The following is a 113874-nucleotide window of genomic DNA, read 5'->3' as shown; positions in this document are numbered from 1 at the left end:
GCGGGGACTTCTACGACACGGTCCGTACGCCGGACGGCACCGTCCACGCGATGATCGGCGACGTGTGCGGGCACGGCCCGGACGAGGCGGCGCTGGGCGTGGAGCTGCGGATCGCGTGGCGGGCGCTGACGCTGGCGGGGCTGAGCGGGGACCGGCTGCTCTCGACGCTCCAGCAGGTGCTGGAGCACGAGCGGGAGAGCGAGGAGATCTTCGCGACGCTCTGCACGGTCGACATCGCGCCGGACGGCCGGCGGGCCGGGCTGTGCCTGGCCGGGCACCCGTCACCGCTGGTCCGGCGGGCCGGGACGGCGGCGCGGCTGCTCCCGTACGAGGACGGCGGACCGGCGCTGGGCCTGCTGGCGCGCGCCCGCTGGCCCCGGCTCCAGGTCGAGCTGGGCGGGGCGTGGAGTCTGATGATGTACACGGACGGGCTGATCGAGGGGCGCGTGGGCCCCGGCGAGAAGCAGCGGCTGGGTCAGGACGGCATGGTCGAGATGATCAACCGGCAGCTGGCGGCGGGGCTCCGGGGCGACGCGCTGCTGGAGGCGGCGGTGGCGGAGGCGCGGGAGCTGAACGGCGGGGAGCTGACGGACGACGTGGCGGTGCTGCTGCTGGACCGGGGCGAGTGAGGGGGAGCCTGCCCCGGTTGCCCGCCCCTTTTGCAGGCCCCTTTTGCAGGCCCCTTTTGCAGGCCCCTTTTGCCGGACTGACTCCCTGACTCACCGACCGCCGTTGTAGGGCCCGTAGGGACCGTCACTGCTCGACCCGCCGCTGCGGCGACCGCCGCCGGAGACCTGGCGGAGGGCGGGCCGTACGTCGACCATGAAGACGATCGTGGCGACGAGCCCGGCGATCTGGAGGAAGAAAATGCTGGACAGGAAGAAGTCCACGGCCACCACCACACCGAGGATGATCAGCCAGAAGCTCTTGGTCTTCTTGTCGGCCGCCGGGTAGGCGTCCTTGCGGGCCGTCGCGGCGAAGATCAGCGCGACGACGGCGAACACGAGCATCGCGAGGCTGAGAAGGCCGAAAATATTGTTGAACCCTGAGATCAACACGCTGAGCACCGCCTAATGACCCGATGAGTGGTGAAGCGCCGGGGACGCCCTGTTACGCCAAGGTACCGGGAGAACGAGCCGGACACGGGTGAGGTGCCCGACCCGCCCTCTCCGTAACGGTGACGGCTATGACTGCGGCTATCGCCCCAGGGCGACGACGACGCACGGCGCCGGGGTCACTTGCCGGACGAGTCGGACATACCTGACGGGCCGGACGTGCCGGGCGTGCCGGACGTGCCGGACGGCGGGGTCGTCTTGCGGGGGGTGGTCCTGCGCGGGGTGGTCTTACGGGCGGCGGCGGCCTTGGAGGCGGGCCTGGAGGGAGCGGCCTTGCTCTCACCCTTCCCCTCGGTCTTACCCTCCGCCTTGGGCGCGGACTTCGCGTCGGCGGCCTTGGCGGGACCGGCCTTGGCGGCACCGGGCTTGGCGGGAGCAGGCTTGCCAGGGGCAGGCTTGGCGGCGGTCTCGGGCTCGACGGCGACGGCGATCTCGGTGATCTCCTCCGCGGCCTCACCACGCCACGCCCGTACGGTCTGCTCACCGCGCTCGGCGACCTTCTCGTACGTCTCACGCGCCCGGACCGCGTACTCGGCGGCCACGCCCACACTGCGCAGCGCCAGGTCCTGGGCGGTCTCGCCGAGCTTCCTGAGATCGGCGGGGTCGAACGCCCCGAACACCTCGGTGACCCTGGCCTGGGCCTCCTTGGCCTGGTCGGCGACCCGGTCCTGCACGACCTTGGGATCGGTGTTCCGTACGGCGTCGAACCGGGCCGGGGCCTCGGACCGCAGCTGCTCGATCAGGCCGGGCACCTTCTTGGCCTGCTCGACGGCGAGGTCGGCGGTGCCGGCGGCGAAATAGAAGGGGGTCGGGTCGGTGAACGTCTTGCGCAGGTCATCGGCGATGGCCATGACGGTGATCCTCCGGATCAGGGGGTGGGTGGCTTGGGGGCACCACCATCGGCGGTGCCTTCCTCAACGGCGTTTCTCGACGTCTTCGGCATCCTCGACGTCTTCGGCATCCTCGGCGACAAGGGCGGCGGCAACCGTCTCCGCATCGGCCCCGAGCTTCGCCCCCAACGTCGCCTCGACCGTCGACTCGAATCCGTTCTCCTTGCGGAAGGACTCGTAGATCTGGAGCAGCACCTGCTTCTGCCGCTCGTTTATGGACGGATCGGCGAGGAGGACGGCACGCGTCTCCAACTCCTGCCGCTCCCGCTCGTCCAACATCCCGGCCTGCACGTACAGCGTCTCCGCGGAGATCCGCAACGCCTTGGCGAGCTGCTGGAGGATGTCCGCGCTGGGCTTGCGCAGACCCCGTTCGATCTGGCTGAGGTACGGATTGGACACCCCGGCGGCATCAGCGAGCTGCCGCAAGGACAGCCGCGCCGTGCGCCGCTGCTCGCGCAGGTACTCACCAAGATTGCCGACGTTGAGCGATGCCATGCCTTTATGCTGCACCACACCCGCTAACTTTTGCAAGCACAACGCTTGCAAAAGTGTTCACCCGCCCAGGCAATCCGAATGACGTCGCGCCTGGTGCTGAACCGTCTCGCTCAATCTGGCGCATGGCGCGTCAGCGCCTCATGCGTGTGGGGGATCATCCGGACGCCGTCGTCACTTGATCTCGATCCGCCGAAGCGAGGGCACCAACAGCGGCACCAGCATCGCCACCGCCGCAACCCCGCCGCCGGTGACGGCGATCGTCGCTGTCCCGAACACCGCGGCGAGGATCGGCGTGGACAACTGACCTATGGGAATGGGCACGAAGGACCAGAACTCGTCTTGGGCGCCGACCCGGGAGAGCAGCCGCTCGGGAACGTGGGTGTTATTGACGGTCTCCCACACGACGGTGAAGAACTCCGAGGCCACCCCTGCCACAAACGCCGCCGCGGCCAGCCAGAACGTGTTCGCGGCAGCTCCGAGCAGGATCAGCGGAACGGCGCCCATGGTCATCGAGGACAGCGCGGGCACCATCGGGCGCCGCACCGTCAGCCTCACCATCACCACACTGGCCAGCAGAGCTCCAACACCGCGGGCGCTCAGCACAAGTCCCCAGCCCTCAGGACCGATCGTGGCGTTCGCGATCACCGGGCCCAGGATCTGCCAGACCCCCAGGTTGAGGGCGTTGAAGACGGCAAAGGCCGAGGTGACCGTCCAAATCCACGGAGTCGAACTGAAGTAACCCCAGCCTTCCCGCAGTTCGGCAAGCATCGTCGTGCCGCCCTCGGTACGCCGTGGCGGTTCAGGCAGCGACATACGCGCGAAGAATGCGGCCGCAAGAAGGAAGGAGGCGGCGTCCGCGGCGATCGCCCAGCCGCCACCCACGGAAGCGGTCAACAGGCCGGCCACGGTCGGGCCAAGGATGCGAGTGGCGTTCCTGACAGACCCCAGCAAGGAACTGGCCTGCCGGATGCCTCGTCCCACCGCCAGATTCGAGACGATGCCGCGCAACGCGGGCTTGGTCAGTCCCTGAAAGATGCCGTTGAGGGCAGAGAGCGGCAGCAGGAACGCCGGATGCTGGTGGGCCAGCAGGACGAACGCGACGCCAACCTGTGTGAGACCGGCGCCCAGACTGGTGAGACACAGCACGGTGTCGCGCCGGTAGCGGTCGGCGATACCACCACCGAGGAGAAGCATCGCGACCATCGGGACCAAGGCCGCAGTGGTGACTGCGGACAGCCAGGCCGCACTGTTGGTGACCTCCAAGACGCCGAAGGCCAGGGCGACAGGCGACATGGCGCTGCCAGCCAGGGAGATCGACTGGCCCGCCAGGAACCGGCGAAAAGCCGTAGAGCGGAGCGGCTGCCCGGACGCGAGGCCGGCACTGGACACCGGTGTTGCGCCAATTTCAGGGACGTGAGGATCTCGATCCTCTGGCGCGTCTGATGCAGGCACAAGGGGCAACCGTGCCAGCTGACGCAGGACGCCTCAAGTGGTTTGGTCGGCGCCACATTCCCGTGGCCGCATGCAGGACCCGTCACCTTGGCGGAACAAGTAGTCAATGCCTCACCTCAAGCGAGACAGACGGCTCCGAATCGTCTCGCTGAACCTGAGGTATCGCAGGTCAAGCCCTCACCCTGCCCCACTCTGCCCCACCTTGAGCGAGACCGGACAGCTGACCTGGCGTTCGCCCATGACCTCCCCGGACGGCGCCGTCGACGACAAGCCCGGCGTGACCATCCGTTCCCTGGACAACGCGGCCGTAAGGGTGCGGCTCAGCGAAACGCAGCCGTTCGACGAAGGCTGCGTCCAGTACACGGTCGAGGCCTGGGCTCCCGGCTTGGCCGCGCGTGTCGACGAGGTCGTGGCCTGGATCTGGGACGCCGATCTCGCGGCCTTCCTCACCGAGCTGGCCGGAGACTACCGGGGCTGGGAGGGCGAGCGGACCTGGCGGACACATGACGGAGATCTGGCGGTGTCGGCCGTCTTTCGGGCCGGCGGCCAAATCGGACTGACGTGGACGTTGCGCCCCTGGCCGGATGTCGCGGGAGGATGGACCGCTTCGGTGACCATCTGGCTGGAGGCCGGAGCACAGATGTCCTCCCTGGCAGCAGATGTCCAGCACTTCCTCGCCGAGGAGCCGCAGTGACATCCAGCGTGCGCATCACGTGGACCCCAGAGGCACATGGGTGGGCTGACTTCACTACGTGCGACCGGCGGTAATCCTTGGCCTCGTCCGTCAGAACACGGTCGGGCATGATTCCCGCTGTGCATGAGGACGAGAACGCTCGCGGGAGCGCGCTGTACACACTGGCCGAGACACAGCACGGTCATGTCTGGGGCGTCTGAACCAAGGTGGAAGGGCTGTTCGGAGAATCCCCGCGTGGGACGTACGAGCTGTTCGGCTGGGTTCCGGAGGGATCCGGCGTGCCCGGTCGGGCCGGCAGCAGGGTGTGGCTGGTGCCGGACGACGAGGCACTCGATGCCTGGCTGCTGGAGGACGCGGAGAGTTTGGAGCAACTCCCCGGGACGGACAGTCTGGTGCTCACGGGCCTGGACGACTACGGAGGTCCGCCCGAGAGGTACAGGGGTCGCGTTCGCGTGCACGACGGGCGTCGCCGGCTGGGCTCCTGCCGGGAATTCACCCGCGTCCTGCCCTCTGAGCAGGTGCCCGCACCACTTGTCCTGCGAGGGCTCGCGCCGAGTAATCAGCTGCGGGTGGCACTGATGAAGGGCACCCGGCGGGCGCTGGATCTGGAGGAGGCCGCTCTGGAGATACGGGACGATCGAGGCGAGTTTCTTACTGATCGGCTGCTGTGGGCCATGATCAGCGCGTGGGGCCCATCCTCCTGCGGGGCGGACCTGATCGACCTGGAGCTGGACGGGGGCCGCTTCACACCCGTACCCGAGTACGCGCGGCCCGTCTGGGAGCAGTGGCTCGCCGGACCACCTGACGCCGCGAATGCCTGGGCCGGTCTCGACACCCGTCGCCGCGGGGCCTGGCACGACCTCGTTCGCGAGCGGGGCTGCCGACGATCCCACCGTGACCGGCCGGCCGGTCACGCCTACGAACTCGACGGCCGGCACGTCACCGACGAGCCAGCTCTCTACCTCGCGCTCGGCGAGGCGGTCAACGGGCCGGGGGGCTACTTCGGCGGCTGCCTCGCCGCCCTCGACGACTGCCTACGCGGCACCTTCGGCTACACCGCCCCCTCCACCCTGCTCTGGCGGGACGCCACGACCGCGCGCGAGCACCTGTCCCACACCCTGACACCGGACGGCCGGCCCTACGACCTGTTCACCGCGGTCCTTAAAACCCTGGCCGAGGGCGGCATGGACGTCACCCTGGCATGAGCGGCTGTCCGATCGGTAGCCCAATCTGACGACTCACTCAGCTGGTTCGCCGTCCGGCTTCGCTTGTGTTCAGTTCGGTGAGAGGCGGCGCGGGTCGTCGGCAGGGGGTGGCAGGGGAAACATGGCGCTCAGTCTTGGCAGTCTGCGGGATGCCTCGGTCTCGCTGCGTGCGTCCCATTGCTTTCCGAGCGGATCGGAGCGGACCGCTCCGGCGCTCTGCTCGGCGTCGAGTGCTTTGTGGAATGCTTCGCCGCCGTCATCGTTGGGACCGGTCAGAATTCCGTACGCCTTCATGGCGACATAGTCGAGCGACTCCCAGTCGGGCCAGTCGTCGTTCCATAGCTCTCGCGGACGGGCCGCCAGGTGCTGGAGCTCCGGGGTGTCGGCCAGTGCGTCGGGATCGGCCACCGCCTGCGCGAAGGCCTCCCGGCCGAGGCCCACCATCCACAGGCCGAAGTAGCGGAATCCGTCGTCCGAACACCACCCGCCGGAGATCCGGTCCGCCGCTGCCCACAGATCCCACGTGAACGCTTCGTCTGTCACCTCGTCCAGGCGCATCTGGAACCGCACGACTTCGGTCGGCGGTCTTCGCGACAGCTCGTCGCGCAGCCATGTGAGTCGTTCGTCCGGGGTTCGGGCCCGGCGGCGGCACTTCTCGATGAGTTGCCAGAAAGAGTCCGCGTTCATGGCCGCACTGTGCCAGATATGGTCCTGTCTTCCTCACGTCGACGGCGTTGTTCGTGGGGGGCGGTTTTGTCGGTGGGTTCGTGTGGGCTGGGGGGCGAGTATGCGTATTGCGGTGTATCTCGCGCATCCGCGGGTGGGGAGTTTCAACCACGCGGTGTTCGACGCGGTGGTCGGGGAGTTGCGGGGGCGCGGGTGTGAGGTGTTCGCGCACGATCTGTGCGCTGAGGGGTTTGTGCCGGTCATGGGGGCGGATGAGACCGGCACCGTTCAGGGGGTGAGTGCGCAGGACGCGCAGGTGGCCTCGCATCGGGTGGAGGTGGCCGCCGTTGATGCCTTGGTGTTCGTTCATCCGAACTGGTGGGGGATGCCGCCCGCCGTTCTCACCGGCTGGGTGCAGCGCGTGCTCGCGCCCGGTGTCGCGTACAAGCTCGGTACCGCGGACGGGGAGCCCGTGGGGCTGCTCAAGGCCGGCAAGGCCCTTGTGCTGAATACGTCCGACACTCCCGCCGGCCGGGAGGAGAGTGAGTTCGGGGACCCGCTGCGACAGATCTGGGCGGCGTGCGTCCTGCCGTACGTGGGAGTCGCCGACGTGCGCCGGGTCGTCTTCCGTACCGTCACCGGCTCGTCCGGCGAAGTCCGCGCCGGCTGGCTCCGGCAGGCGCGTCAGGAGGCTGCCGCGCTGTTGGTCCGGTAGATGGTTGAAGCAGGTGGTTGAAGCAGGTGGTTGAAGGGGCTACCGGATCCGTGTACGCCAATTGCTCCACTTTCTCCACCGGAGGGGTGAATCGCTGGGCCATGCCGGTGATGTCGGCAATCCTTCCCCGTCCTCATCGCGAATGTGTCGGTGTAAGGGCCCGCGACCGCGTGGGCTCCGGGACGAGATGGGGCGTGATGGGCGCAGAACGCGTCGACACCCGGCTGCTCGAACAACTCACCGAGCAGTCGCAGGACTTGAACAGTGATGCGGTGAAACTGACCCGCGGTGCGCTGGCGGACTTCGCCGGGGCGGCCGAGCCGCCGGCGCGCTGGTGGCGGCGGGGCGGGGCGTTGGCCGGGGCGATCGGGGCGGCCACGCTCCTCGGGTCCGCCCGGGCGGCCGCGGCCACCACGAAGGACGACATCATGGCGCTCCAGACGGCCGCGTCGATCGAGAACCTGGCGGTGAGCGTCTACCAGACGGCCGCCGGGCTGTCGTTCATCAAGGACGGCAACAAGACGATCGCGGCGTTCATCGCCAAGACCACCCAGCAGCACCAGGCGCACGCGAAGGCCTTCAACGCCGCCGCCACCCAGGCCGGCGGCAAGGCGCAGACGGGTACGGACCCGAAGTACGCCGCCGTCGTGAAGCAGACCCTCCCCACGATCAAGAACTCCGCCGACGTGGTCAAGCTGGCCATCACGCTGGAGGACGTGGCGGCGCAGACGTACACGAAGAACGTCGGCCAGGTCAGCAGCGCCCAGCTGCGCCAGCTCTTCGCCTCCGTTGCGCCCGTCGAGGCGCAGCACCGCGCGACGCTGCTGGCCGTGCAGTCCCTGCTCGCCTCGGGCGACGACAGCCTGATCGCGATCCCGACGGACGTGGCGAAGCTGCCCGCCGCCGTCGGCACCGTCGGCATTCCCGACACCTTCTACCCGACCACGAACGCGTCGCCGATCACCGAAGGAGCCGTCAAGTGAGTACGACACAGCGCGGCTGGGAGCTGCCTCTCAGCGAGGCTCAGCTCGACCGGCTGACCAAGGACATGGACGAGGCCCATCGCGAGACGCTGCCCGCGATGCGGGCCGGTGCCGCCGCTCTCACCGAGCAGGTCAGGGACGCGGACGGCCCCGCCGACCGGGGGCGCCGCAGCTTCCTGCTGGGCGCGGGTGGCGTCGGCGCCGCGTTCGTCCTGGCGGCGTGCTCCAGCGGCAAGGGCTCGTCCTCGTCGTCCGCGCCGACCGACCTGGACTCCCCGGCGGTCGCCGCGAAGGCGGAGACGTACACCGGCGACCTGCGGGTCGTGGCCCTGGCGGTGGCGCTGGAGAACCAGGCCGTGGGGGCCTACAAGGCCACGCTCGCGGCGGCGAAGGCGGGCAAGCTCGGGACCGTGCCGCCCGCCGTGGCGAGCTTCGTCACCAAGGCGATGGCCCAGCACGCCGACCACGCCAAGGCGTGGAACGCCGTGCTCACCAACGCGGGCAAGCCCGCCATCACCAACGTGCCCCTCTCGAACCAGGCGCAGGTCACGGCCGCGCTGGGCAAGGCCAAGAACGTCGGCGAGGTGGCCGCGCTCGCCCTCCAGCTGGAGGACCAGGCCGCCGAGACGTACCTCTTCGCGACCTTCAACGTGAAGAGCCAGGGCGCGATCGAGACGGCCGCGACCATCGCGCCCGTCGAGGCGATGCACGCGGCGATCCTGCACTTCGTCCTGGGGCAGTACCCGGTGCCGGACACGTTCCTGCCGGTGAACAAGGCGGCGAAGACCAGTCTGTTGACCGTTTAGGGCGGGGAGGCCGGGCTGGGGGCGTACGACCCGTCGCGGTCGGTCGGTCGGTCTTCGCGGAAGCGGTACGGGGCGTCGAGCACGGCGTCGCGGACCCGCGAAGACCGGCCGGGCCAGGGCTTGTACCGGACTGACGCGTGACCTGTTCAGGCGGTGGGCGTGCCGAACCACCTCCGGAGGTGGTCGAGCAGGTCCGCCTGGTCGTCGCCCACCCAGGCCACGTGGCCGTCCGGGCGCAACAGCGCCGCGGGTACGTCGAGTTCGTCGCTCGTGTCCACCACGTGGTCGACGCGGTCCGTCCAGCCCGTCGGTGAGAGGCGGCCGGTTCGGTCGAGGAGCAGGCCCCGGGCGTGGTGCATCAGGGGGTAGAGGCGGCCCGCCCGCTTCAGGCTCACGTCGCGCAGGCGGCGGCCCAGGAGTTCGTGGCCTTCTCCGAGGTCGTGGCCGACGTCGTGGCCGATGTCGTGGCCGAGGTCGTAGCGGACGTCGACCGCGGTGATCATCCCGGTGATGTACCGGTTCACCTCTTCGAAGTCCATCAGCTTCGCGAACAGCTCCCGTAGGGCAGTTGGCCCCGGGTCCGTCCCCAACAGCGACATCTGCGCGTGGGTGTTGTCGGGAACGGCCTTGCCGACCGGGTGCCGTTCCGTGTGGTAGCTGTCCAACAGCCCCGCCGGGGCCCAGCCGTTGACCTCGGCGGCCAGTTTCCAGCCGAGGTTGAACGCGTCCTGCACCCCGAGGTTGAGGCCCTGCCCGCCGGTCGGCGGGTGGATGTGCGCCGCGTCGCCGGCCAGCAGTACCCGGCCCACCCGGTAGCGCTCCGCCTGCCGGGTCGCGTCGCCGAAGCGGGAGAGCCAACGCGGCGCGTGGACACCGAAGTCGGTGCCCGCGGTGGCGCGTAGCCGCTGCTTGAACTCGTCCAGGGTAGGCGCGGTCGTACGGTCCTCCGCGACGCCTTCTGCGGGTACGACGATGCGGTACACGCCCGCCTTGCCGTCCACGTCGGGGATGGCGCCGAAGCGCAGTTCGGTCGTGCGGACCTCCGCCACAACGGCGGCGATCGTCTCCCGGTCCTCCGTCGCCTCCATGTCGCCCAACAGCGTCTCCACCGTGGCGGGTTCGCCGGGGAAACCGACCCCGATGAGCTTCCGGATCGTGCTGCGGCCGCCGTCGCAGCCGACGAGGTAGCGCGAGCGGAGGTTCGTACCGTCCGCCAGGTCGACGGTCACGCCGGGGGTGGGGCTCTCGTCCTGGGTCAGCCCGACCACTTCGCTGCCCCGCCGGATCTCGGCGCCCAGTTCGAGGGCACGCTCGGTGAGCAGCCGTACGGTGTCCGTCTGCGAGGTGGCGAGACCGTACGGGTGCCCCGTGTCCAGGCCGTCCGGCCACGGCTTGTGTACGCCCCCGAAGAAGCCGCCGACCCGGAACTTCTCGCTCACCGCGAGGAACCGGTCCAACAGGCCCCGCTGGTCGAGAAGTTCGACGCTGCGCGTGTGCAGGCCGCGCCCGCGCGACTGCGCTGTCGGCTCGGTCAGCCTCTCCAGTACGACCACATCCACTCCGGCCAGCCGCAGCTCACAGGCCAGCATCAGGCCGGTCGGCCCGGCGCCGACCACCGTCACGTCCGTCACGTCCGTCACATCTGTCATGTCCCTCACGTCCCTCACAAGAACCCCCAACGTCGTTGTGTTTGCCGCTGATTGGCCGCCTGCGGCACGATGAACGTCATGCCGGGCGAGTCAGACACGATCGAGCTGAGCGACGACGAACTTCGCGACATCGCCGGTTACGCGGCGGAATGCGCGCGCCGGGTGCTGCCGGTCTTCGAGCGGAGCCTTCGGAACCTTCCCGCCGATCCGCGCCCTCGCGACGCGATCGACGCGGCGTACGCGTTCGCCGGCGGCGAGCGGCGTACGGGCGCGCTGCGGCAGACCGCGTGGGCGGCGTACCGAGCGGCGCAGGAGGCCGCCGTACCCGCCGCTGCCGACGCGGCACGGGCGGCGAGCCACGCGGCGGCCGCCGCGTACCTCCATCCGAAGGCGAGCGCGCACCAGGTGAAGCACATTCTGGGTGCGGCGGCGCACGCGGCTCGGGCCGAGGAGCTGGCGTCCGGCGACCGCCCGCGTGTCACCACCGAGACCCTGGAGTGGGCGCGCCCGCACGCGCCCACCGCCGTCACCGCCGTACTCCGCCGATTGCCCGCCGCGCCTCCGGGAGGCGGGCGGGTGGGAGAGCTCCTGCGCGACCTCGACGCTTCTCTCCGTGCGTGAGGCGATCCCCGCGCCTCAGCCGCTGGTGAGAATCACCAGCTGCTGTGTCGCGCGCGTCATCGCCACATACCGGTCCACCGCCCCCTCGATCCCCTGGCCGAACTCCTCCGGATCGACCAGCACGACCAGGTCGAACTCAAGCCCCTTCGACAGTTCCGGAGTCAGCGACCGGACGCGGGGAGACGTACGGGCAGTACGGCTCGTACCGAAGGCCGGATCGCCGATCACACACGCGATCCCGTCGTCGTGCTCCGCGAGCCAGCGGTCGAGGATCACGTCCCGGTCCGAAGCGGGCCCGTGGACGACAGGAAGGTCGCTGCTGCGGATGGACGTCGGCACGTTCGCGTCCGGGAGTACGGCCCTGATGACGGGCTCCGCCGCCGCCATGATCTCTTCCGGCGTACGGTAGTTGATGCTCAGCGAGGCCAGCTTGATCCGGTCGAGCCCGACCCGCGCCAGCCGTTCCTGCCACGACTCGGTGAACCCGTGCCTGGCCTGCGCGCGGTCCCCGACGATGGTGAAGCTCCGGGACGGGCACCGCAGCAGCAGCATCTGCCATTCCGCGTCGGTGAGTTCCTGCGCCTCGTCCACGACCACATGCGCGAACGGCCCCGCGAGCACGTCCGGTTCGGCACTGGCCGGTGTATTGCTCGACGGGGTGTTCTCGTCGATCAGGGCGTCCTGCATGTCCTTCCCGTACAACATCGTCACCGCCCCCTCCCCGTCGTCGTCGGCGGCGAGCAGGGTGTCGACCACCTTGGCCATGTGCTCGCGTTCGGCGGCGACGGCGGCCTTGTGCCGGCGCCGGCGCAGCGACTCCTTCGGGTCGCCGAGCCGCTGCCGCGCCGCGTCCAGGAACGGCAGGTCGGACACGGTCCAGGCCTGCGGTTCCTCGCGTTGCAGCAGTTGTACGTCCTCGCGGCTCAGCCAGGGAGCGCACTTGCGCAGGTAAGCGGGTACGGTCCACAGGTCGCCGACCAGGTCGGTCGCTTCGAGCAGCGGCCACGCGCGGTTGAAGGCGGTGCGCAACTCCCGGTTCTGCGGCAGGGACTTGCGGAGCGGGACGGCCGACGCCTCGTCGTCGTGCTTGTCGACCAGGATCGTGAGCAGTTCCTCCCAGATCTGGTCGCGGGCGTCGTTGTGCGGCGTGCCGGGTTCGGCCGCCTCGAACGCGGCGGCCCAGTCGTCGGCGCTCAGGTGAATGTCGGACCAGTGGGTCGTGACCGTCATGCCCTGGGTGGGCGGGTCCTCGTAGAAGCGGACAGCCGTCTCGATCCCCTTCACCAGGTCCGCCGACGCCTTCAGGCGGGCCACGGCCGGATCGGCCTCGACCGCCGCTGCGGCCCCCTCGGCGACGAGGTCGCGCAGGGTGCAGGTCTGGACGCCCTCCTCCCCGAGGCTGGGGAGGACATCGGCGACGTACCCCAGGTACGGCTGGTGCGGGCCGACGAACAGGACACCGCCCCGGCGGTGACCCAGGCGGGGGTCGGAGTAGAGGAGGTACGCGGAGCGGTGCAGGGCGACGACGGTCTTCCCCGTACCGGGACCGCCGTCGACCACCAGCGCGCCGCGCGAACCCGCGCGGATGATGGCGTCCTGGTCGGCCTGGATGGTGCCGAGCACGTCGCGCATCCGGGGCGAGCGGTTGCTGCCCAGGCTGGCGATGAAGGCGGACTGGTCGTCGAGCGCGGCGTGCCCGGCGAAGCCGTCCGCCGTGAACACCTCGTCCCAGTAGTCGCCGATCCGGCCCCGGGTCCAGCGGTACCTGCGGCGGCTGGCCAGGCCCATCGGGTTGGCGTGGGTGGCGCCGAAGAACGGCTCGGCGGCGGGGGAGCGCCAGTCGAGGAGCAGCCGGCGCCCGGTGCTGTCGGTGAGGCCGAGCCGTCCTACGTACACGGGCTCGGGGTCGTCCGCACCGACCATGCGTCCGAGGCACAGGTCCAGGCCGAAGCGGCGCAGGGCGCGCAGGCGGGCGGTCAGCCGGTGGACCTCGGTGTCCCGGTCCATCGCGTGCCGGCCCACGCCGCCGGGCGACTTCAGCTCGGCGTCGAGGAGGGCGGACAGCTCGGCGATCGACCGGTCGAGGCTCTCCGCGATGGCGGCGAAGTGCTGCTCGTCGGTGGCGATCAGGGCGGGGTCGGCCTTGGGGGACAGACGGTCGGGGAGGTTGAAGGCGCTGAGGGAATGGTTGTTCGGTCGGTCGGTCGGGGGGTTGTTCACTTCAACTCCGATGTGGGGCCGCTTGCGGCCGGGCGCCGGGACCGGCGTGGCGTTCCCTGATGGTCTGATCTGAGGCGATGATCCCCCGAGCGCCTCATGGTGCCTCGCGCGGGCATGAGCGGCTGGGTGGAATCTGTCCTCGGCCGTCGATTCTGCGGCATGACCGGGGTCTTGCCGCAAGGCCCCCCATGCGCTATAGGTTGAGAGTGGAAAGAGGTGAGTACTCCCCTTTCCCCTCCCCCCTCGGCGGGTTCCCGCGGAGGGGGCCCGTCATTGGAGTTGGCAGGTCATCGGGGGAGAGCGGGCGCCGCGCCGGTCGCGCTGCCCGGGCACTGCGCCCAGACCGTCTTTCCCTCGTCCTGGAAGCGCGTGCCCCACTGTTCCGCGAGGCTCGCGATGATGAACAGCCCCCGGCCCGTCTCGTCCACGGTGCGGGCGTGTTTCACGTGCGGTGCGCTCCCCGCGCCGTCGCTGACCTCGCAGGTCAGCATCCGTTCGCGGATCAGGCGCAGCCGCAGGGGCGGAGCGCCGTAGCGGATCGCGTTGCCGACCAGCTCGCTAACGACCAGCTCGGTGGTGAACGCCGTCTCCTCGTCCACCCCCCACGCGTCCAGCTGCCGGCGGGCCGCCGCCCGGGCGATCGGGGCGGCCTCGGGGTGGGCGGGGAGGTCGCGGGTCAGTACGCACTCCTCGGGCAGCGCCTTCGTACGGGCCAGCAGCATCAGCGCTTCGCCGGTCCTCGGCTCGCCGCCCGTGGTGAGCGCGGACGCGAGGTCGTCGCACACCTCCGGCAGCGCTCGGGTCGCGGCGGCTTCGAGGAGCGGGCGCTTCGGGCCGGACCGGGCCAGGACGTCGTCCGCGAGCGCGGCCGTACCCATCGCCAGGGTGCTTCCTTCGGGGAGGCTGACGGTGGTCGCGGGGAAGGGAGCGTTGTCCGTTCCGGCGAGGAGGGGACCCGGGGGTACGGGCAGGCTCTCCGAGCTTCCGTCGGGGAGGACCACGACCGGCTCGGGGAGGCCGGCGCGGGCCAGGGTGCAGGTGAGGTCCACCGGGTCGTAGATGGCCACGGCGCAGCCGGCGGTGAGGGGCGCGGTGGCGGGCTCGTCCCTCGGGGGATCTGCCGGGGGATCTGTTGGCGGGCCTGCCGGGGTATCTGTGGGGGTACCTGCGGGGGGATCTCTTGGTGAATCCGCCGGGGGCACCGCGGTGTGCCCGGTCGGTATCACCAGGGGCGCGGCCGCGAGCCGGACGGCCGTGTCGTTCAGGCGGGCCAGCAGCTCGTCGGGGCGCAGGTCCAGGGCCGCGAGTGTGTGGATGGCCGTCCGCAGCAGTCCCACCGCGCTCGCCGCGGTGATGCCCCGCCCCATCACCTCGCCCACGATCAGCGCGGTCCGCGCGCCGGGCAGGGCGATCGCGTCGAACCACGCGCCCCCGCCCTCCGGGTCCGGAAGGTGCAGGTGGGAGAGGTCCACCGTGGCCTGGGTGGTGGGTGGTCGCGGAAGAAGCCTGCGCTGGACGGTCAGCGCGACCATCCACTCCCGCATGTACCGAGCGGCGTTGTCGACGCAGAGCGCGGCATGCGCGCACACGGTGGCCGCCACTTCGGCGTCCTCCTCGTCGAACGGGTCTTCCCCCGGGAGGCGGTAGAAACTGACCACACCCAGGGCCCGGCCGTGCAGCTCCAGCGGAGCCACGACCAGGGAGTGGGCGCCGGTTCGCCGGACGACCTCGGCCCGGACCGGGTCCCCGGCCAGGAACGCGCTGTCCTCGCCGATCTGCACGAGGCGCGGCCGGAGGTCGGACAGCACGCGTGAGAAGGGGGTGCCGGTGGGCAGCGGACGTACCTCTCCGACCGGGTAGTACGCCGATCCCGCCGGGGGCTCGGACTCCACCGGCGGTCCCGGTCCTGGTCCCGGTCCCGGTCCTGGTCCCCGCGCCGGTCCCGATCCGCCCACATGCCCCGGGATGCCCTGAGGCCCGGGGACGCCCTGATGCCCGCGAGTGCTCTGAGGCCCGGGAACGCTCTGATGTCCGGGGATCGGGCCTCGTACGGCCATCCTGCGCAGGGGCGCCTTCCCGTGGACCGGCACCGGCGGAGGTTCCTCCCCGCGGACCACGTCTTCCACCACCTCGACCGCCGCGAGGCCCGCGAATTCCGGTACCACCGCCTCCGCCAGATCCTCGCAGACCTCGCGGATGCTGCGCCGGGGTCCCACTTGGGTACGGGCCACGTCCAGGATCTCCCGGCGGTTCCGCGCGTTCTCCCGCTCGGTGACGTCGGCCTCGCAGGCCACCAGGCCGAGCACGTCGCCGCGGGAGTCCTCCAGGCGGAAGTAGGAGACGGAGTGCGTACGGCTCCGGCGCCCGGGGGACCGGCCGGGCTCCCCCACCGGTCCCTCGTCGCGCTCCTCGGCGCCCCGCACGAGCCGGTTCACCACCGGCTCCCCGCTCTCCAGGACCCCGCGCGCCACAGCGGCTTCCTCCCCAGGGTCGTCAAGTCCGTAGAGGCGTTCATACAGTTCGGTGAGGTGTTCGCCCAACAGACCCTTCACCGCAGGGTGTTCGCCCGGCCTGCCTTCCTCCGGTGTGCCTTCCCCGCTCGTACGGACCACCCGCAGCCCGTCGTCGAGCACGTGCACCCCCACCGGGGTGCGGGTGAAGATGGCCTTCAGGAGCGCCACGTCCCGCCCCGACAGGGTCTCCCCCGCCGCGAGTACCTGCCACAGGACGGAAGTCCCGCGCAGCACCGGCCTGACCACCACCGTGGCCGTGTCCGGGAACGTCTCACGCCGCTCGTCGTCGGCGGCGACCTCCCGGAGGAGCGCGGTCACGGACCGGCCCACGGCCTCCTCGGCGGACCAGCCGAACAGTTTCTCGGCCGGACGCCCCCACTCGACCACCCGGCCGCCCTCGCCGATGAGCACGAACACGTCACCGTCGGGCATGCGCTGTCACCTCCGGCCCCTGACAATCCATGCTAATCCGACATCCAGGGGCCGCATCTTGCCAGGGGCCCGGCCCTGCGTGGGTCCCCCTACCAGGGCAAGGACCCCGCCGCGTCGAAGTAGCCGCCCGTGGGGCCGTCGGAGCCGATCTGTGCCATGCGGACGATGATCTCGGCGCCCTCCTCCACGGTCTGCGTGCCCCGGTGGCCGTTCAGGTCGGTCGCGGTGAAGCCCGGCTCCACCGCGTTGATCCGGATGTCCGGGAACGCCTTGGCGTACTGCACGGTGATCATGTTGACGGCCGCCTTCGACGCCGGGTAGGCGACGCCCGGGTATCCGTACGCCGGCGTGCCCGGGGCGGCGACCAGGGTCGTGGACCCGAGGGCACTGCTGACGTTCACCACCACGGGGGCGCTGGAGCGCCTGAGCAGCGGCAGGAACGCGTGGGTGACACGTACCGTACCGAAGACGTTCGTCTCGAACAGCGGCCGCAGGTTGTCGGCGGTCGAGTCCCCGGCGCCGATCACGGTCCCTTCGATCCCCGCGTTGTTGATCAGCACGTCCAGGCCGCCGCCGGCCTCGACGGTCTTCGCCGCGGCCTCGACGGAGGCGTCGTCGGTGGTGTCGAGGAGGACGAGCCGCGCGCCCAGCCGCCCGGCCGCCCGGCGGCCCCTTTCGGCGTCCCGGCTGCCCAGGTAGACGGTGTGACCCGCTTCGACGAGTCGGCGGGCTGTCTCGAACCCCAGCCCCTTGTTCGCTCCTGTGATCAGTGTCGTAGTCATGGCTTGAGGTTCCGCCGCGGTGGCGGGGACAACCAGGAGTCCTGTCTTCCTGGGACTGCTGGTGCCAGGCAGACGCGCGGCGGAAGCGGTTCACTGGTGGCATGACCAGTGGTGGCATGACCAAGGGGGGCGCGACCGGATTCGGTCAGGCGGTACGGCGCTGGCGCGACCGCGTCGCCCCCGGGACCGCCGGGCTGCCCGCCGGCGGCCACCGGCGCGCGGCCGGGCTCCGCCGCGAGGAACTGGCCCTCCTGGCCGGGATCTCCGTCGACTACGTCACCCGCCTCGAACAGGGCCGCGCCACCAACCCGTCCGCGCAGGTCGTGGAGGCCCTGGCCCGCGCGCTGCGGCTGTCGTCGGAGGAGCGCGCGTACCTGTTCCGGATGGCCGGGCTCGTACCGTCCGGGCCCGACACCGTCCCCGCGTACCTCACCCCGAGCGTCCAGCGCCTGCTGGACCGGCTGGTCGGCAGTCCTGTAGGGGTGTACGACGCGGCCTGGACGCTGCTCCTCGCGAACCCGCTGTACGCGGCGCTGATGGGCGATCCGTCGGGGTGGCGCGGCCACGAACGCAACGGTGTGTGGCGCAACCTGGTCGGCCCCGGCAGCCGCGTCCGGCACACACCGGAGGCGCGCCGGTCGTTCGAGGCGGCGCTGGTCGCGGACCTGCGCGCGACGGCGGGCCGCTATCCGGCCGACCGCCAACTGCGCCGCCTCATCGCGGAGTTGCGCGCGGAGAGCGACCGGTTCGCCGAGCTGTGGGACACGGGGGTCGTCGGCCGGCACGAGGCCGCGCGCAAGACCGTCGACCACCCGGACGTGGGTCCCGTGACGCTGGACTGCGACGTACTCACCGTGGCGGGCAGCGACCTGCGCCTCATGATCTACACGGCGGAACCGGGCACGGAGGACGCGGACCGGCTGGCGCTGCTGGCGGTTCTCGGCACGCAGAAGCTGGTGGGGTAGCGGGGGCGGGGGGATTCACAGATACGGGCAGGTCTCCGCCCCCGTACCGATACGAGCAGGTCGTCGCCCCCGTACCGGAGCCGCACGGTGTCAGCGGACTCCCACCCCCTCACGCCGCGCGCGCAAGGCGGTGACGGCCCAGCCGAGCGCGGGGGCCGGACTCTCCGGTGCCGGCCAGCCGTTGATCACGGCGACCAGCCGGCCGTACCGCTCCCGGCGGGGATCGTTCACGCGCTCCAGGCGGGTCAGCAGCCGTTCCCGGAGGACGGCGTCATCGGGGCGGCCGAGGACGTGCGCGTAGTGGGCCGTGAGCGCGGCCACGACCGGGTCCGCCCGCGGCGCGGCGGCGTCGACGGCCGCCGCGAGGGCGGGGCGGACCCGGTCCAGGACGGCGGCGACCAGACCCGGGCGGGGAAGCGGGGTGGCCCTCCCCGTACCTTCCGCGATGTCGTCCTCGGCCAGCCGCCGCAGGTGCGCGCGGAAGCCCTCGTCCTGGGACAGCTCGGCCAACTCCACCCAGGCCCGCAGCTGTTCCGTACTCGGGCTGTCGGGCATTTCGGGGGTCATCGAGCGCGCGGCCGCGGCGAACACGGGCGGCCCGGTGTCAGGAGCGCCGAAGACCGCCTCGAGGAACTCGCCTATGAGCCGCCGCCGTTCGTCCTCGGACAGCGTGGCCAACTGGTGCATCAGATCCAACTCCTCAGGGATGGTGCCGCGTTCGGCCACCGCCGTCAGCACCGCGCGCCGCAGCCGCAGGACACGGATCCGTACCGCCAGCGCCTCCGCGTGCGCGGCGGCGACCTCGGGCAGCGACAGTTCACGTTCCAGGACCTTCCGGATCGTGGGAAGGCCCAGCCCCAGGTCACGCAGGGTCCGTACGAGGGCCAGACGGGCGACGGCGTCGGTGCCGTACAAGCGGTGGCCGGCGGGGCTGCGTCGTGCGGGCGCCACGATCCCGCGATCGGAGTAGAACCGGATGGTCTTGACCGTGAGCCCGGTCCGCCGGGCCAGTTCGCCGATCGAGTGGAGTGCGCCGCCGTCCATTCCCCCACCTTCGCGCCTCCCCCTAGGGGAGAAACAATCCCCTGGTCGTGAAAACCCTGGCCGGTCTAAGCTCGTCCGATGACCTTGGAATGGGAACAAGTCATCGTCCACTCGGTGGATCCGGCGGCCCTGGGGCAGTGGTGGGCCGACGCTCTCGGCTGGGTCGTGGTGTACACCTCCGACGACGAGTTCGAGATCCGGCCGGCGCCCGATCGTGTCCCGGGGATCGACTTCGTCCGGATCGAGGAGGCCAAGGAGTCCAAGAGCCGGCTGCATCTCGACTTCCGGCCCGACGACCAGGACGCCGAAGTGGCTCGCCTGGTCGCTCACGGCGCGCGGCGGGTCGACATCGGTCAGGGTGATCAAACGTGGGTCGTCCTGGCAGATCCGGAGGGTAACGAGTTCTGTGTTCTCGGCCAACGGCCGCAGTAGGTGAGCGAGTAGGAAGGGCTCACGCCCCGGTCCCCGTCGTCGGCGCCGCGTTCCCCCGTACCTCCGCCAAGTACTCCGCGACCGCGTCCCTGTTGCGGGTCAGGCAGGTGATGCGGGCCGTCATGCGGTCCCGTTCGCGTTCCAGCGTGGCCAGCATCTCCGGGGTGGCGTCGGGGAAGTGGATGACGCGGGGTTTGTCCAGGCAGGGGAGGATCTGCTTGATGATCCGGGTCGGCAGGCCCGCGTCGAGCAGGCCCCTGATCTGCATCACCCGGTCGACGTTGTACGCGTCGTACGCGCGATAGCCGTTCGGCGAGCGGCCCGCGACGATCAGTCCCTGCTCCTCGTAGTAGCGCAGCAACCGGCGCGGGGTGCCGGTGCGTTCAGAAAGCTCTCCGATACGCACGTGATCGGCCTCACATCTCGTCGCGTTCGCGTTCTCAGTTGACCCTCACATCAATGTGAGGGTTCGAGCATACGCAGCATGCCCCACACCACCGCGCGCCTCCCGCTGCCCGCCCTCCTCGCCCTGGCCACCGCCGTCTTCGTCACCAGCCTGACCGAGACGCTGCCCGCGGGCCTCCTGCCCGCCATGAGCACGGACCTCGGCGTCGGCGAGTCCGCCATGGGGCAGTCCGTCACCATCTACGCGATCGGCACCGCCACCACCGCGATCCCGCTCTCCGCCGCCACCGCCGGATGGCGGCGCAAGCGGCTGCTGTTGGCGGCGACGGCCGGGTTCGCCGCCGCCAACACCGTCACCGCCGTCTCGGCGAACTACCCCCTGACCATGGCCGCCCGGTTTGTCGCGGGAGTGGCCGCCGGGCTCGCCTGGGCGCTGCTCGCCGGGTACGCGCGCCGCCTCGCGCCCGCCCACCTCCAGGGCCGGGCGATCGCGATCGTCATGACCGGCATCCCGGTCGCGCTGTCCCTGGGCGTCCCCGCCGGGACCTTCCTCGGCGACGCGGTCGGGTGGCGGGTGACGTTCTCGGTGATGACGGTGCTGGCCGTCGTCCTGCTCGGCTGGATCGCCGTCGCCGTCCCCGACCGGCCGGGGCAGCGGCGGGAGGGCCGGACGCCCGTCCTGCGGACCCTTGCGCTGCCCGGGGTGGCACCGGTCCTGTTCGTCACACTCGTCCTCGTCCTGGCCCACACCGTCCTCTACACGTACATCGCCACATTCCTCGACCGGCTCGGCATGGGCGGCTCCACCGACGTGGTGCTCCTGGTCTTCGGAGCCGCCTCCCTCCTGAGCATCTGGATCGTGGGCGTCCACATCCACCGGCGGCTGCGGGCGCTGACCCTCGCCTCCACGGTCCTGTTCGCCGTCGCGGCCACCGTCCTGGCCGTCGCCGCCGGCAGCCCCGCCGCCGTCTACGCCGCCGTGACGCTGTGGGGCCTCGGCTGGGGCGGCGCCCCGACGCTCCTCCAGACAGCGGTGGGCGACGCGGGCGGCGACGAGGCGGATGCCGCGCAGGCCATGCTCGTCACGCTGTGGAACGCGGCCATGGCGGGCGGCGGGGTCGTCGGTGGCGTCCTCCTCGACCGCCTCGGGTCCGGGTCCTTCCCCTGGAGCGTCCTGTTCCTCCTGCTGCCGGTGCTGGCCGTGGTGGCCGGGGCCCGCGCGCACGGGTTTCCGGCGGCGGGGGAACGTACGGACACAGGCGCCGGTACGCGTACGGGCTGAGGCGGGCGCCTCGCTGTGACCTGGATCTCCCTGGGCAACCGGATCGCTTTCCCACCCGGTTGACCAGGATGTGAAGGAACAGTCATGGACAGAGGTGCGATGGCAAGGACCGGGCGGTGACGGGGTCGACGCGGGACTTCGAGGAGTTCGTCACCGCGCGTGGGCCCCGGCTGCTGCGGGTCGCCTGGTTGCTGACGGGCGACGCGCACCTGGCGGAGGACCTGTTGCAGACGGTCCTGGCCAAGGTGTGGCCCAAGTGGCCGCGTATCGCCGACGAGAATCCGGAGGCGTACGTACGGAAGGCCCTGGTCAACACCTCCGCGTCCTGGCGCCAGCGACGCTGGCGGAGCGAGGTGCCGCACGACGACCTGCCGGAGGTGACGGCCGCCGACGTCTTCGCGGCGGTCGACCTGGAGCACTCGCTGGCCTTGGCGGTACGGCGGCTGCCGGCCCGGCAGCGGGCGGTGATCGTGCTGCGGTACTTCGAGGATCTGAGCGTCGAGGAGACGGCGAAGGTGCTGGACTGCCGGCCCGGCACGGTCAAGAGCCAGGCCGCCAAGGCGATGCGTGTGCTGCGCGGGCGGTTGGCGGTGCCGACGGCTTCGCCCGCGTCCGTACGGGCGCCTTCCCCGGCACCGGCACCGGCCGAGAGGGGTGACCGGTGACGCGCCGACACTCTGAGGGGTACGGCTCCGGCGATCGCGACGCGACTCGCCCCGTACGCGCCAAAGAACACGAAGAGCACCAAGAACACGAAGACCACGAACTGCGGATCCTCCTGGAGCGCGCCACCCCGCACCTCGGCGCGCCCGCCGGGCGGATGGTTCAGGTGCGCCGCCGTGTGGTGCGGCGACGACAGCGCCGTGCCGCGCTGGGGGCGGTCGTGACGGGTGTCGCGGCGGTGGCCGTACTCGTCACGTTCCTGCGGCCGTTCGCCCCCGACGCGTCCTCGGCCCCGCCCGCTCCCCTCGGGTCGTCCCTGCACGGGGGCCCTTCGGAGTCCGGCGGCCCGATGTCCCGGCCCCCCACCCACGCCCCCACGTCGTCGCCCACATCCTCCCCCGGCACGCCGTTCACCGGCTTCCCCGACCTCGGACTGAAACTGGCCCTCTCCGCCGGGTGGAGCTCGGGGAGCGTGCGGCCCAAGGCGCCGTCGGCCGCCGACTTCGTCACCAATCAGCCCGTGGTGGCCCGGGACACCTGCCCGGACCTGGTCACCGGTGTGTTCGCGTGCGCGCCGGTGTCCCCGCTCGGCGAGGACGGCGTGGTGATCGCCTTCCAGGAGACGAACAAGCCGCACGCCCCCCTCGGGAAGAAGACGTTCAACTTCGACAAGCCCGTCCGGCCCGGCAAGAGCTGCCAGCTGCTCGGCGGCGACCAGGAGTTGACCGCCTGGGGCCTGGCCCGCACCACCGACCACCACACGCTGGTCGCGGTGGACGCGTTCATCTGCCTGAAGAACGCCTCGGCGTCGACGTTCCTCGTCGTCGAGAAGATCCTGACCCGGGCAGTCGTCCACACGACCGGCTCCACCCGCTCCCCGGACGGCCAAGCCGGCTGACCGACCGCACTCCCCCCGCCTTCCCCCCTCTTCCCCCCTCTCCCCCTCTCCCCCTCTGCCTGCCGACCCACCGGCCGCGAAAGGTAGCTCCCACCCATGCCCGCGATACCCGCCGCCCGCCCGCGCATACGTCCCCGCGTACGCCCCGGCCTCCACGTGCTCGCCCTCACCGCCGTCACCGCCCTCACCCTCGCCGCCGTGACCGGCTGCGGTGGGACCGCCGGGGCGCGCGACCAGCCGTCCCCTCCGCCCGCCACCACCGCCGCCAAGAACGCCCCGGGGTCCCCCGCCGCCCCCGCGCCCACCGCCGAGGCGCTCCCCCGCGAACTGCCCGGCCTCGGCCCCCGGACCCTGGCCGACGTGCCGCCGGACGCCCGCCAGGTCGTCGTGGTCACCGGCGCGGGCAAGACCTCACCGCGCTCGGACGTGGTGCTGTACGAACGCACCCCGGCCGGCTGGCGGGCCGGTGCCACCTGGGCCGCGCACAACGCCCTGCGCGGCTGGACCGACCACCACCTGGCCGGTGACCTGCACTCGCCCATCGGGGTGTTCGGCCTCACCGACGCGGGCGGCCGGCTCAAGGACCCGGGCACGAAACTCCCGTACGACCGCTCCGGCGCCTTCACCATCGGCGGGACCGGCTTCGAGGGTGAACCGCTCGCGGGCTCCTTCGACTACGTCGTCGCCATCAACTACAACCGGCAGCCGGGCCGCACCCCGCTCGACTGGACGCGGCCCCTGGGCGGTTCGAAGGGAGGCGGCATCTGGTTCCACGTCGACCACGGCGGCCCGACCCACGGCTGCGTCAGCCTCTCCGAGGCGCACATGAAGAAGCTGCTGCGCACCCTCGATCCGGCCCGGCACCCCGTGGTGGTCATGGGCGACGCCACCTCCCTGGCCCGCTGAGGCCCAACTGACGGCCCGGCGCGGGCTCAGCGCCCCGTGAGGTGGACCGGCAGTTCGCGGTGGCCGTTGGAGATGAACGACTCCTGCGGGCGCAGCTCGGCGGCCGGCACGGCGAGGGTCAGGTCCGGGAAGCGGTCGAACAGCGCGGACAGCGCGATCTTCGCCTCCACGCGGGCCAGTTCGGCGCCGAGGCAGTAGTGCACGCCGTAGCCGAAGGCCAGGTGTTCCTTGCGGGTGGTACGGGTGATGTCGAAGCTCTCCGCGTCGTCCCCGTGCACCGCCGGATCGCGGCCCATGGCGCCGTAGTTCATGACGATCGGCTCGTCCTGACGGAACGTCAGGCCGCTCTCCTCGTCCTCGATGTCCGTGACGGCGAACCGCATCAGCATGCTCGCGAGGGGCGCCTGGTGGCGGAGCGACTCCTCCACCACGTCGCCCCAGGGGACCCGGCCGTCCTTCGCGCTCGCCAACTGCTCGGGGTTGTCGAGGAGATCGGCGATCGCGTGGTCGAGGAGATTGACGGTCGTCTCGTGGCCGGCCCCGATCAGGAGCAACAGCGTGTCGAGCAGTTCCTGTTGGGCCAGGCCCGTACCCGTCTCGTCATCCTTCGCGTTGACGAGGTCGCTGGTGACGTCCTCCCCCGGATGGAGCTGCTTGACGGCGACGAGGGCCGCCATCTGCTCGTACGCCGCGACCACTCCCGCGACGGCCTCTTCCGGGGTGTGGTCGGTGGCGAACAGGCCGCCCATCGTGGTGCGGAACGCCTCGTGCATCTCCTCCGGCACCCCGAGGAGCGTGTTGACCACCCGGAGGGGCAGCAGCCAGGCGAACCGGGCGCGCAGGTCGACGTACCCCTCCGGTCCTGCGGGCAACGCGGCCAGCTCGTCCAGCAGTTCCGCCACGATGCCCTCGATCGCGGGCGTGAGCGCGCGGACCCGGCGGGCGCTGAACGCGGGGCCGATGAGCCTGCGGAGCCGCGTGTGCTCGTCGCCGTACGCGGTCAGGGCGTTGCGTACGTCCACCCACAGGCGCAGCGGCCACCCCTCGGATATCTCCCCGCGGATGTACGCCGGCCAGTGCTGGTGCGCGTCCTTGGACACCCGGTCGTCGGTGAGGAGCCGCTTCGCCAGCGCGGTCTCGGTGACCGACCACGCCACCACCCCGCCGGGCAGCTCCACCTGGACGGCGGGACCGCCGGCGCGGAGCGCGGCGGCCTCGGCGTGGATGTCCGACGCGGCGGGGTCGATGCGGAAGGGGCAGCCGGCGGCGGGGGCGGAGGTGGGGCCGGGGGTGGGCTGGGCGTCCATCAATGCACTCCATGGTGTGGTGCGGAGAGGGGAACCACGGCGGTGTGGACCACGGGTAGGGCGGTCCAGCCGGAGTGGAAGGTGCCGGGCCTGCGGGTCAGGTCCTTGCGGTCGCAGGACAGCCTGAGGTCCGGGAGCCGGTCGAGGACACGCTCGACCGCGGTCTCGGTGATGATGCCCGCCAGGTCGGGCGCCGGGCAGCCGTGGACACCGGCGCTGAACGCGAGGTGCGCGCGGTTGCCGGCGCGCCGGTGGGTGGCGTGGTTGAGGGCGGGGTCGGAGTTGGCGGCGGCGAAGCTCACCAGGATCGGGACGCCGGGCTCCAGCCGTACCCCTTCGTACGTCTCCGCCCTGCGGGCGTACAGCGGCGAGTAGTTGGCGAGGGGCGGGTCCTCCCAGAGCACCTGGTCCATCGCCTCGGAGACCGAGTGGACCCCTTCGTACACACTGCCGCTGAACCGCTCGTCGTCGATCATCAGCAGCAGGGCGTTGGCGATGAGGTTCGAGCTGGGGGTGGTGGCGGCGCCGACGACGAGGAGGATCTGCTGGATCATCTCGACGTCGGTCAGCTGGGCCGGGTGGGCGATCAGCCAGGAGGTGGCGTCGCTGCCGGGCTCGGCGCGCTTGAGGCGGGTCAGTTCCAGGCAGGCCGTGGCGACCTCGGCGCTGGCCTCCGCCGCGTCCGCCCCGGCGTCGAAGAGGCGGCCGATCGCTTCGATGATCCTGCGGCCGAGGTCGGGCGGGCAGCCGAACAGCTCGATGAGCACCTGCATCGGCAGCGGGTCGGAGAAGTCGGCCACGAGGTCGAACTCCGGGCGCCGCGCCATCGCGTCGATGAGGGTGTCGGCGATCCGGCTCACCGTCGCCACCAGGGCGTGGGTGTCGATCAGGTCCAGGGTGTCGGTGATGGACTTGCGAAGCCGGGTGTGCGGCATGCCGTCCATCCACAGCGCGTTGTCGCGCGGCTCCATCATGGCCGCGGAGGGGGTGCCGGGAGGGACCTGTCCGGTGCGCAGCGCCACCCAATGACGGGGGTCCTTCGCGAACTTGTCGGGGGTGTTGCGCAGGAGGTGGAGGGCGGCGCGGTACGTGGTGGTGAGGTACCCGTACATCCCTTCGGCGATCTCGATCGGCACGATCGGGCCCTGCGCGCGGAGCTTGTCGTACGTGGCGTGCGGGTCGGCGGTGAACTCCGCCCCGTGGATGCGCGGGAGTTCACCCAGCGCGCCGGCCGAAGCCCGCGCGGCGAACGGGCAGCCACCGGAGGGGACTTGGATCGGGACGGAGGCCGGGGAGTCGCCGGGCATGAGGGAGTCAGGAGCGAGGGGCACGGGCGCGGACAGGATCGCGGACGCGGGCGGGGTCGCGGGCGCGGGCGGGGCCGCGGACGCAGAGGGGCTCGCGGGCGCGGGAAGGGCCGCGGGTGCGTCCGGGGCGGCGGCCGGGGCAGAGTCCGGGGTGACGGGCGTGCTCATCGTGCGGGCTCCGGGGTCAGGGTGAGGAGGTGGGTGACCAGTTCGACGAGCGCGTTCTTGGCGCTCGCGTGGTCGCGGGCGTCACAGATCACCAGCGGCGTCTCGGGCGCGAGGTCCATCGCGTCCCGGAGCTGCGGGAGTTCGTACGTGGGCGCGCCGTCGAAGAGGTTGACCACGACCGCGTACGGCAGGCCGAGGTCCTCCATCAGCCCCAGGACCGGGTAACTGTCCCCGAGCTTTCGGGTGTCGGCCAGCACGAGCGCGCCGAGGGCGCCGCGCGACAGGTCCGCCACAACGGACCAGAAGCGTTCCTGCCCGGGGGCCCCGAACAGGTACAGCACCAGGTCGTCGCTGAGCGAGAGCCGCCCGAAGTCCATCGCGACCGTCGTCGTGGTCTTGCCCGGCACCCCGCTGAGGTCGTCGGTGCCCTCGCTCGCGGTGGTCATCAACTCCTCGGTGAGCAGGGGACGGATGGCCGACAACGTTTTCACGTACGTCGTCTTGCCGACCCCGAAATGGCCCGCGACCAGGATCTTGACGGCCGTCTCGTCGCCGCGCAGATGGGTGCCGGCGGCGGATTCAAAGCGCTTGGAGTCCAGCAAGGACCGCCTCCAGGATGTCTCGGTCGAGCGTCCTCGCCGTCAGGATCGTCGACCGTGTGGTGATGTGACCGCTCTCCATCAGGTCGGCGAGCACGATACGCAGCACACTGAGCGGCAGTTCCAGATGGCTCGCGATCTCCGCCACCGAAAGGGCGCCCTGGCCACAGAGGTTGAGCACCGCGCGCTGCTCCGGGGTGAGTTCGGCGCGGGACAGGTCGCTCTGGAGGATCATGACGAGGGTGACCGCGTCGAACGTGTTGCGGCTGGGCGCGGACCGGCCTCCCGTGACCACGTACGGGCGTACCAGGCCGCTGCCCCGGCCCTGCCGGGCCGGCGGCGTCACGAGCCGGCGCCTGTGACGACCCGCGAGGCGATACCCAATTGCTGGCCGAGCCGGTCGACCGTCTCCTCCATCGCGTACGACACGTTCTCGACGTCCGCGTCCCCGTCGGCGGAGACCGCCAGGTAGGAGCCGTCCCCGGCGGCCATGGCGAAGAGGTAACCGCCCCGGTACTGGATCATGGTCATCTCCCACGCCCCCTCGCAGTCGGCGAATTCGGCCGCCTCACGGCTGAGCGCCTGCATGCCGGAGACGGCGGCCGCCATCCGGTCGGCCATGTCGCGCTCGACCCCCTCGGAGGAGGCGGACATCAGACCGTCGGAGGACAGCAGGATCGCGCGGAGCGTGTGGGGGGTCCTGAGCAGCTCGTCCAGAATCCAGCCGAGGTCACCCACCTTGGAAACTGAGTTCGTCATGGGTCAGTCGTCCTCTCGTTCTGATTCCGAAGTACGGCGGTCTTGTGCGTTGCGGACGCCCCGGGCGAAGGCCCCGACGTTGCGGCTGGTGCGGACGGGGGGTGCGGGCACGGAGCGTTCCTCGGGGAGGGCGCGTGCGGTGGTACGGCGACGGCGCTGCGGGAGGCCGTCGGGGCGGAGGAGGAGTTCGCCGGGGTCGTCGGAGGTCTCCGCCTCCTCGCTCCTGTCCGTCCGCTTGTCCGCGTCGGGCCGCACGGCGGACTTCTCGGCCACCTTTGCGGCCGGCTTCACGACCGGCTTCTCGGCGGACGTCCCGCCCGGCTTCCCGCCCCGCTTCTTGTCGGACTTCTCAGTGGACTCCGCCCCCCGCTGCTCCTCGGCGGCCCGGCCGTGCGGCTGCGCGCGCGGCTCCTCGGTGTCCACCGTGACCAGCAGCTCCGAGGGCAGGAAGAGCCCGGCCCGTACACCGCCGTAGATCGAATCCTGGTCGACGGCGACCCGGAACCCGTACCGCTTCGCGAGGACCCCCACCACGGGGAAGCCGAACTTGGGCCGGCTGCCCAGCTGCGTCAGCCGTACCTCCTCCTCGCCGCTCAGCAGCCGCGCCGCCGCCTCCTTCGCCTCCGGCTTGAGGCCGACGCCGGAGTCGTCGATCATCACGCTGACGCCGTTGTGGGCCTGGACGAACCAGACCTGGACGTCGGAGCCGGGCTCGGAGTGGCGGGCCGCGTTGTCGAGCAGTTCGGCGATCGCCAGCACGACGGGCTCGACCGCGCCGCTGACCACCCCGTACGCGGGCTCGCCGGTGATCTTGACCCGGTCGTAGTCACGGATCTTCGACACCCCGCCGCGGACGACGTCCAGCAGCGGCGAGTCCCGGCGCTGGCGTCCTGGCCAGGAGCCGGTCAGGACGTTCACGGCCTGGGCGCGGCGCACGAGCTGGCTGCTCGCGTGGTCGATGTCGTTGGCGTCGGCCAGGACGGCCGGGTCGTGGTGCCGGCGCAGCATCGCGTCGATCGCGTTGGTCGTGTCGTTCAGCAGCCCCTGCATGGAGCGGGTCACGGTGGAGACGGCGGCCTTGGCGCCGTCCTCGGCGCGCCCGGTGGCCTGCGTGGTCACCTCGCGGAACTGCTGGAGCACCGCCTCGTGCGTGGCGAGGAACGGGGTTCCGGCCAGGGCCGGGTGGAGCGCGGCGGGCACCTCGTCGGTGTCGCGTCCCTGCCAGATGCCCCGGAGCAGCGTCGGTACGCGGGTGTGGGCAAGGTGTCTGGCCTCGGCGTCCCGGATGTCGATCTCGCGGTGGAGGGCGCGGATCCGTTCTTCGGCGCCCCGTGCGGCTCTGCGGTACCGACGGATCAGCACCCCGGATCCGGCCAGGACGACGGCGAGTATCAGCGCCCAGAAAAGCGGGTCCTGTGGGGAGGGAGTCACAGGCGGATACTACCGATCACTGTGTCGTGCATGAAGCGTGAGAGGCGCCGGTCCCGCCATATTCCTTCACAGGCAAGTCATTTGAGTATCCGTCACTTCACGGAGCGTCAGATTGTCGCCGGGCGAGGTGTCTCCGTACGGTGTCCCGCGCCGCGAGAGGGGTACTGGCGGACCCCCGGTGGAAGCGGGCCCCGTACCGCCCTGCCGAAGCGCCCCGCCGGTGGTTCGCTGGAGGTACGGCACCCCGGAGCAGCAGAGAGGCAGCACCATGACCGAGCCCGCACGCATCACCACCCCGTTCGACGCGGAGTCCACGGCGGCGGAGGTGATCGCCGGCACCGACCTCACCGGCCGGCGCGCGATCGTGACCGGCGCGTCCTCCGGCATCGGCGTCGAGACGGCGCGCGCCCTGGCCGGGGCGGGCGCCGAGGTGACCCTGGCGGTACGGGACGTCACGGCCGGTGAGCGGGCCGCCGGGGACATCGCGTCGACCACCGGGAACAAGCACCTCGCCGTCGTCCCGCTCGACCTCGCCGACCAGGGCTCGGTGGCGGCCTTCGTCGCCGCCTGGCACGGCCCGCTGGACATCCTCGTCAACAACGCGGGCGTGATGATGACACCCGAATGGCGGACGCCGGAAGGGTGGGAGACGCAGTTCGCCACCAACCACCTCGGCCACTTCGCCCTCGCCACCGGCCTGTACCCGGCGCTCGCGGCGGGGGACCGGGCGCGGGTCGTCGCGCTCAGCTCGCGCGGGCACGTACGGGCCGGGGTGGACTTCGACGACATCCACTTCCGGACCCGGCCGTACGACCCGGTGGTCGCGTACGCGCAGTCCAAGTCGGCCGTCGTCCTGTTCGCGGTCGAGGCGAACCGGCGGTGGGCCGGGGACGGCATCACCGTCAACGCCGTACATCCTGGCCCGATCCTGTCGAATCTCACCCGGCACATGAGCAAGGAGGACCTCGACGCGGCGGTGGCCGTGGAGGGTGCCTTCAAGACCCCGCAGCAGGGCGCGGCCACGGCCGTCCTGGTCGCGACCTCGCCGCTGGTCGAGGGGGTGGGGGGCCGGTACTTCGAGGACTGCGAGGAGGCGGTGCGGTACGTACCGGGGACTCCGCCCGGCGGGGTCGCGGACCACGCGCGGGACCCGGAGGCGGCGGCGCGGCTGTGGCAGGTGTCGCTGGAGATGATCGAGTCGTCGCGGGCGTCCCGGGCGGCGCGGCCGGCGTGACCTCCTGGCCGCCCCGCCGCCCGTACCGACCGCGCCTCTCCTCCCCGTACCTCAGTGGCTCCCGCCCGCCCGCCGTACGACCTTCAGCAGATATTCCTTGCGGTCCAGCGGGTTGTGGTCCGCCCGCGACCGTACGGGGATCGCCCCCTGGACCGGCCGGTAGTGGTCGAAGGCGCACTCCAGCACGCCCTCGCCGTGCGTGAGGGTGGGCAGTCGCCGTTCCAGCTCGTGGACCCGGGCCGCCGGGATCGCACCCGACAGCAGGCACACCGGGCCCCGCGTCTCCGGCGCGTACGGTACGGCCCCGAGGTTCGTCAGGACGGGCATGATCGGCCCGAACGCGTCGGCGGGGATTTCGAGTTCGAAGCGGTGCATCGGCTCGTACACCCCGCATCCCGACTCCCGCAGCGCGGCGACCAGGACCAGCGGGGTCAGGTTACGGAAGTCCCCCGACGTGCTCGACATGCTCTTGTCGAAGACGGCGTGGGCGTGGCTCTGGCGCGGGGAGTAGCCGGACCTGGTCAGGGTGACCACGCAGTCGGTGACCTGCCATCCGTACAAGCCCTGCCGGAGGGTGTCGTGGACGGTCTCCTCGATCGCCCTGATGAACGAGAACGGCAGGGATCCCAGCTCGATCTCCCGCCGGAATTCCACCCCGGAATTGACCGGCGCGGGGTCCACGCGCAGTCCGATGGTGGCGAGAAAGGGGTTGATCTCCTTTCCCTTGATCTCGACCGCCTCGCCCGTCGCGAGGGGTCGTTCGATACAGACGGTGGTCGTCTCGCGGAATGCGACATCAATACCGAAGTCGTCGGCGAGAGTGGCCTGAATGACTTCTTTCTGCACCTCGCCGTAGAGCGAGACGAGGACTTCCTGGCGTACGTCGTCCTGCCGGAGGTTGATCAGGGGGTCCTGCTCGGCGAGTTGGCCGAGCGCGACGTGCAACGCGCCTTTGTCGGCGGGGCGGGTGGGCACGACGACGGATTCGAGTGCGGGCGGTGCGAAGAAGTGGTCGGGGCCGAGGCCGCCGCCGAGGCCGCCGCCGAGGTCGTCGCCGAGGTCGTCGTCCGGATCCCCGACGGAGTCACCGATCCGGACCTCACCGAGCCCCCAGAACTTCCCGATCCGCCCGGCGACCACCTCGTCCCGGCGTTCGGCCGCGCCCTGCTCGAAGACGCTGATCGCGGTGACCTTGCCCTCCTCGTCCGCCGCGCCGCCGGCCCGCCCGCCGACTCGCCCGAAACGCAGCCGGTCGCGCACACGCACCGTCCCGGAGAAGAGGCGTACGTATGCGATCTTCTCCCCGGCGGGCCCCCGCTCGACCTTGAAGACCGTGCCCGCCACCGGACCGTCCGGGTCGCCGCCGGCCGGTGGCAGCAACTCCCTGATACCGGCGGTCAGCGCGTCCACACCGACGCCGTCGACGGCGGACCCGAAGTACACCGGGTGTACGAGACCCCGCCTGACCTGCGCCGCGAGTCCGTCCCTGAGCCGCCCGTACGAGATCGGCGCCTCCTCGTCCACGTACGCGGCGAGGAAGGCGTCGTCGTGGTCGGCGATCACATCGGCCAGCCGGTCCGTGAAGGCCGCGTCGCCGGGCCCGTACGGGACGAAGGCGGAGGCCCGCGTGCCGAGGCCGCTCGCGCTGCCCATCGGGACGACAGCGGGGGTCAGCTTCTCGGCGAGGGCGCGCAGGACACGCTCGTACCCCGCGCCCCGGCGGTCGATCTTGTTGACGAAGACAAGCGTGGGAATACGCAACCGCCGCAGCGTCCGCATGAGCACCCGAGTCTGCGCCTGCACCCCCTCCACGGCCGACACGACCAGCACCGCGCCGTCGAGGACACTCAGCACCCGCTCCACCTCGGCGATGAAATCCGGGTGGCCGGGGGTGTCGATCAGATTGACGGTGACGTCATCGACGGCGAACGAGACGACGGCGGACTTGATCGTGATGCCGCGCTGCCGTTCGAGCGCCAGCGAATCGGTCTGGGTACTGCCGTCGTCGACACTGCCGATCTCGTCGATGACACCGGCGTTGTGCAGCAGCCGCTCGGTCAGGCTCGTCTTACCGGCGTCGACGTGCGCCAGAATTCCCAGGTTCAGCGTACTCACAGAGCGTCAGGTCCTCCAGGTAGACAGAAATTACCGTGGTGTGGGACTCCGACGTTCCGCGCATAACCATCTCCTGGGTCGACCTGTCTCTGTTGTCGACGGATTAGAGCAGAGAGCGACAACGAGCCACAACCGGTTAACGGGCCGGAGGTATGTCCCGTCGGACGTGGTCGACGTCTCGGCCCGGAGGAGGGCCGGGCGCCCCCGCACAGGGCCGGATAACCTCGACGCCATGATTGTCTGGCTGAACGGGACCTTCGGGGCGGGCAAGACGACCACGGCGAAGGAGCTGACCGGGCTCCTCCCGCAGGCGCGGGTCTTCGACCCCGAAGAGGTCGGGTACATGCTGCGGCACGTCCTGAACTCCGTGCCCCACACCAACTTCCAGGAGTGGACGCCCTGGCGCGGCCTGGTCGTGGAGACCGCCGCTCAGGTGCTCGGCTACGTCGGCGGCGTGCTCGTCGTGCCGCAGACCGTCCTCACGGCGGCGTACTGGACCGAGATCCGCACCGGGCTGGCGGCCAAGGGCATCCCCGTCCACCACTTCGTCCTGCACACCGACCGGGACACCCTCACCACCCGCATCCGCACGGACACCGCGCCCGAGAGCCTGTCGGCCGTACGGTGGCGGCTCGACCACCTCACGCCGTACGAGGAAGCGCTGCCCTGGCTGCGCCGCGAGGCCACGGTCCTCGACACGACCCACGTCCCGCCGGCCGCCGTCGCGCGGACGATCGCGGACGCCGTACGGGCGAACACCGCGCGGCCGACGGCGGTTTGAGGGCCGTCACCTCTCGGGCTCACGTACCGAGCACCTCCGTGTTCTGGCAGGCCACCAGCAGCCGTCGCCCGGCCTCCTTCGCCATGACCTAGATCGGGGTGCCCGGGTTCCCGATCGCCTCGGTCTCGGCTGCCCGCGTCGCTTCGTCCATCCCAGTCGTATTCACGCGGATCAGCTTCAGATGTCAACCGGACTCGAGGTCAAGCCGTCAGCGTCCGCCCGGCCGACCCAACTCTCCCGGCAGCGGCCGGTGGTGGACGATGTCCAGGCGCGACACCGCCCGCGTCAGCGCCACGTACAGGCGGTGCAGCCCCCGCGCCTCCGCCCCGGCGATCGCGGCCGGTTCGACCAGGACGACGTGGTCGTACTCCAGGCCCTTCGCCGCGCTCGCGGGGAGCACGGTCACCCGGGCCGCCGTGGTGCCGAGTTCGTCGGCCGTCGCCGTGGCGATGCCGGCCGCCGTGAGGGCGGTACGGAGCCGGTCCGCCTCCGGGCCGTCCGCGATGACGCCCACCGACCCTTCGTGGGCGAGCGCGGTACGCACCGTACGGACCACAGCAGGGACCAGCTCCCCTACCTGACGGATCGTCAACTCGCCATCCGAACGCAGCGATCGTGACGGCGGTACGTCGACCTCCAGCGCCCCCAGCAGCCGGTTGGCCAGCTCCACCACCGCCCCCGGCACCCGGAAACCGACGGTCAGCGGGACCACGGCCGCCTCCGGCCGGCCCAGATGCGCGAGGAGTCGGGGCCACGAACGCGCCGCCCACGGCGTCGTGCCCTGCGCCAGGTCGCCCAGCACCGTCAGCGAACCGAACTCCGCGCGGCGCGCGATCGCGCGGCACTCCATCGGGGACAGGTCCTGCGCCTCGTCGATGACCACGTGGCCGTATCCCTCGGGACGCTCGATCAGGCCCGCGAGTTCGTCCAGCAGGACGAGGTCGGCCGCCGACCAGGGCAAGGCCTTGGCCGTCCGCGCGGACGGCACGCCCCGGCGGGGGCGGTGGAGGGCCCGGCGTTCGGCCGCGCCGAGGATGCCGTCGCACGGACCGTCCGGCGCCTCCGGGTCCGCGAGCAGCGCCGCGAGCACCTCCTCGGGGGTCGCCTTCGGCCAGACCCGGTCCAGATACGCCGTGACGCCCCGCGACGTGCTCACCTTCCGCGCCCACTGCGCGGACCGTGGCCCCGCCCGGCGTTCCGCCTGGAGCTGGAGCGCCCGGACGGCCCGGCTGCGGACCCGTTCCCGGCCGGTGGCGTACGGCGGGGCCTCGGCCCGTACCGTGTCGACGATCCCCGCCAACTCCTCGACCTCGAGCCGCCATTGGTACGAGCCGTCCGGGACGGTGAGCGGTTCGGCGGGCGCCGACACCCTCCCGTACAGCGCCCGGCGCAGCACCTCCGCCATGCGGGCGTCGTGCTTGACGGCGGCCGCCGCCTCGGAGTCCTCCGTACGCACCGGGTGGCGCGCGATCTCGTCGCGGACGGTCGACTGCCGGACGCCGATCTCGCCCAGGGCGGGCAGCACTTCGGAGATGTACGCGAGGAACGTGCGGTTGGGGCCGAGGATCAGCAGTCCGGCGCGCTGGATCCGCTGCGGGTAGGTGTAGAGCAGGTACGCGGCCCGGTGCAGGCCCACGGCGGTCTTTCCGGTGCCGGGGGCGCCCTGGACGCAGACGGAGCGGCCGAGTTCGGACCGTACGAGCTCGTCCTGTTCGGGCTGGATCGTGGCGGCGATGTCGCGCATGGGGCCGACGCGCGGGCGCTCGATCTCGCCGGTGAGGATCGCGCTTGTGGGGACCGCGCTGCCCCCGGTCTCCGGCATCGCCAGCTGCTCGTCCTCCAGGCTGGTCAGGTCCTCCGGCTCCCCCTTGCTCCACGGCGCCCAGCCGAACCGCCGCCGGACGGCGACACCCTGCGGGTCGCTCGCGCTCGCGCGGTAGAAGGCGCGCGAGACGGGGGCGCGCCAATCGACCACCAGGGGTGGGGCGGAGGGGTGTTCGCTGATCCGGCGGCGGCCGATGTGGTAGCTCTGCCGGCTGTGGTCACCGGCCGCACCGTCGAAGTCGAGGCGCCCGAAGAAGAGCGGGCTGTCGGGTTCGAGGCGCAACTCCTTGGCGCGGCTGCGGAGATGGCGCCCGAGCACCTCGGCGTCGGCGCCGGAGGCGAAGGCGTTCTCGCCGGTGACGACCTGCTGGGCCGCGTCGTCGACCATGCCGGTCAGGGCGGTGCGGCAGGTCTGGTGGTAGGTCCGTTCGCGGTCGAGTTCGCGGAGGAGGTCGGGGTCCGGGGCGGTCATTCCACCAAGGATAACGCAACCCGGTAACATATTTTACTGAGTATCGCTCGCCCTGTCCGGCGGGCTGTCGGACGGGCTGTCCGGCAACCCGGTGCGCAGCCGCCCGAACGCCAGTTCCGCCGCCGCGACCGCGTCCGGGTAGACGTCGTCGGCACTCTCGCCCGCCGCGACGCGGCGCCAGTTCTCCAGCGCGAGGACGCGGAGGACGGCGACGATCTGCCCCGCGCTGAGCGCCCCCCCGATCCCGCCGCCGAGCGCGGCGGCCAGCGCGGCCTCGCTGCGCTGCTGGTACCCGTACATCCGGGCGACGAGGCTCGGCGTCCCGTACAGCAGACGGTGGAAGGCGAGCACCTCCGGGTGGTCACTGAGCCCCGTGACGGGGTCGCGGCGATCGAGCCCGTCGAGGAGGTGCCGCCGGAGCGCCTGGAGCGGGCTTGTGCCGCCGGCCCGGCCTGTCACGACGCGGGCGGGCTCGTCCTCGTGGTCGGCGAAGCGGTGGAGGGCGAGGTCTTCCTTGGTGGGGAAGTAACGGAAGAGGGTGGGCTTGGAGACGTCGGCGGCGGCGGCGATCTGGGCGACGGAGACGCGGTCGAAGCCGTGCGCGAGGAACAGCGTGATGGCGGTGTCGGAGATGACCTGGTACTGCCGCGCCTTCTTGCGTTCGCGCAGGCCGAGGTCTTGGTCGTGGCGGTGCATGTGCCCGAGGCTACGCCGGTGTTCGTTGCGCTTACTGCTTGTCCTCAATCGCCGGACGGGCTTGTTTGTGGCGTCTGCCCGGTGCGCGGGCGCGGCTTACTGATGTCCTCAATCGCCGGACGGGCTTGGGTTTGTCGTGGTGACGGGGGGCGGGGCCTGCGGAGGTACGTATGTCCGGACTGCATGTTTTACGGCGCCTCAGGAGCTCGCATAGTTCACCGGTAGTCATGCGCCACAAAACACGCTTTACGTCCGGACACACGCACCTCCTCCGACCCCACCCCCCTCACGCCGAGGGTGAACTCAACGACCCCGCCCGCCCGGGACGCCTCCCCTCTGCCCGGTGGACGGTGCCGCTTACCAACGTCCTCAAACGCCGGACGGGCTGGATGGTGCCCCTGCGCGGTGCGCGGGTGCGGGTCACTGCGTCCTCAAGCGCCGGACGGGCTGGAGTGTGCCCCCTGCGCGGTGCGCATGCGCGGGTCAAGGATGTCCTCAAGCGCCGGACAGGCTTAAAGACCGGAGCGGGCCGGGTTGTTTGACGCGGGCCTGGAAGGGGGACGGGCAGGGGTCGTGTCCGGAACGTAGAGCGTGTTTTGTGTCGCGTGGCGAACCCGAACCAAACAAGGTCCCGAACGCGACGTAAAACATGCAGTGCAGGACACGACCCCTGCCCGGCCCCCGGCAACAACCCGCACCCAGCCCACCGGGCCGCAGCGGGCACAACCAAGCCCGTCCGGCGATTGAGGACAACACGAACCGCAACCCGGTCACCCAGACGCGCGGCCCACCGACCCCGACCCCGGCCCCGGCCCCGCGGGATTCGGCTCCGCCACCACCGCGGTCGGCGTGAGCGCGACCGGCCTCCTGCTCGCGTTCGTCGTGGCGGTCTCCTGGCTCTCCGCGGCGGCGGGCCTGCTCGCCAAAACCCCCCTACCCGAGCAGCGCCTTCGTCCCGATCGACACGATGCCCACCTGGCTCCATGCCTTCGCCGACCACCAGCCGGTCGGCTCGACCCCGTGGACGGCCCTGGCCTGGTGCGGGGGAATCCTGGCAGTGGCGACGGCGATGTCGGGGACCCTGTTCAGGACCCGGACGGCGTGAGCGGTCCAGGGGCGGGGACAGGAGGGGTCCAGGGCCGGAGGCGGGAGTGGTACGGCCCCCGCTTCCGTGCGCCGCGCGCGGAACCGGGTCCGGAGGACACCCCCTCGGACTCAGAAGACGTCCGGGCACCAAGGGCGTCGTGGCGTGTGGAAGAGGAGGTCCGTCCGGGCGGCGGCGTCTGTGGTTTCCTCCGTCAGGGTGCCCAGCGCCGCCAGTGTCGCCGCCGATTCGTCTCCCAGGTACAGCGCGCCCAACTCCCGTACGTCCAGCACCACATCCGGCGACTCCGTGGTCGGCGCGCACACCGCGCCCGTCGGGGAGGCGTCCAGGCGGAAGCGGCCGGAGGCCAGGTTCGCGATGTCCAGGACTTCCAGGACCAGCGTGCCGGGGGCCGCGTACGTGCGGGCCTCCAGGGCGCGTACGACGTCGAGAATCCGTACCCACAGGAAGTCGGCGTGCGTGACGACGCGCGCCGCCCGGGGGTCCGGCAGGAAGCGGGTCACCAGGTCGTCCGGGGCGCGGTGGCCCGTCTTCACCGTCGCCACCCAGTCTATGGAGCAGACGAACTGCCACAGCGCGCGCTCCGCCGCCGGCGTCAGCGCGATCAGGCCCTGCACCGACGCGGTGCTCAGCGGCGTCTTGGCGTCTCCCCATACGCCGTCCGCGGAATACCGGACCATGCCTTCCACTTCGCCCGTGGCCGAGCGGTACACCGCGTAGTACGACTCGGTCTGGGGCACGACCCAGGGGTCCAGGCCCGTCTCCCTGCGCCACCAGCGCTCGTCGCGGTCGATCGCGCCCGGCTGCGTGACCCGGAACCGGTCGTGGAGTTCGGGGCCGATCTTCCGTACGTCGGCGATGTCGACCAGGTCGATCCTGCCGCCGTCGTCCGGGCCGGACCTGTGGGGGTCGAGTCCCGTACGCGCCACGTCGATCGCCCACTCGGTGATCCACGTGGCAGGGCCGAAGCCGAACCGCCCGTAGATCGGGTACTCCGCCGCGATCAGCGTGGCCACCGCGTCGCCGCGCTCCTTCGCCGCCGCCAGGTCCGCGCCCATCATCCGGCCGAGCAGTCCGCGCCTGCGGTGGGTGGGGGAGACGGTCACGTTCGAGATCGCGTCGGCCGTGAGCGTGGCGCCGCCCACGACCGTCAGCTCCTGTGTGAACGACCGGAACGTGGCGACGCAGCGGCCCTCGTCGAAGGCGCCCAGCGTGCGGGTCAGGTCGGCGGTGGCCCGTCGCGACGCCACGACGTCGTCCGCCGAGACGGGCGGCCGCAGGAATCCGGTGTTCAGGGCGCGGTGCCAGTCGGGAAACTCGGCTTCGGTGACGGTGCGGACCTCAAGGCTCATGGATCTCACGCTATGTCGTTCACCCGATCGGGTGCACGTGGATTTGAATCGGGTGGATTTGAATCAGGTGGATTTTGAATCGGGTGCACGTGGATGCGATCCGGCCAGGCGGGCCGCCGCCGCCGACCTCAGAACGCCGTCCCTCTCAGAACGCCGTCCCCCTCAGAACGCCGCCCGCACCGACCCCACCTCCACGCCCCCGCCCAGCAGCGGCGCCCGCCCGATCCGTTCCCGTACCTCCGCCGTCACCCCCAGCAGCTCCAGCGCCCGCGCCAGGACCGGCCCCAGCGCCCGGATCCCGCCGTCGTCGATCTTGAAGGCCAGCGCGCGGCCGTCCGGCAGCGCCACCGCCTGGACCGCCTCCGCGCCCATCTTCGACAGCGCCCCCGGCACCCCCCGCATCAGCCAGGTGTCGGACCGGCGGGTGCCCGCCACGTACTCCGGGTGCGCCCGCATCGCGTCCGCCACCCGCCGCTCCGCCGAACCCGGGGCGGCGAGCACGAAGTGGCGGAAGGAGCGGGCGAGGCCGGTGAGGCTTATCGCCATCAGGGGGGCGCCACAGCCGTCCGTACCGGTCGCCGCGACCCGTTCGCCCGAGACGTCCTCGACCACCGTGTGGACGAGCCGCTGGAGCGGATGGTCCCGGTCCAGGTACGTGTCGGTCGGCCAGCCGTTCAGGGCGCAGGCGGCCAGCATCGCCGCGTGTTTGCCCGAGCAGTTCATGACCACCCGGTCCCGCACCCCACCGGCGGCGAGAAACGTTTCTGCTTCCACCTGGTCCAGCGGCAGGTCCGGCGGCGTCCGCAGATCGGTGACGGTCAGTCCGTGCTCGGCGAGCATCGTCCGTACGAGATCGAGGTGGAACCACTCGCCCGAATGACTCGCGGCGGCCAGCGCCAGCCGCTCCCCCGCCAGGTCCAGCCCCGCCCGCAGCACGGCGGCGGCCTGCATCGGCTTGTTGCTGGAGCGCGGGAAGACCGGGACGCCGGGGTCACCGAGCGCGAACTCCACACTGCCGTCCGCCGCGAGCAGCACCAGCGTCCCGCGGTGGTGCCCCTCGGTGAATCCGGACCGTACGACCTCGGCGAGGACCGGCGGCACCTCGCGCGGGGCGCCCGGGGATACGGCGGGGGCGCCGCCCGGCGACACGGCCGGGAATACGACAGAGGTGCCGCCCGGTGCTGTTGCCGGGGGTACGGCGGGGGTGTGAGACGTCATCGTCGGCCTTCCGTGACGGAGTACGGTACGGACGGACCCCGCCGGCGCGGCCTCGTGAGCCTTCGACCGATCGGTCTTACGTCAGCAGGTCGTCCACTTGTGCTTCCCCGTCACGGTACCTGCGTGCGATCTCCCCGATGCAGTCGTCCGCCGTGCGCTGGAGCTGGTGACGGCGGCGCGAGATCTGCTGCTCGTTGCGGACCAGCCGCCCCATCGCGCTGTGCAGTTCGTCGTCCGTACGGGCCTCCAGGTCCGACAGCTCGACCTCGGCGAGCGTCTCCGCCGCCAGCAGCCGGTACTCCTCGCTGCGCGGAGTGGAAAGCGTCACATGCCGGGCGGACGAGCGGTGCCGGGAGGGCGCGTCGGCGAGGATCTCGGAGAGCCTGTCCACCACGGACGTCCCGGGGACGCGGTCCACGACGGGTGTCTCGGGCGCGGTACGGCGCGCCAGCTCGGCCCGCAGGATGTCGATGCGCCCCTGGAGCAGCCGCCGCAGGTAGCTGAGGTCGGCCTCGTCGCGCTGCGAGTCGCGGCGCAGCGCGCGCAGCTCGGGCAGGCGCAGCACAGTGAAGTCGTACGGCCGGGGGGCGGGCAGGACGCCCTCGCCGCCGGCCCGCTGGACCGGGGGCCGCCCTCCCGAGTGCCCGCCGGGGTGACCACCGGTCTGCACCGCGCCCCTGACCGGGCCCGCGACAGGACCCGTCCCCGGCCCCATACCTGGACCCACGCCCGGACCCATGCCCTGACCCGCGTGCCCGCCGCCGCCCAGCGGACCGCCCGCCTGGCCGCCCACCGCCCTGGCCGCGGGGCTGCTGCCCGTACCGCTGGTGGTGCGGGTCCTCGGTACGGGGCCGGACGGCTGCCCGGCGCCAGATGTACTCGTCACGCGTACTCCCCATCCCTCGACCGGTGCGCGAGCGCACCGCCTCCGAGCATGGTGCCACTCATGCACCTGCACGTGCGGGCACTCTGCACCCGTTCGGCCCCCGCTAGATTGGTCGTCATGCGAGCGGTGGTGCAGAGGGTCGACGGCGCGAAGGTCTCCGTGGTGACGGACGCGGGGACGGAAACCGTGGGCGAGATCATCGGTGAAGGCCTGTGTGTGCTGGTCGGAGTCACCCACGAGGACACGGCGGAGAAGGCGGGACAACTCGCCCGCAAGCTCTGGTCGATGCGGATTCTGGAGGGCGAGAAGTCCTGTTCGGACGTGAACGCCCCGCTCCTGGTGATTTCGCAGTTCACTCTCTACGGGGACGCCCGCAAGGGCCGCCGCCCGACCTGGAACGCCGCCGCGCCGGGACCGGTGGCCGAGCCGCTGGTCGACGAGGTGGTGGCGCGGCTGCGTGAGCTGGGGGCGACGGTGGAGACGGGCCGGTTCGGGGCGGACATGCGGGTCTCGCTGACGAATCACGGCCCGTTCACGGTGCAGCTGGAGATGTGAGGCGGGGCGGACCGCACGAGCAGGTCGCTCAGGCGGACCGTACAAAAGAGATCGTTCAGACCTCCACGACCGCTTCCTGCGCCGCCGCCGTGTCCCCCGCCATCAGCTCCGCGTCCACCGGCACGTTCCGCTTGATCAGGGCCAGCGCGATCGGCCCCAGCTCGTGGTGGCGCGCCGACGTGGTGATGAAGCCCAGCTGCCGCCCCTCCGCGCCGTCCGCCGCGAGCCTGATCGGGGTGCCGTGCCCCGGCAGCAGGACCTCGCTGCCGTCCAGGTGCAGGAAGACGAGCCGCCGCGGCGGCTTCCCCAGGTTCTGGACGCGCGCGACGGTCTCCTGGCCCCGGTAGCAGCCCTTCTGGAGGTGTACGGCGCTGCCGATCCACCCCAGCTCGTGCGGGATCGTCCGGTGGTCGGTCTCGAAGCCGAGGCGCGGCCGGTGGTTCTCGACGCGCAGGGCCTCGTACGCGAGGATCCCGGCCAGCGGCCCGTGCGCGGCGGCGTAGGCCTCCAGGTCGGCGCGGGGCAGGAACAGGTCCCGGCCGTACGCCGTCTCCCGTACGGGGGTCCCGTCCGGCACCTCGGCGATGGAACCGGCCGGCAGGTGGACGAGAGCGATGTCGTCGGTACGGTCCACGACCTCGACCCGGTAGAAGAACTTCATCGACTCCAGGTACGCGACGAGCGCCTCGCGCGTGCCCGGTTCGACGTGCGTCCAGGTGGTCGTACCGTCGTCCACCAGGTACAGGGCGTGCTCGATGTGGCCGTTCGCGGAGAGGACCAGCGCCTCGGTCGCCTCACCCGGGGCCAGCTCGCTGACGTGCTGGGTGAGCAGCAGGTGCAGCCAGGCCAGCCGGTCGTCGCCGGTGATCGCGACGATCCCGCGGTGGGAGAGGTCGACGAGTCCGGTGCCGTCCGCGAGCGCGCGCTGTTCTCGGAACAGGTCGCCGTAGTGGGCGGCGACCTCTTCGTCCGATCCTTCTGCGGCGACGGCTCCGGGCAGGAACAGCAAGGGGCTCTTCATACCGGTAAGCGTACGACTCGCCGCCACCCCGTGTCCGGGGCGAGGGCGGGTGGCTACGACTCCGGACCGGGAGCCGGCCTGGCCGCGCAGTCGGCGCAGCGCCCGAAGATCGCGAAGTGCTTCATGTCGGTCGTGAAGCCGTGGTCCTCGCGGAGTTTCCTGGTGAACTCGGCGGCGATCGCGACGTCCGCCTCGATCACGTTCGTACAGTCCCGGCAGACCATGTGGATGTGGTGGTGGCGGTCGGCGAGGTGGTACGTCGGAGCGCCGTGTCCCAGGTGGGTGTGGGAGACCAGGCCCAGCTCCTCCAGCAGCTCCAGGGTCCGGTAGACGGTGGAGATGTTGACGCCGGAGGCGGTTCTGCGGACCTCGGAGAGGATGTCGTCCGGGGTCGCGTGCTCCAGGGTGTCGACGGCTTCGAGGACAAGCTGGCGCTGGGGCGTCAGCCGGTAGCCGCGCTCGCGCAGGTCACTCTTCCAGTCGGTGCTCACCACGGGACCAGTGTAGGCGGGCGGGAGCCGCTTGTGGCTGGTCCCAGGAGCCCCGTACGCGGCGACCCGTATCTACTTGAAGACCCGTATCTACTTGAAGAACGCGATGCCGTCGTCCGGCAGGTCACCGAGATCCTTGGCCCAGGCCGCGACCTGGTCCGGGGTGACGACCTTCTTGAGGTGCGCGGACATGTACGGCCGCAGCGGCACCTCGGGCGTCGCCTTCTCGCCGACCCACATCAGGTCGCTCTTCACATAGCCGTAGAGCCGCTTGCCGCCGCTGTAAGGGCTGGCGGCTGCGGTACGGGCCACCGCGTCGGTCACCAGGTCGATCTGCGGCTTCTGGTCGGCCAGCTCGCCGTACCAGATCTCCACGACACCCTGGTCGCGGACCATCACCACCTCGACCTTGCGGTCCTTGTCGATGCGCCAGAACCCGGACTCGGACTCGATGGGCCGGAGCTTGTTGCCCTCGGCGTCGAGCGCCCACGTGTGCGAGACGTACTCGACGAAGTCCCTGCCGTCGTGGCTGAACGTGACTTCCTGGCCGAAATTGGCCTTCTCGTCCCCGGGGAAGTCGAACACGCCGACGCCCTCCCAGCGGCCGAGGAGGAAGGCGAGGGGGACGAGGTCCGGGTTCAGGTCGGACGGAATCTCGATCATGAGCGGCTCAGGCGATCTGTAGAGGGCAGTGGCTGGCGGTGACAGAGGCGGTGAAGGGCGACGGCGGCCGGGTCCGGAATCCGGACGTCAGCTCTGACCCTGGTACAGCTTCTTCACGACCAGGACGGAGAAGGCGAGCACGCCGACGCAGACCAGGACCAGCAGGGCGGTGAAGACGTCCTCAAGCACGGGTGCTCCTCGGAGAGCGGTGGGGCGGTACGGACCGGGCCCCAGCCTAATGGGTGGCGGCCCGGTCCTCTCCCGGAGGTCCCTGAGGTGCGGGGAGCGGCGGTCGCCTCAGTTGAGCAGCTGGTCCTGGAGGATCAGCGTCTGGTGGAAGGGCACGGCGGCGGCGCGGCCCTTCTTCACCGGCTTCTCGTGCAGGACGAGCGCGAGGGTGTCCCCGGCCCTGATGTACGCCTGGCGGGTCTGGACGGAGCCGTACGGTTCGATCTCCTCGTACGCGTACACGGAGGCCTCCAGTCCCGCCCCCTCCTGGGTCCAGCCCTCGTCCAGCCGGCCTCCTGACCCGTTCTTGAGCGGGACGCCGAATTCCAGCCCCTGGTCGAGTTCGTCGGCGACGAACGCGTCCGTGAACGCCGTCGACGGGAACGTCAGCAGGTAGACGCGGGAGGAGGTGCCGTCCGGCATGGTCCAGCCGCGCGCGGCGATGTGCCGGAGGCCGGCGTCGCGCAGGGCGACCAGGAGGTCGGACCGCTCGTCGTCGTCGAGTTCGTACTCGGAGAGGAACCGCTCCTCGCTCACCCAGCCGCCGTTCAGCTTCTTGTCGGCGACGGCCCCGGCCGGGGCGGGCAGCAGGAGCGCGCGGGAGTCGGCGTGGTGGATCTCGCCCGCGTTGTTGCCGCTGAACGGGCGGGGGGCGTCGGCGGGCAGCGCGGGAAGCGAGAGCTTCGGGTACTGCCAGCGCCCGTCGCTCTTGGTGGCCAGCCCTGGTACGTCCTGGCGCTCCGCGTCGCTGATGCCGTACGCGATCCCGCCACCGAGCCCGGCGAAGACGAGGACAGCGACGGTCCACCGGGCGACGGCGCGGAGGGCGCGGCGGGGCGGGCGGGGGGTGAGGGGCGGCTCCTCGGGGGCGGGCTGCGGCTGTGGCTGCGCGGGCACAGGCTGCGGCGGCTCGGCCGGAGCGGCCTCCTCCGTAGGCGGTACGGCAGTGGTCTTCGTCGCCGTCGACGGTACGGCTGCGGTCTCCGTCGCCGTCGACGGTACGGCTGCGGTCTCCGCCGGGCTGTCCGTGATCTGCTCGGTCATACGTACGTCCCCGGGGATGCGATGTGGTCGAGCTGCTTCCGCACGAGATCGGCGATGGCTGCCGCGTCGAACGGCTCGGAGCCGTGGGCCACGACGCTGACCATCAGGTCGTCGTCGTACGCCACGCACTCCATCCCTTCGAGGTCGATCTCGCCGCTCTTGGGCGCGAGGAAGCACCTGGCCTTCTTGTGCCCCTTGACGGCGGGCCCCTTGCGGGCATCGGGGCGGTAGGTCTGGGCCGTGTACCAGTCGTGGACGAACCCGCGGTTCGACATCCGTACGAGATAGATCTCGGCGGTGGCGTCGGACCCGTCAGCGGCGTACGACCGGGTGCCGATCCCCTTGACGCCCAGCTTGTCGATCTCCTTCTCGAAATCGCGGCGCACGGCGCCGGACAGGCCCTCTCCGATGGTCTTCATGAGGGCCGTCGCCTGTTTGGCGCTGAACTCACCGTCGTTGCCGAACTCCCCGACGTCGGGCCCGAGCGCGTAACCGATCGGGACCGGCAGCAGCTTGCGGCCGAGGGCGGTGTCCGTACGGCCCTCGCCCGCTCTGACGGCCGGGTCCTTGTTCTCCGACTCGTCGTCGCTGTCCTCGTGGGACCAGAGGGTGGTGGGCGCGGTCCTGTCCGCCGTGTCCACGGTCCTGCTGGTGTACGTGATCCCGCCCGCGACCGCGCCGAAGACGAGGACGGCGGGCAGGGCGACCGTGACAAGGCGCCGCACGCGGCGGCGGGGCGCGGGGCCGTCGGGCTTGGGGACAGAATCGGGCTCGGGAACGGGAACGGGAACGGAATCGGGCTTCACTTCGTCGTTCACAGGCGCTCCAGCTGCCGCTCGGCCAGCGTGCGGATTTCCTTCTTGCTGATCGGCTTCGTGTCGAAAAGGTTGATGTCGAGCATGATGTCGCCCCGGTGGGCGAGCGCGCGGGCCTGGTACAGCGTCATGAAACCGGGCTTCTCCTGCGGCTTGAAGACGAAGTACCGGCCGTTGCCGCTGCCCTTGATCGGATCGCCCGCGTTGCCCGCCGCCCGCTTCGACTCGGTGGTGACGAACTGTCCGCTCGCGTGCTCCAGAGCACCGTTCTCGGGCCCGGGACGGAACTGGACGAGGGAGACACTGCCCTCGCGGTACTCGCCCTGTCTCCACGCCACCCCGGCGACCCGGCGGAAGCCCTGCCGCAGCAGCAGCTCGAACATGTAGTCCTCGCTCTCGAATTCGAGCGCGTACGCGCTGAGCTGCATCCAGCCGTCGCTGATCAGAGAGTCCTCGGCTTCGCGCGACCCCGCCGGCTTGCTGATCAGCAGCTCGCGCAGGTCCCTCTCCCGCCTCACCTGGCTGTCCTCCGCCTCGGACAGCGCCTTCACCTTCGTCCCCGCGGGCAGCGCCTTGGCGGGATAAGCCAGGCCCTCCTGGGAGAGCGGCGGGAGCGCGGTCGGCGCCCGGTCCGCCTGGATCGTGTATCCGGTCGCCGTACCCGCGACCACACCGAGCAGCGCGGCCACGCCGACGATCAGAGTCGTACGGCCACGGCGACGCGGTGGCTTCGGTTCCAAAAGAAAGTCCCCCCACACAACCTCGGTCGCGGGTTCCATCGACCCGCGCACAGAGCTGACCTGCGAAGGGACGCCCTGGTTGTGCGCCGGAAGATTACAGTTCGGCTCATGGAACCGGTGAGAACGCCACAGACCGCACAGACCGCGCAGAAAACCCTTGTGATCAAAGTGACAGCAGGGGCGGACGCGCCCGAGCGCTGTTCCCAGGCCTTCACCGTGGCGGCGGTCGCCGTGGCCAGCGGGGTGCGGGTCTCGCTGTGGCTGACGGGCGAGGCCGCCTGGTTCGCCCTGCCCGGCCGGGCTGCGGAGTTCGAACTGCCGCACGCCGCGCCGCTGCCGGACCTGATCGAGTCGATCCAGTCCGCCGGGGAGATCACGCTGTGCACGCAGTGCGCGGCCCGGCGTGACATCACGCAGGACGACGTCCTGGAGGGGGTACGGATCGCCGGTGCGCAGGTCTTCGTCAGCGAGATCATGGTGGACGGGGTGCAGGCGCTCGTCTACTGACGGCCACTGACGGCTACTGACGGCTACGGACAACAACGCCCGTCAGCGGCGCCTCTTCGCCTTCGTCCCCAGGTCCGTCCACGAGTCGTCGTGCCCGTCGGGCTTGTTCGGCTCGTCGTTCCTCGGTGGCTCGTCCCACCAGCGGTCGTCACGGCTCCGGCTGTTGCCGACGATCGCCGCGACGGGCGGGATGACCATGGCCACCACACACATTCCGATGGCCGCCGGGATCGACCAGATCCGCACGAAGGACCAGGCGGAGACGAAGAGGATCAGGCATCCGCCCATGAGCACGAAATAGCCGCGACGGCGTCGCGTGTACATGCTTTCAGCGTACGACCGGAGGGCGCCGGGCGGGCCGGTCCGGAGGGTGCCGGGCGCCGGACGGCGCGGAGGGCCGCACCCCTTCCAGTGGCGTCCAACCCCCTGGGGTGCGGCCCTCCGGCCGGTCGATCCGTTGCGCGTCGCTCAGACCGCGATCGCGACCTCCGAGAGGCCACCCGTCTGCGCGACGACCGTGCGGTCCGCCGTGCCGCCGGGGACGAGGGCCCGTACGGTCCACGTTCCCTCGGCCGCGTAGAAGCGGAACTGTCCGGTCGCCGAGGTCGGGACCTCGGCGGTGAACTCGCCGGTCGAGTCCAGCAGCCGTACGTAACCGGTGACGGGCTGGCCGTCCTTGGTCACGGAACCCTGGATGGTGGTCTCACCGGGCTTGATCGTCGAGGCGTCGGGGCCGCCGGCCTGTGCTCCACACATACGTTCAGTCCTTACAGGTCGGGACGGATTACTTGTTGGCGCCGAGCTCGATCGGCACACCGACGAGGGAGCCGTACTCGGTCCACGAGCCGTCGTAGTTCTTGACGTTCTCGACACCGAGCAGCTCGTGCAGCACGAACCACGTCAGGGCCGAGCGCTCGCCGATACGGCAGTACGCGACGGTGTCCTTGGCGAGGTCGATCTGCTCGTCGGCGTACAGCTCCTTGAGCTCGTCGTCCGAGCGGAACGTGCCGTCGTCGTTGGCGTTCTTCGACCACGGGATGTTGCGCGCGGTCGGGATGTGGCCCGGGCGCTGCGACTGCTCCTGGGGGAGGTGCGCGGGGGCGAGCAGCTTGCCGCTGAACTCGTCGGGCGAGCGCACGTCGACCAGGTTCTGCGTGCCGATCGCCGCGACGGCGTCGTCACGGAAGGCGCGGATGGCGGTGTTCTGGGCCTTGGCCTTGTACGAGGTCTCGGCGCGCTGCGGCACGGCCTCGACCAGGTCGCGGGAGTCCAGCTCCCACTTCTTGCGGCCGCCGTCGAGGAGCTTGACGGAGTCGTGCCCGTACAGCTTGAAGTACCAGTACGCGTAGGACGCGAACCAGTTGTTGTTGCCGCCGTACAGGATGACGGTGTCGTCGTTCGCGATGCCCTTGGCCGAGAGGAGCTTCTCAAAGCCCTCCTGGTCGACGAAGTCGCGGCGGACCGGGTCCTGGAGGTCGGACTTCCAGTCGATCTTGACGGCGTTCTTGATGTGGTTCTTGTCGTAGGCCGAGGTGTCCTCGTCGACCTCGACGATGACAACCTTCGGGTCGTCGATGTGGGCCTCGACCCAGTCGGCGTCTACCAGGACGTCACTGCGGCTCATGCTGTTCTCCTCCGGGGCAGTTACGGCGAGATGGTGCGGTGGTGCGGTGGTACGGGGAGCGGCTTCCGGGCACGGGGCGTGGAGGCCTGCGTACGGCGCGTGGGGCCCTGACGGGGCGCGCGAGGGCCCGGGGAATGCGGGGAAACCTAGAAGAAAGGCCCGCTCAGAGGGTGCGACAGAGCATGGCGGAGACGCGGCACAGGTCCACTGCCCGCCGCTTCGTGAGGTCCGCCTGTCGCTTCATGGTTCCGATCGTAGGTACGTCCTGCCGGACATGTCACCGCCGTGTCACATGGCGAGACGCGATCGCCCACCATGCGAGACAAAATCCGATGACCCCAGGAATCCCGGGGCCAACGGATCACTCAATCGGGCGGAACGGTGAGATGGCCGGTGAAGGCGGTCCACGCGGTGGGCGACAGAACGAGACGGCCGAGCCCGGTGCCCTTGGAGTCGCGGACAAGAACGGCGTCGGGGCGGGCAGCGACCTCGACGCAGTTATCGCCGCCGCTGCCGCTGTAGCTGCTCTTGAACCAGTCCGATTCGACCGGTGTCACAGCGCTTCTTCGCGCGAGCCGCTCACGTAGGCGGTGAACGCGGTCCACGCGGTGGGTGACAGGGCGAGACTGCCGAGCCGGGTGGCCTTGGAGTCACGCACGTGCACGGTGTCGGGGCGGGTGGCGATCTCGACGCAGTTGTCTCCACCGGTGCCGCTGTAGCTGCTCTTGAACCAGTCGAGTTCAGTACTACTCATAGCGCTCCTCGGAGTTGCCTCAGCAGGCTGATGGACGCGTCAGGGCTGAGAGCCTGCCCACGCATCTTCCCATAGCGCTGGAGCATCCCACTGACCCGTTTTCCCTCTGTGATAAGGACGCTGCTGTCATGGCTCTCGGTGTAGCCGACCCACCGGTTGTCCATCGTCTCGGCCAAGTACAGAGAGCCGTCGAGCCCCGCGTGTTCCCGCTGCCGTAGGGGCATGATCTGTAGCTCCACATTGCGCAGATGCGCACGCTCCAGCAGGTGGTCGACGAGATACCCGGTGACCTCGCTGCCACCCGTCTGCCGCTCGATGACCGCCTGCTCGATGACAAAGCTGTACGCCGTGTTCGCCTTGTCGGTCAGCATCCGCTGCCTCTCCAGGCGGGCGGCGGTCTGCGTGTCCACCTGCTCGTCGGTCCACGGCGGTAACCGGCTCCCGAACACCGCCCTGACGTACGGCTCCGGCTGCAACAGGCCCGGAATCACCCGGCACTCGTACGCGTACAGCGACACCGCCTCTTCCTCGATCCCCGCCCACTGCCGGAACCAGCTGGCCAGCCCCGCCTTGCGCGTCAGGCTGCGGCCCGCCGCCTCCAGGACGCGGCCCGCCACCGGGCCCAGGATGTCGCCGGCCCGGTCGACCAGGCCCCTCGGCGGGTAGCGCTTGCCCTGCTCGATCTTGGCGATGTACGGCACCGAGTACCGCACCAGGGGTCCGAACTCCTCCTGGGTCAGGCCCGCTTCCGCGCGCAGCGCCTTCAGTACGGCGCCGAAGGTCCGGAGGCTGTCCGACAGTTCGGCCTCACCGCTCGTCCCGCCACCGCCACCGCCGATGTCCACCATGCCGACCGCCTCCCACTCTCCCTGCCACCGCTGCGCGCGTGAAACCTGAATCATCATCATTACGCAGAGTCACCCACCCAGTCCACCGAGTGAGGCGATACAAGCGGGCTTGTATGGGTGGCGTACCTGGGGGCCCGGCGGCCTCACCAGCACGCTGGGACGCATGACAGCACCGCATCCCCAAGCGTCCCTGTCCGTGGGCGCGTTCACGCAGCGGTTCTCCGCCACCCGCCGCGGCGCGCGGCTCGCGCGGGTTCTCGCCGCGCATCAGCTGGACGCCTGGGGCGTCCCGTACGACTCCGAGGCGTCGGACGCCGTCGCCCTGGTGGTCGCCGAACTGGCCGCCAACGCCGTCCGGCACGGGCGCGTCCCCGGGCGGGACTTCGCGTTACGGCTCACGTACGACGGCGGCGAGGGCCTCGTACGGGTCGAGGTGTCCGACACCCATGACGCGCTGCCCCGGCTCTCCGTGTGGGACCCGGACGCGGAGGGGGGTTGGGGGCTTCGGGTGGTCGACGCGCTGGCTGTGCGCTGGGGGACGAGTGGCCGTACGGGTCCGGGGAAGACCGTGTGGGCGGTCTGCGCGCTGGCGGACGGGGCGGGTGCCGGTCTCGCCTGACCGTTCGCCTCGTCAGCCGACTGCCGCCAACTCCCGCCCGGCGCCCGGCGGGCAGTCGCGACAGCGGCCTGGTTCAGCCGCACGGAAGGGGCGTTCGCACGGGCCGTCGCAGGTCTGCCACGGCAGGACGACGGCCTGCGGAGCGATCGGTGGTTCGGGCAACGAGGGGAGCCCCGTGGGGACTTCCGTCAGCCGGAAACCCAGAATGCGGGCCGGGCGGGCCCGTAACCGCTCGGGAAGGTTCGCCGTCAGCGCCTCGGTGATCTGTTGGGCGTCCAGGCCCTGGCCGAGCCATTGGCCCACCGCCGGGGCGAGTTGGGCGACCTCGCGTCGGGACAGGACCAGCCGACGGTCGCTGATGCGCAGCGAGGCGAGGATCAGTTCGGCTTGAGGATCGGCCTCCTGGTCGGCCTCCTGGTCGGCCTCGTGATCGGCCTCGTGATCGGCCTCGTGATCGGCCTGCGGATCGGCCCGCTGTTCCGCCCGCCGACCCGCCCGCTGATCCGTCCCCCGATCAGTTTCCGGGAGCGGTACGACCGTCACCGTCACCGGCGCGGGCGGTCGGGGCGGTGCGGCCGACGGGGTGGGGGCGGTAGGAGGCGCGACCTTCGCGGTGCGGTCGACAGCGACCGGCGGGCGGCCGGAAGGCGGCGGCGGTGACGAAGCCCGACGGGCCGGGGGACGGGCGGCGCGCGGTCGGCCCTGCCCTGGTACGTCATACGCGAACGTGCGCGTGTGAACCCGGCCACCGGGACCGCGTTCGCGGCGCCGCTCCAGATATCCGGCGGTCTCCAGTTCGCGCAGAGCGCGGGAGATCAGGATCTCGCCCTCGGTGAAGTGCTTGCACAGCGCGGCGATGGACACGGGAGCGCCGTCGGGCAGCGAGAGGATGTAGGCCGCGACGCCCACGGTGACCGCGCTCCCGGGGCGCTGCGCAAGGGCGTTGGCGATCACCGTGAAGTTGGCGGTGAGCCGGGTGCGCACATGCAACACGCCGGTCGTCGGTGGTGTCGTACCGGTGGACGCGCGCCAAGTCGCGTTAGAATCCTGGGTATCCATCGGGAAGGGCTTACTTCCTGATCGGTGAGGCTCCCGGCCAGGAGGGCTAGTCCCGGCCGGGAGCCGTCAGTTTGTTTGGGGGCTGTCGGCGTGAACGTAACCGCCTGTGACCCCCGGTCGCAAGCGCGTCACCCGTCCGAGTGACAGCGGCACCGCGCCCGACCTGGGGAGGGGAGGGAGGGCGGGTCAGTTCTCTCTCACCGAGTCCTTACAGGGAGTACGCGCCCCACCGGGACCCTGTCCACAAGGTCCCGGTGATCCGGCCACCTGCCACCCGCCGACGGGTCGCTCAGCCCGTGAGGGCGACGTTCGTGCCCGTACCGGAGAAGCGGAGGCCTTCCTCCGTCGCGCTGACCTTGTCGAGCGTGATGCTCGTCGGCAGGCCGTCGATCTTGAGGTCGTACGAGTCGACCAGGCCCTTGATCTGGTCGTCCAGACCGGGGATCGGCAGTTCGCCGACGTCTACGGCCTCGAACGTGGCGGTGTTGCCGCCCTTGAGCGCCGCCGTGCAGTAGACGGTGATGTCCTGCCCCTTGAGCGCGCCGGCCACGACGTCGGGGACGGGGATGTCCGCGCCCTCCAGGATGTCGGTCGCCGGGCCCGAGACCTTGACCTGGCCCTTGGCGGCGCGTTCGGCGCCCGCGTAGCCGATGGTCGCGCCCTTGGGCGCGGTCCTGGCGAGGTCGGCGTACGAGACGCGGGCCGAGCCGTCGGCCTCGCCGACGGTGGCGGAGGAGAAGCTGCTGTCGAACGCGACATCGCGCAGCTTCGCGCGGACGTCGGTCACCTTGACGGTCCGGCCGTCCGCGGTGGCGTCGAGGCTGCCGAGGCTGATGTCCACCTCGTCGAGCGAGGAGCCCACGACCTGGGTCAGGAAGGGGAAGCCCTTGATGGAGACCGTGGGGGTGGAGCTGAGTCCCTGGCTCGTCCTGAGTTTGTCGGCGACCTGTCCCTGGGCGAAGTACACGGCGGCGCGGTCCGCGGCGACGAACAGCCCTCCGAAGATCACGACGAGTATCAGCAGTATTCGCAGTGCGCGCATTGCTCGGTTTCCCCCACCCTGATGGTGCTCTGTTCGATTCCGGCCCCCCTGACGACCGTGAGCGTAACCTCCGGCCGGAAGCGCTCTCGCCGGAGGGATCGACGTCGGGCGCGCGCGAACGGTTCCCCATGGGTCCGCCTGTACGGGGGAGTTGGCCCGGCCGCACACAGCGGGCGCACAGGGGGGACACAGGTGGGGGGAGCGCACGGGCGACTCGGCGACCAAGCGGCGGGGTCGGGCGCGGGAGGCTGATCGTCGCCGGGGCGGGCGGCCTGGGCGGGGGGGCGCCGCCGGTGGCGAGGGCGGCGCGGAGGCGCCCGCCGCGTGGCGGGACCGGTGGCGCCCAGGGCGGCGCCCAGACCGAACCGAAGGCAGAGGCGGCCCAGTGAGGGGGGCGGCACTGAGGCGCGGTCGGATCGGCGGCGGCCGAAGCGGCGCCGGGGCCACGACCGAAGGCCCTGGGGTACCGAGGCGGGGTCCGACCGTTGCCGGGGCCCGGTGGTAGGGGGCGGACCCGATGGCGGGGCGCGCGCCGAGGCGCCCGAAGGCGTGGCCGGGTCGGTGGCGTCCGGACCGACGCCGGGGCCGGGCCGGGGCCGGGCCGGGGCAGGCCCCGGTGGGGTCACGACCGGCGGCGGGCCGTGGCCGGACCACCGTCACGCTGGGCCCGGCTCCGGCGCTCCGCGCGGGCGCCGCCTCCCCCGCCCGGAGTCCGGCTCTCCGAGCCCCGGGCTCAGGACAGCGCGCGGCCCAGCAGGTACACCGCCGGGGCGGCGGCGGTGAGGGGGAGTGCGACGCCTGCCGTCATGTGTACGAAGCGCGAGGGGTAGTCGTAACTCGCCGCGCGCAGGCCGATCAGCGCGCACACCCCCGCCCCGAGGCCGAGCAGCGCGCCCTTCGCGCCGAGGTCCGTCAGCCCGCCCGCCACGACTCCGGCGCCGGTCGCCGCCAGCAGGGCCACCACGACGGAGACCGCGCCGGGCAGCGGCAGCGCACGCGCGACGGTCGCCACGGCGACGGCGATCGCGCCGACGACCACGGCGTCCGGGACGGCCGCGAGATGTCCGGTGGCCAGGATGGCGAGGGCGGCGGAGGCGACGGTGGCCATCAGGCCCTGCATCCGCTCGTCGGCGCCCGCGTGGCTGCGCAGTTGGAGTACGAGCGTGAGCAGCACCCAGATGCCGAGCGTGCCGAGGATCGCGGCGGGGCCGTTCTCCTTGCCGACGGTCAGCAGGACGATGTCGGAGACCAGCCCGCCGAGGAACGCGAGTGCGATGCCCTGGCGGGCCGGCCACATGCCGTTGAGCCGGAACCAGCCGGCCGCGGTGACGGCCTGGAGCAGGACGAGCGGGACGAGCAGCGCGTACGGGCCGAGGGCGGCGCCACCGGCCAGGAGCAGCCCGAGCAGCGCGGTGAGCCCTGCGGGCTGCATGCCGGGCGGAATGATGGGCGACCGCCCCTCGGCGCGGGCGCGCTGGGCGTCGGTGATGCGGGCGTTGCCCAGGGTGGTGGGCGGGCTGTACCCGTCGGCGACGGACGGGGGCGCGGATGCGGCCTGGGGGCCGCCCTGCCCGAACGCGTCGAAGGCCCCGTCGCCCTGCGCGGGCGCGGCAGACGCGGCGGGATACCCGGCGCCCCCGGCGCGGCCTCCGGACCCGGGGTACCCGATGCCCCCGGACTGCCCGGCGCCCCCGGGAAGCCCCGCAGGCCCGGCGTGTGCCCCGGACCCGGCATATCCGTTGGACCCCACGTGCCCGCCAGCCCCGGCGTGAGCCCCGGACTGCCCGTATCCATCGGACCCCGGGTATCCGGGAGACACCCCGCGCCCGTTGGAACCCGCAGGACCGGCAGACCCCGCGTGAGCCCCCGGCCCGGCATATCCCTCAGGCCCCGGGTACGCGCCAGATCCCGTCCGCCCGTCAGGACCGGCCTGCGCGGGAGACACTCCGCGTCCGTCGGAACCCGCGGGCCCCGCGTGGGCCGCAGGCCCCCCGTATCCGTCGGCCCCCGGGTACGCGCCAGATCCCGCTTGTCCGCCAGATCCCGCCTGTCCGCGAGACACCCCGCGTCCGTCCGAACCCACAGGCCCTGCGTGGGCCGCAGGCCCCCCGTATCCGTCAAGCCCCGCTTGCGCGGGAGAACCGGCCTGCGGGCCGGGGCCGGCAGGGCCCCCGTATCCGGCGGACGCCCCTTGGCCACCAGGCCCCGCGTGCGCCGCAGGCGGTACGTAGCCGTTGGGGTTTCCGTGCGCGGGAGACGGCCCGTGTCCGTTCGGGCCCGGGTGGGCGGCCGGGCCGCCGTGGGCCCCGGGGCCGGTGGCGCCTGGGTGTGCACCCGGGCCGGTGGGGCCTCCGTGTGGGCCCGGGGTCGGGGGCCCGTAGCCGTCCGCGCCCTGCGCGGAAGCCGCCGGCCGTGGTGCCTGGTGGCGGCCCCGGCGCCGGCCCTGGGGCTCGTACGCGGGCGGTGTTGCGTCCGGGGTCTCCGGGGGCTGGGGGTACGCGCCCTGGGGTGGCAGGTACGCCGTGTCCGCGGCGGGCTGCTGAGGCTGGACGTGCGGCTGGTACTGAGTGTCCCAGGTCTGGCCCTGCCAGGTCTGCGACGCGGGCGCCGCCGACGCGGGTCCCGCCTGCTGCGGTTCGGCCCAGCCCTCGCCCTGTCCCTGGCCGTGCCCCTGGCCCTGGCCCTGCGGGGGCGACGCCTGGTCCCCGGGCCCGGTCCCGTACGGGGTCCCCGCCGGCGGCTGGTCCTCGTACCCCGGCCGGTACGGCTCCTGCGGGTACGGCCGGCCGTACTGGTCGTACCCCGGTCCGTACGGGTTCTGCTGATCGTCGCTCATGCTGTGCGGTTCACCCTCCTGCGAACGGCGGGAGCACCTCGACCGTGCCGCCCTCGGCAAGCCGTACGGTCTCATGCCCGCGGGTGCCGACGGCGGCGCCGTCCACCAGGAACGAGCATCGCCGGAGCACCAGGGCCAGCTCGCCCGGGTGGTTCAGCCGGGCTGCCGCGAGTGCTTCCGCCAGGTTGTCGGCGGTGTACGGCTCCTCCGCGGTGCCCGCGGCGGCCTTCGCCGCGGCCCAGTAGCGGATCGTGCCCGTTGCCATGACGGCTCTCCCTTCCAGTCCGGTTCGGTCGGTCCTTACGTCGGGCCGCTCGCTGCTTCGTCAGGCCGGTCGGTCCTTCGTCGGGCCGGTCGGGCCGTCACTCTGCGCGCGTCGGTCGCCGCCGGCCCCGGCCGCTCGCACCCGGCCGCCCGGTCCCCGGCTCTCCATGATGGACGAACCCCCTCACCGCTCCGGCACCAGCCACCCCCCGATACGCCCCAGCAGCGCCTCGTCCGCCGCGTTCTCCGCGTGGCCCATGCCCCGCTCCACCCACAGCTCCGCCGGGCCCGCCGCGGCCAGCATGTGCGGGTGGTCCAGCGGGAAGTACGGGTCACGGTCGCCGTGCACGAGCAGCAGCGGGGTCGGGGCGATCAGCGGGATCGCTTCGGTCGGTGAGAGCGGTACGGGGTTCCACTCCCGGTCATGGATACGGGTGCGGAATCCCACGCGTCCCACGAACCGGCCGGTCGGCCGCGTCACCACCCAGTGCAGGCGGCGCATCGGAGCCGTACCCCGGTAATACCAGCGAGCGGGAGCACTGACGGAGACCACCGCGTCCGACTCCGCTTCCATGCGCCCCCCGTGCCGCCCCCCGTGCAGCGCCGCGTGACGCAGCACCACCGAGCCTCCCATCGAGAAGCCGACCGTGACCACGCGCGTGTGACCGAGCGACCGGGCCCACTCCACCGCCGCCACCACGTCCAGCACCTCGCGGTCGCCGACCGTCGAGCGCCCGCCGGACGCCCCGTGCCCCCGGAAGGAGAACGTCACGACGGCCGCCCGGCGTGCGAAGACCCGGGCCGCGCGGCGGATCGCGGGCCGTTCGAGTGATCCGGTGAAGCCGTGCGCGACCACGATCGCCGTACCCCCGAACCCCTCATGATCCGCGGTCGAATCCTGGGCGAAACCCGCTGTACACGGCTCGTACATCACGTCAAGAGGCACCCCGTCGGCCGTCCTGAGGATCTTGCGTACGACCCCCGGAGGGGTCGGGGTATCTGATGAACTGCGGTATCGACCCTCTTCCAAGGCGCACATGTGGGCTATTCTGCTGCGAAGAGGATCCGGGCAACGTAGCCCCCGGGTCCTTTTGCGTTTCCCGATCGTTGTTACAGACAGATGTCACAGCGTGACGAACGCAGCATTACGAACACCGCATGAAGAACAGCGCACCACCAGCAGTGCCGCATACGTCCTCGCAGGGACCGAGGAGGAACCGACGTAATGGGCAAGCGAACCGTGTACGACCCCAGCAGCACCTCGTACGAAGCCAGGTACGAAGCCAGGTACGAAGCCAGCTCCACCGGGGCAGGTGAGCGGCGATGAGTTCTCTGCTGCTCCTGACCAACGCCCTCCAGCCGTCGACGGAGGTGCTCCCCGCCCTCGGACTGCTGCTCCACAACGTGCGGGTCGCCCCCGCCGAAGGCCCCGCTCTCGTCGACACCCCCGGTGCCGACGTCATCCTGATCGACGGCCGCCGCGATCTCCCGCAGGTGCGCTCGCTCTGCCAGCTGCTCCGCTCCACGGGACCGGGCTGCCCGTTGCTCCTCGTCGTGACGGAGGGCGGCCTCGCGGCCGTCACCGCCGACTGGGGCATCGACGACGTCCTGCTCGACACGGCGGGTCCCGCCGAGGTCGAGGCGCGGCTGCGCCTCGCGATGGGCCGCCAGCAGATCTCCGCCGACGACTCCCCGATGGAGATCCGCAACGGCGACCTGTCGGTGGACGAGGCCACCTACAGCGCGAAGCTCAAGGGCCGGGTCCTCGACCTGACCTTCAAGGAGTTCGAGCTGCTCAAGTACCTCGCGCAGCACCCCGGCCGGGTCTTCACCCGCGCCCAGCTGCTCCAAGAGGTATGGGGGTACGACTACTTCGGCGGTACGCGGACGGTCGACGTCCACGTACGGCGCCTGCGGGCCAAGCTCGGCCCCGAGCACGAGTCGCTGATCGGGACCGTACGCAACGTGGGTTACCGCTTCGTCACCCCGGAGAAGGTCGAGCGGGCCGCCGAGGAGGCGAAGGCGAAAGCCACCGCCGCGCTCGCCGGGACCCGAGCGGACGCCCGTACCGACGCCCGTACGGACACCGGCGCGGAGAACTCCGCCGAGGACCGCGCGGATCGTGGGGACCACCGCCAGAACCGTCGTGCCGAGGAGCCGCGGCACAACGGAACGGTCAACGGGACCGCCGACGCGCGCTATGCCGAGAGGGAAGCTGCCGGACGGCCTGCCAAGAGGTAGGTCACCACGCGTAGACTGCCGCGCGTGGCCAAGGTGACGCGGGACGATGTGGCACGACTGGCGGGGACCTCGACCGCGGTCGTCAGCTATGTCATCAACAACGGACCCCGGCCGGTTGCCCCGGCCACGCGCGAGCGGGTACAAGCCGCGATCACAGAACTGGGATACCGGCCCGACCGGGTGGCGCAGGCCATGGCCTCACGGCGGACCGATCTCATAGGGATGATCGTGCCCGACGCCCGGCAGCCCTTCTTCGCGGAGATGGCGCACGCGGTCGAACAGGCCGCGGCCGAGCGCGGGAAGATGGTCCTGGTCGGCAACTCGGACTACCGCGACGAGCGCGAGGTCCACTATCTGCGGGCCTTCCTCGGCATGCGGGTCTCCGGGCTGATCCTGGTCAGCCAGGGCCCGAGCGAGCGCGCGGCGGCCGAGGTCGAGGCGTGGGAGGCGCGGGTCGTCCTGCTGCACGAGCGCCCCGAGTCGCTCGACGACGTCGCCGTCGTCACGGACGACATCGGCGGCGCCCAGCTCGCCACCCGCCATCTGCTGGAACACGGGCATCCGTACGTCGCCTGCCTCGGCGGCATGGAGGACACCCCGGCCGTCGGCGACCCGGTGGCCGACCATGTCGAGGGCTGGCGCCGGGCGATGCTGGAGGCCGGCCGCCCGGTGGAGGGCCGGCTCTTCCAGGCGCCGTACAACCGCTACGACGCCTACCAGGTCGCGCTGGGACTGCTGGCGGGCCCCGACCGGCCCCCGGCGATCTTCTGCTCCACCGACGACCAGGCGATCGGCGTGCTGCGCGCGGCCCGTGAACTGCGCCTGGACGTGCCGGGCGAGCTGGCGGTGGCGGGCTTCGACGACGTCAAGGAGGCGGGGCTCACCGATCCCCCGCTGACCACGGTGTCGTCCGACCGGCCGGCGATGGCGCGGGCGGCGGTGGACCTGGTGCTGGACGAGGGGCTGCGGGTGGCGGGGTCGCGCCGGGAACGGGTGAAGCAGTTCCCGTCGGCGCTGATCGTGCGCCGGTCGTGCGGTTGCTCGTAGAGCCGTGGAGCCCCCGGTCCTCATGTCGTAGAGGCCTCGGTCTTTATATCGGGCATACAGGGTTCTGTCGGGCTTCTCACAGGCTCCTCAGCCAGTTCTCATCTGTGGCCACGACAGTCATATGCATGACGAACTACTGGGGCCGCACCGGCGGCGAGGACAGCGAAGAGCACCAGCCCCAGGGAGCGTTCGGGGACCCCGCGTTCCCCCCTCCTCCCCCGTATCAGCCCAGCGTTCCCGTTCATCACGGCCATGGCGGCCACGGCGGCACCCCCGCCGCGCGCCGGCTGCGCGGTCCGGTCGGACTGCTCGCGGCGGTGGCGGTCGCCGCGGCCGTGGTCGGCGGCGGTACGGCAGGCCTCGTCGAGCACTTCTCCGCGGACAACAACACGAGCACCACCTCCACGACGGTCAGCGGGGCGAGCGTCTCGCAGAGCAGCCTCGGCACCGTGGCCGGCGTGGCCAAGGCGGTGTCCCCCGCGATCGTCGAGATCAACGCGACCTCCACGGCGGGCGAGGCGACCGGCTCCGGGGTGGTCCTCACCTCCGACGGCGAGATCGTCACCAACAACCACGTCATCGCCGCCGCCTCGTCGGTCAAGGTCCAGCTCACGGACGGCAGGACGTACACGGCGAAGGTCGTCGGCGCCGACCCCGCCAAGGACCTCGCCCTGATCAAGCTGGAGGGCGCGAGCGGCCTGAAGACGGCCACGCTCGGCGACTCCTCCCAGGTCAAGGTGGGCGACGAGGTCGTGGCGATCGGCTCGCCCGAGGGCCTGTCCGGGACGGTGACGAGCGGGATCGTCTCCGCGCTCGACCGGGACGTGACCGTACCCAAGGAGACCGACCAGAGCCAGCAACGGCAACAGCAGGAGCAGGGCGGCGGCGGCTGGCCGTTCCAGTTCGGCGGACAGCAGTTCAACGGGGACACCGGGGACTCGACCACCACGTACAAGGCGATCCAGACCGACGCGTCGCTCAACCCGGGCAACTCCGGTGGCGCGCTGATCAACATGCAGGGCCAGATCATCGGCATCAACTCGGCGATCTTCGCTTCCGGCTCCGGTACGAGCAGCGCGGAGGCGGGCAACGTGGGCCTCGGCTTCGCCATCCCCGTCGACACCGTGAAGGCCGACCTGGCGAGCCTGCGGGACGGCGGCGGCGGCAACTGACGGTCGCACCGGTCGTCACACCCGGTCGCACCGCTCGTCGCACCACATACGCCACACAGACGACGGGCCGTGCGACGCTGGTAGCAGCCCTGCCCCGTCCCCGCCCCTCCTGCCGGAAGAAGCGACATGAGTCCCGCCGAAGGCGATCCCCAGCGGATCCTGATCGTCGACGACGAGCCCGCCGTGCGCGAGGCTCTCCAGCGGAGCCTCGCGTTCGACGGCTACGGGACCGAGGTCGCCGTGGACGGTTTCGACGCGCTCACCAAGGCCGCCGCCTACGCGCCCGACCTGATCGTCCTCGACATCCAGATGCCGCGCATGGACGGCCTCACCGCCGCCCGCCGCCTCCGGGCCGGCGGCTCCAAGGTCCCCATCCTGATGCTGACCGCGCGCGACACCGTCGGCGACCGGGTCACCGGTCTCGACGCGGGCGCGGACGACTACCTGGTCAAGCCGTTCGAGTTGGACGAGCTGTTCGCGCGGATCCGGGCGCTGCTGCGCCGCAGTTCGTACGCGGCGGCCACCGAGGGTGTCTCCGAGGAGGACGTCCTCGCCTTCGCCGACCTGCGGATGGATCTGACGACCCGTGAAGTCACGCGCGGCACCAGGCGCGTGGAGCTGACCCGTACCGAATTCACCCTGCTGGAGATGTTCCTCGCGCACCCGAGACAGGTGCTGACCCGTGAGCAGATCCTCAAGGCCGTGTGGGGCTTCGACTTCGAGCCGAGCTCCAACTCCCTTGATGTGTACGTGATGTACCTGCGGCGCAAGACGGAGAGCGGCGGCGAACCGCGGCTGGTCCACACCGTGCGGGGAGTGGGGTACGCCCTGCGCGCCGAGACCGCCACGGGCGGTCAGGAGTGATCGCTCCGGTACGCCGGTTCCGCGCGCTGCCGATGCGCTCGCGACTGGCCCTCCTGGTCGCGACGGCGGTGGCGGTCGCGGTCGCGGCGGTGGCGGCTGCCTGCTGGCTGCTGACGCGGGCGCAGTTGCAGAGCGAGCTGGACAACTCGCTGCGGAACACCAGCGAGTCGCAGCTGACGGCGACCGCGACGGACGCCGTCAACAACTGTCTCGACGGGTCCGACACCCAGGACACGGCCAATCCCGGTTTCGCCAATTTCCAGGTGGTCCTCGCGGACGGCCAGCGGTGTGTCGCGCGGGGCTCGGAGCCGGTGAAGGTCCACGCGTCCGACAAGGCCGTGGCGGACAGCCCCATCCGGGAGACCGCACTCCACGACAGCAGCACCGACAAGGGCGCGGCGGTACGGGTCTACACCCAGCAGGGCGTGATCCGCCTGCCCTCCCTGCCCGGCGTCCAGCCCGTCCTGGCCAAGGTCGCCGTCTCCGTGTCCCGCCCCCTCAGCGAGATCGACAACTCCCTCAACCGGCTGGCCCTCCTGCTCGCCGCCGTCGCCGGCATCGGGGTGATCGGGGCGGGCGCGGCCGGGCTGTGGGTGGCGCGCGCGGGGCTGCGGCCCGTCGACGGGCTGATCGGGACGGTCGAGCACATCGCCCAGACCGAGGACCTCACCGTCCGTATCCCGGTGGAGGGCGACGACGAGATCGCCCGGCTCTCCCAGGCCTTCAACTCCATGACGGCTGCGCTCGCGTCGTCCCGCGAACGGCAGTCCCAGCTGATCGCCGACGCGGGCCACGAGCTGCGGACGCCGCTCACCTCGCTCCGTACGAACATCGAACTCCTCGCGCGCAGCGACGAGACGGGCCGGGCGATCCCGCCGGACGACCGCAGGGCGCTGATGGCATCGGTCAAGGCCCAGATGACCGAACTGGCGTCGCTCATCGGGGACCTCCAGGAGCTGTCCCGGCCCGACGCCACCGATCCCGGCCCGCTCCAGGTCGTCCCGCTGCACGACGTCGTACAGAGCGCGCTCGATCGCGCCCGGCTGCGCGGCCCCGACCTGACGATCGACGCGCGGCTGTCGTCCTGGTTCGTACGGGCCGAACCGGCCGCGCTGGAGCGGGCGGTGGTCAACGTCCTCGACAACGCGGTGAAGTTCAGCCCGCCGGGCGGGACCGTCGAGGTCGCGCTGAGCGAGCAGGGCGCGCTGACCGTACGCGACCACGGGCCCGGCATCCCGGCGGAGGATCTGCCGCACGTCTTCGAACGCTTCTGGCGCTCCCCGTCGGCCCGCGCGCTGCCGGGCTCGGGTCTCGGCCTGTCGATCGTGGCCCGTACGGTCCAGCAGACGGGCGGCGGCATCACGCTGCGCCCGGCGGCGGGCGGCGGGACGGTGGCGACGATCCGCATCCCGGGGGCGAAGACGCCGCCGCCCGAGATGCGGTGAGGGGCGCTGCCCGCTCAGCCGTTGTGGCGGAGGAGAGACTCGACCAGTCCGGGCCGGGTGGCCGGGAAGTCCAGCGGTACGATCCCCAGCCCGCGCCAGCCGGCCGCTCCCGCGCTGTCGAGGAGCGTGTGGACCTGGGGGTTGAGGCGGTCGGAGTTCCAGCGGGGCGGAAGCAGGGCCGCGGTGCTGACGTAGTTGACGAACAGCTTGCCCGGCTGCTGGACGGCCTTGCGGAAGTGGGCTTCGATCCGGGAGTACTTGGCGATGGGCTCCGCCCCGTAGTCGTCCTGAACGTCGAACAACGCGCCGTCGGCGTACCGGAGTCCGGGCAGTCCGCCGTTGTCGGCGAGCAGCACGACCCGGCCGCGCGACTCGCCGAGCGTGGGCAGGCCGTCGCCGATGCGGAAGAGCGAACGCCAGCCCTTGCCGTCGAGGTAGGTGTCGAAGACGCGGCGGAACGTCTCGTTGCTCTCCTCGGAGTACTCCTGCTTGACCCGCATGAGGATGGTCTCGGAGGGGTGGGCGCGGAGGAAGTCCCGGCAGGGGGCGAGGACGTCATCGAAGTTCACGTTCTGGTAGTACGCGGCGTGGTGGATGGTGAACGCGCCCTCGAACGCCCGGCAGCGGATGTCGAGGAACCGGACGCCACTGGCCAACTGCTCGGCGATGCTGGTGGTTTGGCAGGCGACGTACAGACCGCCCACGCGGGCACCGGAGTTGTGGGTGCCGGGGATGGTGAGGGACGGGAACCGGGTCGCGTCCGGGAAGCCGCCCATCCAGTCCTGCGGGGCGAGCGCCGGGGCGGGAGCCGGCGCGGCGACGGCGGCGCCGGCCGAGGCGAGACCGGCCGCGGACAGGGCGAGGGCCCCCGCACCGGCGAGGAAGCCGCGGCGGGTGGGGAAGGACGAGGTCATGTGGGGGATGCCTCCGGGTCGTCGGGCGGGAACGGCCCTCGGATTATGACCTGTCCACGTCACACACAGAAGGCGGTCACCGCACCTCAGCCGAAACGGCCGGCGACGTAGTCGGCAGTGCGCTCGTCCTCCGGGGTACCGAAGATCTTCTCGGTCGGACCGTGTTCGACGATGCCACCGGGAGTGCCCTGCTCGGCCAGGAAGAACGCGCACTGCTGCGAGACGCGGGCGGCCTGCTGCATGTTGTGCGTGACGATGACGACCGTGATGTGGTGCGCCAGGTCGTGGATCGTCTCCTCGACCCGGCGGGTGGAGGTCGGGTCGAGCGCGGAGCAGGGCTCGTCCATCAGCAGCACGCGGGGCCTCACGGCCAGGGCTCGGGCGATGCACAGACGCTGCTGCTGGCCGCCGGAGAGGGCGCCGCCCGGCTGGCGGAGGCGGTCACGGACCTCCTTCCACAGGCCGGCCCGGGTGAGGGACTCCTCGACCAGCAGGTCCTTCTCGCCCCGGGAGACGCGGACGCCGGTGAGGCGCAGGCCCGCGACGACGTTGTCGTAGATGGACATGGCCGGGAAGGGGTTGGGCTTCTGGAAGACCATGCCGATGTCGCGCCGCGCGTCGGTGAGCCGGCGGCCCGGCGCGTAGATGTCCTGGCCCTCGAACAGCACCTCGCCGCCGAACTGGGCCGACGGGATCAGCTCGTGCATGCGGTTCAGGGTGCGCAGGAACGTCGACTTGCCGCAGCCGGAGGGGCCGATGAGCGCGGTGACCTCACCGGCGGGCATGTCGAGGGAGACCCGTTCCAGCACCTTGTGGGTGCCGAACCAGGCGGAGACGGCCCGCGCTTCGAGCGTGGCGGGGCCGGCCGACGACAGGCCGGCCTTGGTGCCGGACAAGGTCGGGTCCGCATCAGCGGTCGCGGTGGTGCTCGCGATCGTGGGCAGGACGACCGTGTCGGTCGTGGCGGAGTGGGGTGCGGCGGTGTCGGTCACGGCGGATACCTCGTGGTCAGAGAAGGTTGGGGAGCAGGTGGGTGACCTGGCCGGCGACCTGGAGTCCCAGGACGGCCACGACGGGGGCGCACACGATCCAGGTCTGGTGCCGGCCCCACCGGTGCCAGGCCCACACGGCGGCGATCGCGACAACGACCAGTGCCTGGAGCCACATCACCAGCTCCCACGGGACACCGTCGCCGCTCGCGAGCGGCTGCTCGGAGCCGGGGATCGAGCCGGGCACGATGGTGGCGGCGGGGGTCACCGCGACAGCGGACACCTGCTCGGCGTCGACGCGCAGGACGCCGGACGGCAGGTAGGCGGTACCGGTCGCGGTGACCAGCACCAGCCGCCCCTTGCCCTGGGCGAGCGTGGGCGGTGCCGGGTCACCCGCCACCCGTACGTCCATGACGCGGTACGAGGCCTTGCCCTGCCCGTTCGTGACGGTGAGGGTGTCGCCGGGTTCGAGCGTACGGAGGTCGCCGAAGGGCCCGCCGTACGCGGCGGCCCTGCCGAAGATGACGCTGGTGCCCGCCTGTCCGGGCATCGGGGTGTCCCGGCGGTGGCCGGGCCCGTCGCTCAGGACCCGCGAGTCGGTGCCCTCCAGCACGGCCACGCGGCTGAGGTGAAGTCTGGGGATGTCGAGGAGCGCGACCGGGGTGCCGGGGGTCAGCAGGTGTCCCCCGGCGTCGGTCTGGGCGACCGGCGCGGTGCCCTCGGCGAGGGAGGCCCGCAGCGTGTCGAACGCCGACTGCTGGGCGGCCCGGTACTGGAGGGGGCTGATCAGGAGGAGCTGGACGGTCAGCCCCAGCAGGAGGGCGGCGACCGTGAGCAGCGCGCCCCGGGCGAGGTGCCGTGCCGGGGGAACGCGCGGCGCGGGCGCCGGCGCCGCGGCCGGTGTCGTACGGGGCGGGGCTTCCGCCCCCGGCGGGCGGGGCGGGGTCTGTACGGCGACCGTCACGGCGGCCTGCCTCCTTCGCGGGCGGGTGGGGTGGTCGGTTGACGTGGTGCGCCGGGGAGGCCGTACGGGCCTCCCCGGCGCGGTGGGTCACTTGGACGTGAGGGTGAAGTTCGCTCCGTCACGGGCGACCGTCGTGGACGTACCCGTGTAGCGCGCGTGCAGCGTGTGCTTGCCGGCGCGCAGGGCCGGCAGGGTCACGACGACCTTGCCGTCCTTGAGGGTGCCGGTCGCGAGGACCTTGGTGCCCTCGCGGATCTCCACCTTGCCGGTGGGGACGATGCCCGTGGCCTTGACCGTGGCGGTCACCTTGGCCTTGGCGGTGTGGCTCACCGTCGTCGGGTGGGAGACGGTCACCGTCGGCGTGGTCTTGCCCACCGTCAGCTTGACGCCGGCCGAGGACGCGCTGAGGGTGCTGCTGCCCGCGTAGGCCACCGACAGGGTGTGCGTGGCGACCGAGAGGCGGTTGGACACCGCGACGGAGACCTTGCCGTTGACCACGGTGCCGGTGCCGAGGACCTTCGTACCCTCAGAAATCGTCACCTTGCCGGTCGGGGAGACCGCGTGGGTGTCGGTGATGGTCACCGCGACCTTCGGGGTGACGCCGTAGGCGACCTTCGCGGCGGTGGCCGCGGTCTTGCTGACGAACTTGACCGGGGTGGTGACCGTGGCCGGGGCGCCGCCGCCGACCAGGTTGTTGGCCGTGACCTTGGCCGTGTACTTCGCGGCCTTCAGACCGGTGAACTCGAACGCCTTCGTCGTGGCGGGGAAGTCCTTGTTCTGGACGACCGCCCCGTTGACGTCGGTGAGCACCACGCGGTAGTCGGTGACCGGCAGACCGGTCGCCGCCGGGGCGGTCCAGGAGACCTTGAGGCTCCCGTCGCCGGTGACGGCCTTCGTCACCGGGGTGCCCGGCAGGGCGGACGAGATGCTGCTGTCCTCCAGGCCGCCGAACTTGGCGTGCTTGGTGGGGCTGATGGAGCCGTTGTACGGCTCGTTCACGAAGCCGAACTTGGCGATGACGCCCTCGGCGTCGTCCGAGGCGAGCTTGGCCTCGTGGGTGCCGCTGGTGACGAAGACGTCGAACAGCGCCTTGTCGTAGAAGACGCTGGTCGGGTCGATGGCCCGGCTGGGGACGACGTTGTACACGTCACGGCCGAAGGTCGCGTCGTTGTAGAAGTCGGTGGCGGGGGTCAGCTTGCCGTCCGTCTTCACCGCGACCGGGGAGGTGAAGGTCACGTTGCCGGGGAGCTGGAGGTTGGCCAGGTAGGCGCCGCCCGCGACCGCGGTCTTGCTGTGGTCGGGCGCGATGCCGTTGTTCTGCGCGATCCAGCTGGCCACGGAGAACGGGACGAGGTCGCCGTTGTGCTTGGCGGCGTCGTTGGCCTGGTTCTCCTGGACGACGGTGGCGATCTGGTCGACCGTGCTGTCGTCCGGCACGTTGATCGCGGCGAGGAAGAACTTCCGCGTGCCCGAACCGCCCTGCGGGATGAAGGGCTTGACCTGCTGGCCGTTCACCTGGGTGAGGACACCCGAGTAGATGTCGTGCAGCTGGGCGATGGTGAGGTTCTGGAGCGCGGAACCCTTGACCGCCACGCCGACCGCGTCCCGGGCGAACGGGATGTAGGTGAGGCTGGTCCCGGAGACGCCGGGGCCGCCGGAGGACCGGGCGAAGTCGACCTGGCCCTTGATGACGTCGGTGGTGCCCTGGAAGGGGATGCCGACCAGGGAGTCGGTGAGGGCGGTACGGCCCTTGCCCGAGCCGTTGGGACGCAGGAAGGAGGAGCCGCCCTTGCGGGTGGTGATCTTCGACGTGGTGGAGAGGGTGCCGGGCTCGATCGCGTCGTACGAGGCGAGGCCCGCGTCGCCCGACTTCACGGCCGTACCGGCGTAGTCCGTACCGTTCACGATGTCGCCGGCCAGGGCGTTCAGCACGTCCTGCGTGGTGTCGGAACCGACGCCGACCAGCGTGCGGAAGGTGCCCGCGGGCGTGGGGTCGGCGGACGCCGGGCTCGCCAGGGCGAGGCCACCGGCCACGACGGCGGCGGCGACGGCCGTCGCGGTGAGGCGGATTCTGCGCATGGTGTTTCTCCTGCTGAGGACGGTGTGACGGGGTTGGTGCGGGGTTTCTGGCAAGGTGGAGCGAGCCGTCCGTCCCGACTTCCTCTCGGGGCGGACGGCGGTCTGTGGGACGCGTCAGGGACGCGGGTGCGGCCGCAGCCGTTCGGGCAGGGCCGCGCGCAGCCGCTCAGGGAGGGCCAGGCGGGGCAGGACGGTGACGCTCCGGCCGCCGGGGAGCGGCAGGCGCAGGGGCAGGTGGATCCGGGACCCGCCGGCGAACGGTGCTCCGGCGGCGGCAGCGGCGCCGAGGGCGGCGCCGATCGGGACCGCGTACCGCAGGGAGTTGGCGGGGTCGGCCGGGGTGAAGCCGTTGGCGGTGGTACGGACGGCCGCGCCGCCGTCGAAGGACGGGGCCGCGCTGGGGGCGAGGCTGCCCTTGCCGGTGGTGCCCGCGGGAGCGGCGCCGCTCCCGCCGCCGGGGGTTCCGCCGTCGGCGTCGCCGCCGGACGCCCCGGCGCCGCCGGAGGTGCCCGTGTCCGTACCGGAGCCCGTACCGTCACCGCCGCCGCCCGAGCCCGCGCCCTTGCCGGGGCCTTCGGACGAGGACGGCTTCCACGCCGCGATCTCCGCGGCGGCCGCGCGGGCCTGGGTCCGCAGGGCGTCGGGCAGCGGCGCGTACCCCGGAGGGAGGTCGCCCGGGTCGGTGCCGCTGCTCTGCCCGGCGCCCGCCGCGTACGTCAGCAGCGCCGCGTAGTCCTTGCGCGCCGCCGCCTTCAGCTCGGCCGGGCGCACCGCGCCGTACACGAGCTGGGCGAGCGGGTACGCGTCGGCCGCCGTCACCTTGGCCGGATCGACGACCCGTACGGTGTCGCCGGTCGCGCTCGCCGCGGCGGCGGTCAGCGCGCCCGTGGTGGGGGCGGTGAACTTGCCCGCCGCGTTGAGCAGTTGGGCGCTCTGGAGGCTGTAGCGGGCGGCCGACGCGGCGTCCGTCACGGAGATGACGAAGCGGGAGCCGACGATCTGCGGACCCACGCTCTTGTAGGCCGGCGGTACGGCGAGCGCGTCCCAGTTGGACTTCCACAGGGTGTCCGCGCGCCGGGTGTTCAGGGCGCCGGCGTGCATGTCGTCCACGTAGGGGTGGAAGTCCGTCATGCACTGCTTGGCGTCGGGGCCGAGGCCGTCGGGGACCAGGCACCACGGGTCGCTCTTGGGGAAGTCGTCACGGGCCAGGTCGAAGGCGAAGCCGGTGGGGTTCACGTCCGCGCTGGTGCTGAAGTACGGGTTGACGCGCATCCCCCACTGGTCCGGGACGCCGGAGAGGAACTGGCGGGCGTCGTTGTCCGAGGCGATCCAGTTCCACACCGTCCGGGCCGTGTCGGAGTGCCCGAGCGCGGTGATCAGGTCCGTGTCCGTCGCCGGGGTCTCGGCGACGGAGAGATGGGCGAACTCCGGGTTCAGGGCGAGGAAATCGGGGTCGCTCACCAGGCCGGCCGGGTTGCCCACCAGCCACTCGTACCCCTTGGCGGCGTGGAGTTCCGGCGCGCCACCGCCGGTGGACGTGCTGGTGACCGCGCCCCATACGGAGCTGCGGTACGACTCCGTGAGCAGCTTGGCGACCAGCCGGGGCGTGAGGTTGAGGGAGCGCACCTTGGTGCCCGATACTTTCTGGGCGGACTCCGGTGCGCCCGCCTTCGCCCTGCGCTCGATGGTGAAGCCGATGACGGCGCCGGACAGCGCGACGGGGGCGTAGGCGGTGGGGCCTTCCGGCGCGGTGGTCCCGGGGTCGTCGCCGAGGGCGCGGGTGGTGAAGGCGAGTCCGGAGGAACCGTCGCGGGAGAGCCGCCCCCGGGCGTCCGGCTCACCCATCTCGGTGTAGCCGTACACGGTGCCGGAGGGGCAGAGGGCCGCCTGCCAGCTCGTCATGGCGTCGGCGGCCAGTTCGCTGCCGTTGGTGGGCCGTTCGTCGGCGCCCAGGGCGCAGTTGGAGGCGACCGAGTTGAAGCCCAGCTTGATCGCGACCCGGTTCTTCCAGTTCGTGGACGACACCGGGGATCCGGCGTTGACCTGCGTGGTGTCGGCGTACGGCTTGCCGTCGAGGTCGAGGTGGCCCTGCGGGACGATCACCAGCCAGCAGGAACGGGGCTTGGTGGCGCCGCTCTTGGTGACGGGAGCGCCGCAGCCGAGGTGCGGGGCCTCGTTGGCGGTCTGCACCTCGACGTACTCCTGCCCGCTCCCGTCGGAGCTGGTGCGGGCGAAGTCCACCTCGTTGGTGGTGTTGTAGTTGAACAGCGGGTTGTTCTGGGTGTTGGTGGCGACGACCGTGCCGTCGACGGACTTGAACGGCACCTCGCCCTGGCCGTTGGCGCCGTCCAGGCCGTAACTGTCGTCCTGCCCGTAGTTCGTGGGCTCCGCGGTGTAGGTGACGGCCCGGGTGTCGTCGTAGGCGTTGCCGGGCCAGCCGCTGCGGTTGGTGGTGGGTGAGGCGCCGTACTGGCACTGGGTACGGGAGGGGCCCGGGTTGCTCTTGACCGTCCCGTCGTCGTCCCCCCAGCACTGCATGATCTGGACGAAGTCGGTGTTGAACAGGGCCCCGGCGAACCGGGTGGGCTCCCCGCCGGTCCACGACACGGAGACGGCCTGGTTGGTGAGGTGCTCGGTCTGGCTGACCGTGAACCGCATGTCCTTGAACTCGCCGCGCCCGGACACGGTCACGGCGGAGCCCGTGACGGCGGCGGCCGGCTGGGCGGCCTGGGCGACGACGGCGCCGAGCAGCGCGCCGATCAGGGCCCCGGCCGCGAGGCGCACGGTGGTACGGCGGAAACGGCGGAGCTGTCCGAAGCTGCTCAGAGCTGAGGTCTTCACGAGGCCGGGCCCTTCCGGGAGGCGAGTGTCCGGGAGATGACGGAGGGGAGCAGCACCAGGCCCAGCAGGACCAGCGCGGTCAGCAGCATCAGGGTCTGCGCGCCGCCCCAGCCGCCGCGGCCGGCCACGGTGACCGGTTCGGCGAGGTTCACGGCCCCGGCGGCGCCGCCCGACGCGGTCTCGCCGCCGGCTCCGCCGTCCCCGGAGGCGAGCACCTGCCCGGTGTCCGGGTCGACGGCCGGCTTCCCGGCGCCACCGCCGGTCCCGCCCGCGCCTCCGGCCCCGGCGCCCGTACCGCCGGTCGCGGCACCGCCGCCCCCGGAAGCCGTACCCCCGCCGCCCCCGGTCGCACCACCCGTGCCACCGCCGGCCGCTCCGCCGGAGGCGGCGGAGCCGCCCGTACCGCCCGTGCCGCTGCCGCCGCCCGAGCCGGTCTTCGCGCCGCCGCTGCCGGTGGTGCAGGCCGTGGCGCCCTTCTTGTCGCACGCGCTGGGGTACGGGGCCGTCTTCGCCAGGCGGTTGGTGCCGTCGGCGCTGAACGTCGGGTTGTTGCACTTCTTGATGTCGACGCTCTGGGTCTTGACGCCCGGGATCTTGCGGATCTGCTCGAAGCCGGCCTTCACCAGGTTGATCGGCAGGGGTGAGTACCCGAGTTGCTCGGCCTGTTGCTGCCCCTGGCACATGAAGTAGTAGGAGAAGGCGCCGAGTGTCTTGCCCTTGGCCTCGGTGAACGTCCCCTGTGCCTTGAGCGGGAGGACCATGTACGAGTAGCTGGACAGCGGGTAGTTGCGCTTGTCGCTGTCGTTGTAGACGCCTTCGAGCTTCTGCGTGAGGTAGTCCGGCGAGCTCTTGTTGGTGTTGATGCGCGCCTGGAGGAGCGAGACGGCCACGTTCTGGGCGGTCGGCTCGGTGTAGTACCCGGCGTGGTTCAGCACCTTGGCGACCGGGAAGTGCGCGTTGAGGGCGTACGAGTAGTTGACGTAGCCGATCGCGCCCTCGCCGTACCCCTGTGCCACGTAGCCCGCGACCCCGAGGTCGCCGGACTGGGCGATCATGCCGGAGACGGTCGGGTAGTACGAGGTCTGGCCGCAGGCACCCGAGCGGCCGACCTTCCCGCAGTACGCCTTCCACAGCGCGGCGTGCTGGTTGGCCATCCACAGCGTGAACTGGGCGGTGGAACCCGAGCCGTCGGACCGTACGACGGGCACGATCTGGCGGTGCGGCAGTTTCATGCCGGGGTTGTCGGCGGCGATGACGGGGTCGTCCCAGTAGGAGATGGCCCGGGTGAAGATCTTGGTGACCACGTCACCGGACAGCCGCAGGTTGGTGACCCGCTTGCCGCCGATGGTCAGGTGGTACATGAACACCGTGCCGCCCGCGACGATCGGCATGTACGCGTACGTGCCGGAGGCGGGGTTCTCGGCGGCGGACCCGTCCGTCGGGTGGGTCTGGAAGGGGATGTCGGAGACCGCGAAGTCGACCGTGCCGTTGAGGAACTGGCGGCGGCCGTCGGAGGAGCCCGTACCGGAGTAGCTGATCCGCATGCCGTACTGGTTGACGTCACGCCGCCACTCGTCGACGGCGTTCTCGGCCCAGGTGGAACCGGCCCCGGCGATCGGGGTGTAGCTCTCCGAGGCGGCGTCCGCCGGTGCCAGGGGCCCCAGCAGGACCGATACGAGCACGCCGAACACCGCTGTCAGGGTGAGCCAGGCGCGGGAGGTGAAGTGGCTGGGCATCAGTCGTTCACTCCGAATGCGGATGCGGGTGCGGAAGCAGGGGCGGACGCGGAATCGGATACGGGGGCGGCCTCCGCGAAGCGCCGGACGTCACGGCGGGAGGCACGGGCGGTCCTGCGGGCCTGGCGCTTGGTCTGCCGGCCGGGACCCCGGCCGCCGAGGACGCGGGCCACCGCGAAGAGGATCAGGACCAGGGCCATCAGGACGGCGGCGGCGCCGAACCCGCGCGCGATCATGGTGGGTTCGGGGGACTTCACGAAGGAGAAGACGGCGAGGGGCAGGGACACCATCGGGCCCGACGTCGGATCGGCGTTGAGGGCGGCGGTGAACCCGGCCGTGAGGAGCACCGGGGAGGTCTCGCCGATCCCGCGCGCGGTCCCCAGGATCACCGCGGTGGCCAGTCCCGAGCGGGCGGTCGGCAGGATGACGTGCCACACGGTCCGCATGCGCGGCGCGCCCAGCGCCTCGGCGGCCTCGGTGAGGTTGCCGGGGACCAGGCGCAGCACGACGTCGGCCGCGCGGATGACGATCGGCAGCATCATCACGCTGATCGCGAACCCGGCCGCCAGACCGGACTTCTGGAGTCCGAGGCCGAGGATCCAGATCGCGTACACCATCAGGCCCGCGACGATGGACGGCAGCGCGGTCATCGCCTCGACGATGGTGCGGACGAAGCGGGCGAAGCGGCCGGTGACCTGGTTGAGGTAGACGGCGCAGGCCAGGCCGAGCGGGACGGTGATGGCGAGCGCGATGGTGATCATGATGAGCGTGCCGAGCATCGCGTGGGCGATCCCGCCGTTGGTCAGCGGGTCCAGCGGTCCCGCCGCCTGCATGTCCTGGGTGAAGAAGTTGAGGTGGGGCAGGGCCTCGCGGCCCCGGTAGAGGGTGAAGCCGACCACCATGACCAGTGCGAGGAACATCAGGCCCGCGGCGGACCACAGCACCACGGTCATCACCCGGTCGCGCACCGCCGGGCCGTCCTCCTCCAGTCCGGTGAGCACCGCGTAGACGCCGAGGAACACCAGGTAGGCGACGACGGCGAAGCCCAGCGCGCCGGAGAGCGGGGCGAGTTCGCCGAAGAGAAGGATCGCGACGCACAGCCCGGCCGCCGCCGCACCCGACAGGGCGAGCACACCGTTGCGGGTGACTCCGCCGATGCGGCGGGGCACGTCCTCGGCGACGGGCGCGGGATCGGGCCCGGGGTCCGGCGGAGATGTCCGTACGGCCGCCGGGGTGTCTTCCAGGACGGTCATGTCAGCCCTCGCTCTGGGCGCCGGAACGGGACCGGGCGACGATCGAAGAGGCGGTGAAGTTGACCGCCAGGGTGAGCAGGAAGAGCGCCAGGCCCGCCGCCATCAGCGCGGACATCCCGAAGTCGGAGGCGTCTCCGTAGTGCAGTGCGATCAGCGAGGAGACCGAGTTGGCGCCGGTCTGGAGGATGTGGGGCTGGATGGTGAAGACCGGGGAGATGATCAGGTAGACCGCGATGGTCTCGCCGAGGGCCCGGCCGAGCCCCAGCATCGTCCCGCCGATGATGCCGCCCTTGCCGTACGGGATGACCACGGCGCGGATCACTCCCCAGCGGGTGGAGCCGAGGGCGTACGCCCCTTCCCGTTCGCCGGCGGGGGCCTGGGAGAAGACCTCGCGCATCACCGAGCACATGATCGGCGCGACCATCAGCGCGACGACGATGCCGGCGATGAACGACGAGGCGGTGTAGACGCTGGCGGTGGCGAGCGGCTCGCCCTCCACCACACCGTCCACCTTGAAGAACGGAATCCAGCCGAACCAGGTGGACAGCCAGCGCGACAGGCCGATCACGTGCTGCTGGAAGAAGAACAGGCCCCAGAGCCCGTAGACCACGGACGGCACGGCGGCCATCAGGTCGACCATCGCGATCAGGGTCCTGCGGAGCCTCACCGGCGCGACGTCGGCGATGAACAGGGCGGTTCCCAGCGCCAGCGGTACGGCCACCACCACCGCCACGGCGGCGATCAGCAGCGTCCCGGTCAGGACGGCGGCGATGCCGAACTTGTGCACGTCCGGCTGCCATTGGGCCGTGGTCAGGAAGGAGAAGCCGGTGGCGCGCAGCGCCTGCGCCGCCCTCACCATGAGGAACAGCCCGACAGCCGCCATGATCGCGAGGACCACCACACCCGCCGCGGTCAACTGCCAGCGGAAGACCCGGTCCCCGAGCCCCCGCGCGGCGTCCAGCCGCCGCGGAACGTCGTCGTCCGACGGTCTGCCAGATATGTCCGACCCCGCTGCTGCGGTAGCCATCTCCGAACCCCCCACCTGGGTGTCACACGGGACGCGTGACTAAAAAAGCGCATGGACGCGACCAAACGGGCAGCGCCCTGTCCCAGATCTAATGGCTCGATCATGTCGCCACTCGCTCACACATGTGAGCAGGACGCGAACACGAGATGGTCATACGGTGCAGAAGACGGGGATGACGGATCGACAAAACGACCTCAAGCAGACGTAATTACACTCCTGCCGTGGGATTCACCTTCACGAACTGCACACAGAATCATGGTGAATTCCGGCCATGCATACCCAAGGGCGTGTCAAGCGCACGTCATGACACGCAAAAGGGGCGGTGGGCCGTCTTCCGGCCACCGCCCCTTCCTTGTGCGGGTGTTGCTACCTGATGACGGTGATGCGGTTCGCCGCCGGCGGGGCCAGCGGGGCCGTCGCCGTCGAGTTCGCCGTGAGGTACGCGTTGAGCAGGTCCAGGTCGGCCGGGCCGACCAGCTTGTTCGTGCCCTGGCCGAGCGCCGCGAAGCCGTCGCCGCCGCCGCCCAGGAACTCGTTCATCGCGACGCGGTAGGTCTTCGCCGGGTCGATCGGCGCGCCGTTCAGCCGTATCGAGTCGGTGACGACCCGGGCCGCGCCCGTCTTCGTCATGTCGAGGGTGTACGTGAGGTTGTGCGACACCTGGAGGATCTTCGGCGAGGCCTCGTTGGACCCGCTGACCTGCTGCTGGAGCGCGGTGACCAGCTGGGTGCCGGTCAGGTCCAGGGCGTTCATCAGGTTGGTGAACGGCTGGACCGTGAAGGCCTCCCCGTACGTCACCACCCCGTCGCCCTCCGAGCCGGACGCCTTGTACACCAGGTCGCCGCGGATACCGCCCGGGTTCATGAGGGCGAGCTGGGCGCCGCCCTTCTCGGGCGCCGCCATCCCGGCGAGCTGCGCGTCCGCGATGACGTCACCGAGGGGCGACTCCGGCGTCGTGGCGCCACGGCCGTTGATGTCCGCGGAGATGTAGCCCTGCGGGGTGCCCGCGACCGGTCCGGCCAGCGTGGTCCAGTCCGTGATGAGCTTGGTCAGGTCCGCGGCCTTGGGCTGGTCCCGGGTGACGACGTGGTTCGCCGACTTGACCGCCGTACGGACGATGTCGTTCGTCCTGCGGTCGTACGTGAGCGTGGTGTCCGTGTAGAGCTTGCCGAACGACGACGCCGACGTGACCAGGCGCGGCTTGCCCGCCGGGTCGGGGATCGTGCAGACGTACGCGTTGTGCGTGTGCCCCGTGACCAGCGCGTCGACCTTGGGCGTGATGCCCTTCGCGATGTCGACGATCGGTCCTGAGAGGCCGCCGCCGGCGGCCGGGCTGTCGCAGTCGTAGTTGTACGAGGAGGAGGCGGGCAGCCCGCCCTCGTGGATCAGCGCGACGATGGACTTGACGCCCTGCCGGTCCAGTTCCTTGGCGTACTTGTTGACCGTCTCGATCTCGTCGTGGAACTTGAGCCCCTTGACGCCCTCGGCGGTCACGACGTTCGGCGTGCCCTCCAGGGTCACCCCGATGAAGCCGACCTTGACGCCGTTCTTCTTCCAGATGGTGTACGGCTTGAGGATCGGCTTGCCGGTCTTCTCCGACGTGACGTTCGCGGCGAGGTAGGGGAAGTCCGCGCCCTTGAACTTGCGCCCCTTCTCGTAACAGCCGGCCGTCGGGTGGCAGCCGCCGTTCTGGAGGCGGGCCAGTTCGGCCGAGCCCTCGTCGAACTCGTGGTTCCCGACGCTCGTCACGTCGAGGTCGATCTTGTTGAGCGCCTCGATGGTCGGCTCGTCGTGGAAGAGCCCGGACAGCAGCGGGCTCGCGCCGACCAGGTCGCCGGCGGCGGCGGTGACGGAGTAGGGGTGGCCCTCGCGCGCGGTGCGCAGCGAACTCGCCAGGTACTCGACACCGCCCGCGGGGACGGCCTTGACCGTACCGTCGGCCTGCTTCTCGTTGACGTTGCCCGCGGAGCCCGACGGCGGCTCCAGGTTGCCGTGCAGGTCGTTGAAGGACAGCAGTTGGAGGTCCACGGTGCTCGGCTTGTGCTGGCCGTGGCTGCCGTGCCCGCTGTGGTTGCCGCCTCCGTGACCATGGGTCTGGGCGGTGGCCGGCATCGCGGCGACCAGCGCGCCGACGGTGGCCAGGCCGGCGGCGGCGACGAGAACCCGCCGGGCCGCACGGTTCTTCTGCGGTGTCGCTGACATCGCTCCCCTTGTGAGTACAACATGCGAAATCTGTGGGTGATTGCGAGGCGCAGCCTACGATTTACGCGCGTAGCGCGACAGGGCTCGGGGGTTACGAGCAGGTTGCGGCTGCGGGTGCCGGTGCGTCGCGCGGCCTCGCCGTACCCTCGACGCATGAGTGAAGCAGCAGCCCGCGAGCCCGGCCGGCAGATCCAGACCCTTGACGCGCTCACCCCGGAGCAGGCCGGGGATGTCCTCGCCCTGCTCGCGGCGGCGGCCGCCTCGGACGCCGTACAGGCCGTCTCCGAGCAGGGCAGGCTCCAGTTGCGCGGGGGACACCGCGAGGGCGTACGGCACTTCCTGCTCACCGTGGGCGACGAACTGACCGGGTACGCGCAGCTGGAGGACACCGATCCGGTCGAGGCGCCGGCCGCCGAGCTGGTCGTCCACCCCGAGCGCCGGGGCCGGGGGCACGGCCGGGCGCTGGGGACGGCGCTGCTGGCGGCGTCGGGCAAGCGGCTGCGGGTGTGGGCGCACGGCGGCAAGTCGGCCGCCCGGCATCTGGCCCAGGTGCTCGGCTTGTCCCTCTTCCGTGAACTGCGCCAGCTGCGGCGGCCGTTGAAGCCTCTGGACATCCCGGAGGCGGCCTTTCCCGCCGGGGTGAGCGTCCGGACGTTCGTGCCGGGGCAGGACGACTCCGCCTGGCTCGCGGTGAATTCGGCCGCTTTCGCCCACCACCCCGAGCAGGGCGGGCTGACGCAGCGGGACCTGGACGACCGGAAGGCGGAGCCGTGGTTCGACCCGGAGGGCTTCTTCCTGGCCGAGCGGGACGGCGAACTGGTCGGTTTCCACTGGACGAAGGTGCACGACGAGGAGCACCTCGGTGAGGTGTACGTGGTCGGCATCAGGCCGGACGCTCAGGGCGGCGGCCTCGGCAAGGCGCTGACCGCGATCGGCCTGCGGCACCTCGCGGCGGCGGGGCTGCCGACGGCGATGCTGTACGTGGACGCGGACAACACGGCGGCGGTGACGGTGTACGAGCGGCTGGGCTTCGTCACGCACGAGGTGGACCTGATGTACCGCACGGAATCCTGACCGGACGGGGTCCGGGCCGCGCGGGCTCCTGAACGGCTCTTGAGGGGACGGTGATTGACACCGTCCCCTCTTTCGCGCGACACTTTCACCACTTCCTTAGTGAAAGGGTGTTTCGCGGTGATCGAGTACCGCATCGACCGGAGGAGCGGGGTGGCCACGTACCTCCAGATCGTCCAGCAGACCAAACAGGCCCTGCGCCTGGGCCTGTTGGAACCGGGCGACAAACTGCCCACCGCCCGCGAGGTGGTGGAGGCCACCGCCGTCAATCCGAACACCGTGCTCAAGGCCTACCGCGAGCTGGAACGCGAAGGGCTGGCCGAAGGGCGGCGCGGCCTCGGCACCTTCGTCCGGGGCACCCTCGGCCGCGGCAGCGCCGACAGCGCCCTGCGGGCGGAGCTGGCCGCGTGGGCGGACCGGGCCCGGGTCGAGGGCCTGGACAGGGAGGACGTGACCGCGCTGGTCACCGCCGTACTGGACACGACCTTCCCGGCGGGCGGTGGCGCTCAGGACGACACCCGTACCGCACAGAAAGCACACGAGAACACCCAGGGGGACGACGCATGACAGTGACAGCGCTAGAGGTCGCGGACCTCGGCAAGGCGTACGGACGGTTCGGGAGGCGCGGCAAACGGCACTGGGCGCTGCGGGGCTGTTCCTTCCGGCTCCCCGCCGGCCGCGTCTGCGCCCTCGTCGGCCCCAACGGCGCCGGAAAGTCCACGCTCCTCGCCGCGGCGGCCGGACTGCTCGCCCCCACCGAGGGCGGGCTCCGCGTCCTCGGCACCGACCCGGCGACCGCCCGCCCGCGCCTCGCGTACGTCGCCCAGGACAAACCCCTCTACCCGCAGCTGACCATCGGCCAGAGCCTGCGCCTGGGCCGGGAGCTCAACCCGGAGCGCTGGGACCAGGAAGCCGCCGAGCGGATCGTCGAGAGCGGCGGCCTGGACCACGGTCTGCGTGTCCGTACCCTCTCCGGCGGCCAGCGCACCCGGGTCGCCCTCGCGCTCGCCCTGGGCAAACGCCCCGACCTGCTGCTCCTGGACGAGCCGATGGCCGATCTCGACCCGCTCGCCCGCCACCAGCTGATGGGCGCGCTGCTGGGCAGCGCGGCGACCCACGGCACGACCGTGCTGATCTCCTCCCACATCCTCACGGAGCTGGAGGACGCCTGCGACTACCTGCTGCTGGTCGACGGCGGCCGGATCCGGCTCGGCGGCGAGATCGAGGACATCCTGAACGCGCACACCATGGTCACGGGCCCCGCCCGGGACCTGGCCCCGCACACCGTGGTCGAGTCCCGCACGACAGGACGCGGCCTCACCGCCCTGATCAGGCCGGACGGCCCCGTGGACACCGCGTGGGACACCCACGTCCCGTCCCTGGAGGAGCTGCTCCTCGCCCACCTGCGCTCCCCTCAGGCGCCGGCCCTGCTGACCCCGAGCGCGGAAGCACCGATCCGTACGGAGGTGGCGGCGTGAGTACGCTCGCACCGCGCGGTCCCCTGTGGGTCGCGGCCCGACTGCACCGCCGGGCCCTGTGGGCGGGGGCGGGACTCCTGGTCCTGGCCGTCGCCTGGCTGCTCTACCAGCGGCTCCACGCCGCGAGCGTCGCCGATGCCTTCGCGGCCACCGGCTGCCCGGTCGACATCAGATCGATCCGGTGCGACGACACGGTCCGTACGTACCTGGACGCGGAACTCGTCTTCCAGCGCTGGCTCACCTACCTGCGGATGTTCCTGCTCGTCCTGCCCGGGGTCGTCGGCGCCTTCGTCGCGGGCCCGGTGATCGCCCGGGAGCTGGAGTCGGGCACGTACAAACTGGCCTGGAGCCAGTCCGTCACCCCCACCCGGTGGCTCGTCTCGAAGCTGGCCGTACCGCTGGCGTGCACGGTGGCCGGCGTCTCCGTACTCCTGGGTCTCCACCGCTGGGCCGTGGCGACCGGTCCCGACGACCACTACGGGGACTTCTGGTACAGCTCGTACCGCGACATCGGCGTCGGTCCCGCCGCCCTCGCGTACGCCGTACTGGCCGTCGCGCTCGGCGCCGTCATCGGGCTGCTGGTACGGCGGACCGTCGTCGCGATGTCCGCCACCGCGCTCGCCGTCGGCACGGTCGTGCTGGTCCTCCACGAATGGCTGCGCCCCTACCTGTGGCCGGTCCTCACCGACACCACCCCCATCCGGCGGGCGGCCGACGACTGGGTGGTGCGGGAGGGCGTCATCACGGCGTCCGGTGAGCGGATCACCCGGGAGGAGTGCTTCAGCTACGGCCGGCGGGTCTCCCCGTGCGAGGAGCGGCCGGAAGGCGCCGTCAACTTCGTCGATTACCACCCCGCTTCCCACCTCTGGCCCCTCCAGCTGGTAGAAACCGGAATCGTCCTCGCCGTCGCGGCGGTGGCCGCCTTCCTGGCGTTCCGCGTCCTGCGCCGCCTCCACGCCTGACCGGCGCCTGACCACACCCGCCCCAGGAGCACCAGAGAGCACCGGAGAGCACCGGAGAGCACCGGAAAACGCTCCCCGGGGAGCGCCCGCCGCCCCCGGGGAGCCCTGTCCCGCTTCCCTGCACGTCATGTCGCCGTTACCGCCCATTCAGACGTGCTTGCGACGCTCTCCCAATGCAGCCCGCTGTGCCCCCCACGCCGAACGGCAGGTTCCGCCTCGCCCCCGCGCTCTCCGACGCGCCCGTCACCCCTTCCGCGCGGAAGAATGGGGACATGAGCGAGCAGCCCGAGGTCCCGGTCCAGCACCACCAGCCGTCGGTCGGCTTCCTAGCCGCCCACCGGCCCCACACCGTCGCCGCCAACGTGTCCGATCTGGAGCCCGATCTCGACGCGGATCTCGACGCGTACGAGGAAGACAGCGATCACGACGGCGCGGAACTCCCCCAGGGCCGGTTCCTCGACCGTGAGCGCAGCTGGCTGGCCTTCAACGAACGGGTCCTGGAGCTCGCCGAGGATCCGGCGACCCCGCTCCTCGAACGGGCTAATTTCCTCGCCATTTTCGCGTCGAACCTGGACGAGTTCTTCATGGTGAGGGTCGCCGGGCTGAAACGGCGCATCGCCACCGGCGTCGCCACCCGCTCCGCGTCCGGCCTCCAGCCGCGCGAAGTGCTCGACCTGATCTGGACCCGCTCCCGCGAGCTGATGGCCCGGCACGCCGCCTGCTACCAGCAGGACATAGCCCCGGCCCTCGCCGACGAGGGCATCCACGTCATCCGCTGGCCCGAGCTGACCGAGAAGGAGCAGGCGCGCCTCTTCACGCTCTTCCGCCAGCAGATCTTCCCGGTCCTCACGCCGCTCGCCGTGGACCCGGCCCACCCCTTCCCGTACATCTCAGGACTGTCGCTGAACCTGGCCGTGGTCGTACGGAACCCGGTCAGCGGCCACCGCCACTTCGCCCGGGTCAAGGTGCCGCCGCTGCTGGCCCGCTTCCTGGAGGCCTCGCCCTCGCGGTACGTGCCGCTGGAGGACGTGATCGCCGCCCACCTGGAGGAGCTGTTCCCCGGGATGGAGGTGCTGGCGCACCACATGTTCCGGGTCACGCGCAACGAGGACCTGGAGGTCGAGGAGGACGACGCCGAGAACCTCCTCAAGGCGCTGGAGAAGGAGCTGATGCGGCGCCGCTTCGGGCCGCCGGTGCGCCTGGAGGTCGAGGAGTCCATCGACCCGTACGTCATGGACCTGCTCGTCCGTGAGCTGAAGGTGCAGGACTCCGAGGTCTACCCGCTGCCCGGACCGCTGGACCTGACCGCGCTCTTCGGGATCTCGGCGCTGGACCGGCCCGAGCTCAAGTTCCCCAAGTTCATCGCGGGCACGCACCGCGACCTCGCCGAGGTGGAGTCCGCGTCCGCGCCGGACATCTTCGCCGCCCTGCGCGAGCGCGACGTCCTGCTGCACCACCCGTACGACTCGTTCTCGACGTCCGTCCAGGCCTTCCTGGAGCAGGCCGCGGCCGACCCCGACGTCCTCGCCATCAAGCAGACGCTCTACCGGACCTCCGGCGACTCCCCGATAGTCGACGCCCTGATCGACGCGGCCGAATCGGGCAAGCAGGTCCTCGTCCTCGTCGAGATCAAGGCCCGCTTCGACGAGCAGGCCAACATCAAGTGGGCGCGCAAGCTCGAAGAGGCCGGCTGCCACGTCGTGTACGGCCTGGTCGGGCTCAAGACGCACTGCAAGCTCTCCCTGGTGGTACGCCAGGAGGGCGAGACCCTGCGCCGCTACAGCCACGTCGGCACGGGCAACTACCACCCGAAGACGGCCCGGCTGTACGAGGACCTCGGCCTGCTCACGGCCGACCCGCAGGTCGGCGCGGACCTCTCCGACCTCTTCAACCGGCTGTCCGGCTACTCCCGCAGGGAGACCTACCGGCGGCTGCTGGTCGCCCCGAAGTCCCTGCGCGACGGGCTGGTCACCCGGATCAACAAGGAGGCCGCGCACCACCGCGCCGGCCGCCCCGCCTACGTCCGTATCAAGGTCAACTCGCTGGTCGACGAAGCGATCATCGACGCCTGCTACCGGGCGTCCCAGGCCGGGGTCCCGGTCGACGTCTGGGTGCGGGGCATCTGTGCCATCCGCCCCGGCGTCCCCGGGCTCTCCGAGAACATCCGGGTCCGCTCGATCCTGGGCCGGTTCCTGGAGCACTCCCGCGTCTTCGCCTTCGGCAACGGGGGCGAGCCCGAGGTCTGGCTCGGCAGCGCGGACATGATGCACCGCAACCTCGACCGCCGTATCGAAGCGCTGGTACGGGTCACCGACCCGGCCCACCGCGCGTCCATCACCCGGCTGCTGGAGACCGGAATGTCCGACACCACCTCCTCCTGGCACCTGGGCGCGGACGGCAACTGGACCCGGCACGCCACGGACGCCGAGGGCCAGCCGTTGCGGCACGTACAGGAAATGCTCATAGACGCCCGGAGGCGCCGGCGTGCAGCACCATGAAGTCGACACCGTGCCCGGCACGGCCCTGAGCCCCGGACGGGGCACGGACCGGGCCGCGGACCGGCTGACGGCGGGCGAGATCCTGGCCGGGTACCTCCACACCCGGGCGGGTGATTTCCTGCGCAGTCTGCGGCTCTACAGCGAGAGCGGCTCGGACACCGCCGCCGCCGAACAGGCGGCGGCGGCGCTGCGCGGTTCCGCCCGGCGGATCGGCGGCAGCCTGCACACGTTCCGGCCGCTGCTCGACCCGGCCTGGGCCGACCAGCTGCGGACGGAGCTGGCCTGGCTGTCCGGCACGCTCGCCCAGGAGCACGCGTGCACGGCCCGGCTGCACCGGCTCCTCACGGCGCTGGGGCGGCTCTCGGGCGCGGCCGCCGTGCCCGCCGTACGGACCGCGGACCCCGTTCCCGCCGCCCGCGCGGCCGGGCCGCTCACCGTAGGGGCGTCCCGCGCGGGCGCCCTGCTGGAGCGCCAGCTGACGCTCGCGCGGACCCGGTCCCACTCGGCGGCGCTCCAGGCGCTCGGCTCCTCGCGCTTCCACGCGGTGGCCGACGCCGTGGCCGTCCTGGCGTCCGAGGCGCCGCTCGCGCCGCTCGCCGCCGCCCCGGCCGTCGAGGTGCTCGCGGGGCCCGGCGAGGTCACCGAGCGGCAGCTGCTGGACGCGGTGTCCGCGCTGCCGCTGGCGCGCGCGGCGCACCCGTACAACGCGGAGGCGCTGGTGCACGGGCTGGCGACGGCGTCCGAGGGCGAGGCGCAGGACGCGCCCTGGCACCAGGTGCGCCAGCTGCTGCGGCTGCACCGGTACGCCCAGGAGGTGTGGTGCGCGGCCGGCGCCCCCGATCCGGTGCTGGCCGCGGCCGGCCGGACCCTGGACCGGCACCGCGACGCGGCGGAGGCGGCGGCGGCAGCGGCGAACGCGGCGCGCACGCCCCGTATCGCCCCCGCGACGGCGTACGCCCTCGGCGTCCTGCACGCCGACCAGCGCCACGAGGTCGAGGCCTCGCGTTTCGCCTTCCAGCAGGTGTGGCAGGGAGCGGGGGCAGCGGTATGAGCAGCGACGGCGGCCGGCACGACCTCATCCGCGCGGCGGGCTGTGTGCTCTGGCGCCGGGCGTCGTACGGCGACGGCGGTACGGAGATCTGCCTGGTCCACCGCCCCAAGTACGACGACTGGTCCCACCCCAAGGGCAAGCTCAAGCACGCCGAGGAGCCCCTGACGGCGGCCCGGCGCGAGGTCCTGGAGGAGACGGGCCACCACTGCGCGCCCGGGGAGCGGCTCGGCACGGTCAGCTACCTGGTGAACGGGCGCCCCAAGCGCGTCGACTACTGGGCGGCCGAGGCCACCGGGGGCGCTTTCGCGCCGAACGACGAGGTCGACCGCATCCTCTGGCTCAGCCCCGCGGCGGCCCGGGGGCGGCTGACCCAGCCACGGGACCGGCTGCTGGTGGACGCGCTGCTGAACGCCTTCATCTGAGGGGCGCGCGGGGGCGCGTACGGAACGGCCGTCCCAGCCGTCTCCTGAGGGTACGGGGGGCACGCCGTCACGCCCTGTGAAGCCACCCGCACCAGGCCGCCCGCCATGGTTCACCTTCCGTTCACCCTCCCCCGTCGGCGGCTTCACCTGTTCTGCCTACTTTCGGCCTTACACGGTGACCGGCCCAGCGCCGCACCACCAACCACCCCGACGCACGCCGCCGTCACACAACCATCGGGCCGGCGGCTCTTGGAAGGAATCACCCGAAGTGAAGCTTTTGCGCAAGAACGGGCTGCGCGCCACCGCGCTCGGTGCCCTCGCCGTCTCCGGCGCCCTGGTTCTCACGGCGTGCGGATCGGACGACAACAGCGACGGCTCCGCCACTCCGACGGCGAAGACCACCGCCGCGTCGAACGCCGTCTGCGGCGACGCCAAGGGCCAGCTGCTCGCGTCCGGTTCGAGCGCGCAGAAGAACGCCGTGGACCTCTGGGTCAAGGGCTTCATGGCCGCCTGCCCGGACATCCAGGTCAACTACAAGTCCTCCTCCTCCGGTGAGGGCATCGTCGCCTTCAACCAGGGCACCGTCGGCTTCGCCGGTTCGGACTCGCCGCTGAAGCCCGAAGAGGTCACCGACTCCAAGAAGATCTGCACCGGCGGCCAGGGCATCGCCCTGCCGATGGTCGGCGGACCGATCGCCATCGGCTTCCACCTGGAGGGTGTGGACAGCCTCGTCCTCGACGCCCCCACGCTGGCCAAGATCTTCGACACGAAGATCAAGAACTGGGACGACGCGGCCATCAAGGCGCTCAACCCGGGCGTGAAGCTCCCGAACAAGGCGATCCAGCCGTTCCACCGCTCCGAGGACTCCGGCACCACGCAGAACCTCGGCAAGTACCTGGCCGCCACGGCCAGCTCGGACTGGAAGTACGAGCCCGAGAAGAAGTGGCCGGCCCCCGGTGGCCAGGCCGCGTCCGGCTCCGCGGGTGTCGCCACCCAGGTCAAGCAGGTCGACGGCTCGATCGGTTACTTCGAGCTCTCGTACGCCACCTCGCAGTCCATCTCCACGGTGAAGATCGACACGGGCGCCAGCGCCCCCGTCGAGGCCACCTCGGAGAACGCGTCGAAGGCCATCGCCGCCGCCAAGGTCGCCGGCACCGGCAAGGACCTGGCGCTCGAACTCGACTACGCCACCAAGGCCGAGGGTGCCTACCCGATCGTCCTGGTCACGTACGAGATCGCCTGCGACACGGGCAACAAGGCCGCCACGCTCCCCGCGGTCAAGGCCTTCCTGACCTACACGGCGAGCGACGAGGGCCAGAAGCTGCTCTCGGGCGCCGGCTACGCGCCGATCCCGGCCGAGATCAACGCCAAGGTCCGCGAGACGGTCGCCTCCCTCTCGTAGTCCTCGTTCCACAGGTGGCGGTGGCCGGCCCGGCGCACCCCTCCGGGCCGGCCACCTGCCCACCTCCTCCCCATCCGGTGCACCGCCGCCAGGGGAGCCGCGCCCGCGACTCCCCCACACAGACCGGAAAGACATGGCTTCCACCACACCGATAGACGTTCCCCCGCCCGCCCCGCCGGTCAAGGGCCCCTCGGGCACCTCCACCGGCCGCGCGGGCGACAAGATCTTCTCGGGCCTCTCGAAGGGCTCGGGCATTCTGCTGCTCGTCGTCATGGCGGCGATCGCGGGATTCCTCACGTTCCGCGCCGTCATCGCCATCTCCAAGGACGAGGGCAACTTCCTCACCACCTTCGACTGGAACCCCTCGGCGAACCCGCCGGTCTTCGGCATCGCCGTCCTGCTCGTCGGTACGATCGTCAGCTCGATCATCGCGATGGTCATCGCCGTCCCGATCGCCGTCGGCATCGCGCTCTTCATCTCGCACTACGCGCCGCGCCGGCTGGCCGCGCCCCTCGCGTACGTCGTGGACCTGCTCGCCGCGGTCCCCTCGATCGTCTACGGCATCTGGGGCGCCCTCTTCCTCGTGCCGTACCTCGACGGGCTGAACCTCTGGCTCGACCACTACTTCGCCTGGACCTACGTCTTCGACCAGACGCAGCCCGGTGTCGCCAGGAACATGCTCACCGTGGGCATCCTGCTGGCGATCATGATCCTGCCGATCGTGACCAGCGTCAGCCGGGAGGTCTTCCTCCAGGTCCCGAGAATGAACGAGGAGGCCGCCCTCGCCCTGGGCGCCACCCGCTGGGAGGTCATCCGGCTGTCGGTCCTGCCGTTCGGACGCTCCGGTGTGATCTCCGCGTCGATGCTGGGACTCGGCCGCGCGCTCGGTGAGACCATCGCCGTCGCCACGGTCCTCTCCCCGAGCTACCTCATCTCGCTGCACGTGCTCGACCCGGGCGGTGGCACCTTCGCCCAGAACATCGTCGCCAAGTTCGACGAGGCCAACGAGCTGGGGCGGGACGCCCTGATCGCCTCGGGCCTGGTCCTGTTCATCCTCACCCTGCTGGTCAACGGCGCGGCCCGCCTGATCATCGCGCGCCGCAAGGAGTACTCGGGGGCCAACGCATGAGCCACGCAGCCGTACAGGAAAAGCCGACCCCCGTGCCGCCGCGGAAGGGCAAGGGCAGCCTCACCGGCCGCTCGCTCCCCCGCTGGGCGCCCGCCGGTTTCGCCGCCGCCGGGATCCTCATCGGTGTCGCCATCGGCGCCGCCGCCGGCCTCGACAGCAAGGTCCAGTGGGGCCTGATCGCCGTCGTGGCCTTCCTGGTCATCTCGTACACCGTCACCACGTCGGTCGAGAACAAGCGCCAGGCCAAGGACCGCCTCGCCACCAGCGTGGTGTGGGTGTGCTTCATCCTCGCCATCATCCCGCTGTTCTCGCTGCTCTGGATCACGGTCAGCCGCGGTGTGAAGGTGCTCGACGGGTACTTCCTGACCCACTCCATGGCCGGGGTCCCCAGCTTCGAGAAGGGCGGCGGTGTCTACCACGCCATCATCGGCACGCTGGAACAGGTCGGGATCGCCACGGTCATCGCCGTACCGCTCGGCCTGCTGACCGCCGTCTACCTGGTGGAGTACGGCAAGGGCGCGCTGGCCAAGGCGGTGACGTTCTTCGTGGACGTCATGACGGGCATCCCGTCCATCGTCGCCGGTCTGTTCATCCTGTCGATCATGCTGATCGCCGGCCTCCAGCCCGCCGGCTACCTGGGCTCGCTCGCCCTGACGATCCTGATGCTCCCCGTCGTGGTCCGTTCCACGGAGGAGATGCTCAAGCTCGTCCCGAACGAGCTGCGCGAGGCCGCGCTGGCGCTCGGCGTACCGAAGTGGCGCGTGATCCTCAAGATCGTGCTGCCGACCGCGATCGGCGGGATCACCACCGGTGTGATGCTGGCCATCGCCCGTATCGCCGGTGAGACCGCCCCGATCATCCTGCTCGTCTTCGGCAACCAGCTGATCAACTCGAACCCGTTCGAGGGCGCTCAGTCGTCGCTGCCCTTCTACATCTACGAGCAGTACAAGGTCGGCAGCGACGCGTCGTACGACCGTGCCTGGGCGGCGGCGCTGGTGCTGATCGCCTTTGTCATGATCCTCAACCTGGTGGCTCGCGGGATCGCCCGCTGGAAGGCACCGAAGACCGGCCGATGAGGCCCGCCATCCGGCTCCGCCGCGCGGGGCCTCGGCTCGGAAAGAAGCAGTGATCCACATGGCCAAGCGAATCGACGTCAGCGGACTCTCCGCCTACTACGGCTCCCACCGGGCGATCGACGACATCTCCATGACCGTCGAGCCCCGCTCCGTGACGGCCTTCATCGGCCCGTCCGGCTGCGGCAAGTCCACCTTCCTGCGCACCCTGAACCGCATGCACGAGGTCACCCCCGGCGGCCGCGTCGAGGGCAAGGTGCTGCTGGACGACGAGAACCTGTACGCGTCGAACGTCGACCCGGTCGCCGTGCGCCGTACCGTCGGCATGGTCTTCCAGCGTCCCAACCCCTTCCCTACGATGTCGATCTTCGACAACGTCGCGGCCGGCCTGCGGCTCAACAGCAGGTACGGCAAGAAGGAGCTGGCGGACGTCGTCGAGAAGTCCCTCAAGGGCGCGAACCTCTGGAACGAGGTCAAGGACCGCCTGAACAAGCCCGGTTCCGGCCTCTCCGGCGGCCAGCAGCAGCGGCTGTGCATCGCCCGCGCGATCGCGGTCGAGCCGGAGGTGCTGCTGATGGACGAGCCGTGCTCGGCCCTCGACCCGATCTCGACGCTCGCGATCGAGGACCTGATCGGGGAGTTGAAGGAACGCTTCACGATCGTGATAGTCACGCACAACATGCAGCAGGCGGCGCGCGTCTCGGACCGTACGGCGTTCTTCAACCTCGCGGCCGTGGGCCAGCCCGGCAAGCTCATCGAGATAGACGAGACCGAGCGGATCTTCTCCAACCCGTCCGTGCAGGCCACCGAGGACTACATCTCGGGCCGCTTCGGATAAGGCGTCCTGCGGTGCTGCATGGCGGTGCCACCGCAAGACGAAGGGCCCGCCCCCCTCCAGGGGGCGGGCCCTTTCACGTCGCTGGACGTCCTCAGCCAAATGCGAGGTTGACGATCCAGAAGCTCACCGCGGCGACCAGGCCCGCCGCCGGCATCGTGATGAACCACCCCAGGATGATGTTCTTCGCGACACCCCACCGCACCGCGTTGACCCGCTTCGTCGCGCCGACGCCCATGATCGCCGACGTGATCACGTGCGTCGTGGAGATCGGGGCGTGAAACAAAAACGCCGAGCCGAACATGATCGACGCGCCGGTCGTCTCCGCCGCGAATCCCTGCGGCGGGTCCAGCTCGATGATCTTGCGGCCCAGCGTTCGCATGATGCGCCAGCCACCCGCGTACGTACCGAGGGACAGCATCAGCGCGCAGACAATCTTGACCCACACCGGGATCGGATCCCCGGGGCCCTCCACATCGGCGATGACCAGGGCCATCACCACGATGCCCATCGTCTTCTGCGCGTCCTGGAGCCCGTGCCCGAGCGCCATCGCGGCCGCAGAGACGGTCTGGGCTATCCGGAAACCGCGTTTGGCCTTGTGCGGGTTGGACTTGCGGAACATCCACATGATCGCGACCATCACCAGATAGCCGACCACCAGCCCGACGACGGGCGACACGAACATCGGGATGACGATCTTCTCCAGCACCCCGGACCAGATCACCTCCGTACCGCCCGCGAGCGCGGCGCCCACCAGGCCGCCGAACAGCGCGTGGGACGACGAGGACGGCAGGCCGAAGTACCAGGTGACCAGGTTCCACACGATCGCCCCGACCAGCGCGGCGAAGAGGATGCCCATCCCCCGGTCGCCGTGCGGCGTGGCGATCAGGCCCTCGCTGACGGTCTTGGCGATGCCCTGCCCGAGGAACGCGCCGGCGAGGTTCATCACGGCGGCCATGGCGAGGGCGGCGCGGGGCGTCAGGGCCCGGGTGGACACCGAGGTCGCGATGGCGTTCGCGGAGTCGTGAAAACCGTTCGTGTACGTGAATCCGAGCGCGACACCGATGGTCATGATCAGGGCGAAGGTGTCCACGTGGGTCAGGACTCCTTGACCGTGATGGTCTCCACGGTGTTCGCGACGTGCTCGAACGCGTCGGCGGCCTCTTCAAGCACGTCGACGATCTGCTTGAGCTTGAGCACCTCCATCGCGTCGTACTTGCCGTTGAAGAGGTGGGCCAGCAGTTTGCGGTGGATCTGGTCGGCCTGGTTCTCCAGGCGGTTGACCTCGATCCAGTACTCGGTGAGGTTGTTCATCGTCCGCAGGTGCGGCATCGCCTCGGCGGTCAGCTCGGCGGCCCGGTTCAGGACCTCGATCTGTTGCTCGACACCCTTGGGCAGTTCCTCGATGTTGTAGAGGACGACGAGGTCGACCGCCTCCTCCATGAAGTCCATGATGTCGTCGAGCTGGGACGCGAGGTTGTAGATGTCCTCGCGGTCGAAGGGCGTGATGAAGGAGGAGTTCAGCTGGTGGAAGATCGCGTGGGTGGCGTCGTCCCCCGCGTGCTCCGCCGCCCTCATGCGCTCCGCGATCTCGGCTCTGGCGGAGGAATCCGCCCCGAGGAGTTCCATCAGGAGCTTGGAGCCCGTGACGATGTTGTCCGCGGACGCGGCGAACATGTCGTAGAAGCTCGTCTCCCTGGGGGTCAGACGAAAGCGCACCTGGGATCCTCGGGTTACATGGAATTCGGTCAGGGTGATGCTAGGCGCAACATCCGGCCACGGCTAACCGGCAATCCGTCCCAGTGTCGCCCATAGGGCATGACGCTCGGCACAGGGCCCTGCCCCAAGGCTCACGGAGGGGTACCATATACCCACGTGGGGTATATAACCCCGTATCGGACATCACACCGATCTCACATCGGACAACCCACCGGACGACCCTCCGGACATCCCCACGGCCGGACATTCCCACAGGAGGACGCGATGACGACCACCGAGGCGGCCGGCGCCGCGACAAGCGAAGCGCCCTCCGAGCCCACCTCCACCCCGGCCGGTACCCCCGTCACCGACCACGACCGGGGGATCCACGGGTACCACCACCAGAAGGCCGAGCACCTCAAGCGGCTGCGCAGGATCGAGGGCCAGATCCGCGGCCTCCAGCGCCTGGTCGACGAGGACGTCTACTGCATCGACATACTGACCCAGGTCTCGGCCTCCACCAAGGCCCTCCAGTCCTTCGCGCTCCAGCTGCTGGAGGAGCACCTGCGGCACTGCGTGGCGGACGCGGCGGTCAAGGGCGGGGACGAGGTCGACGCGAAGGTGGCGGAGGCGACGAAGGCGATCGCCCGCCTGCTCCGTACCTGACATCGCCCGCTCCGTACCTGGCATCGGGCGAGAGCCTCAGTCGCGGCGGCACCCCGACCGGCCTTCGGGCTGCCGGGGCACCCCGGGGTGGGCGCGGGCCACTTTCAGCACCTCGTCGATACGGTCGGAGCTGAGCCGCTCCCCGTCGGCGGCGGACGCCGCGATCATCAGTTCTCCGCACAACTCGATCTCGGCGAGGGCCACGTGGTCCTGGACGGTCGTCGTACGCAACGAAGCCACGTGCTGTCACCTCTTCCCGCGGGCGCCGACTTCCAGGGTCGTGTCCCCCCAGCGTAAGGACCGGAACCCGCCGCGCGCATGGCACGTCCGGACCATTTCCGCCCTGGTCTTCCCCCGACGTGTCTTGATCCTCCGGGACTATGTCCCGATCTTTCCGGCGAAGATGTCGGCGGGCGGGGGCAGCTGTACGGACACCTCGGAACCGAACGCGTACAGCAGCGTCGTCGAGGCGACGTCGACCGTCCGGCCCTGGTTGAGATAGCTGAACCGGTGCCTGACCTTGCGCAACCGGCCCTCGTCGTCCAGATACGCGTCGAACGGGACGACGTCCTTGGCGAACCCTTTCGCCGCGGCGGTCAGCGCGCCGCGCGCGTACGGCGACGCCACCTTCGCGGCCTCGCCGATGTCGGTGACCCCCCGGTAGTGCCACACACGAGTCCCGGCCAGATCCTGCGAGCCGACAAAGGTCACATTCCGGGCCGCGCGCAGCAGTTCGGCGGCGGTCAGCGGATCCGTCGCCCCGCCGGTGACCAGATTCCCGTCCTCCAGCGTCGTCGCGTCGACCCTGACCCACTTGTCGGCGGGCACGCCCGCCCCCCGGTTCTTCATGTAGAGGGCGGCGGGGGCGACCAGTTCGGTGATGGGACGGTGCTCGCTCGCGCCCGCCGGATCCTTCGGCAGGACGACCTTGAGCCGCCCGATCCGCCCCGCGTAGTTGTAGCCGCCCTCGCCCCTGATGGTCACCCGGGTCCCGCCGGCCGCCATCTCCATGGACGTACGGGCCTTGGAACTCCCCGACGCGAGCAGGACGTCGGCGGCCTCACGCACCACCCGGGGCCCGCCGGCCGGCCGGTCGTCGGCCGTGGCTCCCACCTCGCCGGAACACCCGGTCGCGGCCACGACACCCGCCACGGCGCCCACGACGGTCACGGCGGCGAACGCCGCTCCCCTGCGTCCTTGCTGCTGCGCCACCATCGCCCGCCAACCCCCAACGCCTTAGCGCCGCTTGTCCGAAGCCCGTACCCACCCGCATAACGACGCCCCTCGTTCCCCGTCACGCCAGTACGGTGGAGGGGTGAGCGAGCAAGACACTTCCGGCCCTCCCCTCACCTCCCCCCACACCACCTCGACCGTGGAACGCGGCTCGTTCTGCCTGGCCCGCTGCACGTGCGGCTGGTCGGGCCCGGCCCGCCGCTCACGCGACCGGGCCAGGACGGACGCGGCGACTCACAAACCGGCGGACTGACATCACGTGATCGACCCGGCCTCCTGATCGACCGACCTCCTGATTGACGTGACCTCTTGGGGGAAAACGCACCCGAGTCGCGGAACCCGGTGGCCTCTACAACCGTCCCGATCAGCGGGACGCCTTCCACGCGATCCCGGGGTCACCCTCAGGAGGACGTCACATGGAACGGCGCACACTGCTCACGGCCGCGGCCGCCCTGGCCACGGCCGGTGTCACGACCGCCTGTTCCGGCGGTGACACGTCACCGGCGGGCGCCGGAGGCCCCGGTACGAACGGAAGCGGGTCACCCGGCAGGTCAGGATCGGCCGGCGCCGAACCCACCACCGGCAGGCCCACCCCGGGCGCCCCCAGCTGGGGCGCGCTCGCGAAAGGGCTCGACGGAGATCTCGTACGGCCCGGCGACGCGTCCTACGCGACCGCGCGCCAGCTCTACAACACCCGCTTCGACGGCCTCAAGCCGGCGGCCGTCGCCTATGTGGCGGGCGAGGACGACATCAAGGAGTGCCTCGCCTTCGCCCGTACCCATCACACCCCCGTCTCCATCCGCGGCGGCGGCCACTCCTACGCGGGCTGGTCCAGCGGCAACGGCCGGCTGGTCATCGACATCTCGAAGCTCGACTCGCTCCAGCACGCGGCCTCGGACGGCGTGATCGGCGCCGGTGCCCGGCTGGCGGACGTCTACCGGACCCTCGCCGCCCGGGGCCGTACGATCCCCGCCGGGTCCTGCCCGACCGTCGGCGTCTCCGGTCTGACCCTCGGCGGCGGACACGGTGTCGCGGCCCGCGCCTACGGCCTGACCTGCGACAGCCTCATGTCCGCCACGCTCATCACGGCGGCCGGCAAACGCCTCACCGCCGACGCCGAGCAGAACAAGGACCTGTTCTGGGCGCTGCGCGGCGCCGGGAACGGCAACTTCGGGGTGGTCACCGAGCTGCGCTTCCGTACCCATCCGGCGCCCGAGACCGTCGCCGCGTTCGTGAGCTGGCCGTGGTCGAAGGCCGAGACCGTGCTGAACGCCTGGCAGAAGTGGGGCCCCGACCAGCCCGACGAGATCTGGTCGTCCCTCCACCTCGCCGCGGGTCCCGGCGGCGGCACCCCGACCCTCTCCCTGTCCGCGTTCTCCCTGGGCACCGAGTCGGACCTCAAGAACGCCCTCGACCGGCTGGCCGACGGCCCGGGCGGCCCCGGCCCCGCCCGCTCGTTCTCGACCCGGCGCCGGGGGTACGAGGAGGCGATGCTCGTGTACGCGGGCTGCTCGGGCTACACCGAGGCGCAGTGCCACCTGCCGGGCACCACGCCGGGGCGCGACAAGAACGGCGCGCTCCAGCGGGAGACGTACGCGGCCGCCTCCGACTTCTACGACCGCGCGCTCTCCCCGGCCGGGCTGCGGGCCCTGGTCTCCGCCACGGAACGGTTCACCACGATCTCGGCCGCCCAGGGCGGAGGCGGCGGTTCCATAGCGCTGACCGCGCTCGGCGGGGCGATCAACCGGGTGAGCCCGCTCTCGACGGCGTTTGTGCACCGGCGTTCGCGGGTGCTGGCGCAGTACATCGGGGCGTGGCAGCCGGGGACCGCCGGCACGGCCCAGCAGGCGTGGCTGAAAAACACCCATGCGTCGATGCGGCGGTACGCGTCGGGCGCGGCGTACCAGAACTACATCGACCCGACGCTGACGGACTGGCGGAAGGCCTACTACGGCCAGGCGGCGGACAAGCTGGCCCGGTTGAAGGGGACGTACGACCCGGGACGGCTGTTCGACTTCCCGCAGGCGCTGTAGCGGGGAGCCGGCGGGCCGCGTCCTTGGAGGGCAGCCCGTACGTTCCGTCATGCACCTCCTAGGACACGCCCGCGGACACGCCCTAGCCCGTACGGACCACCTAGGTGGCCGACCGGGCGTCCGGGGGTTCGCCTGTACCCATGGATCGATACGGGCCCCGCTCGGCCGCGCTCGCCACGGCCGCCGCTCTCCTTCTCGCGCTCGGAGCGAGCGCCGCCGCGGCCGTGGACAAGCCGACGGAGCCGGGGAAGCTCATGCTCATCAAGACGGCGGTCGGCGACGTGGTGGCGGACAAGAAGGGCAATCCGCTGTACGTCCGCGAGGCGGACAGGCCCAACGTGTCGGGGTGCACGGGCGCGTGTGCGAAGTCCTGGCCGGCGGCGCTCGGCTCCCCGAAGAAGGCCAAGGACGTGACCGCGCGGACGTCCACGACCAAGAAGGACGCGCCGGGCAGCGACGAGCGGCAGGTCGTCCTCAACACCCACCCGCTGTACTACTTCAAGAACGACATGCCGAACCGGCCGAGGGGCCAGAACGTGCCGGGCTTCAGCCTGATCGCGGGCAACGGCAGGCCGCTGTCGCAGCCGAAGACGTCCCCCACGCGGTCCGCGAAGCCCGGCCGGTCCGCCTCCCCGGGGACATCCACCGGCGTCATCGCGAGCGCGACGGCGAGGGTGCCGGCTCCGGCGCGGATCGCCACGCCGACCGGTACGAGGCCGCCGCTCATGAAGCCGAAGGACGCGACGGCTACGGCGACGGCGAAACCCAAGCCGAAGCCGAAGCCCAAGGCGACGAGGACCGCGACGAGGAAACCGGCCGTCACCACCCCACCCGCTCCCCGGAGGACGACCGCCCCGGCCACCCGCTCCCGTACGGCGGCCCCGGCACGGCCCGCCACGACCAGGCCGGCCGTGGTGACGTCCGCCCCGGTGACCACCCGTACCGCCTCGCCCTCCGTCGGCGTCCTCCAGGTCACCCCGTCGGGCGGGGCACGCGGCGGCGCGGACCACCCGGTCGCCGTGGACTCCGCGGCCGCGCGGGGCCCGTCGAGAGCGGCCTCGCTGGCCCTCGCCGTCGCCACGACCCTGGTCGCGGGCGTCGCCAGCACGGCCCTGCTGATGCGCGCCCGGCGCCGGTCGAGGGACGGCCGGCACTGACCGGAAACGGGACCGGCCGGGCCGCCGCGCCGGGGCGGGCGGTGGACGTGACGGTCAAGGTGCTCTTCGGGCTGGCGGCCCTGGGCGCGGTGGCGACCGTCGTACTGGCGGTCCTGCCCGAGCGGTCGGCGCCCGCGCACCGCCCCTCACCGGTGGCCGCGGAACCGCGCGCGGTCCACGTCGCCGACCCGCACTCCGCTCCCGTACGGCTGCGCATCCCGGCCCTGCGGGTCAGCGCGGCGGTCATGCCGCTCTGGCTCGACGGGACCAGGACGCTGGACGCGCCGAGCTTCCGCCACGCCATGAAGGTCGGCTGGTACGCCTTGGGCCCGCGCCCCGGCGAACGCGGCCCTGCCGTGCTGGTGGGCCACCGGGACGCCCCGGCGAACCCCGGGACCGTCCCGGTCAGGAACGGCCGCGACAACATCCGCAACGCCGTCTTCGCCAAGCTGGGGCGGCTGCGCGCGGGGGACCTGGTGGAGGCGGAGCTGGGGGACGGGCGGCGGGTGCGGTTCCGGGTGACGGCGGTGGACACGTACCGGACGGCGAAGTTCCCCACCGCCCGCGTGTACGGCCCGGTGCCGGGCCCCGAGCTGCGGCTGATCACCTGCGGGGGCGTCATCGACGCGAACGGCCACTGGGACTCGAACGTGGTGGTCAGCGCGGTGGCGGAGGCGCCTGGCCACCGAGCCGGGTAGCCGGGTAGCCGCCGGACGGTACGAGGTCAGGCCGCCAGGTTGTTGTCGTCGGGCCGCGGCTCGGGCATCCCGAGCGGCCGGGTCCCGCCGACGGCGCCGGAGCCCGCGATCAGGTCGGCCTCGCGCGCGGCCCTGGCCCGTACCACCCACCCGGCGTGCCGGGAGCGGGAGACCGCCGACACGAGCGGGGTCAGCAGGGCAAGGGCGAGGGGGGTGAGCAGCAGCGCGACGGCCGTACCGAGCGCGAAGCCGCCGATGACGTCGGTCGGGTAGTGGACCCCCATGTAGACGCGGCAGAAGCCTTCGAGCAGGGCCAGCCCGAGCGCGGCGAACCCGAATCCCCGGTGGGCGACGAAGACGGCGGCGGCGATGGCCATCGCCATGGTGGCGTGGTCGCTGACGAACGAGAAGTCGGTCTTGCCGTCGACCAGGACGTCCAGGCCCTTGTGGTCGAGGAACGGGCGCGGCCGTTCCACGAACCCCCGGATCGGGATGTTGACGAGCACCGCGAACCCGGCGGCGAGCGGCGCCCAGACGAGCCCGGCGACAGCGGTCACCGAATCCTCGGCGGACCCCCGCTTGCGAACGCTCCACCAGCAGGCCAGGACCACCAGGACGAGCGCGAGCATGATCCCGTACTCGCCGACGAACTCCATGACGCCGTCGAACCACGACGGAGCGTCCTTGGCCAGTCCGTTGATGTCGTAGAGCAGGCTGACGTCTGGGTTCGACCCATCCAGTACGAGTCCAGCCATCTGCTGCGGCCCCTTGCCTTGTTCGCCATGACATCTGCCGCGGCGCGCCAGACCGCGCGCCGCGTCCACCAACCCCCGTGGTCAGTAAGGAACATGCTGCGTGATCAAGAGCGCAGCTGTTGCCCATGGAACGGCCTGTTCACGCAGTACGTTCCACTCTCCACCGAACGATCACCATGACGTTATCGAAGAGTGACACGTCGTCGCAGTTCAGGGGCGTGACGGGACGGATAGTTCCGGCCATCTGGCGACCGCCGAATGGCCCTGGCGGGGGTTCCGCCCGGGCGGGGAGAACGCCCGCGGGACGGGTCGTACCGTACCCCTTCCCACTCCCTTCGCCGGCCCTCCCCGGCCCTTCCCCGCTCCCCTCAGACGGAGGGGCGGTCGGGCGGCAGGTTGGTCGGCAGGGACTTCGCACCGTCCTCGGTGACCCGGGTCGCGCCGAAGTAGTCCGGCTTGTCGATCTTGTCGAACCGGATCACGGCCCCGGTGTACGGCGCGTTGATCATGTATCCGCCGCCCACGTACAGCCCGACGTGATGAATGGCCCGCGAGTTGTTCAGATCTTCCGAGAAGAAGACGAGATCCCCGGGGAGCAGCTCGTTGCGGGCGGGGTGCTCGCCCGCGTTGTACTGGTCGTTGGCCACACGCGGCAGCTCGATCCCGACCGTACGGTAGGCGGCCTGCGTCAGCCCGGAACAGTCGAAGCGCCCTCCCTGGGCGGCCGTGCCGTTCCCGCCCCAGAGGTACGGCGTACCGAGCTTCTGCTGGGCGAAGTAGATCGCCCCGGCGGCCTGCCGGGACGGCTCGACCCGCCCCACGGGCGCCGCGAAGCTCTTCTCCAGGGTCCGGATGATCTTGACGTAGTTCTGCGTCTCCCGGTACGGCGGCACGCCCCTGTACTTGATGACGGCGTACGCGCCCGCGTTGTAGGAGGCGAGCATGTTGTCGGTCGGATCCCCGGGCACGTCCTTGACGTAATCAGCCAATTCACAGTCGTACGAGGCGGCGGACGGAATCGCGTCCTTCGGGTCCCAGATGTCCCGATCCCCGTCCTTGTCCCCGTCGATCCCGTGGGCGGCCCAGGTGCCCGGGATGAACTGCCCGATCCCCCGGGCGTCGGCCGGACTCTGGGCGGAGGGATTCCAACCGCTCTCCTGGTACAGCTGCGCGGCGAGGAGAGCGGGGTTGATGGCGGGGCAGAGGTTGCCCCACTGCTCCACGAGCGACTTGTACGCGGCCGGCACGGCCCCTTTGGCGAGCCCGACGGTCCCGCCACTCCCCCCGGCGAGCCCGGCGGCGGCGGAGTAGGTCCCGACGACGAGCAACGCGACGAAGGCCATCCCGGACCCACCGACGGCGGACGCGACGAGCCATGCCTTACGCACCGTCAAAACACCCTTCGCGTCAGGGCCGCTGTCCGGACCAGTGTAGGCGGGGAGGGGTCGGATCAGGGGGTGGACGGCGAGGAGGCCGGAAGAGGATCCCGCGATGACCAGAAGTGGTCGTGGACGTCGGGGGGCTGGGGGTAGCCACCGGTGCGGTGGGGGGTGTTGGGCTCGGGGGCCGGGGCGGGGACGGGGGATTGCGTGAAGCAGGGGGTGGTGATGGAGAGGAAGAACTGCCCTTGGCCGCCGACGGCGACGCTCATTTTGAATCCTTCGTCGGTGGCCGCGTAGATAGCGGGGAGATCCACGTCGGCATCCACGCTGGTGATCTTGTAACCGCGCGCTTTCCAGTTACGTTCCACCACCCCGAGCAGGCTTCCTCGTCGCTCTGTGGATACGACGGTCATGACCGCGATCCGTCGCCGAACCGAGCCGCTGCCCAGCGAATCGTTCTTGAAGTCCGTACAGATGTGGTCATTCGACGGACCGTGGTTCCACCGTAGTTCCGGTGTGACGCCGGAAAGAGTCTGTTGCATGATTGCGTCAGCCTTCTCAGCAGCCTGCTTCATGTTCACGTCGGCCGGGTTCCTTTCGGACGTGCCCATCTCCGCAGGGGAGTCGCATCCCATTGCGGAAATGAGCAGGAGCAAGGTCGTCAGAGTGCGTGCTGCTTTCATCGGGGCTCCTGAGTGGTGATCTGATGGCCTCGACCGGCGACGATTTTGGCAATGTTCCGTGCGGACTGCTCGTCGTCGAAATACCGCGTATGCGCGTCCACGCCACCCATGTCCGCGATCGGCCGCGGCCCGTCCGCCACCCGGAACCTGCGCGCGCCGAAGGCTTCATGCGCCGGATCGGTCCCGTACCAGATCTCCCGGTCGTCCGCCTGCGCGTCCTGCGCGAAGTACGCCGCCGCGCCACCCCCGAAGCCCCCGACCACAGCTCCCACCGGGCCGCCCATCGCCGCGCCCACCGCGGCCCCGCTCATCGCGCCCGTAGCCATACCGCGTGCCTCGATCTTGGCAGGCATGGCGGTCACCGGGTCGTTCTCCGCCGCACCGACGTAGACGTGCTCCCTGCCCACGCCCAGCTCGTCCGCTGATCTCGCCCCGGTCCCAGGGCTGCCCAGCAGCACGATGTCCTCGGCGCCCGGGACTCCTCCCGGCCGCTGCGCGGCCTGCCCCACGGTGAGCGAGCCGTACGAGTGGCCGATGGCGGTCACATGGGGATTCTCGTGTTCGTTCGTCGCGGAGACACCGGCCATGAACGAGTTGTACGCGGTGGCCCCGGCCTCCGCCCGGTCGGCGAACATGACGTCCGTGTTCCCCGTGATGTCGTCCCCGGACAGCTGCGGCGCGTCGTAGCCGAGCCATACGATCGCCGCGCTCGACGGGTCGTACTCGCGAGCCGCGGCCGCCGTGTCCGCCGCACGCCGCAGATCGTTCGTCGCGAATTCCTCGTCCAACGCGGCCCCGAGTCCCGGCACATACGCCGACACGTTCCGCGCCGTGTCCGGATTCCCGTACGCGACGACGGCCCGGCCATTTCCCTCGTCGCCGATGCCCAACAAATACATCGGCGGACGATCGGGGTCGGGAAACCTCAACTGCCGGTCGATCTCCCGCAACCCCGCCAACCGCGTCCTCGACCCCTCGTCGTCCAGCCCCTCCAACTTCCCCATCAACAACTGCAGGTTGTCCCGGTTCGCCGCATCCCGCACCACCGCCGGAATCCCGTCGAGATTCCCGATCACGTCCGGGTAGACCGCCAGGTACTCCTCACGCCGCTCCCGCGTCAGCCCGTCCCACCACGCCTTGCGTTCCGCCGGCGACGCGTCCTCCGGAATCGCGTCCCGGAGATACCCGTCCGCCGCCCCCCGCACCGCCGTCGCGTCGCCGTACGCGTCCGTCCACATCGCGGCCGAGACCTTGAGGCCCTCCTGGGCCGTCAACTTCCGCAGCGTGGCCGCGTACCGCTCGTCGACGCCCCGCGCCTCACGCAGCGCCCGACCGATGCGGTCCACGACATCCTGGGCCTTCGCCTCGTTCGGGTTCACGCTCCCGTACGCCGCCGGCACCGCCGGGAACGGCTCCGCCCCGCTCCCCGCGATCCGCCCGCCCGGCAACGGCCGGCCCGTCGACCAGTTCTCGCCCGCCTCGGGAAAGCTCACCCCGCCGTCCGGGTGCACGGTGAACCCCAGCGCCCGCGCGTCCTCCAGCGCCTCCCGCAACGCCCGCTGCGGGCCCCTCAGTTCGTGGGCCAGGCTGTTGAGCGTCGTACGGACAAGACCGCACTCGGTTTGGACGTACTGGAAGTCACGGCTCAGATCCCGCAGCCGTACGACCGCCGCCCGCGCCGCCTCGCCCCGCTGCGAGTCCCGGATGCCGGTGAGCAGTTGCCGGTCGATCCGGTCGCGCGCCGCGTCGGCGCGGTTGCTCGCCCGGCCCCAGCCGTCGGCGGCCTCCTCCAGCTCGGAGCACCGCACCTCGCGCAACTGGGCCCAGGTCAGCCCCCCACTCACCGACCACCACCGAAGCCGAAGCCCAAGCTGGGGCCGGAGACGGGGCCGGAGCCGCGGCCAGAGCCGGGGCCGGACGCGAAACCCGAGCCCGCCCCGGCCCCCACCTCCACCCCCGCCAGCGCCACCCGCACCGCCGCGTCGCTCTCGCCCAGGTCCTTCGCGACCGCCCTCAGACTGCCCGCGAGGCTGCCGCACTCCCCCATGGCGGTGTCGATCCGCCGCTCCCACGAGGTACGCACCGTCCGCAGGACGTCCGCGACCGCCAGGCCCTCCGTACCGCCCGCCAACCCCGCGTGCGCGGCGGCGAATTCGGGCCGGACCTGGCCCAGGTGGGCGCGCAGCGCCTCGGCCGCGCCCGCCGCCCTGGTCCAGGGCCCCGCGCTGTGCCGTACATCGGCTCCACCGCCCGCGCCCCCACCGCTCCCCGCCGTCCCCGCCATCGCGCTCGCCCCTGTCCCGCAGTGCCGCCGTCCGCGCCCGCTCCCGGTCCGGGAAGCCGGCGGATATCGAGGGATATCGACGGCACTTTCCCAAAGCGGGGCGCGGGGCAATCGCGCGTCAGGACGGCGGTGGGGGACCCCCGCGTACGGCGGAGGCGCCCGCAGGCACAGGGATCGACCGGGCGGACGGACTCCGAGACGGCCCGGCCAAGTTCACCCGTACGGAACAAGGAGAGACAGGACGAAGCCCCCGCCCCCTCATTCCGCCCTCCTACCCCTTACGCCCCACTCCCCCGAACATCGCCACCTCGTCCGGCAGCCCCTCGCCACCCGGCCCCGACCCCGCTCCCGCCACCGGCCGCCAGCGCGAGCACGACACCACCCCGGGCTCCAGCAGCTCCAGCCCGTCGAAGTAACGGAGCAGCTGCTCGGGTGTGCGCTGGGTCAGCCGGGGCGTGCCGTTCTCGTTCCAGAAGGCGACCGCCGCGTCCACGTCGGGCATCGCGGGGCTGGTGATCGTGTGGGACAGCACCAGATGGCTGCCGGCGGGCAGCGCGTCCATGAGGCGGCGCACCAGGCCGTACGACTCCTCGTCGTCCTCGATGAAGATCACGACGCCCAGCAGCATCAGCGCGACGGGCTCGCTGAAATCGAGCGTGCGCGACGCGCGCTCCAGGATGGTGTCGACGTCGCGGAGGTCGGCGTCGAGGTAGTCCGTCCTCCCCTCGGGCGAGCTGGTCAGCAGCGCCCGCGCGTGGGCGAGGACGAGCGGGTCGTTGTCGACGTACACGATCCGCGACTCCGGGGCCACGCGCTGCGCGACCTCGTGGGTGTTGTCGGCGCTCGGCAGGCCCGTGCCCACGTCCAGAAACTGTCTGATGCCCACGTCCCTGGTCAGGTGTTCGACGGACCGTCCGAGGAACTGACGGTCGGCCAGCGCGTAGTCCCCGATGCCCGGGTGCAGCTTCCTGATCTGGTCGCCGGCCTCGCGGTCGACGAGGTAGTTGTCCTTACCGCCGGTCCAGTAGTTCCAGATACGGGCGGTGTGCGGCCGGGTCGTGTCGATCCTGGCCAGAATCCGCTGGGTGTCGGCGAGCGAGGCGGCGAAGGGGTCGGCGTCGGGAACGGGCGGGAGGGCGGAAGCGGCGTCGTCGCGCGATTCGTCTTGGGTCACAGACGCCTTCCTAGTCCAACCCCGTACCGTTGCAACAGACCTGATCGCGCCCCAGCTCCCCGCAATCTCTCCACCGCTCCCCCACGGCTCCCCCACGGCGCCGCACCCCGCAAGAGTGGACCAACGACAGTCATTGCCCGGAGTCACGCCCCGTGATACACAGAGTAACCGATTGCGTACGTGCTGAGCCGGTCCGCACCAGGTCAGGGGGCCGGGACCGGTCATATGTGCGGGCATCGGGTAAAGAGAGCCGCCAAGCGGCATACGAGGGCGGTTCCATCAGCGAAGATAGAGCGTGACCCGTGCCATGGGGCCCGGGCGGCGAACGACCCAACAGGGGCGGTGAGTTACATGTACCTGGCGGCTGAAAAGGGCGACATCACCACCATCATCGGTGGTATCGCCCCGGACTGGGGACCCTTCGGGACACTCGGGAACGAGGCCCGGGTGATGATCGAGGTCGTGATGGCGGTGGCCATCCTGCTCTGTCTCGGCATCGCGATCTGGGGCGCGGCGAAGCAGCGCATCGGGGCGACGGCGCTCAGGGACACGTTCAGCGCGGAACAGGGCAAGGGCCTGATCGTCGCGGGGCTGACCGGCGTCTTCATCATCGGGTCGCTGGGCACGCTCTTCACGATCGTGTACGGGATGGCTGTCTGATCCCGGCCGTTCTCGCGGCCGGCACTCCCGCCGGCCGACCCGGACGGCCGAGCGCGCTCGGTCCCACCCGTTCGGCCGTTCCGGCGGACCCGTCATCCCGCCCTTCCGTCCGTCCTTTCCTCCGGTCCCTCCGGTACGTACCAGGCGTGCGCCCGGTGCGCCCTCCACACCACCCGTCCGTCGCACCCACCGGCTGAGGTTGCGTCTCCCTGATGTCGAGTCACCACACCGCGCCCGCGCGGGAACCAGCACGGCTACCGTCGTACTACGCGGACCACGCGGACCCGCGCACGGCTGAGGGGGCTTTCGCGGCATGAGCTTCGGTGACGAGCACGGCTACGGCGACCCCGCGCGTCCCGCCGCCCGTACGGACGACGGCTTCGGCGGTACGGGCCAGACGCGCACGCGGCTGCCCGACGCCAGAGGCGGCGACGGCTACGGCGGCGGCAGACGCCCCGCCCGCGGTTCACGCTCCCTCATCACGGTCGTGGGCGTCGTGGTCCTCCTGGTCGCGGCCATCGCCTTCGCCAACCGCGGCGGCGGCAAGGACCCGACCCCGGGCGCGGGCGCCCCCGACGGCGCGGCAAACCCGACGGCGGCGTCGGGCGTGAAGCCGGTGACGGGCAAGAACGGCACGATTCCGTCGGGGTTCGCGAGGGATGAGCAGGGGGCGGCTAGTGCGGCGGCGAATTACGCGGTGGCGCTGGGGTCGGACGGGATGTTCAACCGGGTGAGCCGGTACGCCATCCTGGACGCCATCTACGTGCCCGAGTCGGCCACCAAGCTCAAGACCGCGCTGGACCCCGCCTACGCACCGGCGGAGTTGCAGAGGCTCGGTCTGGACGCCGAAGGGAACCCGCCCGCCGACAACATCTTCGTCTCCCGGGCGATCCCGGTGGGCACGAAGGTCGAGACCATCAGCGGCAACAGCGCCCGGGTCTCCGTCTGGTACACGGGCCTGATCGGAATGGCCGGACCCGGCTCCACCGACCCGGTGAAGACGACCTGGCAGACCGGAACCTTCGATCTGCGCTGGCAAGGCGACGACTGGAAGATCGCGACCGATACGCAGCAGACCGGACCGGCTCCCGTCCCCGGCGATGTCGCGACCTCCACCGCGGACGAGATCAGCAAGGCTGTCGAGCAGTACGGAGGCTTCACGTATGCCAGGTAGCTCCCGACCCCACTCCCGCCCGCTCGTCCGAGCCCGATGGATCGGCGCCGCACTGGCGAGCGTCCCGGCCACGCTGTTCCTCTTCGCCGCCCGGGCCGCCGCGGCGCCCACTCCCACGCCCTCACCGACCGACGACAAGGTCGACTGCAGCCTGCTGAAAGGCCTGTCCAAGAGCTACTGCGAGTCCGGCGACTCCGCCCGTTCCGGAGGGCTGCCCGACAACCCCGCAGACGCCCTCGACCCCCTCTCCTCCCTAGCCCGAGGCTGCGCCGAATCCGCCTCCTGGGTCGTCGAGAAGCTCTCCGGTGCCGTCGAGGAGACGGCCAACGTCGACTTCACCAACCCGGCCTTCCTCGCCCGGTACGCCATCGTCTTCGCCGCCGCCAGCGTCCTGACCCTCGTCCTGTGGCTCTTCGCCGTAGCCAAGCGCGCCATCCGCGGCGTGCCGTTCACCACCGCCATCTCCGAAGCCGTCGGCTTCCTCTGGCTCGCCGTCCTCGCCTCCGCCTTCACGCCCCTGATCCTCTACACCGTCGTCTCCGCGACCGACGGCGTCACCGAGGTCATCGCCGCCGGCACCGGCAAGCAGACCGACGTCTTCTTCGGGTCCTTCTCCGACGCCCTCACCAAGGGCACCGACATCGGCGGCGGCCCCATCATGCTCATCGTCGTCTCCCTCGTGACGATCCTCGCCGCCGGCGTCCTCTTCATGGAGCTGTTCATCCGCGCCGTCCTGCTCTACGTCGGCGCCCTCCTCGGCGTCATCGTCTACGCCGGACTCGTCGACAAGAACATGTGGGGCCACGTCCGCCGCTGGGCCGGCATCATGATCGCCGTCATCCTCGTCAAACCCGTCATCGTGATCGTCCTCAGCCTCGCCGGCGCCCTCTCCTCCGAGAGCGGCCCCGACTCCTTCTCCGCCGTCGTCACCGGCCTGGCGATCATCCTGCTCGCGATCTTCGCGTCCGCCATGATCTACCGCTTCGTCCCCGGCTTCGGCGACGAGATCGCCGCCTCCCGCGACAACCGCAAGCAGGCCACCGACGGCTCCCGCGCCGCCGCCGCCATCAGCTCCCCCGCCGCCCTCGTCTCCCAGGGCATCAAGACCCACAGCAGCCGCAACAACGGCGACGGCTCCGGCGGCGGCGGTGGCGGCCGGTCGCAGAACTCCATCTCCGGCGGCGTCGCCGCACACAGCACCCGCCCGTCGTCCGGAGGCGGCGGCGGAAGCGGGGGCGGCGGCGGACATGTCCCCTCCGCCGCACCCCCGCCCCGTACCGGCGGCGGCCCCACCACCGGCACCCCGCACAGCTCACGCAACACCGGTAACAACAGCACTGGAGGGGGAGGGCGTTGACGACCCAGGCCCACCCGATCGCACCACGCCGCACGTATCTCATCGGCCGCGCCCGGCCCAACGCGATCGTCGGCAAGAACCGCGAGACCGGCGAGATCGCGCTCATCATCGGCGGCGCGTTCCTCGGCATGATGTGCGGCCTGCTCGTCCCGGTCCTGTCCCTGCGGATCGTGACGCTGATGGGCTTCCCGCTCATCGCCCTGGCCGCCGTGTACGTGCCGTACAAGCACCGCACGTTCTACAAGTGGTTCGAGATCAACCGCAGCTTCAAACGGACCCTCCGCAACGGCACCACCTACCGCTCCGCCGCCATGGAGTCCGGTACGAGCCTCGACGGCCGCGAGGTCGAGATCGGCCCGCCCCCCGGCATCGGCCGCATCAACTGGCTCGCCGCGCCCTTCGGCCCCGACGAGATCGCCGTCCTGCTGCACGCCGACCGCCGCACCGTCACCGCCGCCATCGAGATCGAGGGCCCCGGCGTCGGCCTGCGCGACAGCGAGGACCAGGAAGCCCTCGTCGACCGCTTCGGCACCCTCCTCAAGCACGTCGCCAACGGGGACGGCTTCGTCACCCGCATCCAGATGCTCGCCCGTACGCTCCCCGCCGACCCCGACGCCCACGCCAAGGACGTCGCCCAGCGCGGCGACCACGCGTCCCCGGGCTGGCTCCAGGAGTCGTACGACCAGCTCCAGTCGATGGTCTCCACCTCCAGCGAGCAGCACCGCGCCTACCTCGTCGCCTGCATGCACTTCACCCGCGAACTGGCCGCCGAGGCCCAGGCCATGGCCCGCGCCGCCCGCCACGCCTCCGGGACGCGGAAGCTCGACAAGGACGCCGGCCTCGCCGTGGTCATGGCCCGCGAGCTGACCGACATCTGCGCCCGCCTCGCCGAGGCCGACATCCGGGTACGCCAGCCCCTCGGCCAGGGCCGCCTCGCCTCCCTCGTGCACTCGATGTACGACCCCGACCACCCCATCGACCACATCCAGGCCATGACGAAACGGAACGCCTGGCCGGCCGAGCTGGACGCGATGGAGCCGACGTACCTCCAGGCCAAGACCCGCGAGTCCTCGACCCGCGCCCCCTGGTGCCATTCCACCGCCTGGGTGAAGGAGTGGCCGATGACGCCGGTCGGCGTGAACTTCCTGGCCCCGCTCCTCGTCCATACCCCGGACGTCATCCGTACGGTCTCGGTGACCATGGACCTGGAGCCGACCGAGGTCGCCATCGAGCGGATGCTGACGGAGAAGACCAACGACGACGCGGAGGCGAGCCGCGCCGCCAAGATGAACCGCACCGTCGACCCGCGCGACATCGCCGCGCACGGCAGGCTCGACCAGCGGGGTGAAGATCTCGCCAGCGGTGCGGCAGGGGTGAACCTCGTCGGGTACATCACAGTGTCGTCCAGGTCGCCCGAGGCCCTGGCCAGGGACAAGCGGACCATCAGGGCCTCGGCCGGCAAGTCGTACCTCAAGCTGGAGTGGTGCGACCGAGAGCACCACCGTGCCTTCGTGAACACCCTGCCGTTCGCGACCGGCATCCGCCGCTGACCGCCCCTGACCGCCGCCACCGCCCCCGACCGCCACCGCCACCGACCCGAAGCCGTAAGCCGAGCCGTAAGCCTGTAGACGCCGTACAGAACCCGTAGACGCCGAACAGAAAGGGGCCTGTGGTGCGAGATCCGCTGTCCATCCTCACGGAAGCCTTCACCAGTTTCCTCTTCGGGGCGGTGGAGACGACCCGGTTGCCGGTCCGTACGTCGACGGGCCAGGCCCAGGCCGTCTATCTGCCCACCGCCGCCCCCGGCCTCGGCGACTCCGGCGTGATCATCGGCCGCGAGGTCTACAGCGGCAAGGGCTACATCTACGACCCCTTCCAGCTGTACGGGCAGCAGCTCCCCGCCCCCCACTGGCTGGTGCTCGGCGAGTCCGGCAACGGCAAGTCCGCGCTGGAGAAGACGTACGTCCTGCGCCAGCTGCGGTTCCGCGACCGCCAGGTCGTCGTCCTGGACGCCCAAGGTGAGGACGGAGCGGGCGAGTGGAACCTCATCGCCCAGGAGCTGGGTATAACCCCCATCCGTCTGGACGCGATGGCGGCCCTGGACGACGGGATCCGCCTCAACCCGCTCGACCCGGCGATCACCACGACCGGGCAGCTCGCCCTGCTCCGTACGATCATCGAAGTCGCCATGGGCCACGGCCTGGACGAACGTTCCGGCTTCGCCCTCAAGGTCGCGCACGCCTACGTCAACGAGACGATCATCGAGCGCCAGCCCGTGCTGATGGACATCGTCGAACAGCTGCGCCACCCCGAACCGGAGTCGGCGGAGGCGATGAACGTCGACATAGACGACGTACGGGCCTGGGGCCTGGACGTCGCGCTGGTCCTGGACCGGCTGGTCGACGGTGACCTGCGGGGCATGTTCGACGGGCCGACGTCCATCGGCATCGACCTGGACGCGCCGCTGATCGTCTTCGACCTGTCGCACATCGACCGCAACTCGATCGCGATGCCGATCCTGATGGCGATCGTCGGTGTCTGGCTGGAGCACACCTGGATCCGCCCCGACCGCAGGAAGCGCATCTTCCTCGTCGAGGAGGCCTGGCACATCATCAACTCCCCCTTCGTGGCCCAGCTGTTCCAGCGCCTGCTCAAGTTCGGCCGCCGGCTCGGCCTGTCGTTCGTCGCGGTGGTCCACCACCTCTCCGACGTCGTGGACGGCGCGGCGGCGCGCGAGGCCGCCGCGATCCTCAAGATGGCCTCCACCCGCACGATCTACGCCCAGAAGGCCGACGAGGCGAGAGCGACGGGCCTGGTCCTCGGACTGCCCCGGTGGGCGGTGGAGATCATCCCCACGCTCACCCCCGGTATCGCGGTCTGGGACGTGAACGGCAACGTCCAAGTCGTCAAGCACCTGGTGACGGAGGCCGAACGGCCCCTGGTCTTCACCGACCGCGCGATGACGGAGAACTCCCAGGCCTCGGACGCCGCCGACGCCCTGGAGGCGGCCGGGCTGCCCGAGGACGTACGGGCCGCGGACTGGGAGGCGGAGCAGCGTGCGGCACTCCTGGAGCGACAACGGCAGTTGAACGAGTCCTCCGAGTCGACGGTGGCGTGACATGGAGCGCCACCAGGGCCGGGACAGGCAGCAGGCCCGCCAAGGAGGCGTCCCCGACGGGCTGTTGGTGGGCCTGCTGGCCTTCCTGCTCGGGTTCTCGCTGCTGACCTGGTCGGCGACGGGGTTCGCCGGCCTGTTCGCCCACGGCGGCTGGCCGGACCACGTCACCTTCGCCCGTACGCCCCTGGCGCTGCGGCAGTTGGCGACGGCGCCGCACGACCTGCCTGCGGCCTGGCCCGACACCCCGCCGGGGCAGCTCTCCGGATACGGCTTGTTCTGGGGGCTGTTGATCAGCCAGCTGATGGTCCTCACCGTACTGACGGTGTTCGTCCTGGGCGTGGTGACGCGCTGGCGGGCGGTACGGTCCCGGCGCCGCGAGCAGCTGCGGTACGAACGGGAGACGGCGGCGACGCCGCAGGAGCGCGAACAGCCCCCGCTGCCGCACCAGCCGCTGCCCAGGGACCAGGTGCCGTACGGGCCGGGCAGGGGCGCGGGAGCGCCCGTAGCGGCGATGTACGGCCCTGCCGGGGCCCATCACCCGCAACCGCCCACGCCGGCCGTCAAGGACACACGCCCGCTCACGGCGACGGAATCGGTGCCAGGTCCGGCATCAGGGTCCGCACCTGTACCGGTGACCGCGCCCCTCTCCATCCCTGTTCCTGTCCCCGTCCCCATCCCAGGCGCAATCCCGCAGGTCGTGTACGGAACCTCCCGCACCCGCCGCCCCACCGCCGTCCAGGCCGTGCTGGACGCCGACGGCCCGGCGCTCGTCGTCACCTCCGACCCCGGTGTCTGGGCCGAGACCAAGGACGCGCGGGCCAAGCTCGGCCCCGTTCTCGTCTACGACCCCGGCCACCTCTGCGACACCCCGGCCCGCCTCCACTGGTCCCCGGCCGCCGGATGCGAGAACGCCGACACCGCCGCCGCCCGCGCGGCCGCGCTCCTGTCCCCCGTCCGCCCGCGCGCCCTCCTCGACACCGCCATGGCCGACACCGCGGAGACCCTCCTGCGCTGCTGGCTGCACGCCGCCGCGGTGGACGCGCGGCCGTTCAAGCAGGTGCACCGCTGGGCGCAGGGCGCGGGCGCCCACGAGGCCGTACGGATCCTCCGTACGCACCCCAAAGCCGCCTCCGGTCTCGCGGGACTACTGGAGTCGGCCCTCACCTCGCACCCCGAACGCCGTGAGGTGGCACAACAGTTGACGGCCCGTACGCTGGCGGCCCTCTCCTCGATCCACATCCGTGAGGCCTGCACACCCAACCGAACGGATTCCCTCACGTTGGATTCTTTCGCCGATGAGGGGGGCACGCTCTACGTGGTGGGTGAGCCCATCGAGGATCCCCGCTCCCGCCCCGGCGCGATGCCTCTGCTCACCGCACTCACCACACACGTGGTCGAGCACGGCCGCCGCATGGCCGCACGGTCATCTGACGGTCGGCTCGACCCACCAATGTCACTCGTCCTGGACGACGTGGCGGCGGTCGCGCCCCTGCCTCTGCTGCCCGAGCTGCTGGCCACGGGCCAGGACCGCGGCCTGCCGACACTCGCTCTGCTCCGCTCCAGGGAACAGGGGAGAGACCGCTGGCCTCACCAGGATCTCCCTGGCTGACCGTACGACGACGACGGCGTCAGCCGGCGGCGGGACGGACCACCGCCATCTCCAGCTCCTTCGCGGACGGATCGGGCGCGAACGGCACGAGCACGCCGGTCGGTTCAAAGCCCAGCCGCCGGTACACGGCACGCGCCCGGCTGTTGCTCTCGTGCACATGGAGCCTGACCCGCTCCAGCCGCGGTTCCTCCAGCGACCACGCCCAGTCGAGCGCCGCTTCGACCAGCCCGTCGATGAGCCCGGCGCCGCGCTGCCCGGGACGCACGAAGACTCCGACGAGGTGCCCCTGGGGCCGCTCGATGGTGGCGCCGAAGAAGTCGGTCAGGCCGGCGGGCTCGATCAGGAGCCCCACATTCCCCGACCAGGACCCGTCGGGGGCTTCGGCGACAAACAGCTGGGCCCCGCTCCCCGCGACCACTCCCGCCGCACGCTCCCGCCAGAAGGAGTCGGGGCGCTGGGAGGCCTGCTCGTACGTGTCCAGGAAGGCGATCGACGCCGCCGGGTCCTGGAGCGCGACCAGACGCAGTTCCCTGACCTCGGCCCATTCGTCGGCCCGTACCGCTCGTATCACGTGGTTCATGCATCGATCATATTGGCCCAGAACGCGAAAATGCCCCGCACCATAAGGTGCGGGGCATCCCCACAAAGATTGTTCGGCGGCGTCCTACTCTCCCACAGGGTCCCCCCTGCAGTACCATCGGCGCTACGAGGCTTAGCTTCCGGGTTCGGAATGTAACCGGGCGTTTCCCTCACGCAATGACCACCGAAACACTATGAAGACAACCAAAAGCTGGATGACAACACGGCTCTTCGTTACTTCAGAACTAACACAGTGGACGCGAGCAACTGAGGACAAGCCCTCGGCCTATTAGTACCAGTCAGCTTCGACCGTTACCGGTCTTCCACATCTGGCCTATCAACCCAGTCGTCTACTGGGAGCCTTAACCCCTCAAGGGGGTAGGAGTTCTCATCTCGAAGCAGGCTTCCCGCTTAGATGCTTTCAGCGGTTATCCCTCCCGAACGTAGCCAACCAGCCATGCCCTTGGCAGAACAACTGGCACACCAGAGGTTCGTCCGTCCCGGTCCTCTCGTACTAGGGACAGCCCTTCTCAAAACTCCTACGCGCACAGCGGATAGGGACCGAACTGTCTCACGACGTTCTAAACCCAGCTCGCGTACCGCTTTAATGGGCGAACAGCCCAACCCTTGGGACCGACTCCAGCCCCAGGATGCGACGAGCCGACATCGAGGTGCCAAACCATCCCGTCGATATGGACTCTTGGGGAAGATCAGCCTGTTATCCCCGGGGTACCTTTTATCCGTTGAGCGACGGCGCTTCCACAAGCCACCGCCGGATCACTAGTCCCGACTTTCGTCCCTGCTCGACCCGTCGGTCTCACAGTCAAGCTCCCTTGTGCACTTACACTCAACACCTGATTACCAACCAGGCTGAGGGAACCTTTGGGCGCCTCCGTTACTCTTTAGGAGGCAACCGCCCCAGTTAAACTACCCATCAGACACTGTCCCTGATCCGGATCACGGACCCAGGTTAGACATCCAGCACGACCAGAGTGGTATTTCAACGACGACTCCACCTGAACTGGCGTCCAAGCTTCACAGTCTCCCACCTATCCTACACAAGCCGAACCGAACACCAATATCAAACTATAGTAAAGGTCCCGGGGTCTTTCCGTCCTGCTGCGCGAAACGAGCATCTTTACTCGTAGTGCAATTTCACCGGGCCTATGGTTGAGACAGTCGAGAAGTCGTTACGCCATTCGTGCAGGTCGGAACTTACCCGACAAGGAATTTCGCTACCTTAGGATGGTTATAGTTACCACCGCCGTTTACTGGCGCTTAAGTTCTCAGCCTCGCCACACCGAAATGTGACTAACCGGTCCCCTTAACGTTCCAGCACCGGGCAGGCGTCAGTCCGTATACATCGCCTTACGGCTTCGCACGGACCTGTGTTTTTAGTAAACAGTCGCTTCTCGCTGGTCTCTGCGGCCACCCCAAGCTCAGGAAGTAAATTCCGTCACCCAAGATGGCCCCCCTTCTCCCGAAGTTACGGGGGCATTTTGCCGAGTTCCTTAACCATAGTTCACCCGAACGCCTCGGTATTCTCTACCAGACCACCTGAGTCGGTTTAGGGTACGGGCCGCCATGAAACTCGCTAGAGGCTTTTCTCGACAGCATAGGATCATCCACTTCACCACAATCGGCTCGGCATCAGGTCTCAGACTCATGTGTGACGGATTTGCCTATCACACGCCCTACACCCTTACCCCGGGACAACCACCGCCCGGGCTGGACTACCTTCCTGCGTCACCCCATCGCTTACCTACTACCACCTTGGTCCGACGGCTCCACCACTCCCCTTTGCCCGAAGGCTCCAGGACGGCTTCACGGCCTTAGCATTAATGGATTCGATACTGGGCGTTTCAAAGCGGGTACCGGAATATCAACCGGTTGTCCATCGACTACGCCTGTCGGCCTCGCCTTAGGTCCCGACTTACCCTGGGCAGATCAGCTTGACCCAGGAACCCTTAGTCAATCGGCGCACACGTTTCTCACGTGTGTATCGCTACTCATGCCTGCATTCTCACTCGTGAACCGTCCACCACTAGCTTCCGCTGCGGCTTCACCCGGCACACGACGCTCCCCTACCCATCCCAGCAGGCGTTGGCCCTATATGCTGGAATGACACGACTTCGGCGGTACGCTTGAGCCCCGCTACATTGTCGGCGCGGAATCACTTGACCAGTGAGCTATTACGCACTCTTTAAAGGGTGGCTGCTTCTAAGCCAACCTCCTGGTTGTCTCTGCGACTCCACATCCTTTCCCACTTAGCGTACGCTTAGGGGCCTTAGTCGATGCTCTGGGCTGTTTCCCTCTCGACCATGGAGCTTATCCCCCACAGTCTCACTGCCGCGCTCTCACTTACCGGCATTCGGAGTTTGGCTAAGGTCAGTAACCCGGTAGGGCCCATCGCCTATCCAGTGCTCTACCTCCGGCAAGAAACACACGACGCTGCACCTAAATGCATTTCGGGGAGAACCAGCTATCACGGAGTTTGATTGGCCTTTCACCCCTAACCACAGGTCATCCCCCAGGTTTTCAACCCTGGTGGGTTCGGTCCTCCACGACCTCTTACAGCCGCTTCAACCTGCCCATGGCTAGATCACTCCGCTTCGGGTCTTGAGCGCGCTACTATACCGCCCTATTCGGACTCGCTTTCGCTACGGCTTCCCCACACGGGTTAACCTCGCAACACACCGCAAACTCGCAGGCTCATTCTTCA

106 protein-coding genes, 2 rRNA genes and 1 pseudogene (2 of these 109 cut by a window edge) are annotated in these 113874 nt (G+C 70.9%); 46 read left to right on the top strand and 63 right to left on the bottom strand.

Going from position 1 to position 113874, the window contains the following annotated elements; genetic code table 11:
• Positions 1-629 carry the end of a PP2C family protein-serine/threonine phosphatase gene (locus OG349_RS20125; protein WP_327235922.1) on the top strand. The gene continues 703 nt to the left of window position 1, outside the view, so 629 of the gene's 1332 nt are visible here — the last part of the coding sequence; its start codon lies beyond the left edge, outside the window; its stop codon occupies positions 627-629.
• 90 nt (positions 630-719) lie between these two features.
• Here the strand turns inward: OG349_RS20125 and OG349_RS20120 are convergent, their stop codons facing one another.
• From OG349_RS20120 to OG349_RS20105, 4 genes are all read right to left on the bottom strand, one after another.
• Complete coding sequence (locus OG349_RS20120) at positions 720-1058, bottom strand: DUF2516 family protein (protein ID WP_161312704.1); 339 nt, start codon at positions 1056-1058, stop codon at positions 720-722.
• Positions 1059-1234: 176 nt separating this feature from the next.
• Positions 1235-1966, bottom strand: a complete 732-nt coding sequence (locus OG349_RS20115; RefSeq protein WP_327235921.1) for a hypothetical protein — start codon at positions 1964-1966, stop codon at positions 1235-1237.
• A gap of 63 nt (positions 1967-2029) precedes the next feature.
• Positions 2030-2500 carry a helix-turn-helix domain-containing protein gene (locus tag OG349_RS20110; RefSeq protein WP_327235920.1) on the bottom strand — a complete coding sequence of 157 codons (471 nt, stop codon included), beginning with the start codon at positions 2498-2500 and terminating at the stop codon, positions 2030-2032.
• A gap of 171 nt (positions 2501-2671) precedes the next feature.
• The gene (locus tag OG349_RS20105) at positions 2672-3889 is read right to left on the bottom strand and encodes an MFS transporter (RefSeq protein WP_327235919.1); all 1218 of its coding nucleotides are present in this window, start codon (positions 3887-3889) and stop codon (positions 2672-2674) included.
• Positions 3890-4154: 265 nt separating this feature from the next.
• Between OG349_RS20105 and OG349_RS20100 the strand changes: the two genes are divergently transcribed.
• A complete protein-coding gene (locus OG349_RS20100; RefSeq protein ID WP_327235918.1) occupies positions 4155-4646 on the top strand; it encodes a DUF6228 family protein in 492 nt (163 codons plus the stop codon).
• 206 nt (positions 4647-4852) lie between these two features.
• Positions 4853-5851 (top strand): barstar family protein, encoded by a 999-nt coding sequence (locus OG349_RS20095; RefSeq protein ID WP_327235917.1) that lies wholly within the window; start codon positions 4853-4855, stop codon positions 5849-5851.
• Between the two features lie 69 nt (positions 5852-5920).
• Here the strand turns inward: OG349_RS20095 and OG349_RS20090 are convergent, their stop codons facing one another.
• The gene (locus OG349_RS20090; RefSeq protein ID WP_327235916.1) at positions 5921-6538 is read right to left on the bottom strand and encodes a DUF4240 domain-containing protein; all 618 of its coding nucleotides are present in this window, start codon (positions 6536-6538) and stop codon (positions 5921-5923) included.
• Between the two features lie 100 nt (positions 6539-6638).
• Here OG349_RS20090 and OG349_RS20085 point away from each other — a divergent pair, with 100 nt between their 5' ends.
• From OG349_RS20085 to OG349_RS20075, 3 genes are all read left to right on the top strand, one after another.
• The gene (locus tag OG349_RS20085; protein ID WP_327238636.1) at positions 6639-7232 is read left to right on the top strand and encodes an NAD(P)H-dependent oxidoreductase; all 594 of its coding nucleotides are present in this window, start codon (positions 6639-6641) and stop codon (positions 7230-7232) included.
• Between the two features lie 197 nt (positions 7233-7429).
• Positions 7430-8215 (top strand): ferritin-like domain-containing protein, encoded by a 786-nt coding sequence (locus OG349_RS20080; RefSeq protein WP_327235915.1) that lies wholly within the window; start codon positions 7430-7432, stop codon positions 8213-8215.
• Positions 8212-9021, top strand: a complete 810-nt coding sequence (locus tag OG349_RS20075; protein WP_327235914.1) for a ferritin-like domain-containing protein — start codon at positions 8212-8214, stop codon at positions 9019-9021. Before OG349_RS20080 ends, OG349_RS20075 begins: the two co-directional genes overlap by 4 nt.
• 146 nt (positions 9022-9167) lie before the next feature.
• Here the strand turns inward: OG349_RS20075 and OG349_RS20070 are convergent, their stop codons facing one another.
• Complete coding sequence (locus OG349_RS20070) at positions 9168-10652, bottom strand: FAD-dependent monooxygenase (protein ID WP_327238635.1); 1485 nt, start codon at positions 10650-10652, stop codon at positions 9168-9170.
• Positions 10653-10748: 96 nt separating this feature from the next.
• Between OG349_RS20070 and OG349_RS20065 the strand changes: the two genes are divergently transcribed.
• The gene (locus OG349_RS20065) at positions 10749-11291 is read left to right on the top strand and encodes a putative immunity protein (RefSeq protein ID WP_327235913.1); all 543 of its coding nucleotides are present in this window, start codon (positions 10749-10751) and stop codon (positions 11289-11291) included.
• A gap of 15 nt (positions 11292-11306) precedes the next feature.
• Here OG349_RS20065 and helR read toward each other — a convergent pair whose 3' ends face one another.
• The 3 genes from helR to OG349_RS20050 all read right to left on the bottom strand — a co-directional run bounded on the left by helR (position 11307) and on the right by OG349_RS20050 (position 17238).
• Positions 11307-13511 carry an RNA polymerase recycling motor ATPase HelR gene (gene helR / locus OG349_RS20060; protein WP_327235912.1) on the bottom strand — a complete coding sequence of 735 codons (2205 nt, stop codon included), beginning with the start codon at positions 13509-13511 and terminating at the stop codon, positions 11307-11309.
• Positions 13512-13798: 287 nt separating this feature from the next.
• Entirely contained in the window at positions 13799-16456 is a 2658-nt protein-coding gene (locus OG349_RS20055; protein ID WP_327235911.1) for a SpoIIE family protein phosphatase, read from the bottom strand.
• 89 nt (positions 16457-16545) lie between these two features.
• Positions 16546-17238, bottom strand: coding sequence for an SDR family oxidoreductase (locus OG349_RS20050; protein WP_327235910.1), 693 nt, complete (start codon positions 17236-17238; stop codon positions 16546-16548).
• A 101-nt stretch (positions 17239-17339) separates the two neighbouring features.
• Here OG349_RS20050 and OG349_RS20045 point away from each other — a divergent pair, with 101 nt between their 5' ends.
• Positions 17340-18203 carry a helix-turn-helix domain-containing protein gene (locus tag OG349_RS20045; RefSeq protein ID WP_442806277.1) on the top strand — a complete coding sequence of 288 codons (864 nt, stop codon included), beginning with the start codon at positions 17340-17342 and terminating at the stop codon, positions 18201-18203.
• A gap of 90 nt (positions 18204-18293) precedes the next feature.
• Here the strand turns inward: OG349_RS20045 and OG349_RS20040 are convergent, their stop codons facing one another.
• Positions 18294-19247 carry a MerR family transcriptional regulator gene (locus OG349_RS20040; RefSeq protein WP_327235909.1) on the bottom strand — a complete coding sequence of 318 codons (954 nt, stop codon included), beginning with the start codon at positions 19245-19247 and terminating at the stop codon, positions 18294-18296.
• 78 nt (positions 19248-19325) lie between these two features.
• Between OG349_RS20040 and OG349_RS20035 the strand changes: the two genes are divergently transcribed.
• Positions 19326-19679 carry a VOC family protein gene (locus OG349_RS20035; protein WP_327235908.1) on the top strand — a complete coding sequence of 118 codons (354 nt, stop codon included), beginning with the start codon at positions 19326-19328 and terminating at the stop codon, positions 19677-19679.
• 19 nt (positions 19680-19698) lie between these two features.
• On the opposite strand, the gene OG349_RS20030 is transcribed toward OG349_RS20035, so the two are convergent.
• A complete protein-coding gene (locus OG349_RS20030) occupies positions 19699-20085 on the bottom strand; it encodes a MerR family transcriptional regulator (RefSeq protein ID WP_327235907.1) in 387 nt (128 codons plus the stop codon).
• A gap of 78 nt (positions 20086-20163) precedes the next feature.
• Between OG349_RS20030 and OG349_RS20025 the strand changes: the two genes are divergently transcribed.
• The 4 genes from OG349_RS20025 to OG349_RS20010 all read left to right on the top strand — a co-directional run bounded on the left by OG349_RS20025 (position 20164) and on the right by OG349_RS20010 (position 23833).
• A complete protein-coding gene (locus OG349_RS20025) occupies positions 20164-21366 on the top strand; it encodes an MFS transporter (RefSeq protein ID WP_327235906.1) in 1203 nt (400 codons plus the stop codon).
• Between the two features lie 116 nt (positions 21367-21482).
• Positions 21483-22031, top strand: coding sequence for a SigE family RNA polymerase sigma factor (locus OG349_RS20020; RefSeq protein ID WP_327235905.1), 549 nt, complete (start codon positions 21483-21485; stop codon positions 22029-22031).
• Positions 22028-22927: a hypothetical protein gene (locus tag OG349_RS20015; protein ID WP_327235904.1), complete on the top strand. Its 900-nt coding sequence runs from the start codon at positions 22028-22030 to the stop codon at positions 22925-22927. The genes OG349_RS20020 and OG349_RS20015 overlap by 4 nt, the downstream gene beginning before the upstream one ends.
• A gap of 96 nt (positions 22928-23023) precedes the next feature.
• Positions 23024-23833 (top strand): L,D-transpeptidase family protein, encoded by an 810-nt coding sequence (locus OG349_RS20010; protein WP_327235903.1) that lies wholly within the window; start codon positions 23024-23026, stop codon positions 23831-23833.
• 26 nt (positions 23834-23859) lie between these two features.
• Here OG349_RS20010 and OG349_RS20005 read toward each other — a convergent pair whose 3' ends face one another.
• Genes OG349_RS20005 through OG349_RS19980 form a run of 6 tightly spaced genes read right to left on the bottom strand, consistent with a single transcriptional unit; the run spans position 23860 to position 29404 of the window.
• Positions 23860-25140 (bottom strand): cytochrome P450 family protein, encoded by a 1281-nt coding sequence (locus OG349_RS20005; RefSeq protein WP_327235902.1) that lies wholly within the window; start codon positions 25138-25140, stop codon positions 23860-23862.
• Positions 25140-26615 (bottom strand): cytochrome P450, encoded by a 1476-nt coding sequence (locus OG349_RS20000; protein WP_327235901.1) that lies wholly within the window; start codon positions 26613-26615, stop codon positions 25140-25142. The genes OG349_RS20005 and OG349_RS20000 overlap by 1 nt, the downstream gene beginning before the upstream one ends.
• Positions 26612-27214 carry a GTP-binding protein gene (locus OG349_RS19995; protein WP_161309036.1) on the bottom strand — a complete coding sequence of 201 codons (603 nt, stop codon included), beginning with the start codon at positions 27212-27214 and terminating at the stop codon, positions 26612-26614. Before OG349_RS19995 ends, OG349_RS20000 begins: the two co-directional genes overlap by 4 nt.
• Positions 27195-27560 carry a DUF742 domain-containing protein gene (locus OG349_RS19990; protein WP_327235900.1) on the bottom strand — a complete coding sequence of 122 codons (366 nt, stop codon included), beginning with the start codon at positions 27558-27560 and terminating at the stop codon, positions 27195-27197. Before OG349_RS19990 ends, OG349_RS19995 begins: the two co-directional genes overlap by 20 nt.
• On the bottom strand, positions 27557-27973 hold the full coding sequence (locus OG349_RS19985) for a roadblock/LC7 domain-containing protein (protein WP_161309034.1): 417 nt from the start codon (positions 27971-27973) through the stop codon (positions 27557-27559). Before OG349_RS19985 ends, OG349_RS19990 begins: the two co-directional genes overlap by 4 nt.
• A 3-nt stretch (positions 27974-27976) precedes the next feature.
• Positions 27977-29404, bottom strand: coding sequence for an ATP-binding protein (locus OG349_RS19980; RefSeq protein ID WP_327235899.1), 1428 nt, complete (start codon positions 29402-29404; stop codon positions 27977-27979).
• A gap of 268 nt (positions 29405-29672) precedes the next feature.
• Between OG349_RS19980 and OG349_RS19975 the strand changes: the two genes are divergently transcribed.
• Entirely contained in the window at positions 29673-30638 is a 966-nt protein-coding gene (locus OG349_RS19975; protein WP_327235898.1) for an SDR family NAD(P)-dependent oxidoreductase, read from the top strand.
• A 51-nt stretch (positions 30639-30689) separates the two neighbouring features.
• On the opposite strand, the gene OG349_RS19970 is transcribed toward OG349_RS19975, so the two are convergent.
• A complete protein-coding gene (locus tag OG349_RS19970) occupies positions 30690-32753 on the bottom strand; it encodes a translation factor GTPase family protein (protein ID WP_327235897.1) in 2064 nt (687 codons plus the stop codon).
• A gap of 232 nt (positions 32754-32985) precedes the next feature.
• On the opposite strand from OG349_RS19970, the gene OG349_RS19965 reads away from it, so the two are divergent.
• Positions 32986-33534 carry an AAA family ATPase gene (locus OG349_RS19965; protein WP_327235896.1) on the top strand — a complete coding sequence of 183 codons (549 nt, stop codon included), beginning with the start codon at positions 32986-32988 and terminating at the stop codon, positions 33532-33534.
• A gap of 208 nt (positions 33535-33742) precedes the next feature.
• On the opposite strand, the gene OG349_RS19960 is transcribed toward OG349_RS19965, so the two are convergent.
• Together OG349_RS19960 and OG349_RS19955 are read right to left on the bottom strand one after the other, a co-directional pair.
• On the bottom strand, positions 33743-35830 hold the full coding sequence (locus OG349_RS19960; RefSeq protein WP_327235895.1) for a HelD family protein: 2088 nt from the start codon (positions 35828-35830) through the stop codon (positions 33743-33745).
• 33 nt (positions 35831-35863) lie between these two features.
• Positions 35864-36526, bottom strand: coding sequence for a TetR/AcrR family transcriptional regulator (locus tag OG349_RS19955; RefSeq protein WP_327235894.1), 663 nt, complete (start codon positions 36524-36526; stop codon positions 35864-35866).
• A gap of 849 nt (positions 36527-37375) precedes the next feature.
• Between OG349_RS19955 and OG349_RS19950 the strand changes: the two are divergent.
• Positions 37376-37631 (top strand): annotated as a pseudogene (locus tag OG349_RS19950) (ABC transporter permease); the annotation flags it as partial.
• 110 nt (positions 37632-37741) lie between these two features.
• On the opposite strand, the gene OG349_RS19945 reads toward OG349_RS19950, so the two are convergent.
• From OG349_RS19945 to OG349_RS19935, 3 genes are all read right to left on the bottom strand, one after another.
• Complete coding sequence (locus tag OG349_RS19945; RefSeq protein WP_327235893.1) at positions 37742-38983, bottom strand: GNAT family N-acetyltransferase; 1242 nt, start codon at positions 38981-38983, stop codon at positions 37742-37744.
• A 162-nt stretch (positions 38984-39145) separates the two neighbouring features.
• A complete protein-coding gene (locus OG349_RS19940; protein WP_327235892.1) occupies positions 39146-40201 on the bottom strand; it encodes an asparaginase in 1056 nt (351 codons plus the stop codon).
• A 76-nt stretch (positions 40202-40277) separates the two neighbouring features.
• The gene (locus tag OG349_RS19935; RefSeq protein ID WP_327238633.1) at positions 40278-40940 is read right to left on the bottom strand and encodes an RsiG family protein; all 663 of its coding nucleotides are present in this window, start codon (positions 40938-40940) and stop codon (positions 40278-40280) included.
• Between the two features lie 264 nt (positions 40941-41204).
• Between OG349_RS19935 and dtd the strand changes: the two genes are divergently transcribed.
• The gene (dtd, locus tag OG349_RS19930) at positions 41205-41642 is read left to right on the top strand and encodes a D-aminoacyl-tRNA deacylase (protein WP_161306926.1); all 438 of its coding nucleotides are present in this window, start codon (positions 41205-41207) and stop codon (positions 41640-41642) included.
• 55 nt (positions 41643-41697) lie between these two features.
• Here the strand turns inward: dtd and ygfZ are convergent, their stop codons facing one another.
• The 6 genes from ygfZ to OG349_RS19900 all read right to left on the bottom strand — a co-directional run bounded on the left by ygfZ (position 41698) and on the right by OG349_RS19900 (position 46644).
• Positions 41698-42663 carry a CAF17-like 4Fe-4S cluster assembly/insertion protein YgfZ gene (gene ygfZ, locus OG349_RS19925; RefSeq protein WP_327235891.1) on the bottom strand — a complete coding sequence of 322 codons (966 nt, stop codon included), beginning with the start codon at positions 42661-42663 and terminating at the stop codon, positions 41698-41700.
• A gap of 53 nt (positions 42664-42716) precedes the next feature.
• Positions 42717-43157, bottom strand: a complete 441-nt coding sequence (locus tag OG349_RS19920) for a Fur family transcriptional regulator (RefSeq protein ID WP_327235890.1) — start codon at positions 43155-43157, stop codon at positions 42717-42719.
• Positions 43158-43244: 87 nt separating this feature from the next.
• Positions 43245-43817, bottom strand: coding sequence for an FABP family protein (locus tag OG349_RS19915; RefSeq protein WP_161306923.1), 573 nt, complete (start codon positions 43815-43817; stop codon positions 43245-43247).
• Between the two features lie 297 nt (positions 43818-44114).
• Positions 44115-45089: a hypothetical protein gene (locus tag OG349_RS19910; protein ID WP_327235889.1), complete on the bottom strand. Its 975-nt coding sequence runs from the start codon at positions 45087-45089 to the stop codon at positions 44115-44117.
• On the bottom strand, positions 45086-45907 hold the full coding sequence (locus tag OG349_RS19905; RefSeq protein WP_327235888.1) for a hypothetical protein: 822 nt from the start codon (positions 45905-45907) through the stop codon (positions 45086-45088). The genes OG349_RS19910 and OG349_RS19905 overlap by 4 nt, the downstream gene beginning before the upstream one ends.
• Positions 45904-46644, bottom strand: a complete 741-nt coding sequence (locus OG349_RS19900) for a hypothetical protein (protein WP_327235887.1) — start codon at positions 46642-46644, stop codon at positions 45904-45906. Before OG349_RS19900 ends, OG349_RS19905 begins: the two co-directional genes overlap by 4 nt.
• A gap of 108 nt (positions 46645-46752) precedes the next feature.
• On the opposite strand from OG349_RS19900, the gene OG349_RS19895 reads away from it, so the two are divergent.
• A complete protein-coding gene (locus OG349_RS19895; RefSeq protein WP_327235886.1) occupies positions 46753-47151 on the top strand; it encodes a DsrE family protein in 399 nt (132 codons plus the stop codon).
• 42 nt (positions 47152-47193) lie between these two features.
• Here the strand turns inward: OG349_RS19895 and OG349_RS19890 are convergent, their stop codons facing one another.
• The 7 genes from OG349_RS19890 to OG349_RS19865 all read right to left on the bottom strand — a co-directional run bounded on the left by OG349_RS19890 (position 47194) and on the right by OG349_RS19865 (position 50377).
• Entirely contained in the window at positions 47194-47475 is a 282-nt protein-coding gene (locus OG349_RS19890) for a DUF3099 domain-containing protein (RefSeq protein ID WP_327235885.1), read from the bottom strand.
• A 144-nt stretch (positions 47476-47619) separates the two neighbouring features.
• Positions 47620-47907 (bottom strand): DUF1416 domain-containing protein, encoded by a 288-nt coding sequence (locus OG349_RS19885; RefSeq protein ID WP_161309662.1) that lies wholly within the window; start codon positions 47905-47907, stop codon positions 47620-47622.
• A gap of 28 nt (positions 47908-47935) precedes the next feature.
• Positions 47936-48775, bottom strand: a complete 840-nt coding sequence (locus OG349_RS19880) for a sulfurtransferase (RefSeq protein ID WP_327235884.1) — start codon at positions 48773-48775, stop codon at positions 47936-47938.
• Between the two features lie 163 nt (positions 48776-48938).
• A complete protein-coding gene (locus tag OG349_RS34855) occupies positions 48939-49019 on the bottom strand; it encodes a putative leader peptide (protein WP_356429407.1) in 81 nt (26 codons plus the stop codon).
• A 121-nt stretch (positions 49020-49140) separates the two neighbouring features.
• Complete coding sequence (locus OG349_RS19875) at positions 49141-49332, bottom strand: DUF397 domain-containing protein (RefSeq protein WP_327235883.1); 192 nt, start codon at positions 49330-49332, stop codon at positions 49141-49143.
• Complete coding sequence (locus tag OG349_RS19870) at positions 49329-49529, bottom strand: DUF397 domain-containing protein (RefSeq protein WP_327235882.1); 201 nt, start codon at positions 49527-49529, stop codon at positions 49329-49331. The genes OG349_RS19875 and OG349_RS19870 overlap by 4 nt, the downstream gene beginning before the upstream one ends.
• Entirely contained in the window at positions 49526-50377 is an 852-nt protein-coding gene (locus OG349_RS19865; protein ID WP_327235881.1) for a helix-turn-helix domain-containing protein, read from the bottom strand. The genes OG349_RS19870 and OG349_RS19865 overlap by 4 nt, the downstream gene beginning before the upstream one ends.
• Before the next feature lie 163 nt (positions 50378-50540).
• Between OG349_RS19865 and OG349_RS19860 the strand changes: the two genes are divergently transcribed.
• Positions 50541-50996 (top strand): ATP-binding protein, encoded by a 456-nt coding sequence (locus tag OG349_RS19860; RefSeq protein WP_327235880.1) that lies wholly within the window; start codon positions 50541-50543, stop codon positions 50994-50996.
• Positions 50997-51008: 12 nt separating this feature from the next.
• Here the strand turns inward: OG349_RS19860 and OG349_RS19855 are convergent, their stop codons facing one another.
• The 5 genes from OG349_RS19855 to OG349_RS19835 all read right to left on the bottom strand — a co-directional run bounded on the left by OG349_RS19855 (position 51009) and on the right by OG349_RS19835 (position 57236).
• Positions 51009-52055, bottom strand: coding sequence for a hypothetical protein (locus OG349_RS19855; RefSeq protein WP_442806276.1), 1047 nt, complete (start codon positions 52053-52055; stop codon positions 51009-51011).
• Positions 52056-52344: 289 nt separating this feature from the next.
• Positions 52345-53097: an LmeA family phospholipid-binding protein gene (locus tag OG349_RS19850; RefSeq protein WP_327235878.1), complete on the bottom strand. Its 753-nt coding sequence runs from the start codon at positions 53095-53097 to the stop codon at positions 52345-52347.
• A gap of 733 nt (positions 53098-53830) precedes the next feature.
• Complete coding sequence (locus tag OG349_RS19845) at positions 53831-55042, bottom strand: hypothetical protein (RefSeq protein WP_327235877.1); 1212 nt, start codon at positions 55040-55042, stop codon at positions 53831-53833.
• 901 nt (positions 55043-55943) lie between these two features.
• The gene (locus OG349_RS19840) at positions 55944-56198 is read right to left on the bottom strand and encodes a MoaD/ThiS family protein (protein WP_327235876.1); all 255 of its coding nucleotides are present in this window, start codon (positions 56196-56198) and stop codon (positions 55944-55946) included.
• A gap of 183 nt (positions 56199-56381) precedes the next feature.
• Complete coding sequence (locus OG349_RS19835) at positions 56382-57236, bottom strand: alpha/beta hydrolase (protein ID WP_327235875.1); 855 nt, start codon at positions 57234-57236, stop codon at positions 56382-56384.
• A 284-nt stretch (positions 57237-57520) separates the two neighbouring features.
• On the opposite strand from OG349_RS19835, the gene OG349_RS19830 reads away from it, so the two are divergent.
• From OG349_RS19830 to OG349_RS19810, 5 genes are all read left to right on the top strand, one after another.
• The gene (locus OG349_RS19830) at positions 57521-58438 is read left to right on the top strand and encodes a response regulator transcription factor (RefSeq protein WP_442806275.1); all 918 of its coding nucleotides are present in this window, start codon (positions 57521-57523) and stop codon (positions 58436-58438) included.
• A gap of 24 nt (positions 58439-58462) precedes the next feature.
• Positions 58463-59485: a LacI family DNA-binding transcriptional regulator gene (locus OG349_RS19825; protein ID WP_327235874.1), complete on the top strand. Its 1023-nt coding sequence runs from the start codon at positions 58463-58465 to the stop codon at positions 59483-59485.
• Positions 59486-59610: 125 nt separating this feature from the next.
• The gene (locus OG349_RS19820; RefSeq protein WP_327235873.1) at positions 59611-60657 is read left to right on the top strand and encodes a S1C family serine protease; all 1047 of its coding nucleotides are present in this window, start codon (positions 59611-59613) and stop codon (positions 60655-60657) included.
• A 126-nt stretch (positions 60658-60783) separates the two neighbouring features.
• Positions 60784-61521 (top strand): response regulator transcription factor, encoded by a 738-nt coding sequence (locus tag OG349_RS19815; protein ID WP_327235872.1) that lies wholly within the window; start codon positions 60784-60786, stop codon positions 61519-61521.
• 32 nt (positions 61522-61553) lie between these two features.
• Complete coding sequence (locus tag OG349_RS19810) at positions 61554-62966, top strand: sensor histidine kinase (RefSeq protein ID WP_327238632.1); 1413 nt, start codon at positions 61554-61556, stop codon at positions 62964-62966.
• Between the two features lie 14 nt (positions 62967-62980).
• Here the strand turns inward: OG349_RS19810 and OG349_RS19805 are convergent, their stop codons facing one another.
• The 9 genes from OG349_RS19805 to OG349_RS19765 all read right to left on the bottom strand — a co-directional run bounded on the left by OG349_RS19805 (position 62981) and on the right by OG349_RS19765 (position 76971).
• Complete coding sequence (locus tag OG349_RS19805; protein ID WP_327235871.1) at positions 62981-63880, bottom strand: phosphatidylinositol-specific phospholipase C; 900 nt, start codon at positions 63878-63880, stop codon at positions 62981-62983.
• Between the two features lie 86 nt (positions 63881-63966).
• Complete coding sequence (gene pstB / locus OG349_RS19800; RefSeq protein WP_442806402.1) at positions 63967-64755, bottom strand: phosphate ABC transporter ATP-binding protein PstB; 789 nt, start codon at positions 64753-64755, stop codon at positions 63967-63969.
• Positions 64756-64888: 133 nt separating this feature from the next.
• The gene (locus OG349_RS19795; protein ID WP_327235870.1) at positions 64889-65833 is read right to left on the bottom strand and encodes a sortase; all 945 of its coding nucleotides are present in this window, start codon (positions 65831-65833) and stop codon (positions 64889-64891) included.
• A gap of 87 nt (positions 65834-65920) precedes the next feature.
• Positions 65921-67912, bottom strand: coding sequence for an Ig-like domain repeat protein (locus tag OG349_RS19790; protein WP_327235869.1), 1992 nt, complete (start codon positions 67910-67912; stop codon positions 65921-65923).
• A 114-nt stretch (positions 67913-68026) separates the two neighbouring features.
• Complete coding sequence (locus tag OG349_RS19785; protein WP_327235868.1) at positions 68027-70753, bottom strand: hypothetical protein; 2727 nt, start codon at positions 70751-70753, stop codon at positions 68027-68029.
• Positions 70750-72489: a phosphate ABC transporter substrate-binding protein PstS gene (pstS, locus tag OG349_RS19780; RefSeq protein ID WP_327235867.1), complete on the bottom strand. Its 1740-nt coding sequence runs from the start codon at positions 72487-72489 to the stop codon at positions 70750-70752. Before pstS (OG349_RS19780) ends, OG349_RS19785 begins: the two co-directional genes overlap by 4 nt.
• Positions 72489-73742, bottom strand: a complete 1254-nt coding sequence (gene pstA / locus OG349_RS19775) for a phosphate ABC transporter permease PstA (RefSeq protein WP_327235866.1) — start codon at positions 73740-73742, stop codon at positions 72489-72491. Before pstA (OG349_RS19775) ends, pstS (OG349_RS19780) begins: the two co-directional genes overlap by 1 nt.
• A 1-nt stretch (position 73743) precedes the next feature.
• Positions 73744-74769: a phosphate ABC transporter permease subunit PstC gene (gene pstC, locus OG349_RS19770; protein WP_327235865.1), complete on the bottom strand. Its 1026-nt coding sequence runs from the start codon at positions 74767-74769 to the stop codon at positions 73744-73746.
• A 366-nt stretch (positions 74770-75135) separates the two neighbouring features.
• On the bottom strand, positions 75136-76971 hold the full coding sequence (locus tag OG349_RS19765) for a bifunctional metallophosphatase/5'-nucleotidase (protein ID WP_327235864.1): 1836 nt from the start codon (positions 76969-76971) through the stop codon (positions 75136-75138).
• 153 nt (positions 76972-77124) lie between these two features.
• Between OG349_RS19765 and mshD the strand changes: the two genes are divergently transcribed.
• From mshD to pstB (OG349_RS19710), 11 genes are all read left to right on the top strand, one after another.
• Positions 77125-78045 (top strand): mycothiol synthase, encoded by a 921-nt coding sequence (gene mshD / locus OG349_RS19760; RefSeq protein WP_327235863.1) that lies wholly within the window; start codon positions 77125-77127, stop codon positions 78043-78045.
• Positions 78046-78162: 117 nt separating this feature from the next.
• Positions 78163-78609, top strand: coding sequence for a GntR family transcriptional regulator (locus tag OG349_RS19755; RefSeq protein ID WP_327235862.1), 447 nt, complete (start codon positions 78163-78165; stop codon positions 78607-78609).
• Positions 78606-79520 (top strand): ABC transporter ATP-binding protein, encoded by a 915-nt coding sequence (locus OG349_RS19750; protein ID WP_327235861.1) that lies wholly within the window; start codon positions 78606-78608, stop codon positions 79518-79520. The genes OG349_RS19755 and OG349_RS19750 overlap by 4 nt, the downstream gene beginning before the upstream one ends.
• Complete coding sequence (locus tag OG349_RS19745; RefSeq protein WP_327235860.1) at positions 79517-80482, top strand: ABC transporter permease; 966 nt, start codon at positions 79517-79519, stop codon at positions 80480-80482. Before OG349_RS19750 ends, OG349_RS19745 begins: the two co-directional genes overlap by 4 nt.
• Positions 80483-80754: 272 nt before the next feature.
• Positions 80755-82980 carry an RNA degradosome polyphosphate kinase gene (locus OG349_RS19740; protein WP_161311866.1) on the top strand — a complete coding sequence of 742 codons (2226 nt, stop codon included), beginning with the start codon at positions 80755-80757 and terminating at the stop codon, positions 82978-82980.
• Positions 82981-83005: 25 nt separating this feature from the next.
• Entirely contained in the window at positions 83006-84031 is a 1026-nt protein-coding gene (locus tag OG349_RS19735; RefSeq protein ID WP_327238630.1) for a CHAD domain-containing protein, read from the top strand.
• On the top strand, positions 84028-84453 hold the full coding sequence (locus OG349_RS19730; RefSeq protein ID WP_327235859.1) for an NUDIX hydrolase: 426 nt from the start codon (positions 84028-84030) through the stop codon (positions 84451-84453). Before OG349_RS19735 ends, OG349_RS19730 begins: the two co-directional genes overlap by 4 nt.
• 268 nt (positions 84454-84721) lie before the next feature.
• The gene (gene pstS, locus OG349_RS19725) at positions 84722-85855 is read left to right on the top strand and encodes a phosphate ABC transporter substrate-binding protein PstS (RefSeq protein ID WP_327235858.1); all 1134 of its coding nucleotides are present in this window, start codon (positions 84722-84724) and stop codon (positions 85853-85855) included.
• 133 nt (positions 85856-85988) lie between these two features.
• Positions 85989-86984 carry a phosphate ABC transporter permease subunit PstC gene (gene pstC / locus OG349_RS19720; RefSeq protein WP_327235857.1) on the top strand — a complete coding sequence of 332 codons (996 nt, stop codon included), beginning with the start codon at positions 85989-85991 and terminating at the stop codon, positions 86982-86984.
• Complete coding sequence (gene pstA, locus OG349_RS19715; protein WP_327235856.1) at positions 86981-88060, top strand: phosphate ABC transporter permease PstA; 1080 nt, start codon at positions 86981-86983, stop codon at positions 88058-88060. The genes pstC (OG349_RS19720) and pstA (OG349_RS19715) overlap by 4 nt, the downstream gene beginning before the upstream one ends.
• Before the next feature lie 58 nt (positions 88061-88118).
• Positions 88119-88895, top strand: a complete 777-nt coding sequence (gene pstB / locus OG349_RS19710) for a phosphate ABC transporter ATP-binding protein PstB (RefSeq protein WP_161309202.1) — start codon at positions 88119-88121, stop codon at positions 88893-88895.
• Positions 88896-88986: 91 nt separating this feature from the next.
• Here the strand turns inward: pstB (OG349_RS19710) and OG349_RS19705 are convergent, their stop codons facing one another.
• Together OG349_RS19705 and OG349_RS19700 are read right to left on the bottom strand one after the other, a co-directional pair.
• A complete protein-coding gene (locus tag OG349_RS19705; RefSeq protein WP_161309203.1) occupies positions 88987-89985 on the bottom strand; it encodes an inorganic phosphate transporter in 999 nt (332 codons plus the stop codon).
• Between the two features lie 5 nt (positions 89986-89990).
• Positions 89991-90611, bottom strand: a complete 621-nt coding sequence (locus OG349_RS19700; protein WP_327235855.1) for a DUF47 domain-containing protein — start codon at positions 90609-90611, stop codon at positions 89991-89993.
• 264 nt (positions 90612-90875) lie between these two features.
• On the opposite strand from OG349_RS19700, the gene OG349_RS19695 reads away from it, so the two are divergent.
• Complete coding sequence (locus OG349_RS19695; protein ID WP_327235854.1) at positions 90876-91256, top strand: metal-sensitive transcriptional regulator; 381 nt, start codon at positions 90876-90878, stop codon at positions 91254-91256.
• Positions 91257-91292: 36 nt separating this feature from the next.
• Here OG349_RS19695 and OG349_RS19690 read toward each other — a convergent pair whose 3' ends face one another.
• Positions 91293-91496 (bottom strand): hypothetical protein, encoded by a 204-nt coding sequence (locus OG349_RS19690; protein WP_327235853.1) that lies wholly within the window; start codon positions 91494-91496, stop codon positions 91293-91295.
• Positions 91497-91634: 138 nt separating this feature from the next.
• Complete coding sequence (locus OG349_RS19685) at positions 91635-92471, bottom strand: hypothetical protein (protein ID WP_327235852.1); 837 nt, start codon at positions 92469-92471, stop codon at positions 91635-91637.
• Between the two features lie 100 nt (positions 92472-92571).
• On the opposite strand from OG349_RS19685, the gene OG349_RS19680 reads away from it, so the two are divergent.
• The 4 genes from OG349_RS19680 (at position 92572) to OG349_RS19665 (ending at position 96377) form a co-directional block, all read left to right on the top strand.
• On the top strand, positions 92572-92742 hold the full coding sequence (locus OG349_RS19680) for a hypothetical protein (protein WP_327235851.1): 171 nt from the start codon (positions 92572-92574) through the stop codon (positions 92740-92742).
• A 163-nt stretch (positions 92743-92905) separates the two neighbouring features.
• Positions 92906-94522, top strand: a complete 1617-nt coding sequence (locus OG349_RS19675) for an FAD-dependent oxidoreductase (protein WP_327235850.1) — start codon at positions 92906-92908, stop codon at positions 94520-94522.
• A 140-nt stretch (positions 94523-94662) separates the two neighbouring features.
• Positions 94663-95679 (top strand): hypothetical protein, encoded by a 1017-nt coding sequence (locus OG349_RS19670; protein ID WP_327235849.1) that lies wholly within the window; start codon positions 94663-94665, stop codon positions 95677-95679.
• 47 nt (positions 95680-95726) lie between these two features.
• Entirely contained in the window at positions 95727-96377 is a 651-nt protein-coding gene (locus OG349_RS19665) for a sortase domain-containing protein (RefSeq protein ID WP_327235848.1), read from the top strand.
• Positions 96378-96403: 26 nt separating this feature from the next.
• On the opposite strand, the gene OG349_RS19660 is transcribed toward OG349_RS19665, so the two are convergent.
• The 6 genes from OG349_RS19660 to OG349_RS19635 form a co-directional block, all read right to left on the bottom strand.
• Positions 96404-97132: a phosphatase PAP2 family protein gene (locus OG349_RS19660; protein ID WP_327235847.1), complete on the bottom strand. Its 729-nt coding sequence runs from the start codon at positions 97130-97132 to the stop codon at positions 96404-96406.
• 368 nt (positions 97133-97500) lie between these two features.
• Positions 97501-98475, bottom strand: coding sequence for a C40 family peptidase (locus OG349_RS19655; RefSeq protein ID WP_327238629.1), 975 nt, complete (start codon positions 98473-98475; stop codon positions 97501-97503).
• A 107-nt stretch (positions 98476-98582) separates the two neighbouring features.
• The gene (locus OG349_RS19650; RefSeq protein ID WP_327235846.1) at positions 98583-99197 is read right to left on the bottom strand and encodes a hypothetical protein; all 615 of its coding nucleotides are present in this window, start codon (positions 99195-99197) and stop codon (positions 98583-98585) included.
• Positions 99194-101041, bottom strand: a complete 1848-nt coding sequence (locus OG349_RS19645) for an alpha/beta hydrolase (RefSeq protein ID WP_327235845.1) — start codon at positions 101039-101041, stop codon at positions 99194-99196. The genes OG349_RS19650 and OG349_RS19645 overlap by 4 nt, the downstream gene beginning before the upstream one ends.
• Complete coding sequence (locus OG349_RS19640) at positions 101038-101481, bottom strand: hypothetical protein (RefSeq protein ID WP_327235844.1); 444 nt, start codon at positions 101479-101481, stop codon at positions 101038-101040. Before OG349_RS19640 ends, OG349_RS19645 begins: the two co-directional genes overlap by 4 nt.
• A 271-nt stretch (positions 101482-101752) precedes the next feature.
• A complete protein-coding gene (locus tag OG349_RS19635; RefSeq protein WP_327238628.1) occupies positions 101753-102559 on the bottom strand; it encodes an SAM-dependent methyltransferase in 807 nt (268 codons plus the stop codon).
• A 447-nt stretch (positions 102560-103006) separates the two neighbouring features.
• Here OG349_RS19635 and OG349_RS19630 point away from each other — a divergent pair, with 447 nt between their 5' ends.
• From OG349_RS19630 to OG349_RS19605, 6 genes are all read left to right on the top strand, one after another.
• On the top strand, positions 103007-103315 hold the full coding sequence (locus tag OG349_RS19630; protein ID WP_161312217.1) for a hypothetical protein: 309 nt from the start codon (positions 103007-103009) through the stop codon (positions 103313-103315).
• Between the two features lie 313 nt (positions 103316-103628).
• The gene (locus tag OG349_RS19625) at positions 103629-104489 is read left to right on the top strand and encodes a hypothetical protein (RefSeq protein ID WP_327235843.1); all 861 of its coding nucleotides are present in this window, start codon (positions 103629-103631) and stop codon (positions 104487-104489) included.
• Positions 104479-105846 carry a hypothetical protein gene (locus tag OG349_RS19620; protein ID WP_327235842.1) on the top strand — a complete coding sequence of 456 codons (1368 nt, stop codon included), beginning with the start codon at positions 104479-104481 and terminating at the stop codon, positions 105844-105846. Before OG349_RS19625 ends, OG349_RS19620 begins: the two co-directional genes overlap by 11 nt.
• Positions 105843-107396, top strand: a complete 1554-nt coding sequence (locus OG349_RS19615; RefSeq protein ID WP_327235841.1) for an SCO6880 family protein — start codon at positions 105843-105845, stop codon at positions 107394-107396. The genes OG349_RS19620 and OG349_RS19615 overlap by 4 nt, the downstream gene beginning before the upstream one ends.
• A 122-nt stretch (positions 107397-107518) precedes the next feature.
• The gene (locus tag OG349_RS19610; RefSeq protein WP_327235840.1) at positions 107519-108964 is read left to right on the top strand and encodes an ATP-binding protein; all 1446 of its coding nucleotides are present in this window, start codon (positions 107519-107521) and stop codon (positions 108962-108964) included.
• Between the two features lies 1 nt (position 108965).
• Positions 108966-110573, top strand: a complete 1608-nt coding sequence (locus tag OG349_RS19605) for a type VI secretion protein (protein WP_327235839.1) — start codon at positions 108966-108968, stop codon at positions 110571-110573.
• Between the two features lie 19 nt (positions 110574-110592).
• Here OG349_RS19605 and OG349_RS19600 read toward each other — a convergent pair whose 3' ends face one another.
• The 3 genes from OG349_RS19600 to OG349_RS19590 form a co-directional block, all read right to left on the bottom strand.
• Positions 110593-111153 (bottom strand): GNAT family N-acetyltransferase, encoded by a 561-nt coding sequence (locus OG349_RS19600; RefSeq protein WP_327235838.1) that lies wholly within the window; start codon positions 111151-111153, stop codon positions 110593-110595.
• 71 nt (positions 111154-111224) lie between these two features.
• Positions 111225-111341, bottom strand: a 5S ribosomal RNA gene (rrf, locus tag OG349_RS19595).
• Positions 111342-111421: 80 nt separating this feature from the next.
• Positions 111422-113874, bottom strand: a 23S ribosomal RNA gene (locus OG349_RS19590) (it continues 670 nt past the right edge of the window).

It is taken from the genome of Streptomyces sp. NBC_01317 (assembly GCF_035961655.1).
GTDB lineage: Bacteria > Actinomycetota > Actinomycetes > Streptomycetales > Streptomycetaceae > Streptomyces.
This window is presented reverse-complemented; position numbering and strand designations above follow the sequence as displayed.

Coding starts and splice junctions, on each gene's coding strand:
- OG349_RS20115 (WP_327235921.1), bottom strand. CDS start 1,966: ATGGCCATCGCCGATGACCTGCGCAAGACGTTCACCGACCCGACCCCC.
- OG349_RS20110 (WP_327235920.1), bottom strand. CDS start 2,500: ATGGCATCGCTCAACGTCGGCAATCTTGGTGAGTACCTGCGCGAGCAG.
- OG349_RS20090 (WP_327235916.1), bottom strand. CDS start 6,538: ATGAACGCGGACTCTTTCTGGCAACTCATCGAGAAGTGCCGCCGCCGG.
- OG349_RS20085 (WP_327238636.1), top strand. CDS start 6,639: ATGCGTATTGCGGTGTATCTCGCGCATCCGCGGGTGGGGAGTTTCAAC.
- OG349_RS20080 (WP_327235915.1), top strand. CDS start 7,430: ATGGGCGCAGAACGCGTCGACACCCGGCTGCTCGAACAACTCACCGAG.
- OG349_RS20065 (WP_327235913.1), top strand. CDS start 10,749: ATGCCGGGCGAGTCAGACACGATCGAGCTGAGCGACGACGAACTTCGC.
- OG349_RS20055 (WP_327235911.1), bottom strand. CDS start 16,456: ATGCCCGACGGTGACGTGTTCGTGCTCATCGGCGAGGGCGGCCGGGTG.
- OG349_RS20050 (WP_327235910.1), bottom strand. CDS start 17,238: ATGACTACGACACTGATCACAGGAGCGAACAAGGGGCTGGGGTTCGAG.
- OG349_RS20045 (WP_442806277.1), top strand. CDS start 17,340: ATGACCAGTGGTGGCATGACCAAGGGGGGCGCGACCGGATTCGGTCAG.
- OG349_RS20040 (WP_327235909.1), bottom strand. CDS start 19,247: ATGGACGGCGGCGCACTCCACTCGATCGGCGAACTGGCCCGGCGGACC.
- OG349_RS20035 (WP_327235908.1), top strand. CDS start 19,326: ATGACCTTGGAATGGGAACAAGTCATCGTCCACTCGGTGGATCCGGCG.
- OG349_RS20025 (WP_327235906.1), top strand. CDS start 20,164: ATGCCCCACACCACCGCGCGCCTCCCGCTGCCCGCCCTCCTCGCCCTG.
- OG349_RS20010 (WP_327235903.1), top strand. CDS start 23,024: ATGCCCGCGATACCCGCCGCCCGCCCGCGCATACGTCCCCGCGTACGC.
- OG349_RS20005 (WP_327235902.1), bottom strand. CDS start 25,140: ATGGACGCCCAGCCCACCCCCGGCCCCACCTCCGCCCCCGCCGCCGGC.
- OG349_RS20000 (WP_327235901.1), bottom strand. CDS start 26,615: ATGAGCACGCCCGTCACCCCGGACTCTGCCCCGGCCGCCGCCCCGGAC.
- OG349_RS19985 (WP_161309034.1), bottom strand. CDS start 27,973: ATGACGAACTCAGTTTCCAAGGTGGGTGACCTCGGCTGGATTCTGGAC.
- OG349_RS19975 (WP_327235898.1), top strand. CDS start 29,673: ATGACCGAGCCCGCACGCATCACCACCCCGTTCGACGCGGAGTCCACG.
- OG349_RS19965 (WP_327235896.1), top strand. CDS start 32,986: ATGATTGTCTGGCTGAACGGGACCTTCGGGGCGGGCAAGACGACCACG.
- OG349_RS19960 (WP_327235895.1), bottom strand. CDS start 35,830: ATGACCGCCCCGGACCCCGACCTCCTCCGCGAACTCGACCGCGAACGG.
- OG349_RS19955 (WP_327235894.1), bottom strand. CDS start 36,526: ATGCACCGCCACGACCAAGACCTCGGCCTGCGCGAACGCAAGAAGGCG.
- OG349_RS19945 (WP_327235893.1), bottom strand. CDS start 38,983: ATGAGCCTTGAGGTCCGCACCGTCACCGAAGCCGAGTTTCCCGACTGG.
- OG349_RS19940 (WP_327235892.1), bottom strand. CDS start 40,201: ATGACGTCTCACACCCCCGCCGTACCCCCGGCAACAGCACCGGGCGGC.
- OG349_RS19935 (WP_327238633.1), bottom strand. CDS start 40,940: ATGGGTCCGGGCGTGGGTCCAGGTATGGGGCCGGGGACGGGTCCTGTC.
- dtd (WP_161306926.1), top strand. CDS start 41,205: ATGCGAGCGGTGGTGCAGAGGGTCGACGGCGCGAAGGTCTCCGTGGTG.
- ygfZ (WP_327235891.1), bottom strand. CDS start 42,663: ATGAAGAGCCCCTTGCTGTTCCTGCCCGGAGCCGTCGCCGCAGAAGGA.
- OG349_RS19915 (WP_161306923.1), bottom strand. CDS start 43,817: ATGATCGAGATTCCGTCCGACCTGAACCCGGACCTCGTCCCCCTCGCC.
- OG349_RS19910 (WP_327235889.1), bottom strand. CDS start 45,089: ATGACCGAGCAGATCACGGACAGCCCGGCGGAGACCGCAGCCGTACCG.
- OG349_RS19895 (WP_327235886.1), top strand. CDS start 46,753: ATGGAACCGGTGAGAACGCCACAGACCGCACAGACCGCGCAGAAAACC.
- OG349_RS19890 (WP_327235885.1), bottom strand. CDS start 47,475: ATGTACACGCGACGCCGTCGCGGCTATTTCGTGCTCATGGGCGGATGC.
- OG349_RS19885 (WP_161309662.1), bottom strand. CDS start 47,907: ATGTGTGGAGCACAGGCCGGCGGCCCCGACGCCTCGACGATCAAGCCC.
- OG349_RS19880 (WP_327235884.1), bottom strand. CDS start 48,775: ATGAGCCGCAGTGACGTCCTGGTAGACGCCGACTGGGTCGAGGCCCAC.
- OG349_RS34855 (WP_356429407.1), bottom strand. CDS start 49,019: ATGAAGCGACAGGCGGACCTCACGAAGCGGCGGGCAGTGGACCTGTGC.
- OG349_RS19870 (WP_327235882.1), bottom strand. CDS start 49,529: ATGAGTAGTACTGAACTCGACTGGTTCAAGAGCAGCTACAGCGGCACC.
- OG349_RS19865 (WP_327235881.1), bottom strand. CDS start 50,377: ATGGTGGACATCGGCGGTGGCGGTGGCGGGACGAGCGGTGAGGCCGAA.
- OG349_RS19860 (WP_327235880.1), top strand. CDS start 50,541: ATGACAGCACCGCATCCCCAAGCGTCCCTGTCCGTGGGCGCGTTCACG.
- OG349_RS19855 (WP_442806276.1), bottom strand. CDS start 52,055: ATGGATACCCAGGATTCTAACGCGACTTGGCGCGCGTCCACCGGTACG.
- OG349_RS19850 (WP_327235878.1), bottom strand. CDS start 53,097: ATGCGCGCACTGCGAATACTGCTGATACTCGTCGTGATCTTCGGAGGG.
- OG349_RS19840 (WP_327235876.1), bottom strand. CDS start 56,198: ATGGCAACGGGCACGATCCGCTACTGGGCCGCGGCGAAGGCCGCCGCG.
- OG349_RS19835 (WP_327235875.1), bottom strand. CDS start 57,236: ATGTGCGCCTTGGAAGAGGGTCGATACCGCAGTTCATCAGATACCCCG.
- OG349_RS19830 (WP_442806275.1), top strand. CDS start 57,521: ATGAGTTCTCTGCTGCTCCTGACCAACGCCCTCCAGCCGTCGACGGAG.
- OG349_RS19820 (WP_327235873.1), top strand. CDS start 59,611: ATGACGAACTACTGGGGCCGCACCGGCGGCGAGGACAGCGAAGAGCAC.
- OG349_RS19815 (WP_327235872.1), top strand. CDS start 60,784: ATGAGTCCCGCCGAAGGCGATCCCCAGCGGATCCTGATCGTCGACGAC.
- OG349_RS19810 (WP_327238632.1), top strand. CDS start 61,554: ATGCGCTCGCGACTGGCCCTCCTGGTCGCGACGGCGGTGGCGGTCGCG.
- OG349_RS19805 (WP_327235871.1), bottom strand. CDS start 63,880: ATGACCTCGTCCTTCCCCACCCGCCGCGGCTTCCTCGCCGGTGCGGGG.
- OG349_RS19790 (WP_327235869.1), bottom strand. CDS start 67,912: ATGCGCAGAATCCGCCTCACCGCGACGGCCGTCGCCGCCGCCGTCGTG.
- pstS (WP_327235867.1), bottom strand. CDS start 72,489: ATGCCCAGCCACTTCACCTCCCGCGCCTGGCTCACCCTGACAGCGGTG.
- pstA (WP_327235866.1), bottom strand. CDS start 73,742: ATGACCGTCCTGGAAGACACCCCGGCGGCCGTACGGACATCTCCGCCG.
- pstC (WP_327235865.1), bottom strand. CDS start 74,769: ATGGCTACCGCAGCAGCGGGGTCGGACATATCTGGCAGACCGTCGGAC.
- OG349_RS19765 (WP_327235864.1), bottom strand. CDS start 76,971: ATGTCAGCGACACCGCAGAAGAACCGTGCGGCCCGGCGGGTTCTCGTC.
- mshD (WP_327235863.1), top strand. CDS start 77,125: ATGAGTGAAGCAGCAGCCCGCGAGCCCGGCCGGCAGATCCAGACCCTT.
- OG349_RS19750 (WP_327235861.1), top strand. CDS start 78,606: ATGACAGTGACAGCGCTAGAGGTCGCGGACCTCGGCAAGGCGTACGGA.
- OG349_RS19740 (WP_161311866.1), top strand. CDS start 80,755: ATGAGCGAGCAGCCCGAGGTCCCGGTCCAGCACCACCAGCCGTCGGTC.
- OG349_RS19730 (WP_327235859.1), top strand. CDS start 84,028: ATGAGCAGCGACGGCGGCCGGCACGACCTCATCCGCGCGGCGGGCTGT.
- pstC (WP_327235857.1), top strand. CDS start 85,989: ATGGCTTCCACCACACCGATAGACGTTCCCCCGCCCGCCCCGCCGGTC.
- pstA (WP_327235856.1), top strand. CDS start 86,981: ATGAGCCACGCAGCCGTACAGGAAAAGCCGACCCCCGTGCCGCCGCGG.
- pstB (WP_161309202.1), top strand. CDS start 88,119: ATGGCCAAGCGAATCGACGTCAGCGGACTCTCCGCCTACTACGGCTCC.
- OG349_RS19695 (WP_327235854.1), top strand. CDS start 90,876: ATGACGACCACCGAGGCGGCCGGCGCCGCGACAAGCGAAGCGCCCTCC.
- OG349_RS19685 (WP_327235852.1), bottom strand. CDS start 92,471: ATGGTGGCGCAGCAGCAAGGACGCAGGGGAGCGGCGTTCGCCGCCGTG.
- OG349_RS19675 (WP_327235850.1), top strand. CDS start 92,906: ATGGAACGGCGCACACTGCTCACGGCCGCGGCCGCCCTGGCCACGGCC.
- OG349_RS19670 (WP_327235849.1), top strand. CDS start 94,663: ATGGATCGATACGGGCCCCGCTCGGCCGCGCTCGCCACGGCCGCCGCT.
- OG349_RS19660 (WP_327235847.1), bottom strand. CDS start 97,132: ATGGCTGGACTCGTACTGGATGGGTCGAACCCAGACGTCAGCCTGCTC.
- OG349_RS19655 (WP_327238629.1), bottom strand. CDS start 98,475: ATGGCCTTCGTCGCGTTGCTCGTCGTCGGGACCTACTCCGCCGCCGCC.
- OG349_RS19650 (WP_327235846.1), bottom strand. CDS start 99,197: ATGAAAGCAGCACGCACTCTGACGACCTTGCTCCTGCTCATTTCCGCA.
- OG349_RS19640 (WP_327235844.1), bottom strand. CDS start 101,481: ATGGCGGGGACGGCGGGGAGCGGTGGGGGCGCGGGCGGTGGAGCCGAT.
- OG349_RS19630 (WP_161312217.1), top strand. CDS start 103,007: ATGTACCTGGCGGCTGAAAAGGGCGACATCACCACCATCATCGGTGGT.
- OG349_RS19625 (WP_327235843.1), top strand. CDS start 103,629: ATGAGCTTCGGTGACGAGCACGGCTACGGCGACCCCGCGCGTCCCGCC.
- OG349_RS19620 (WP_327235842.1), top strand. CDS start 104,479: ATGCCAGGTAGCTCCCGACCCCACTCCCGCCCGCTCGTCCGAGCCCGA.
- OG349_RS19605 (WP_327235839.1), top strand. CDS start 108,966: ATGGAGCGCCACCAGGGCCGGGACAGGCAGCAGGCCCGCCAAGGAGGC.
- OG349_RS19600 (WP_327235838.1), bottom strand. CDS start 111,153: ATGAACCACGTGATACGAGCGGTACGGGCCGACGAATGGGCCGAGGTC.